This window comes from Mesorhizobium sp. M0139 (genome assembly GCF_040322455.1).
Classification (GTDB): Bacteria; Pseudomonadota; Alphaproteobacteria; order Rhizobiales; family Rhizobiaceae; genus Mesorhizobium.
Map to the genome: position 1 here is coordinate 1 of NZ_JAMYTN010000018.1, position 114,728 is coordinate 114,728.

101 protein-coding genes, 1 tRNA gene and 1 pseudogene (1 of these 103 running past the window's edge) are annotated in these 114,728 nt (G+C 63.7%); 45 read left to right on the top strand and 58 right to left on the bottom strand.

Features of this window, described 5'->3' with window-relative positions:
- Positions 1–266: 266 nt before the first annotated feature.
- The 6 genes from NKJ58_RS26000 to NKJ58_RS26025 all read right to left on the bottom strand — a co-directional run bounded on the left by NKJ58_RS26000 (position 267) and on the right by NKJ58_RS26025 (position 8,365).
- On the bottom strand, positions 267–1,106 hold the full coding sequence (locus tag NKJ58_RS26000) for an alkaline phosphatase family protein (RefSeq protein ID WP_023822089.1): 840 nt from the start codon (positions 1,104–1,106) through the stop codon (positions 267–269).
- Between the two features lie 64 nt (positions 1,107–1,170).
- The gene (locus tag NKJ58_RS26005; protein ID WP_023695964.1) at positions 1,171–2,826 is read right to left on the bottom strand and encodes an ABC transporter ATP-binding protein; all 1,656 of its coding nucleotides are present in this window, start codon (positions 2,824–2,826) and stop codon (positions 1,171–1,173) included.
- Complete coding sequence (locus NKJ58_RS26010; RefSeq protein WP_023703637.1) at positions 2,826–3,653, bottom strand: ABC transporter permease; 828 nt, start codon at positions 3,651–3,653, stop codon at positions 2,826–2,828. The genes NKJ58_RS26005 and NKJ58_RS26010 overlap by 1 nt, the downstream gene beginning before the upstream one ends.
- Positions 3,654–3,662: 9 nt before the next feature.
- Entirely contained in the window at positions 3,663–4,622 is a 960-nt protein-coding gene (locus tag NKJ58_RS26015) for an ABC transporter permease (protein ID WP_023823868.1), read from the bottom strand.
- 16 nt (positions 4,623–4,638) lie between these two features.
- Positions 4,639–6,225 carry an ABC transporter substrate-binding protein gene (locus NKJ58_RS26020; protein WP_023671387.1) on the bottom strand — a complete coding sequence of 529 codons (1,587 nt, stop codon included), beginning with the start codon at positions 6,223–6,225 and terminating at the stop codon, positions 4,639–4,641.
- Positions 6,226–6,379: 154 nt separating this feature from the next.
- Positions 6,380–8,365 carry a CocE/NonD family hydrolase gene (locus NKJ58_RS26025; protein WP_352854113.1) on the bottom strand — a complete coding sequence of 662 codons (1,986 nt, stop codon included), beginning with the start codon at positions 8,363–8,365 and terminating at the stop codon, positions 6,380–6,382.
- A 172-nt stretch (positions 8,366–8,537) separates the two neighbouring features.
- Between NKJ58_RS26025 and NKJ58_RS26030 the strand changes: the two genes are divergently transcribed.
- Positions 8,538–8,801 carry a BrnT family toxin gene (locus NKJ58_RS26030; RefSeq protein WP_502902337.1) on the top strand — a complete coding sequence of 88 codons (264 nt, stop codon included), beginning with the start codon at positions 8,538–8,540 and terminating at the stop codon, positions 8,799–8,801.
- Positions 8,788–9,099 carry a BrnA antitoxin family protein gene (locus tag NKJ58_RS26035; protein WP_023671384.1) on the top strand — a complete coding sequence of 104 codons (312 nt, stop codon included), beginning with the start codon at positions 8,788–8,790 and terminating at the stop codon, positions 9,097–9,099. Before NKJ58_RS26030 ends, NKJ58_RS26035 begins: the two co-directional genes overlap by 14 nt.
- 10 nt (positions 9,100–9,109) lie before the next feature.
- Here the strand turns inward: NKJ58_RS26035 and NKJ58_RS26040 are convergent, their stop codons facing one another.
- From NKJ58_RS26040 to puuE, 4 genes are read right to left on the bottom strand one after another with little or no spacing between them, the layout of a single operon-like run.
- The gene (locus NKJ58_RS26040) at positions 9,110–9,703 is read right to left on the bottom strand and encodes a nucleoside deaminase (protein ID WP_023671383.1); all 594 of its coding nucleotides are present in this window, start codon (positions 9,701–9,703) and stop codon (positions 9,110–9,112) included.
- Between the two features lie 3 nt (positions 9,704–9,706).
- Positions 9,707–10,207, bottom strand: coding sequence for an ureidoglycolate lyase (locus NKJ58_RS26045; protein ID WP_352854117.1), 501 nt, complete (start codon positions 10,205–10,207; stop codon positions 9,707–9,709).
- On the bottom strand, positions 10,204–11,061 hold the full coding sequence (locus NKJ58_RS26050; RefSeq protein ID WP_502896410.1) for a bifunctional allantoicase/(S)-ureidoglycine aminohydrolase: 858 nt from the start codon (positions 11,059–11,061) through the stop codon (positions 10,204–10,206). The genes NKJ58_RS26045 and NKJ58_RS26050 overlap by 4 nt, the downstream gene beginning before the upstream one ends.
- Before the next feature lie 32 nt (positions 11,062–11,093).
- Positions 11,094–12,512 (bottom strand): allantoinase PuuE, encoded by a 1,419-nt coding sequence (gene puuE / locus NKJ58_RS26055; RefSeq protein ID WP_352854119.1) that lies wholly within the window; start codon positions 12,510–12,512, stop codon positions 11,094–11,096.
- 184 nt (positions 12,513–12,696) lie between these two features.
- Between puuE and uraH the strand changes: the two genes are divergently transcribed.
- From uraH to xdhC, 4 genes and pseudogenes are all read left to right on the top strand, one after another.
- Positions 12,697–13,071 carry a hydroxyisourate hydrolase gene (uraH, locus tag NKJ58_RS26060; protein ID WP_023694734.1) on the top strand — a complete coding sequence of 125 codons (375 nt, stop codon included), beginning with the start codon at positions 12,697–12,699 and terminating at the stop codon, positions 13,069–13,071.
- A 3-nt stretch (positions 13,072–13,074) separates the two neighbouring features.
- Entirely contained in the window at positions 13,075–14,556 is a 1,482-nt protein-coding gene (gene xdhA, locus NKJ58_RS26065) for a xanthine dehydrogenase small subunit (protein WP_023823872.1), read from the top strand.
- Positions 14,556–16,922 carry a xanthine dehydrogenase molybdopterin binding subunit gene (gene xdhB, locus NKJ58_RS26070; RefSeq protein WP_023671377.1) on the top strand — a complete coding sequence of 789 codons (2,367 nt, stop codon included), beginning with the start codon at positions 14,556–14,558 and terminating at the stop codon, positions 16,920–16,922. Before xdhA ends, xdhB begins: the two co-directional genes overlap by 1 nt.
- A 74-nt stretch (positions 16,923–16,996) precedes the next feature.
- Positions 16,997–18,099: pseudogene (gene xdhC / locus NKJ58_RS26075) on the top strand (xanthine dehydrogenase accessory protein XdhC).
- A gap of 12 nt (positions 18,100–18,111) precedes the next feature.
- Here the strand turns inward: xdhC and NKJ58_RS26080 are convergent.
- The 3 genes from NKJ58_RS26080 to NKJ58_RS26090 form a co-directional block, all read right to left on the bottom strand.
- Positions 18,112–19,362, bottom strand: a complete 1,251-nt coding sequence (locus NKJ58_RS26080; RefSeq protein WP_352854121.1) for an LLM class flavin-dependent oxidoreductase — start codon at positions 19,360–19,362, stop codon at positions 18,112–18,114.
- Positions 19,359–20,300, bottom strand: a complete 942-nt coding sequence (locus tag NKJ58_RS26085) for an LLM class flavin-dependent oxidoreductase (RefSeq protein WP_023671374.1) — start codon at positions 20,298–20,300, stop codon at positions 19,359–19,361. Before NKJ58_RS26085 ends, NKJ58_RS26080 begins: the two co-directional genes overlap by 4 nt.
- Positions 20,301–20,407: 107 nt before the next feature.
- Complete coding sequence (locus NKJ58_RS26090; protein ID WP_023671373.1) at positions 20,408–21,328, bottom strand: LysR family transcriptional regulator; 921 nt, start codon at positions 21,326–21,328, stop codon at positions 20,408–20,410.
- Between the two features lie 135 nt (positions 21,329–21,463).
- Here NKJ58_RS26090 and NKJ58_RS26095 point away from each other — a divergent pair, with 135 nt between their 5' ends.
- The 4 genes from NKJ58_RS26095 to NKJ58_RS26110 all read left to right on the top strand — a co-directional run bounded on the left by NKJ58_RS26095 (position 21,464) and on the right by NKJ58_RS26110 (position 26,266).
- On the top strand, positions 21,464–22,681 hold the full coding sequence (locus tag NKJ58_RS26095) for a urate hydroxylase PuuD (RefSeq protein WP_352854123.1): 1,218 nt from the start codon (positions 21,464–21,466) through the stop codon (positions 22,679–22,681).
- A 2-nt stretch (positions 22,682–22,683) separates the two neighbouring features.
- Complete coding sequence (guaD, locus tag NKJ58_RS26100) at positions 22,684–24,000, top strand: guanine deaminase (RefSeq protein WP_352854126.1); 1,317 nt, start codon at positions 22,684–22,686, stop codon at positions 23,998–24,000.
- Positions 24,001–24,311: 311 nt separating this feature from the next.
- Positions 24,312–24,818: a heme-degrading domain-containing protein gene (locus tag NKJ58_RS26105; RefSeq protein WP_023689252.1), complete on the top strand. Its 507-nt coding sequence runs from the start codon at positions 24,312–24,314 to the stop codon at positions 24,816–24,818.
- Between the two features lie 167 nt (positions 24,819–24,985).
- On the top strand, positions 24,986–26,266 hold the full coding sequence (locus tag NKJ58_RS26110; RefSeq protein WP_023689251.1) for a glycerate kinase type-2 family protein: 1,281 nt from the start codon (positions 24,986–24,988) through the stop codon (positions 26,264–26,266).
- A gap of 276 nt (positions 26,267–26,542) precedes the next feature.
- On the opposite strand, the gene NKJ58_RS26115 is transcribed toward NKJ58_RS26110, so the two are convergent.
- The 4 genes from NKJ58_RS26115 to NKJ58_RS26130 all read right to left on the bottom strand — a co-directional run bounded on the left by NKJ58_RS26115 (position 26,543) and on the right by NKJ58_RS26130 (position 32,173).
- Positions 26,543–28,012 carry a UdgX family uracil-DNA binding protein gene (locus NKJ58_RS26115; RefSeq protein ID WP_023689250.1) on the bottom strand — a complete coding sequence of 490 codons (1,470 nt, stop codon included), beginning with the start codon at positions 28,010–28,012 and terminating at the stop codon, positions 26,543–26,545.
- A 2-nt stretch (positions 28,013–28,014) separates the two neighbouring features.
- Positions 28,015–29,250 (bottom strand): putative DNA modification/repair radical SAM protein, encoded by a 1,236-nt coding sequence (locus tag NKJ58_RS26120; protein WP_023689249.1) that lies wholly within the window; start codon positions 29,248–29,250, stop codon positions 28,015–28,017.
- 119 nt (positions 29,251–29,369) lie between these two features.
- Positions 29,370–30,755 carry a glutamine synthetase family protein gene (locus NKJ58_RS26125; protein ID WP_023822078.1) on the bottom strand — a complete coding sequence of 462 codons (1,386 nt, stop codon included), beginning with the start codon at positions 30,753–30,755 and terminating at the stop codon, positions 29,370–29,372.
- Positions 30,756–30,790: 35 nt separating this feature from the next.
- The gene (locus NKJ58_RS26130; RefSeq protein WP_352519690.1) at positions 30,791–32,173 is read right to left on the bottom strand and encodes an aspartate aminotransferase family protein; all 1,383 of its coding nucleotides are present in this window, start codon (positions 32,171–32,173) and stop codon (positions 30,791–30,793) included.
- A gap of 155 nt (positions 32,174–32,328) precedes the next feature.
- On the opposite strand from NKJ58_RS26130, the gene NKJ58_RS26135 reads away from it, so the two are divergent.
- Entirely contained in the window at positions 32,329–32,781 is a 453-nt protein-coding gene (locus tag NKJ58_RS26135; protein ID WP_352854132.1) for a hypothetical protein, read from the top strand.
- 1 nt (position 32,782) lies between these two features.
- Here the strand turns inward: NKJ58_RS26135 and NKJ58_RS26140 are convergent, their stop codons facing one another.
- Positions 32,783–33,757 carry a WD40 repeat domain-containing protein gene (locus NKJ58_RS26140; RefSeq protein ID WP_352519691.1) on the bottom strand — a complete coding sequence of 325 codons (975 nt, stop codon included), beginning with the start codon at positions 33,755–33,757 and terminating at the stop codon, positions 32,783–32,785.
- A 248-nt stretch (positions 33,758–34,005) separates the two neighbouring features.
- Positions 34,006–35,061, bottom strand: a complete 1,056-nt coding sequence (locus NKJ58_RS26145) for a CobW family GTP-binding protein (RefSeq protein WP_023739647.1) — start codon at positions 35,059–35,061, stop codon at positions 34,006–34,008.
- A gap of 421 nt (positions 35,062–35,482) precedes the next feature.
- Here NKJ58_RS26145 and NKJ58_RS26150 point away from each other — a divergent pair, with 421 nt between their 5' ends.
- Positions 35,483–35,953 (top strand): MarR family winged helix-turn-helix transcriptional regulator, encoded by a 471-nt coding sequence (locus NKJ58_RS26150; protein WP_023671361.1) that lies wholly within the window; start codon positions 35,483–35,485, stop codon positions 35,951–35,953.
- A gap of 10 nt (positions 35,954–35,963) precedes the next feature.
- On the opposite strand, the gene NKJ58_RS26155 is transcribed toward NKJ58_RS26150, so the two are convergent.
- Positions 35,964–36,827 carry an AraC family transcriptional regulator gene (locus tag NKJ58_RS26155; RefSeq protein WP_023711333.1) on the bottom strand — a complete coding sequence of 288 codons (864 nt, stop codon included), beginning with the start codon at positions 36,825–36,827 and terminating at the stop codon, positions 35,964–35,966.
- A gap of 46 nt (positions 36,828–36,873) precedes the next feature.
- Between NKJ58_RS26155 and NKJ58_RS26160 the strand changes: the two genes are divergently transcribed.
- Positions 36,874–37,281 carry a DUF2000 family protein gene (locus NKJ58_RS26160; protein ID WP_023739648.1) on the top strand — a complete coding sequence of 136 codons (408 nt, stop codon included), beginning with the start codon at positions 36,874–36,876 and terminating at the stop codon, positions 37,279–37,281.
- Here the strand turns inward: NKJ58_RS26160 and NKJ58_RS26165 are convergent.
- Positions 37,278–38,066 carry an alpha/beta fold hydrolase gene (locus NKJ58_RS26165; protein WP_352519692.1) on the bottom strand — a complete coding sequence of 263 codons (789 nt, stop codon included), beginning with the start codon at positions 38,064–38,066 and terminating at the stop codon, positions 37,278–37,280. The genes NKJ58_RS26160 and NKJ58_RS26165 overlap by 4 nt on opposite strands.
- Before the next feature lie 128 nt (positions 38,067–38,194).
- On the opposite strand from NKJ58_RS26165, the gene NKJ58_RS26170 reads away from it, so the two are divergent.
- The 5 genes from NKJ58_RS26170 to NKJ58_RS26190 all read left to right on the top strand — a co-directional run bounded on the left by NKJ58_RS26170 (position 38,195) and on the right by NKJ58_RS26190 (position 42,718).
- Positions 38,195–39,088 (top strand): LysR family transcriptional regulator, encoded by an 894-nt coding sequence (locus NKJ58_RS26170; protein ID WP_352560063.1) that lies wholly within the window; start codon positions 38,195–38,197, stop codon positions 39,086–39,088.
- A gap of 182 nt (positions 39,089–39,270) precedes the next feature.
- Complete coding sequence (locus NKJ58_RS26175; protein WP_352519693.1) at positions 39,271–40,155, top strand: DMT family transporter; 885 nt, start codon at positions 39,271–39,273, stop codon at positions 40,153–40,155.
- Positions 40,156–40,222: 67 nt separating this feature from the next.
- Positions 40,223–41,245, top strand: coding sequence for a LacI family DNA-binding transcriptional regulator (locus NKJ58_RS26180; protein ID WP_023671355.1), 1,023 nt, complete (start codon positions 40,223–40,225; stop codon positions 41,243–41,245).
- Positions 41,242–42,225 (top strand): 2-hydroxyacid dehydrogenase, encoded by a 984-nt coding sequence (locus NKJ58_RS26185; protein WP_023746556.1) that lies wholly within the window; start codon positions 41,242–41,244, stop codon positions 42,223–42,225. Before NKJ58_RS26180 ends, NKJ58_RS26185 begins: the two co-directional genes overlap by 4 nt.
- Positions 42,226–42,307: 82 nt before the next feature.
- Complete coding sequence (locus NKJ58_RS26190) at positions 42,308–42,718, top strand: hypothetical protein (protein WP_023683514.1); 411 nt, start codon at positions 42,308–42,310, stop codon at positions 42,716–42,718.
- A 10-nt stretch (positions 42,719–42,728) separates the two neighbouring features.
- Here the strand turns inward: NKJ58_RS26190 and NKJ58_RS26195 are convergent, their stop codons facing one another.
- The gene (locus NKJ58_RS26195) at positions 42,729–43,502 is read right to left on the bottom strand and encodes a gamma-glutamyl-gamma-aminobutyrate hydrolase family protein (protein WP_023703661.1); all 774 of its coding nucleotides are present in this window, start codon (positions 43,500–43,502) and stop codon (positions 42,729–42,731) included.
- Positions 43,503–43,796: 294 nt separating this feature from the next.
- Between NKJ58_RS26195 and NKJ58_RS26200 the strand changes: the two genes are divergently transcribed.
- Complete coding sequence (locus NKJ58_RS26200) at positions 43,797–44,906, top strand: TRAP transporter substrate-binding protein (protein WP_023671351.1); 1,110 nt, start codon at positions 43,797–43,799, stop codon at positions 44,904–44,906.
- Between the two features lie 251 nt (positions 44,907–45,157).
- On the opposite strand, the gene NKJ58_RS26205 is transcribed toward NKJ58_RS26200, so the two are convergent.
- The 4 genes from NKJ58_RS26205 to NKJ58_RS26220 form a co-directional block, all read right to left on the bottom strand.
- Positions 45,158–46,186: a zinc-dependent alcohol dehydrogenase family protein gene (locus NKJ58_RS26205; protein WP_023683515.1), complete on the bottom strand. Its 1,029-nt coding sequence runs from the start codon at positions 46,184–46,186 to the stop codon at positions 45,158–45,160.
- Between the two features lie 33 nt (positions 46,187–46,219).
- The gene (locus NKJ58_RS26210; protein WP_352560059.1) at positions 46,220–47,998 is read right to left on the bottom strand and encodes a TRAP transporter large permease; all 1,779 of its coding nucleotides are present in this window, start codon (positions 47,996–47,998) and stop codon (positions 46,220–46,222) included.
- Positions 47,995–48,600, bottom strand: coding sequence for a TRAP transporter small permease subunit (locus NKJ58_RS26215; RefSeq protein WP_023815967.1), 606 nt, complete (start codon positions 48,598–48,600; stop codon positions 47,995–47,997). Before NKJ58_RS26215 ends, NKJ58_RS26210 begins: the two co-directional genes overlap by 4 nt.
- Before the next feature lie 197 nt (positions 48,601–48,797).
- On the bottom strand, positions 48,798–49,703 hold the full coding sequence (locus NKJ58_RS26220) for a branched-chain amino acid ABC transporter permease (protein ID WP_023683518.1): 906 nt from the start codon (positions 49,701–49,703) through the stop codon (positions 48,798–48,800).
- An 89-nt stretch (positions 49,704–49,792) separates the two neighbouring features.
- Between NKJ58_RS26220 and NKJ58_RS26225 the strand changes: the two genes are divergently transcribed.
- The 10 genes from NKJ58_RS26225 (at position 49,793) to NKJ58_RS26270 (ending at position 61,807) form a co-directional block, all read left to right on the top strand.
- Complete coding sequence (locus NKJ58_RS26225) at positions 49,793–50,401, top strand: CGNR zinc finger domain-containing protein (RefSeq protein WP_023815968.1); 609 nt, start codon at positions 49,793–49,795, stop codon at positions 50,399–50,401.
- On the top strand, positions 50,394–50,924 hold the full coding sequence (locus NKJ58_RS26230; RefSeq protein WP_023729725.1) for a hypothetical protein: 531 nt from the start codon (positions 50,394–50,396) through the stop codon (positions 50,922–50,924). The genes NKJ58_RS26225 and NKJ58_RS26230 overlap by 8 nt, the downstream gene beginning before the upstream one ends.
- Before the next feature lie 221 nt (positions 50,925–51,145).
- Positions 51,146–54,616, top strand: a complete 3,471-nt coding sequence (locus NKJ58_RS26235; protein WP_352854138.1) for an indolepyruvate ferredoxin oxidoreductase family protein — start codon at positions 51,146–51,148, stop codon at positions 54,614–54,616.
- A gap of 91 nt (positions 54,617–54,707) precedes the next feature.
- The gene (locus NKJ58_RS26240) at positions 54,708–57,023 is read left to right on the top strand and encodes a putative bifunctional diguanylate cyclase/phosphodiesterase (protein ID WP_023714564.1); all 2,316 of its coding nucleotides are present in this window, start codon (positions 54,708–54,710) and stop codon (positions 57,021–57,023) included.
- A 167-nt stretch (positions 57,024–57,190) separates the two neighbouring features.
- The gene (locus NKJ58_RS26245; RefSeq protein ID WP_023683521.1) at positions 57,191–57,961 is read left to right on the top strand and encodes an N-acyl amino acid synthase FeeM domain-containing protein; all 771 of its coding nucleotides are present in this window, start codon (positions 57,191–57,193) and stop codon (positions 57,959–57,961) included.
- Positions 57,962–58,060: 99 nt separating this feature from the next.
- Positions 58,061–58,210: a DUF3096 domain-containing protein gene (locus tag NKJ58_RS26250; protein ID WP_023671341.1), complete on the top strand. Its 150-nt coding sequence runs from the start codon at positions 58,061–58,063 to the stop codon at positions 58,208–58,210.
- A 164-nt stretch (positions 58,211–58,374) separates the two neighbouring features.
- Positions 58,375–58,599, top strand: a complete 225-nt coding sequence (locus NKJ58_RS26255) for an aa3-type cytochrome c oxidase subunit IV (RefSeq protein ID WP_023671340.1) — start codon at positions 58,375–58,377, stop codon at positions 58,597–58,599.
- 101 nt (positions 58,600–58,700) lie between these two features.
- Positions 58,701–59,978, top strand: a complete 1,278-nt coding sequence (locus NKJ58_RS26260; RefSeq protein ID WP_352854141.1) for a Re/Si-specific NAD(P)(+) transhydrogenase subunit alpha — start codon at positions 58,701–58,703, stop codon at positions 59,976–59,978.
- Positions 59,978–60,403 (top strand): proton-translocating transhydrogenase family protein, encoded by a 426-nt coding sequence (locus NKJ58_RS26265; protein ID WP_032885960.1) that lies wholly within the window; start codon positions 59,978–59,980, stop codon positions 60,401–60,403. Before NKJ58_RS26260 ends, NKJ58_RS26265 begins: the two co-directional genes overlap by 1 nt.
- A gap of 6 nt (positions 60,404–60,409) precedes the next feature.
- The gene (locus NKJ58_RS26270; protein WP_023671337.1) at positions 60,410–61,807 is read left to right on the top strand and encodes an NAD(P)(+) transhydrogenase (Re/Si-specific) subunit beta; all 1,398 of its coding nucleotides are present in this window, start codon (positions 60,410–60,412) and stop codon (positions 61,805–61,807) included.
- Between the two features lie 91 nt (positions 61,808–61,898).
- Here the strand turns inward: NKJ58_RS26270 and NKJ58_RS26275 are convergent, their stop codons facing one another.
- Entirely contained in the window at positions 61,899–62,816 is a 918-nt protein-coding gene (locus NKJ58_RS26275) for a hypothetical protein (protein ID WP_352854143.1), read from the bottom strand.
- Between the two features lie 331 nt (positions 62,817–63,147).
- Between NKJ58_RS26275 and NKJ58_RS26280 the strand changes: the two genes are divergently transcribed.
- Complete coding sequence (locus NKJ58_RS26280; protein ID WP_352854145.1) at positions 63,148–64,593, top strand: hypothetical protein; 1,446 nt, start codon at positions 63,148–63,150, stop codon at positions 64,591–64,593.
- Positions 64,594–64,629: 36 nt separating this feature from the next.
- Here NKJ58_RS26280 and gyrB read toward each other — a convergent pair whose 3' ends face one another.
- From gyrB to NKJ58_RS26295, 3 genes are all read right to left on the bottom strand, one after another.
- A complete protein-coding gene (gene gyrB, locus NKJ58_RS26285; RefSeq protein WP_023671333.1) occupies positions 64,630–67,101 on the bottom strand; it encodes a DNA topoisomerase (ATP-hydrolyzing) subunit B in 2,472 nt (823 codons plus the stop codon).
- Between the two features lie 145 nt (positions 67,102–67,246).
- Complete coding sequence (locus NKJ58_RS26290; RefSeq protein ID WP_352854147.1) at positions 67,247–69,877, bottom strand: caspase family protein; 2,631 nt, start codon at positions 69,875–69,877, stop codon at positions 67,247–67,249.
- Between the two features lie 76 nt (positions 69,878–69,953).
- A complete protein-coding gene (locus NKJ58_RS26295) occupies positions 69,954–70,523 on the bottom strand; it encodes an NADPH-dependent FMN reductase (RefSeq protein WP_023683526.1) in 570 nt (189 codons plus the stop codon).
- Positions 70,524–70,740: 217 nt separating this feature from the next.
- Between NKJ58_RS26295 and NKJ58_RS26300 the strand changes: the two genes are divergently transcribed.
- Positions 70,741–72,111, top strand: a complete 1,371-nt coding sequence (locus NKJ58_RS26300) for a cytochrome P450 (RefSeq protein ID WP_023671330.1) — start codon at positions 70,741–70,743, stop codon at positions 72,109–72,111.
- 15 nt (positions 72,112–72,126) lie between these two features.
- On the opposite strand, the gene NKJ58_RS26305 is transcribed toward NKJ58_RS26300, so the two are convergent.
- The 9 genes from NKJ58_RS26305 to NKJ58_RS26345 all read right to left on the bottom strand — a co-directional run bounded on the left by NKJ58_RS26305 (position 72,127) and on the right by NKJ58_RS26345 (position 79,148).
- Positions 72,127–73,107 (bottom strand): complex I NDUFA9 subunit family protein, encoded by a 981-nt coding sequence (locus NKJ58_RS26305; protein ID WP_023671329.1) that lies wholly within the window; start codon positions 73,105–73,107, stop codon positions 72,127–72,129.
- 104 nt (positions 73,108–73,211) lie between these two features.
- Entirely contained in the window at positions 73,212–73,667 is a 456-nt protein-coding gene (locus NKJ58_RS26310) for a DoxX family protein (RefSeq protein ID WP_352854150.1), read from the bottom strand.
- Between the two features lie 196 nt (positions 73,668–73,863).
- Entirely contained in the window at positions 73,864–74,145 is a 282-nt protein-coding gene (locus NKJ58_RS26315) for a hypothetical protein (protein ID WP_023671327.1), read from the bottom strand.
- A 237-nt stretch (positions 74,146–74,382) separates the two neighbouring features.
- Positions 74,383–75,384, bottom strand: coding sequence for an Ldh family oxidoreductase (locus NKJ58_RS26320; RefSeq protein WP_023714560.1), 1,002 nt, complete (start codon positions 75,382–75,384; stop codon positions 74,383–74,385).
- A 114-nt stretch (positions 75,385–75,498) separates the two neighbouring features.
- Entirely contained in the window at positions 75,499–76,308 is an 810-nt protein-coding gene (locus NKJ58_RS26325) for an ABC transporter permease (RefSeq protein ID WP_023815970.1), read from the bottom strand.
- Positions 76,308–77,021 carry an ABC transporter permease gene (locus NKJ58_RS26330; protein WP_196814080.1) on the bottom strand — a complete coding sequence of 238 codons (714 nt, stop codon included), beginning with the start codon at positions 77,019–77,021 and terminating at the stop codon, positions 76,308–76,310. The genes NKJ58_RS26325 and NKJ58_RS26330 overlap by 1 nt, the downstream gene beginning before the upstream one ends.
- 156 nt (positions 77,022–77,177) lie before the next feature.
- Positions 77,178–77,978: a transporter substrate-binding domain-containing protein gene (locus tag NKJ58_RS26335; RefSeq protein WP_023671323.1), complete on the bottom strand. Its 801-nt coding sequence runs from the start codon at positions 77,976–77,978 to the stop codon at positions 77,178–77,180.
- Between the two features lie 54 nt (positions 77,979–78,032).
- The gene (locus NKJ58_RS26340; RefSeq protein WP_023671322.1) at positions 78,033–78,848 is read right to left on the bottom strand and encodes an ABC transporter ATP-binding protein; all 816 of its coding nucleotides are present in this window, start codon (positions 78,846–78,848) and stop codon (positions 78,033–78,035) included.
- Between the two features lie 144 nt (positions 78,849–78,992).
- Positions 78,993–79,148: a hypothetical protein gene (locus tag NKJ58_RS26345; RefSeq protein ID WP_196813600.1), complete on the bottom strand. Its 156-nt coding sequence runs from the start codon at positions 79,146–79,148 to the stop codon at positions 78,993–78,995.
- Between NKJ58_RS26345 and NKJ58_RS26350 the strand changes: the two genes are divergently transcribed.
- The 4 genes from NKJ58_RS26350 to NKJ58_RS26365 all read left to right on the top strand — a co-directional run bounded on the left by NKJ58_RS26350 (position 79,075) and on the right by NKJ58_RS26365 (position 83,059).
- Positions 79,075–79,947, top strand: a complete 873-nt coding sequence (locus NKJ58_RS26350) for a dimethylarginine dimethylaminohydrolase family protein (protein ID WP_023725952.1) — start codon at positions 79,075–79,077, stop codon at positions 79,945–79,947. The genes NKJ58_RS26345 and NKJ58_RS26350 overlap by 74 nt on opposite strands.
- Complete coding sequence (locus NKJ58_RS26355) at positions 79,917–80,585, top strand: TetR family transcriptional regulator C-terminal domain-containing protein (protein ID WP_352519704.1); 669 nt, start codon at positions 79,917–79,919, stop codon at positions 80,583–80,585. Before NKJ58_RS26350 ends, NKJ58_RS26355 begins: the two co-directional genes overlap by 31 nt.
- The gene (locus NKJ58_RS26360; RefSeq protein ID WP_352854151.1) at positions 80,582–82,162 is read left to right on the top strand and encodes a 5-guanidino-2-oxopentanoate decarboxylase; all 1,581 of its coding nucleotides are present in this window, start codon (positions 80,582–80,584) and stop codon (positions 82,160–82,162) included. The genes NKJ58_RS26355 and NKJ58_RS26360 overlap by 4 nt, the downstream gene beginning before the upstream one ends.
- 189 nt (positions 82,163–82,351) lie before the next feature.
- Positions 82,352–83,059 (top strand): SDR family NAD(P)-dependent oxidoreductase, encoded by a 708-nt coding sequence (locus NKJ58_RS26365; protein WP_352519706.1) that lies wholly within the window; start codon positions 82,352–82,354, stop codon positions 83,057–83,059.
- 141 nt (positions 83,060–83,200) lie between these two features.
- Here NKJ58_RS26365 and NKJ58_RS26370 read toward each other — a convergent pair whose 3' ends face one another.
- The 4 genes from NKJ58_RS26370 to aroA all read right to left on the bottom strand — a co-directional run bounded on the left by NKJ58_RS26370 (position 83,201) and on the right by aroA (position 88,422).
- The gene (locus NKJ58_RS26370) at positions 83,201–84,022 is read right to left on the bottom strand and encodes an MOSC domain-containing protein (RefSeq protein WP_352519707.1); all 822 of its coding nucleotides are present in this window, start codon (positions 84,020–84,022) and stop codon (positions 83,201–83,203) included.
- 248 nt (positions 84,023–84,270) lie between these two features.
- Positions 84,271–85,968 carry a 30S ribosomal protein S1 gene (gene rpsA, locus NKJ58_RS26375; RefSeq protein WP_023671316.1) on the bottom strand — a complete coding sequence of 566 codons (1,698 nt, stop codon included), beginning with the start codon at positions 85,966–85,968 and terminating at the stop codon, positions 84,271–84,273.
- Positions 85,969–86,172: 204 nt separating this feature from the next.
- Positions 86,173–86,823, bottom strand: a complete 651-nt coding sequence (cmk, locus tag NKJ58_RS26380) for a (d)CMP kinase (protein WP_352519708.1) — start codon at positions 86,821–86,823, stop codon at positions 86,173–86,175.
- Between the two features lie 240 nt (positions 86,824–87,063).
- Positions 87,064–88,422, bottom strand: a complete 1,359-nt coding sequence (gene aroA, locus NKJ58_RS26385; protein WP_023683537.1) for a 3-phosphoshikimate 1-carboxyvinyltransferase — start codon at positions 88,420–88,422, stop codon at positions 87,064–87,066.
- A 206-nt stretch (positions 88,423–88,628) separates the two neighbouring features.
- Here aroA and NKJ58_RS26390 point away from each other — a divergent pair, with 206 nt between their 5' ends.
- The 4 genes from NKJ58_RS26390 (at position 88,629) to NKJ58_RS26405 (ending at position 91,549) form a co-directional block, all read left to right on the top strand.
- Entirely contained in the window at positions 88,629–89,021 is a 393-nt protein-coding gene (locus NKJ58_RS26390; protein ID WP_023683538.1) for a TIGR02300 family protein, read from the top strand.
- 173 nt (positions 89,022–89,194) lie between these two features.
- Positions 89,195–89,270: transfer RNA gene (locus NKJ58_RS26395), tRNA-Ala, on the top strand.
- A 198-nt stretch (positions 89,271–89,468) separates the two neighbouring features.
- On the top strand, positions 89,469–90,125 hold the full coding sequence (locus tag NKJ58_RS26400; protein WP_023683539.1) for an outer membrane protein: 657 nt from the start codon (positions 89,469–89,471) through the stop codon (positions 90,123–90,125).
- A gap of 1,034 nt (positions 90,126–91,159) precedes the next feature.
- Positions 91,160–91,549 (top strand): hypothetical protein, encoded by a 390-nt coding sequence (locus NKJ58_RS26405; protein WP_023683541.1) that lies wholly within the window; start codon positions 91,160–91,162, stop codon positions 91,547–91,549.
- 42 nt (positions 91,550–91,591) lie between these two features.
- On the opposite strand, the gene NKJ58_RS26410 is transcribed toward NKJ58_RS26405, so the two are convergent.
- The 5 genes from NKJ58_RS26410 to msuE are packed head-to-tail and all read right to left on the bottom strand — an operon-like array spanning position 91,592 to position 96,283.
- The gene (locus NKJ58_RS26410) at positions 91,592–92,356 is read right to left on the bottom strand and encodes an ABC transporter ATP-binding protein (protein WP_023683542.1); all 765 of its coding nucleotides are present in this window, start codon (positions 92,354–92,356) and stop codon (positions 91,592–91,594) included.
- Between the two features lie 24 nt (positions 92,357–92,380).
- The gene (locus NKJ58_RS26415) at positions 92,381–93,379 is read right to left on the bottom strand and encodes an ABC transporter substrate-binding protein (protein WP_352519709.1); all 999 of its coding nucleotides are present in this window, start codon (positions 93,377–93,379) and stop codon (positions 92,381–92,383) included.
- 40 nt (positions 93,380–93,419) lie between these two features.
- Positions 93,420–94,268: an ABC transporter permease gene (locus NKJ58_RS26420; protein WP_023683543.1), complete on the bottom strand. Its 849-nt coding sequence runs from the start codon at positions 94,266–94,268 to the stop codon at positions 93,420–93,422.
- Between the two features lie 25 nt (positions 94,269–94,293).
- Positions 94,294–95,670, bottom strand: a complete 1,377-nt coding sequence (locus NKJ58_RS26425; RefSeq protein ID WP_023703676.1) for an LLM class flavin-dependent oxidoreductase — start codon at positions 95,668–95,670, stop codon at positions 94,294–94,296.
- A gap of 55 nt (positions 95,671–95,725) precedes the next feature.
- Positions 95,726–96,283 carry an FMN reductase gene (gene msuE / locus NKJ58_RS26430; RefSeq protein WP_023683545.1) on the bottom strand — a complete coding sequence of 186 codons (558 nt, stop codon included), beginning with the start codon at positions 96,281–96,283 and terminating at the stop codon, positions 95,726–95,728.
- Positions 96,284–96,343: 60 nt separating this feature from the next.
- Here msuE and NKJ58_RS26435 point away from each other — a divergent pair, with 60 nt between their 5' ends.
- A complete protein-coding gene (locus tag NKJ58_RS26435; protein ID WP_155923605.1) occupies positions 96,344–96,541 on the top strand; it encodes a hypothetical protein in 198 nt (65 codons plus the stop codon).
- An 82-nt stretch (positions 96,542–96,623) separates the two neighbouring features.
- Positions 96,624–97,643 (top strand): LLM class flavin-dependent oxidoreductase, encoded by a 1,020-nt coding sequence (locus NKJ58_RS26440; RefSeq protein WP_023711345.1) that lies wholly within the window; start codon positions 96,624–96,626, stop codon positions 97,641–97,643.
- An 81-nt stretch (positions 97,644–97,724) separates the two neighbouring features.
- On the opposite strand, the gene NKJ58_RS26445 is transcribed toward NKJ58_RS26440, so the two are convergent.
- The 5 genes from NKJ58_RS26445 to NKJ58_RS26465 all read right to left on the bottom strand — a co-directional run bounded on the left by NKJ58_RS26445 (position 97,725) and on the right by NKJ58_RS26465 (position 104,434).
- Positions 97,725–98,570 (bottom strand): fumarylacetoacetate hydrolase family protein, encoded by an 846-nt coding sequence (locus NKJ58_RS26445; protein ID WP_352519710.1) that lies wholly within the window; start codon positions 98,568–98,570, stop codon positions 97,725–97,727.
- A 146-nt stretch (positions 98,571–98,716) separates the two neighbouring features.
- A complete protein-coding gene (locus tag NKJ58_RS26450; RefSeq protein ID WP_027049181.1) occupies positions 98,717–99,448 on the bottom strand; it encodes an SDR family oxidoreductase in 732 nt (243 codons plus the stop codon).
- Between the two features lie 291 nt (positions 99,449–99,739).
- The gene (locus NKJ58_RS26455) at positions 99,740–102,112 is read right to left on the bottom strand and encodes an aldehyde dehydrogenase family protein (protein WP_352854157.1); all 2,373 of its coding nucleotides are present in this window, start codon (positions 102,110–102,112) and stop codon (positions 99,740–99,742) included.
- Between the two features lie 226 nt (positions 102,113–102,338).
- A complete protein-coding gene (gene deoC, locus NKJ58_RS26460; protein WP_023703681.1) occupies positions 102,339–103,388 on the bottom strand; it encodes a deoxyribose-phosphate aldolase in 1,050 nt (349 codons plus the stop codon).
- Positions 103,389–103,606: 218 nt separating this feature from the next.
- Complete coding sequence (locus NKJ58_RS26465) at positions 103,607–104,434, bottom strand: ferredoxin--NADP reductase (protein ID WP_352519712.1); 828 nt, start codon at positions 104,432–104,434, stop codon at positions 103,607–103,609.
- 220 nt (positions 104,435–104,654) lie between these two features.
- Between NKJ58_RS26465 and NKJ58_RS26470 the strand changes: the two genes are divergently transcribed.
- Entirely contained in the window at positions 104,655–106,739 is a 2,085-nt protein-coding gene (locus NKJ58_RS26470) for a hydantoinase/oxoprolinase family protein (protein ID WP_352519713.1), read from the top strand.
- A 1-nt stretch (position 106,740) separates the two neighbouring features.
- Entirely contained in the window at positions 106,741–108,423 is a 1,683-nt protein-coding gene (locus tag NKJ58_RS26475; RefSeq protein WP_352519714.1) for a hydantoinase B/oxoprolinase family protein, read from the top strand.
- A 22-nt stretch (positions 108,424–108,445) separates the two neighbouring features.
- Here NKJ58_RS26475 and NKJ58_RS26480 read toward each other — a convergent pair whose 3' ends face one another.
- A complete protein-coding gene (locus NKJ58_RS26480; RefSeq protein WP_352519715.1) occupies positions 108,446–109,336 on the bottom strand; it encodes an SGNH/GDSL hydrolase family protein in 891 nt (296 codons plus the stop codon).
- A gap of 253 nt (positions 109,337–109,589) precedes the next feature.
- Here NKJ58_RS26480 and NKJ58_RS26485 point away from each other — a divergent pair, with 253 nt between their 5' ends.
- Positions 109,590–110,360, top strand: coding sequence for an ABC transporter substrate-binding protein (locus NKJ58_RS26485; protein ID WP_023755444.1), 771 nt, complete (start codon positions 109,590–109,592; stop codon positions 110,358–110,360).
- 70 nt (positions 110,361–110,430) lie between these two features.
- Positions 110,431–111,546 carry an aminomethyl transferase family protein gene (locus NKJ58_RS26490; protein ID WP_352519716.1) on the top strand — a complete coding sequence of 372 codons (1,116 nt, stop codon included), beginning with the start codon at positions 110,431–110,433 and terminating at the stop codon, positions 111,544–111,546.
- 1 nt (position 111,547) lies between these two features.
- Here NKJ58_RS26490 and NKJ58_RS26495 read toward each other — a convergent pair whose 3' ends face one another.
- The 4 genes in view from NKJ58_RS26495 to NKJ58_RS26510 are tightly spaced (each overlapping or abutting the next) and all read right to left on the bottom strand, a layout consistent with a single transcriptional unit that may run on beyond the window.
- Positions 111,548–112,009, bottom strand: a complete 462-nt coding sequence (locus NKJ58_RS26495; protein ID WP_023671294.1) for a MarR family winged helix-turn-helix transcriptional regulator — start codon at positions 112,007–112,009, stop codon at positions 111,548–111,550.
- Complete coding sequence (locus NKJ58_RS26500; protein ID WP_352519717.1) at positions 112,006–112,590, bottom strand: amino acid synthesis family protein; 585 nt, start codon at positions 112,588–112,590, stop codon at positions 112,006–112,008. The genes NKJ58_RS26495 and NKJ58_RS26500 overlap by 4 nt, the downstream gene beginning before the upstream one ends.
- Complete coding sequence (locus NKJ58_RS26505) at positions 112,583–113,467, bottom strand: UPF0280 family protein (protein WP_352519725.1); 885 nt, start codon at positions 113,465–113,467, stop codon at positions 112,583–112,585. The genes NKJ58_RS26500 and NKJ58_RS26505 overlap by 8 nt, the downstream gene beginning before the upstream one ends.
- Positions 113,467–114,728: the 3' portion of a 6-hydroxynicotinate reductase gene (locus NKJ58_RS26510; RefSeq protein ID WP_352854161.1), read on the bottom strand. The gene runs 280 nt beyond the window's last position; the window shows 1,262 of its 1,542 coding nt (coding positions 281–1,542); its start codon lies off the right edge, out of view — the gene reads right to left on this strand; the stop codon is at positions 113,467–113,469. The genes NKJ58_RS26505 and NKJ58_RS26510 overlap by 1 nt, the downstream gene beginning before the upstream one ends.

Sequence of the window (114,728 nt, forward strand, 5' to 3'; positions counted from 1 at the left end):
TCTCTCGCCAAACCATCGCCGGTCCTCCGGCGGACAAGAAAACTGTCACCCATGCTATCGGTCCATTCTGTTACCTATCTATCCGGTTCGGACACGTCTCCCTTCTCCCCGTCACTTATACGGGAGAAGGTGCCGGCAGGCGGATGAGGGGCGGCGCCGGCGTTGGGGTATTTATTTTGATGTTAGCGCTGCCCCTCACCCTTACCCTCTCCCCGTATAGTGACGGGGAGAGGGGGTAGCGAACGGCGGCTCAGCGACGACCTCCGTCACCCCAAAAACGGCTTAGCCTTCATGGTCTCCGGCACCGGCACACCCAGCCGCTTCAGCACCGTCGGCGCCAGCTGCAGCTGATCGAGCAGCGTGTCCGGATCCGGCCCATTGCCTTCCCCAAAATAATACAGCGCGAAATCCTGCATTTCGTCGTCATGGCCGCCATGATGGCCGCGGTCTGTCTGGCCGTGGTCGGCGGTGACGATCACCTCGTAACCGGCCTGCCGCCATCCCGGCAGAAAGGCTGCCAGCATGCCGTCCATCGCATAGCAGGCATGGTCCATTTCGTGGCAGTCATGGCCGAAGCGATGGCCCATCGAATCCAGCGTGCAGGTGTGCAGGATCCCGTAGTCGATGGCGTGGCGCCGGGTCAGCTGGGTCAGTGTGGCAAACAAATCGACATCGCTCGGCGTCATCTGGTTGCGCAAATTGTAGCCGGTCATGGTGTGGAAGCGGCCATGCGCGATCGGTCCGCTGGGCTCGTCATACTCCATGTCCTCGACCAGATCGAACGGATAGGAACGAAAGAATTCCGACCAGTAGGAATGCGTCACTGCGCCGGTCTTGCCGCCGGCCTTGCTGACCTCGGAGAAAATATCCGGCTTGTTGACGAGAAAACGGTTCTCGTTGGATAGGATGCCGTGCTCCTGCGGCGAAACCCCGGTGTGGATCGAGGCATAGCAGCAGGCCGAGGTCGACGGCAGCACCGAGCGCATCTTCCACACCTGCGCCTCGCCCGACTGCACCCAGCCCTCGAGATTGCCCATCAGCCGGCGCCAGTTCCGGTAGGGCACGCCGTCGAGAATGATGAGCAGCAGTTTGGTCTTGAGCGCCATGGGCGGCTCCGGAAAGCTTTTGCCGTTGAAGGAAGTTTTCGCGACAAAGGCCGCGAATTCCCTACTAGTTCCCCGCGCTCGCCATGCGCCGTCCCTTGATCGCCTTTTCCAGCCAGCCGATCTCCATCTCGGGAACGGACGACAGCAGCAGGTCGGTATAGGCGTCGAAGGGCGGCGTCAGCACCTTGCTCTTGGCGCCGTAGCGCACCACCTCGCCGCGATACATCACCGCGATCGAATCGGCGATCGACTTCACCGTCGCCAGATCGTGGGTGATGAAGAGGTAGGCGACCTTCTCGTGCTGCTGCAGGTTGAGCAGCAGCTTGAGAATGCCGTTGGCCACCAGCGGGTCGAGCGCCGATGTCACCTCGTCGCAGATGATCAGCTTGGGCTTGGCGGCGAGCGAGCGGGCGATACAGACGCGCTGTTTCTGGCCGCCGGAGAGTTCGGCCGGATAGCGGTCGAGAAAGCCCTTGCCCATCTCTATCTCATCGAGCAGTTCGGCGACACGTTTGTCGCGCTCGCGGCCGCGAATGCCGAAATAGAACTCCAGCGGCCGGCCGATAATGGTGCCGACGGTCTGGCGCGGGTTCATCGCCACGTCGGCCATCTGGTAGATCATCTGCAATTGCCGCAGATCCTCCTTCGGCCGGTCGGCAAGCCTGTTGGCGAGCGGCCTGCCGTCGAAGGTGACGGTGCCTTCTTCCGGCGGCAACAGCCCGGTGATGGCGCGCGCCAGCGTCGACTTGCCGGAGCCGGATTCACCGACGACGGCCAGCGTCTGTCCCGGATAGATGTCGACCGAGACGTTCTTCAGCACCTTGACGTGGCTGCCGCCGTAAGCGGCGGTGACGTTCTTGACCGACAGGAACGGCGCGGCGCCGGGCTTCTGCTCGGCATGCTCGATCTCATGCACCGAGACCAGCGCATTGGTGTATTCCTGGCGCGGCTCCTTGATGATCTGGCGGGTGCCGCCCCATTCGACCAACCTGCCATGGCGCAGCACCATGATCTCGTCCGAGACCTGGGCGACGACGGCAAGATCGTGGGTGATGTAGAGCGCCGCGACATGGGTGTCGCGGATGGCGTCCTTGATCGCCGCCAGCACGTCGATCTGCGTCGTCACGTCGAGCGCCGTGGTCGGCTCGTCGAAGACGATCAGGTCGGGTTCCGAACACAGCGCCATCGCCGTCATCACGCGCTGCAACTGGCCGCCGGAGACCTGGTGCGGGAAGCGTTCGCCGATGGTTTCGGGGTTCGGCAGGCTGAGCTTCTTGAACAACGCCACGGCACGTTTCTCTGCCTCGGCGCGTGTCGCCGTGCCGTGCAGCAGCGTTGCTTCCACCACCTGGTCCATCAGCTTGTGCGCCGGATTGAAGGCCGCGGCCGCCGACTGCGCGACATAGCAGACCTCGCGGCCGCGCAATTTGCGGAAACCTTCCTTGCCGCCCTTGAGAATATCGCGGCCGTTGAGCAGCACCTCTCCGCCGGTGATGCGCACGCCGCCACGGCCATAGCCCATCGACGACAGGCCGATGGTCGACTTGCCGGCGCCGGACTCGCCGATCAGGCCGAGCACCTTGCCCTTTTCCAGCGTCAGCGAGACATCGTGGACCAAAACGATGTTCTTCGGCGCCTCGCCGGGCGGAAACACTGTCGCTTCGATGCGCAGATTGCGGATATCGAGCAGCAGGCCGGGCTTTGCTTTTGTGTCAGCCATCACCCGCGTCCTCCCTTCAGGCTTGTCGTGCGGTTGAGCACCCAGTCGGCGACCAGATTGACCGAAATCGCCAGTGCTGCGATCGCCGCGGCGGGAATGAGTGCCGCCCCGATACCGAAGACGATGCCGTCCTTGTTCTCCTTGACCATGCCGCCCCAGTCGGCATCCGGCGGTTGCACGCCAAGCCCGAGAAAGGAGAGCGTCGACAAGAACAGCACCGCGTAGATGAAGCGCAGACCAAGTTCCGAGACCAGCGGCGAAAGCGCGTTGGGCAGGATCTCGCGGAAGATGATCCAGCCGCTGCCTTCGCCCCGCAGCTTGGCGGCCTCGACATAATCCATGACGTTGATGTCGACGGCCACCGCGCGCGACAGCCGGTAGACGCGGGTCGAGTCGAGGACGCCCATCACCAGGATCAGCGTCACCAGGTTGGTCGGCAGCACCGAAAGCACGACGAGCGCCATGATCAAGGTCGGGATCGACATCAGCAGATCGACAAGGCGCGACAGCAGCGTGTCGAACCAGCCGCCGAACACCGCCGCCGAAAAGCCGAGGATGGCGCCGAGCGAGAATGACAGCGCGGTGGCCAGCACCGCAATGAACAGCGTGATGCGAGCGCCGTAGATCATGCGCGACAGAAGATCACGGCCGAGATTGTCGGTGCCCAGCCAATGCGCTGCGGACATCGGTTCCCAAGGAACGTCGCTGACAATCTCGGCATTGCCGTGTGGTGCGATCCATGGCGCGAAGACAGCCGCCACGACGAACATCGTCGTCAGTACGATGCCAATCAGCGCGGGAATGGGGATGCGTTTGATATCGAGCATGCCCGCCGCCTATTTCGGATGTCTGAGGCGCGGATTGGCGACAATCGCCCCGATGTCCGCGATGATGTTGAGAGTGATGTAGACAGCGGCAAAGATCAGGCCGACGGCCTGCACCACCGGCACGTCGCGCTTGGTGACGTGGTCGACCAGATATTGCCCCATGCCGGGATAGACGAAGATCACCTCGACCACGACGACGCCGACGATGAGGTAGGCGAGGTTGAGCATGACGACATTGATGATCGGCGCGATGGCGTTGGGGAAAGCATGCTTGCGGATGACGTTGAAGGCCGACAGGCCTTTCAGTTCAGCCGTCTCGACATAGGCCGACTGCATGACGTTGAGGATGGCCGCGCGGGTCATGCGCATCATATGCGCCAGCACAACCAGCGTCAGCGCGGCGGCCGGCAACGCGATCGCCTGCATACGCTCGCCGAACGGCATGCCGTCATAGACCGTGGAAATGGCCGGGAACCATTGATACTTCACGGCAAAGAAGTAGACGAGCACATAGCCGATGAAGAATTCCGGGAAGGAGGTCGAGGCGAGCGCCAGGCCGGAGATCAGCTTGTCGACCCAACCGTTGCGGTAACGCACGGCGATCAGGCCGAGGATGATCGCCAGCGGCACGGCCACGACCGCCGCCCAGAAGGCGAGAAACAGCGTGTTCCACAGCCGCCCCTTGATCGAGGTCGCGATATCCTGGCCGCTCGACATCGCCGTGCCGAGGTCGCCGGTGAGTGCACCGCCGAGCCAATGGAAATACCTGATGTAAGCCGGCTGATTGAGGCCGAGCTGCTCGCGCAAATTGGCGAGCGATTCCGGCGTCGCCGACTGTCCGAGAATGGCTTGCGCGACGTCGCCGGGCAGGATCTGGGTGCCGGCGAAGATCAGGACCGAAACGGCCAGCAAGAGGACGATGCCCAGCGCAACGCGCTGGGCTACAAGTTTCACGACGGGTGAGGACATATCCGCAAAGCCGGGCTCAGGCTTCGAGCCAGCACTTCGCCAGCGCGTAGCCGTTCATCAGCTCCTGATGCGGATCGTCGACCCAGCCGCCGACCTTGGCGCCTGTCGCATCGATGAACTGATTGAACATCGGCAGGATCAGGCCGCCCTCGTCGCGCACCAGCACGGCCATGTCGTGGTACATCTGCTTGCGCTTGGTCTCGTCGAGTTCGGCGCGTGCGGCCAGCACCAGCTTGTCGAAGTCCGGACGCTTGAAACGGGTGTCGTTCCAGTCGGCGGTCGACAGATAGGCGGTCGAGTACATCTGGTCCTGGGTCGATCGGCCGCCCCAATAGGAGGCGCAGAAGGGCTGCTTGTTCCAGACCTCGTTCCAGTACCCGTCGCCGGGCTCGCGCTTGAGCTCGATCTTGATGCCGGCCTTGGCCGCGCTCTGCTGGAAGAGCTGCGAGGCGTCGACCGCGCCCGGGAAGGCGACGTCGGAGGTGCGCAGCAGCACGGTGCCGTCATGGCCCGACTTCTTGTAGTGGAACTTGGCCTTGTCGGGATCATATTTGCGCTGCTCGATCTCGGAAAACAGCGGATAGGACGAATTGATCGGGAAGTCGTTGCCGAGCGAGCCGTAGCCGCGCAGCACCTTGTTCAGCATCTCCTCACGGTCGATCGCGAGCTTCAGCGCCATGCGCAGGTCGCTGTTGTCGAAGGGCGCGGTGTTGCAATGCATGATGAAGACATAGTGGCCGGGGCCGGCATGGTTGCGGATGGTGACGCCCGGTACACGCTTGATCAGGTCGACGATCTTCGGCTCGACGCGGTTGATCATGTTGACCTGGCCGCCCTGCAGGGCCGCTGTGCGCGCGGTCGCGTCGTTGATAACGATGATCTCGATCTGGTCGGCATGGCCCATCTTGTCGGCCTGCCAGTAATTGGCGAAGCGCTCGCCGCCATGGCGCACGCCGGGCTCGTTGGTGGTGACCTTGTAGGGTCCTGCCGAGATGCCGGCATCCGCCTTGTCCTTGCCGCCGTTGGGCTGGACGATGAGGTGGTAGTCGCTGAGGAGATAGGGGAGGTCGGCGTTGGCCTCCTTCAACGTCAGGACGACTTCCTTCCCACTGGCTTTGATGCTGTCGATGCCCTTCATGTAGCCCAGCGCGCCGGACTTCGACTTTTCATCGGAATGGCGCTCGAGCGTTGCCGCCACATCCTCAGCGGTCACCGTCTTGCCGTTGTGGAATTCGACGCCGTCGCGGATTTTCAGCGTCCACACCTTGGCGTCGTCCGACGAGCCGATTTCTTCGGCGATGCGGTTCTCGAGCTTGCCTTCCGGAGACAGCTCGACGATCAGTTCGCCCCACATCTTGCCAAAGGCGAACGGCACTTGCGTCATGAACAAAGCCGGGTCCAGGCTGTTCGTGGATTCGCCGCCGACGAGGCCGGCCTTCAGCGTGCCGCCCTTGACCGGGCCTTCCGCGCGAGCCGCACTGGAAAGCAGCATATTGGCGAAGGGCGCTGTGACGCCGAGTGCTGCGGCGCGGCCGAGGAAATCACGACGGCTCAGCTTGCCGGACGCAACGCGCCGGCTCAGATATTCGAGTTCGTTGGACATTTGAGTTCCTCACTCTGTTGGTTCGACCTTATGGTCGTTTTTTGCTTGTTTTTACCAAAGGGATATTGACCGGAAGGCAGAGCGGTAAGCAAGACGGAATGCGACATGCCGTGGCGTAAATCGTGCGTCGCAACTGGACCATTCGGGTGGACGCTCAGAGCAGGTCGCGCGGGATCGTCTCTTCGAAATCGCGTTCGAAAATCAGCGTTTCGCCCTCATAGGCTTCGATTCTGGCGCTGACGATGAAGTTTTGCGCATCGCAGCGCATTTCAGCCGACGTCTCGGTGCGCACCGACCATCCGTTTCGCGACAAGGTCTGCGTCCAGTGCGTGCGGCCCGAGGCAGACAGCGGGTCGTCGGGGTGGATCGTCCAGCTCTCGCGGGCAATGCTGCCATTGGCCAGTCCATGCGCGAGATCGCGCACTTCTCCGAAATCATCCGTGATCGACAGCGTGACGATGCCGGTCTTCTCATCGCGATCGACGTGACGCTCGGAATTCGCTGCACGGACTGTCGCGGTTGCCCAGGGTGTTGCGCCTTCGGGAGACTGGAATGAGGTCTCGTCGCTTTTTGCGAGCGGGCGCAGCGGCAGCCTCAGCGTCGCCGCTGAAAGGTCGAGCCGCACCGGCTCCGGCGACGGCCAGATCATCGGCCAGTAAGCGTTGGAAACAGCGATGCGCAGGCGGTGTCCGGCCGGCACGCGGTAGGCGCACTGGTCGAGAATAACGCGCGCCGAAACCGTTTCGCCCGGCACCAGCGCTTGCGGCTGTTCGTGCGAAGCACGATGCGTCAGGTTGAGCACGCCGTAGGAGATCAGTTCCGAGGCGCCGTCGGGGTGCACGTCGCACAGTCGAACCGCGATGTTCGCCTGCGGGCGATCGGACGATATCCGGACCAGAAGCTCCGGCGCGCCGACGATGTCGAGTGCCTCGGCAAGCACAGGCTGATCGAAGCAGACGGACAGCGCATCGTCCGGGCGCTGGTCGCCCGGCAGTTCCGGGCCAAAGGTGAAGGGAAAATATTCGCCGCCGGCGAGCCCGCAGCTTTGCGGGGTCGCCACGATCGCCGGCCTGACGCCGTCAGCAATGAGTTCGATCGCCCCGACCTTGATGTTGGGAGACGGCCATTCCTGCTCGGCCACCCAACGGCCCGGCCGCTCCGGGTGCCAGCGCGCCGGCCGCACACTGTCCATGACATAGGCGCGGTAGTCCGGGTCGGCCTCGACGCCGGTGTCGACGCCCTTCAACCAGCTGTCCCACCAGCGCAACGCCTCCTGCAGGAAGCCGATGGCGGGTTTGGGTTCGGCATAATGCGGGTATTTGTGGATCCAGGGCCCGACAATGCCCTTCACCGGCGCCTGGATGTTGGTGACCAGATGCGAAATCGTGTTGCGGTAGCCGTCATGCCAGCCGCCGATCGACAGTACGGCGGCTTTGACCGCGGAGAAATCCTCGCAGATCGAACCGCGTTTCCAATAGGCGTCGCGATGCTGATGGCTGAGCCAGAGCGGCAGAAGGAAAGACTGGTTCTCCAGCCGCGTCAGCCAGAGGTCGCGCCAGCGATTGTCGCCAGCAATCAGCGGATCCGGCGGTCGCGACGAATAGGACAACATGGTCGAGGCCCAGCCGAAATTTTCCGTCAAAAGGCAGCCGCCCTTGTAGTGGATGTCGTCGGCGTAGCGGTCGACGGTCGAGCACAGGCTGATCACCGCCTTCAGCGCCGTCGGCTGCTTGGCCGCCACCTGCAGGCAGTTGAAGCCACCCCAGGAAATGCCCATCATGCCGACACTGCCGTTGCACCAGGGCTGTGCTGCCGCCCAGGCAATCACATCGCAGGCGTCCTGCAATTCCTGCTCGGAATATTCGTCGTCCATCAGACCTTCGGAATCGCCATTGCCGCGCATGTCGACGCGGATCGAGGCGTAGCCGTGGCCGGCAAAATAGGGATGCGTCAGCTGATCGCGAAAGATGGTGCCGTCGCGCTTGCGGTAGGGCAGGTGCTCGAGGATCGCCGGCACCGGATCGCTGCTGGCGTCCTCCGGCATCCAAACCCGCGCCGACAGCCGGCAACCATCCGGCATGACGATGCCCATATCGGGGAATTCGACGACCTTGCGGGGAAATTCGGTGATGGTTTTCATGCGATGCTCCAGGATGTCAGTGACGCATGGAGCGGGCATGTCATGAAGTCAAACGGGCGACGGCCGGTGTCGCCGCGACGACGCCACGATATGTAGCCCGATTGTTTTGCCCTGATGTTGCAGGATTATAATTATTGTATTACATTTATTAACTGAACCCAACGTGATGAGGATGGTTTCGCCTGAAAATCGTTTGGATGAGCCAAAGCGCGTGACGAACCTGGACAGCCGGGGCCTCGATTTTGCCGAACTCGATATTGAGTTTTTTGCGACTTCAACCGTCCTTCCAGCCAAGGCCGACCGGTTCAAGGCGATTGGCGAATTCGGAGAGATCATCCTGGCCGTGATTTTCAAGCCGCTTGGTTCGGAGGCGATTTCGGTGATCTCGATGCGCCGTGCCAGCCGAAAGGAAAGGTCAGTATATGAACAATCCTAAATCGCGTGTTCGACCGCTTACCGATGCGGAGGAAGTGGAAATTCAAAGACAAATTGTTGATGATCCCGACGATGCGGAGACGACAGACGAACAGTTGGCGCAAGCCAGGCCTTTCGCGGAAGTGTTTCCAGAACTTTTCGAGAGCATAAGGCGTGCTCGTGGCCGGCCAGCCGTGGAGAAGCCTAAGCAAGTCGTGTCCATCCGTCTGGATCAGGATGTCATCAGTAAATTCAAGGCGACCGGCAAGGGCTGGCAGGCCAGGATCAACGAGGTGCTGAAAAACGCGAAGGTAGGCTAGGCAATCCGCGTCAGTTCAGCGGAATGTCGTTTTCGGACTTGCGCGCCTGATAAGCGCCGGACAGTTCGTCGTAGCGGGTGGAAATATTGCCGATCCTTGCCTCAAGCCGGCCGCGCTCGGCCTCGGGCAGCGCCCGCACCAGCCTGCGAATGGAAAAACTCTTCCAATAAGCGTTCTCGGCATTGTAGCCGCCGGGATCAAGAGTGAAGACCTCTTTCAGGATTTTCAGATCGTGCGGGATCGCAAAGCTGTCGCGTGAATCCTCGTGGCTGAAGAGGTAGTAGAAATTGTCGAAGCCGGTCCAGGTGATCGCCGACAGGCAGAGCGAGCAGGGCTCATGCGTGGCGATGAAGATGGCGTCCTTGGTGTCGACGCGCTCGGCTTTCGGCATTTCATAGAAACGCTTCAGGCAGTGCACCTCGCCATGCCAGAGCGGATTTTCCATCTCGTTGTTGGTTTCGGCCAGCACCAGCGAGCGGTCGCCCTTCCGCAGGATGGCGGCGCCGAACAGCTTGTTCCCATGGGCCACGCCCTCTGCCGTTTTCGGCACGATGTCGTGCTCGATGACATCGAGCAGGCGGTCGATCAGCGATATGTCGGTCATTGCTCAGGTCTCGTTGGGGAGATGGATTTCGTAGGGGTGCGAGAAATGGAACTCTTCGAGGTTGGAGCCGTCACCGCCGCGGTCGACGATGACGAAATCCTGCGCTTCGCCGAGCGGCGTCAGCACGCCGTGCCAGAGATTGCGCGGATAGTTGACGCCTTGCCCGGGTGCGGTGATGAAGGCGTGCGGCTCGCCCGGACCGTCCTTGCCGTCATGGCAGACGACGACCAGGAAAGACCGCGGTGACAGCGGGATGAACGCCTGGCTGCCTAAGGGATGGCGCTCGACCATGGTCAGCTTCAGCGGCAGGTCGTAAGGCGTGCCGCGCGCCATCGAGATCAGCACGCGGGCATTCGGTCCCGCGGCTTCAGCGGTGGCGAGATTGTGGTAGCGCTCGGTCTTGCCGCCATTGATCGGGTAGTGATTGCCGCCGCCCATGTCGATGACATCGCCGAAGCCGGCAAAGCTTTCGCGGGTCAGCGGCCGCGCTGTGATGCGGGTCACCGCGCGCGACCGCCAATGCCCGCCCCGCCGAGCTTGGCGTGCCGGTTGACGTCCTTGTAAAGGAGATAGCGGAATTTGCCTGGGCCGCCCGCGTAGCAGGCCTGCGGGCAGAAGGCGCGCAGCCACATGAAGTCGCCGGCCTCGACCTCGACCCAGTCCTGGTTGAGGCGGTAGACCGCCTTGCCTTCCAAGACATAGAGCCCGTGCTCCATGACATGCGTCTCGGCAAACGGGATGACGGCGCCGGGCTCGAGCGTGACGATGGTGACATGCATGTCGTGGCGCATGTCGGCCGGATCGACGAAACGGGTCGTCGCCCAGCGGCCCTCGGTGCCGGGCATCGGCGTCGGCGCCACTTGCTGGTCACTGCTGAACAGGGCTTCCGGCGCGTCGATGCCGTCGACGGCCTCATAGGCCTTCCTGATCCAGTGGAAGCGTACGGCGTCGCGACCTTCGTTGCGCACCGTCCAGCCGCTGGCCGGCGGCAGGAAGGCAAAACCGCCGGCTTGCAGCACGTGCTTCTTGCCGGCCAGCGAAACGGTCAACTCGCCCTCGACCACGAACAGCACGCCCTCGGCGCCGGCGTCCGGCTCGGGCCGGTCGCTGCCGCCGCCGGGCAGGACCTCGACGATGTACTGCGAAAATGTCTCGGCGAAACCCGAAAGCGGCCTGGCGATGATCCAGGCCCTGGTCTCGTCCCAGAACGGCAGTGGGCTGGTGACGATGTCCTGCATCACTCCCTTCGGTATGACGGCATAGGCCTCGGTGAAGACGGCGCGGCCGGTCAAAAGCTCATTTTGGCCGGGATGGCCGCCATGCGGTGCATAATAGGTTTTCTGGTCAGTCTTGATCATATCCATTGGGTCCTGACCCCTCAGTCATTTCATTAGAGCGGGAGCATGTCTTTCAGGCGGAGCAGCGCGATGCGCTCGACCTGTTTGCAGGCGGTATCGAGTTCTACGCCGCGGCTGTTGCCGATGCGCGCCTCGAACTCGGCGAGGATCTCCTCCTTGGTCTTGCCCCGCACCGCGATGATGAAGGGGAAGCCGAAGGTGGTGACGTAAGCGGCGTTGAGCTTGGAAAACAGCTCGCGCTCCTTGTCGGTCAGCGCGTCGAGTCCGGCGGAGGCCTGCTCGCGGGTCGATTCCGCCGTCAGCCGCCGCGCCTTGGCCAGTTTTCCGGCGAGATCGGGATGCGCGTTGAGCACACCTAGCCGCTCGGTTTCGCTGGCGGCGCGGAAGACGCGGCAGAGCGCATTATGCAGGCCGCCGGCGCTGTCATGCGCCGGCCCAAGCTCCAGTTCATAGGCACGTTCGGCGATCCAGGGCGAATGTTCGAACACGCCGCCGAAAGTGTCGACGAAGGTTTCGAACTCCATCTTCGACGGGTTGAGCGCCGCCGGCTGGTAGGGGTGGTTCTCCTGCCAGTGCCTGGCGATATCGATGCGCCGCGCCAGCCAGACCTTGTCGTGCGATTTCACATAGTCGACGAAGCGCTTCAGCGCCGCCACCCGACCAGGACGTCCGACGAGGCGGCAATGCAGGCCGATATTCATCATCCGCGGCCGGCCCGCTTTGCCCTCGGCATAGAGAGTGTCGAAACTGTCCTTCAAATAGGAGAAGAACTGGTCGCCGGAATTGAATCCCTGCGGCGTGGCGAAACGCATGTCGTTGGCATCGAGCGTGTAGGGGATGACGAGTTGCGCGCCGCCGCTGTGCTCGAACCAGTAGGGCAGTTCGTCGTCATAAGTGTCCGACACATAGTCGAAGCCGCCCTCTTCGGCCACCAACCGCACCGTATTGACCGAGGTGCGGCCGGTGTACCAGCCGGTCGGCCGTTGGCCTGTCACCTCGTAGTGCAGCTTGATCGCCGCTTCGAGATCGCGACGCTCGTCTTCCGGTGCATGATCGCGGTAGTCGATCCATTTCAGCCCGTGCGAGGCCATTTCCCAGCCGGCCTCCTGCATCGCCGCCACCTGGTCGGGCGACCGGGCCAGTGCTGAGGCGACCCCGTAGCAGGTCACCGGCACTTGCGCCTCGCTGAACAGGCGCAGCAGCCGCCAGAAGCCTGCCCGCGCGCCATATTCGTAGATCGATTCCATGTTCCAGTGGCGCTGGCCGACCCAGGGCGCGGCGCCGACGATTTCCGACAGAAAGGCTTCCGAGGCCTTGTCGCCGTGCAGCACGCAGTTCTCGCCGCCTTCCTCGTAGTTGACGACGAATTGGACGGCCACATGCGCACCGCCCGGCCATTTCGGATCCGGCGGATTGGCTCCGTAGCCGCGCATGTCTCTAGAGTAACGCATTGCCCCTCCCCGCCGGACGCTGCCGGAAGTTGTGATCAGGATAGTCGAAAGGGTTGCTCGCGCATTCCCCCGAAATTTTTGAAAGTGTTTTTGTGCCACTCCGCTCGACCGGGACTTATGCATCGCCTTTAATTGGAGCACAATTCACTGCTTTGTTCGGCTGTATCGGAAATGGGAGGCGCCAGTGGCAGAAACGTCGAAAGCCGATGGCGGACGTCTGACGACGCATGTGCTCGACACCGCGACCGGCAAGCCGGCGGCGGGCCTGTCGATCGCGCTTTATCATCTTGAGAGCGACGCGCGGATACATTTGAAGACCGTCGTCACAAATGCCGACGGCCGCTGCGATGCGCCGCTGCTGGCAGGAGCGGAATTCCGCCTTGGAGAATACGAACTGGTGTTCGCCGCCGGTGACTATCTACGCGGCCAGGGCACCAAACTGCCGGAACCGGCCTTCCTCGACAGTGTGCCGATCCGCTTCGGCATGGCGGAATCCGTGCATTATCACGTGCCGTTGCTTATCTCTCCTTATGGCTACTCGACCTACAGGGGGAGCTGACGCATGGCCAAGATCACCATACGCAACGAGATCCGCTTCATCCTCAATGGCAGGGATGTAGCGCTGTCGTCGGTGGCGCCCGACGCGACCTTGCTCGACTGGCTGCGGCTCGACCGCTCGCTGCGCGGCACCAAGGAAGGCTGCGCCGAGGGCGATTGCGGCGCCTGCACGGTCCTGGTCGGAAAATTGTCCGCCGGCAAGCTGGTTTATGAAAGCGTCAACGCCTGCATCCGTTTCCTCGGTTCGCTCGACGGCACCCATGTCGTCACCGTCGAGCATCTGCGCGGCGCGCCTGGCCAATTGCATCCGGTGCAGCAGGCGATGGTCGATTTCCACGCTTCGCAATGCGGCTTCTGCACGCCGGGCTTCGTTATGTCGCTCTACGGCTTGTGGATGAAGTCGCCGGACCCGTCGAATGCGGCGATCGAGAAGGCCTTACAAGGCAATCTTTGCCGCTGCACCGGCTATGAGGCAATCATGCGCGCCGCGCGTGCCATCTCCAGCTACGGCAAGGCGGCGAAGGATCCGCTGGCTGCCGAGCGCAAGGCGATCACCGCCAGGCTCGAGGCTATGCATGACGGTGCCCGCGTCGAAATCGGCGCCGGCAAGCTGAGGTTGGTCGTCCCGGCCAACGCCGATGATTTCGCCGCTGTACTGGATAAGGAACCCGACGCCACTGTTGTCGCCGGCTCGACCGACGTCGGCCTGTGGGTCACCAAGCACATGCGCGACATCTCACCGGTAGTCTTCATCGGCAATCTCGAGGGGCTGTGCGCGATCTCCGAAGACAATGACGTCATCACCATCGGCGCCGGCGTTACCTACACCGACGCCTTCGCGACACTGGCCAAGCGCATCCCCGCGCTCGGGCCATTGTTCGACCGCATCGGCGGCGAACAGGTACGAAACATGGGCACCATCGGCGGCAACATCGCCAATGGCTCGCCGATCGGCGACACGCCGCCGCCCCTGATCGCGCTTGGTGCGCAACTGACGCTGCGCCGCGGCAAGAAGCGGCGCACCATCGCGCTCGAGGATTTCTTCATCGCCTATGGCAAGCAGGACCGGCAGCCAGGCGAATTCGTCGAGGCCGTGCACGTTCCCGTGCCGGCCAAGGGCACGAAGTTTGCCGTCTACAAGATCACCAAGCGCCGCGACGAGGACATCACCGCAGCCCTTGGCGCCTTTTTCCTCGACCTGGCCAAGGACGGAACCGTGGCCGATATATGCATCGCCTATGGCGGCATGGCGGCCACCCCGAAGCGGGCTTTCGGTGTCGAAAAAGCGCTGCTCGGCAAGCCGTGGACGGAGACAACGGTGGAAGCGGCCATGGCTGAATATGCCGGCGATTTCACCCCGCTGACCGATATGCGGGCATCGGCCGAGTACCGGGCGCTGGCGGCCAGGAACCTGCTGCTGCGCTTTTTTGCCGAAACCAGCGGCAGCAAGGCGCCGTTCCAGGTGTCACGCAACGAGGCGGCCTGATGAACAAGCACGCCTCTCCAGATCTCAAGGCGCAGAAGATTTCCGGTGGCGTCGCCGCCGACCAGCGCCACGATTCCGCGCACAAGCATGTCAGCGGCAGCGCGGTCTATATCGACGATATGCCGGAACCGGCGGGCATGCTGCATGGCTGCCTCGGCCTGTCCACGGCGACGCATGCGACGATCAGCAAAATGGATCTGTCGGCGGTGCGCGCGGCGCCGGGCGTCGTCGATGTGCTGACGGCCAAGGACGTTCCGGGCGAAAATGACATTTCGCCGACCGGTCGACACGACGAGCCGGTGCTGGCCGACGACAAGGTGCAGTTTTATGGTCAGCCGATCTTCTGCGTTATTGCCAAGACGCGCGAACAGGCGCGCCGCGCCACCCGGCTGGCCAAGGTCGAATACAGTCCATTGCCTTTCGTCACCGACATTGGCGATCTCGACCCCCGCAAGGACAAGCTGGTCACGCCGCCGCTCACGCTGAAGCGTGGCGATGCCGCTGCCGCGATCAAGGCGGCGCCCCGCCGGCTGAAGGGCAAGATGCGCATCGGCGGCCAAGAGCATTTCTATCTCGAAGGCCATATCGCAGTGGCCATTCCTGGCGAGGACCAGGACGTCACCATCTATTCCTCGACCCAGCATCCGAGCGAAGTCCAGCATATGGTCAGCCATGCGCTGGGCGTGCCGAGCAACGCCATCACAGTGGAAATCCGCCGCATGGGTGGCGGCTTCGGCGGGAAGGAGACGCAAGGCAACCAGTTTGCGGCATTGGCTGCGATCGCCGCCAAGAAACACCATCGCGCGGTCAAGATCCGGCCCGACCGTGACGACGACATGATTGCCACCGGCAAGCGCCATGACTTCCTCGTCGACTACGAAGTAGGTTTCGACGACGCCGGCAACATTCTTGGCGTCGACTTCATGTTCGCGGCGCGTTGCGGCTTTTCATCGGACCTGTCCGGCCCGGTCACCGACCGCGCGCTGTTCCATTGCGACAACACCTATTTCTGGCCGGCGGTGCATGCGCAATCGGCGCCGCTTTACACCAACACCGTGTCGAACACGGCGTTTCGCGGCTTCGGCGGCCCGCAAGGCATGGTCGGCGCCGAACGCGTCATCGACGAGGTTGCCTTTGCCGTCGGCAAGGACCCGCTCGAAATCCGCAAGCAGAATTTTTATGGCACCAGTGGTGATAAAGACGGGGGCCGCAACGTCACCCCGTATCACCAGACGGTCGAGGACAACATCATCCACCGCATCGTCGCCGAGCTGGAGGCGAGCGCCGACTATGCGGGGCGCCGCCGCATCATCCAGGCCTTCAACGCCAACAGCCGCTTCATCAAGCGCGGCCTGGCGCTGACGCCGGTCAAATTCGGCATCTCTTTCACGGCCACCCACTACAACCAGGCCGGCGCGCTGGTGCATGTCTACACCGACGGTTCGGTGCATCTGAATCACGGCGGCACCGAGATGGGGCAAGGCCTCTACGTCAAGGTGGCGCAGGTGGTGGCGGAAGAGTTCCAGATCGACCTCGACCAGGTCAAGATCACCGCGACGACCACTGGCAAGGTGCCCAACACTTCGGCCACCGCGGCGTCGTCCGGCACCGACCTCAACGGCATGGCGGCGCAGAACGGCGCCCGCCAGATCAAGGAACGGCTGACCGACTTCGCCGCCGAAAAATACCAGGTGCCGCGCGAGCAGGTGCTTTTCCTGCCCAACCGGGTGCGCATCGGCAACCAGGAGATCGCCTTCACCGACCTTGTCAAGCAGGCCTATATGGCCCGCATCCAACTGTCGGCGGCGGGTTTTTACAAGACGCCGAAAATCCACTGGAACCGTGACAAGGGCGAGGGCCGTCCGTTCTATTATTTCGCCTATGGCGCCTCGTGCTCGGAAGTCTCGGTCGACACGCTGACCGGCGAATATGTCGTCGAGCGCACCGACATATTGCATGAAACCGGCCGCTCGCTGAACCGCGCCATCGATCTCGGCCAGATCGAGGGCGGCTTCATCCAGGGCATGGGCTGGCTGACGACGGAGGAGCTGTGGTGGGACGACAAGGGCCGGCTGCGCACGCATGCGCCGTCGACCTACAAGATCCCGCTCGCGTCCGACCGGCCGAAGATATTCAACGTCACGCTGGCCGACTGGCCGGAGGCCAACGAGCCGACGGTGCACCGTTCCAAGGCGGTCGGCGAACCGCCCTTCCCGCTCGGCATGTCTGTGCTGCATGCGCTGTCGGACGCGGTGGCAAGTGTGGCCGATCATAAGGTCTGTCCGCGTCTCGACGCTCCTGCAACACCAGAACGGGTGCTGATGGCGATCGAACGGCTGAAGGGTGAAGCCAAGAATAGCGCCTGACTCTGACCTGGATTCTGGCAAAACGTGCAATTCAGACTGAAAAACCCTATACTTCCCGTACGGGAATGCGAAATATGAAGTCGAAAGTGCAAAGCCTCAGAGCTTTTCTCGCCAGCGCCGGCCGGCTTGCTCTGGTCGAAGTGGCCGGCACCAAAGGCTCGACTCCGCGCGAGAAGGGCGCCTTCATGCTCGTATCGCAGGCGGCGATTTTTGGCACGATCGGCGGCGGTCAGCTCGAGTACATGGCGATCGACAAGGCGAGGCAGATGGTGGGGTCTTCACCCTCCCCCTTGTGGGGAGGGTCGGGGGGGGGGGGGCGGCGGGGGGGGGGGGGGGGGGGGGGGGGGGGCCCCCCCCCCCGGGGCGGGGGGGCGCGCCCCCCCGGCCGCCCCCCCCCCCGCGGGGGGGGGGGCCGCCGCCCCACCGCCCCACCCCCCCCGGTTGCGCGCCCCCCCCCCCGCGGCGTCCGCTCACCGACCCTCCCCACAAGGGGGAGGGTAAAGAAGCCCGCATCGCGGTCGATGAAGTCCGCGCCACGCTTGACGTGCCGCTAGGTCCCGAGATCGGCCAGTGCTGCGGCGGGCGCGTCGAAGTCTTGATCCGTATCGTCGATGCCGCGCTTGCTGCCGAGCTGATCGCGGCCGCAGAAGCCGAGGAAGCCCACCTGCCGCATGTCTATATTTTCGGCGGCGGCCATGTCGGCCAGGCGCTGGCCTCGACCGTTGCACTTCTTCCCGTGCGTGGTGTCGTCATCGAGACGCGGGCCGAAGCGCTGGAAGGCATGCCGGAAACCGTCGAGACGCTGCTGACGCCGATGCCCGAGGCCGAGGTGCGAAACGCCCCCGCCGGCACCGCCTTCGCCATCCTCACCCACGACCATGCGCTGGATTTCCTCATCGTCGCCGAGGCGCTGAAGCGCGACGACGCGGCCTATGTCGGCATGATCGGCTCGAAAACCAAGAGAGCGACGTTCAGGAACTGGTTCCTGAAATCGGCGGATGGCACGGAGGCTGAGTTGGCCCGCCTCGTCTCCCCGATCGGCGGCGACGCCGTCAGGGACAAGCGCCCGCCGGTGATCGCGGCGCTCGCGGCAGCCGAGATCATGACGGCACTGGTCGTTCACAACACCGCGCCGAATGCCGACCATCAAGTCCAGCATAAGATGATGGCCGGCTAAGCTTCGGCGCGGCTAAGCAGGCCGCTTCAGGCCGAGATGATCTCGCAAGGTGCTGCCTTCGTATTCCCGACGGAACAGTCCGCGCCGCTGCAGTTCCGGCACCACCAGCGTGGCAAAGGCATCGAGCTCGCCGGGGAAGTATGACGGCATGACGTTGAAGCCGTCCGCGCCGCCGCCCTCGAACCGCGCCTGCAATTCGTCAGCGATCTGCGCCGGCGTGCCGACGATACGCCAATGGCCACGTGCGCCGGCGAAATGGCGCGCAAGCTGGCGGATCGACAGGCCGTCGCGGCGCGATTGTTCGATGACCAGCGCCTGGCGGCTTTTCATTCCCTCGGTCTCCGGCAGCTCGGGCATCGGTCCGTCGATCGGATAGCTCCCGAGATCGGAGATGCTGAGATAGCTGGACAGCAGCGCCACGCCGACATCGTCGGGGATCAGCGCCTGCAATTCCTCCTGTTTCTCCCGCGCTTCGGCCTCGGTGTCTGCCACCACCGGGGAGACGCCGGGCATGATCTTGATGTCGTCGGGTTCCCGCCCATAGGCAGCCATACGGCCCTTGAGGTTGTCGTAAAAGCCCTTGGCTTCCTCGAGGGTCTGCGCCGCCGTGAACACGACGTCGGCGGTGCGGGCGGCAAGGTCGCGGCCGACATCCGAGGCGCCGGCCTGCACCATCACCGGCGCGCCCTGCGGCGAGCGCGGCAGGTCGAGCGGGTCGCGCACCGAAAAGCTCTGGCCGTTGTGACCGTGAAAGCCACTGCCTTGCCAAAGTCCTGATACCACCTCGGCGAATTCGCGCGCCCGCTCGTAGCGGTCGGCATGCGGTTTCAGGCCCGTCGCGCCGAAATTGGCGGCTTCGATGGGGCTGGCCGACGTCACCAGGTTCCAGCCAGCCCGGCCACCACTCAGATGATCGAGCGACAGAAAGGTGCGCGCCAGGCCGTAGGGCTCGTTGTAGCTGGTCGACGCCGTCGAAACGAGGCCGATGCGGCTGGTCTGCACGGCGAGCGCGGACAGCAGGCTGATCGGCTCGAAGCCGATCGAGCGTGAGGTCTGGCTGGCGATGCCGACATTGGCTTCGCGCAGACCGGCGGCGTCCTCGCAGAACACCATGTCGAACTTCGCCGCTTCCGCCGTGCGCGCCAGCTGGATGTAATGATCGATGTCGATGCCTGCAGTAACATGCGCCTTGGGGTGACGCCAGGCGGCGATGTGGTGGCCCGTCGCCCACAGGAAGGCGCCAAGCTTCATCTGGCGGGTCATTGCGCTCCTCCGGCAAGTCTGAGATGAGAGCGCAAGGTGGTGCCGGGATAATCCGGGCGGACGAGGCCGCGGCGCTGCAATTCCGGCAGCACGCGGCCGATGAAACCGTCAATCGCCGCAGGCGGTATTGCGATGTTGAACCCGTCGCAGCTTTGCGAGCTGAACCATGTTTCGAGCGCGTTGGCAGCGACATCTGCGCCAACGTTCAGCAGCAGCTTGACCGCACCCGGATCGCGTCCGCAGGCCACAACGCGGCGCTTGAGATCGTCATGGCGCGCCTTGGGGTCCTTTGTGGGTCTGTCCAGCAGGACGACATCGGCAGTGCGGGCGGCCATATCCAGGTCGGCCTCGGACAGGCCGGACAGCACCAGCACCGGCGTATCCTGCGGCGAGCGCGCGACGTTCAGCGGCCCGCGCACGGAGAAAAATTCGCCCTTGTGGTCGAGCAGGTGCATTTTTTCGGGATCGTGGAAGCGGCCGCCGATCTTGTCGAACAGCAGCGCGTCGGCATCCCAGCCCTGCCACAGGCGCTGAACGATGCCGATGTATTCCTGCGTGCGGCGGCGGAACACATCGTCGGAAAATCCATCCGGCCGGCTGAAATTGGCGGCTTCCCGTGGCGCCTGCGCCATGGTCGCGTGCCAGCCGGCGCGGCCATGGCTGATGATGTCGAGCGAAGCAAAACGGCGCGCCAGATTGTACGGCTGGTGAGCCACCGTCGAGGCTGCAGCGACAAGGCCGATCCGACTTGTCACCGTCGCCAGCGCCGCCAGCAAGGTCGTCGCTTCGAAAGAACTCGACCCGGCGCTGTTCGGCGCGGAATCATCGAGGACAATCATGTCCAGCCCCGCCGCTTCCGCTTGCTTGGCAAAGCCGGCCAGGTCGCTAAACCCGAGCGGCTGCCCGGAAGTAATGTTGAGCGAAACGGCAAGATGCATTGTGGCTTGCTGGTCAGTCGGCATGGGACCATCGATCATAGGGCGGCGTATGCGAACCTAAGGTCACCTGCTTGTAAGACAACCCTGGCGACTGGGCCAACAGCCCCTCACTTGCCGGCCAGCAAATCCTTGATCAGCCGCTGGCAACGCTCGGCCATGAAGTCGAGCAACAGCCGCACCTTTGGATCCTGCAGCTTCTTGTGCGGATAGACGGCGGCGAACTGCACCGGCGTTGGCGGCGTGCTGGCCAGGATGACCTGCAGCCGCCGGTCGCGGATGAAGGGTTCGACCTCGAAGCGCGGCTTGTTGATGATGCCGCGGCCCGACAGCGCCCAGCCGGTCAGCACATCGCCATCGTCGGTGTCGTAGGGGCCGTGCACCTCGAATTTCTGCGGGCCGGACGGCGTCTGCAGCGTCCAGACATATTCGCGCGCCCCGGAATAGCGCAGCATCAGGCAGTCGTGCTTCTTGCCGATCAGCTCCTGTGGCTCCACCGGCTCGCCGCGCGCTTCGAGATATTTCGGTGCCGCCACCAGCACGCGTTCACATTCCATGATGCCGCGCATCCGCAGGCTGGAATCCTCGATGATGCCGAGCTTGAAGGCGACGTCGATGCCTTCCTTCATGATGTCGATATTGTGGTCGGAGAGCCTCAGCCGCACCTCGATATCGGGGTATTTGTCGTGGAAATCCGGAATGCCCGACGCCACCAGCCGCCGTCCGAGGCCGAGCGGTGCGGTCACCTTGATGGTGCCGCGCGGTTGGCCGGAAAGCGCCGAAACCGCGGCTTCCGCCTCGGTGATAGCCTCCAGCACCTGCTTGGCGCCGGAGTAGAACACCGTGCCATGCTCCGTCGGCATCAATTGCCGTGTCGTGCGGTTGAACAGCCGCACGCCGAGGTGTTTTTCCAGCTCCTTGATGCGGTTGGAGGCGACCGCCGGCGAAATGCGCATGTCGCGGCCTGCCGCCGAGAGATTACCAAGCTCGACGACGCGGACGAAGACGGCGATGTTGTCGAGATAGGCCATTCGTGGCTCTTTATGTGGCGGCGTACGTGGTCAGCCTAGTATTTTCCATTTTTTTTTGAAAGTCATCGTACACCTCGCCTCTTTTCGTTTGCGCCCCACACCGTAAAGTCAGCCGATCGGCAGGGACGATTTCACATGATGGATTTCGCGATTTTCTGGGACTGGCTGAGTTTCGCCGTGCGCTGGCTGCACGTCGTCACCGGCATCGCCTGGATCGGCTCGTCCTTCTATTTCGTCGCGCTCGACCTTGGCCTGCGCCAGCGCCCCGGCATGCCGGTCGGCGCATTCGGCGAGGAATGGCAGGTGCATGGCGGCGGCTTCTACCACGTCCAGAAATATCTGGTGGCGCCGGCCGAAATGCCGGAACACCTGACCTGGTTCAAGTGGGAATCCTACGCCACCTGGCTGTCCGGCTTCGCCATGCTGTGCGTGGTCTACTATGCCGGCGCCGACCTGTTCCTGATCGACCCCAATGTTCTGTCCATGTCGGTTCCCGTGGGCATCCTGCTGTCGATGGCGACGATCGGCGTCGGCTGGGTTGTCTACGATCTGCTCTGCCGGTCGCCGCTCGGCAAAAGTGACACCGGACTGATGCTGGTGCTCTATGGCGTTCTGGTGTTCATCGCCTGGGGTCTGACGCATCTGTTCACCGGCCGCGCCGCTTTCCTGCATCTCGGCGCCATCACCGCCACTATCATGTCGGCCAATGTCTTCATGGTGATTATTCCAAACCAGAAGATCGTCGTCGCCGACCTGATTGCCGGCCGAAAGCCCGACCCGAAATACGGCAAGATCGCCAAGCAGCGCTCGCTGCACAACAACTACCTGACGCTGCCCGTGCTGTTCCTGATGCTGTCGAACCACTATCCGCTGGCGTTTGCGACGGAGTTCAACTGGGTCATCGCCTCGCTGGTGTTCATCATCGGCGTCTTGATCCGGCACTATTTCAACACCGTACATAAGCGTGCCGGCAACCCCCACTGGACCTGGATGGCGGCTGCGGTGCTATTCGTCATCATCATGTGGCTGTCGACAGCGCCGAAAATACTGACCGGCGAGCCCAAGGCATCCGCCGCGGCCGAAGTCTATATCGCCTCGTCGCATTTCCCGGCGGTGCGCGACACCGTGCTTGGCCGCTGCTCGATGTGCCATACGGCCGAGCCGGTCTATGAAGGCATCTACCATGCGCCGAAGGGCGTGATGCTCGACACCGACGCCGGCATTGCCGAGCATGCGCGTGAAATCTATTTGCAGGCCGGGCGCAGCCACGCCATGCCGCCCGCCAACCTCACCCAGATCAGCGACAAGGAACGGGCGCTGCTGGTCGCCTGGTTCGAAGGCGCAGGGAAATAGGGATGACCTCCACACTTCTGCGCGGCCGCACCCTAAGTTTTTTGCGCTGGCCCGAAGCCATCGACGACCATGCCGCCTGGCGCTATGAGGAGGATGGCGGCCTGCTGATCCGCGACGGCCGGATCGTTGCCGCAGGCAGCTACACGGAAGTCGAAAAGCAAGCGGGCGACGGTGCGAAAAAGATCGATCATCGGCCGCATCTGCTGCTGCCCGGCTTCATCGATGCGCATGCGCATTTTCCGCAGATGCAGGTCATTGCCTCCTACGGCGCCGAACTGCTCGACTGGCTGAACACCTACACCTTTCCCGAAGAGACCAAATTCGCCAACGCTCAGCATGGCCGCCGCATCGCCCGGCTGTTCCTGGACGAGATGGTGCGCCACGGCACGACGACGGTCGCCGCCTACTGCTCGGTGCACAAGGCGTCTGCCGAAGCGTTCTTTGCCGAATCGCATGCGCGCGGCATGCTCAACATTGCCGGCAAGGTGATGATGGATCGAAACGCGCCGGCAGGCGTGCTCGACACGCCGCAATCCGGCTATGACGATACGAAGGCACTGATTGCGGAATGGCACGGCAGGGGCCGCCAGCTTTATGCGATCACGCCGCGCTTCGCCATCACCTCTTCGCCCGAACAGTTGGAGATGTCGGGCGCGCTCTGCCGCGAGCATCCCGATCTGCATATGCAGACGCATCTGTCGGAAAACCACGCCGAAATCGCCTTCACGCAAAAACTCTATCCGCAGGCGCGCGACTACACCGATGTCTACGAGCAGTATGGCCTGCTGGGGCCAAAGAGCCTGTTCGGCCACTGCATCCATCTCTCGGAACGAGAGGCCGATGCGCTGTCAGACTCAGGCTCGGTGGCGGTGTTCTGCCCGACCTCGAACCTGTTCCTCGGCTCCGGCCTGTTCGACTACCAGCGCTTTCGTCGCCGCGACAAGCCGCTCAGGATCGCTGCCGCCACCGATGTCGGCGGCGGCACCAACTATTCGATGCTGCGCACCATGGACGAGGGCTACAAGGTGATTGCGCTGAATGGCGAAAAGCTGAACCCGTTCCAGTCCTTCTGGCAGATAACGCGTGGCAATGCCGAGGCGCTGTCTGTGGCGGACAAGGTCGGCACGCTGGATGAAGGCACCGACGCGGACATCACCGTGCTCGACGCCCGCGCCACGCCGGCGATGCGGCTGAGGATGGAGACTGTGGAGACGCTGGCGGAGGAGCTGTTCCTGCTGCAGACATTGGGCGACGACCGCGCGGTGCGCGAGGTCTATGTTGCGGGGCGGCCGGCCAAGATCGATATGATCGTGGGGTAGGACCCATCATCCGCGCGGGACAAGATGATGATTCCGCCTGGTTGCCAAGTGGTTCCCCCACTCCGTCGCCGCTGCGCGGCGCCAACTCTCCCCCTCCGGAGGGAGAGGAAGGGAGCCTTTGCTTCGGAGGACGGGCGCCGGTTCGGACAGCTTGGCGCCCTTCCTCTACCCTGTCGATCGGGGGAGAGGTGTCGAGAGAAGCTCGACGGAGTGGGGGTCGACCCTGGCGGGGCAAGACCACCACCGCGACGAGACCTTGACCGGGCGGAGCTTGTCGTACACACGATTTGTGACGATTTCGGAGAACAAAAATGGCCGCCGCGGACGACATCGCTCTGATCCAGAAACAGGAAGAGACGCTGGTCTTCCCGGCCTTCGACGAGGCCGTCGCCTTCAAGGTCGGCGCGGCGATCCGCGAGCGGGCGCTGGCCGAAAAGCTGCCCATCATTGTTGATATCAGGCTGTGGGATCGGCCGCTGTTTTATGCCGCGATGCCCGGTTCAAACGCCTCCAACCCCGACTGGGCACGACGCAAGATCAATGTGGTCAAGCGCTACCTCAGGAGCACCTATCGTCTGGTGCTGGAACAGCAGCGACCGGACCGCACCTTCAAGGTCGGCGAGGGGCTGGATATTGCTGATTACGTACTGGCCGGCGGCGGGTTTCCGGTGACTGTAAAGGGTGCCGGCGTCATTGGCGTCATCGCCGTCTCCGGCCTGCCGGAACGCCAGGATCATGGCGTCGTCGTCGATGCACTGTGCGATCATCTCGGCCTCGATCGGACACAATTGGCGCTGCCGCCGGAAGGTAAATCGTGACGTTGGCGCTGCCCCTCATCCGCCTGCCGGCACCTTCTCCCCGTATAGTGACGGGAGAAAGGACAAGCTCGAGCGCTGGCGATCCCCTCTCCCCGTCTTTCACGGGGTGAGGGTGAGGGGCAGCGCCAACGTTTGCTCATTTTGAAAACCGCCAGTTACGGCCAAGGATAACCGTGCTCGATCCCAAATCCTTTCTCATCTCGATCTTCAATGCCGCTGTTGCCGCTGCCGATCCTGAACGGACCATCAGGGATCATCTGCCGGCCAGGCCCAAGGGCCGTACCATTGTCATTGGCGCCGGCAAGGGCTCGGCGCAGATGGCGGCCGCGTTCGAGAAGGTGTGGGATGGCCCAATCGAAGGGCTGGTCGTCACCCGCTACGGCTATGGCGCCAGATGCGAGCGCATCGAAATCATCGAGGCGGCACATCCGGTACCGGACGCTGCCGGTCTTGAGGCGTCGCGGCGCCTGCTCGAAAAGGTGCAAGGGCTGACTGCGGACGACCTGGTAGTGGCGCTGATATCGGGCGGAGGATCGGCGCTGCTGCCGTCGCCTGCCGCCGGCCTGACGCTCGCCGACGAAATCGCCGTCAACGAGGCGCTGCTTGCCTCCGGCGCGCCGATCGCGGCGATGAACACAATCCGCAAGCATCTCTCGACCATCAAGGGCGGCCGGCTGGCAGCTGCCGCCTGGCCGGCCAAACTGGTATCACTGGTTGTCTCTGACATTCCCGGCGACAACCCGGCGCTGGTGGCCTCCGGCCCGACCGTGCCCGACTCCGGCAACCGCGCCGATGCGCTGGCCTCGATAGCGGCCTACGGCATGAAACTGCCCGACGCCGTCATGGCGCACATCAACTCGCCAGAGGCCGATGCGCCAGATCTGGATGACCAGCGCTTTTCACGCAATGAAGTGCACCTGATCGCCTCGGCTGGCGTGTCGCTGGAAGCGGCAGCCGCTGAGGCAAAACGGCAGGGCATCGAAGCCGTCATCCTCTCCGATTCCATCGAGGGCGAGGCGCGCGAGGTCGGTGGCGTGCATGCAGCCATTGCGCGCGAAGTGGCGACGCGCAACCGGCCGTTCAAAAAGCCGGTGCTGATCCTGTCCGGCGGCGAGACGACCGTGACCTTGCGGGCCCCTGTTGACGGAAAAAGGGGCAAGGGCGGCCGCAACTCCGAATTCCTGCTCGCCTTTGCCATCGGCATCAGCGGCGCGGAAGGTATTCATGCACTGGCCGCCGATACCGACGGCATCGATGGCTCGGAAGACAATGCCGGCGCCTTTGCCGATGGCTCGACCGTCTCGCGCATGCGTGCCGCCGGCGTCGACGCCAAGGCGATGCTGGCCGGCAACAATGCCTGGACGGCGTTCAACGCGATCGGCGATCTGTTCGTGCCGGGGCCGACGGGTACGAATGTGAATGATCTGAGGGCAATCCTGATCAGTTAATTCGGCCGTGGCGGCCGAAGTTTCCAACGTTGGATTCACGACCGTAGGTGATTGGCTGAAGCCACTCAGCTTCGTCATCCCTGGGCGAAGCAGGAGCGAAGCTCCGTCGCAAAGCCCCGTGTCCATTCCGTGATGTTAGCCGTCGAGCGCAGCGGAGCAGAATTCTGCACCGTAGCAGCGTGCAAACGTCGCGGCATGCATCCTCGGGTCTGCGCTGCGTCGCTTCCCTCCTTGCTCCGCCCGCGGATGGCGATGTCGCTGAGGCTTTCGCTCATCTCACGACCCCATAAGCCGCTTCACCTCTCTCATATCCCTGAGAAACCGCTCGCGCTCTGCCTCCTTGTCCGCCGGCTCATGAATACGCAGGATGAAGGAAGGATGGATGGTGATGAACACGCGCAAACCGTCCTCGCGCTCGATCACCTGGCCGCGCATTTTCGTCACGGCAATGGCCTTGCCCAGCAGCGACAACGCCGCCGTTGCCCCAAGCGCCACGGCGAGGTCCGGCTTGATCAGCTCAAGCTCCCGGCCGATCCACCAGCGGCAGGCCTGGACTTCGCCGGTATTTGGCTTCGAGTGGATGCGGCGCTTGCCGCGCGGCTCGAACTTGAAGTGCTTGACGGCGTTGGTGACGTAGACTTTTTGCCGGTCGACGCCTGCGTCATCGAGAATTGCATCGAACACTTTGCCCGCTGGCCCGACAAAAGGTTTGCCGGCGAGATCTTCCTGATCGCCAGGTTGTTCGCCGACGAAGACCACTTTGGCGTCATCCGGCCCCTCGCCGAACACGGTCTGTGTCGCGTCGCGCCAGAGCGGGCAGCGACGACAACCCTTTGCAGCCTCGCGCAAATCGGAAATCGTCTTGGCATCGTCTTCATCCGGCGCCTCGGCCGGCTCGGGCTTCGGCCAATGTCTTGCCTGCAGCTTGGCGTGGTGCGGCGCCGGCGTCGTCGGTTGTCTGGCAATCATGGCTATAGCGGCCTCGTCCGCTCCTGCGATCAGATCTGGAATGAGCGAGGCCTCGGGAAGGTTCCGCCAATATTTCTTCGGCATCTCCTTCTGCATCGCCTTCACCTTGAGCCGCGCCGGGTTGAAGATGTTTTCGAAATAGGTCAGCCACAACGCCTCGGTGTCGTCCTGATCGGGTGCATCGCCCTTGGCCGCACCCGGCCCGATGGCCAGCCTTTCGCCGTTCCAGTCGGCGGAGGCATAGGGCGTCAGGATGGTCCAGCGCATGCCGGTGAACCGCCGAACGAAGAAATCCGCGTTGCGCTCGACAATGAAATGCTCCGGCTCGAACCAGGCGACGTAGCGCTCGTTCTCGCCGTCGCCGATCTTCCGGAAGCGTACGAAGGCATGCATCTTATGGCTGTCGCGCCGCACCGCCTTTTCCATGGCTTCGAGCCGCCTGGTGTCGGGATCGGATGCGATCGCCAGCAGTTTCGGCTCGGTGCGCAGGCGCCAAAGCATCCAGTAGAGAAAGGCAAACCGGCCGGGGTCGGAGTGGCAGAAGGCGGTTTCGGCATGGGCGATGAACTCGCGCGGGACGGTAAGCTGCGCGCCCTCTGGCACCGCCGGCAAGGCATCTCGAGGATCATTGGCGTCGGACCCGACACCCCAACTAATATCCTCAGGCCGGACCTCATTCAGCGTCAGACGCCGTGCCGCATCGCGCCAACCGGCGAAATCGGTCTGGCTCGCTAGCCGGACAGTGTATCGGGCAAGGTCGAGCTGGGCCGGCTGCATGGTCAAAACAGAGACAGTTGTTCGCAGGACTTTACGATCGTGTCGCGCAAGCCGGTCTTGTCCGTCAGTCTACCCGGCGACCAGCCTTCGGCGATGATGAAGGGCCTCAGCTTGGCGATCGAATGGCAGATCCGTCCGACATCTTCCAGCCGCATGTGTCGGTGGCGGCGGGTTTCAAGGATCTTCGCCACCACCTTGGTGCCCAGACCCGGAACCCGCAGCAGCGCTTCCCGATCGGCGCGGTTGATGTCGACGGGAAACCTCGCCCGATTGCGCAAAGCCCAGGCGAGCTTGGGGTCAATGGCGAGATCGAGCATGCCGTCGCTGCTGCCGGCGAGGATTTCCGGCTGCGAAAAGCCGTAGAAGCGCATCAGCCAGTCGGCCTGATAGAGCCGGTGCTCGCGCATCAGCGGCGGTTTCTGCAGCGGCAGCGACGATGACGAATCCGGGATCGGGCTGAAGGCGGAGTAATAGACGCGCCGCAGATGGTAGCTGCCATAGAGCCGCGCACTGGAGTGTAAGATACCGTCGTCGGATGTCTTGTCGGCGCCGACGATCATCTGCGTCGACTGACCTCCGGGCGCAAAGCGTTCGCGCTTCTTGGTCCTCAGCGTCGGCTCGGCTTTTTCCTCCATCTTCCGGCGCAGGTTCGCCATGGAAAGGCGGATCGTTTCCGGCTTCTTCTCCGGCGCCAGTTTCTTGACGCCCTCATCGGTCGGCAGTTCGACGTTGATAGACAGCCGGTCGGCGTAGAGCCCGGCCTGCTCGACCAGTTCGGCCGAGCTTTCCGGAATGGTCTTCAGATGAATATAGCCGGAGAATTTTTCGTCCAGCCGCAGCCGCCGCGCCACCTCCACCATCTCGGCCATGGTCTCGTCCGGGGAGCGGATGACTCCTGAGGACAGGAAGAGGCCCTCGATGTAGTTGCGCCGGTAGAAATCCATGGTCAGCTTCACCACCTCCTCGATGCTGAAGCGGGCGCGGCGCACATTCGATGACGAGCGGTTGATGCAGTAGCTGCAATCGTAAATGCAGAAATTGGTCAGCAGGATTTTCAGGAGCGAAATGCAGCGGCCATCCGGCGCGTAGGAATGGCAGATGCCCATGCCTTCTGTGGAGCCGATACCGCCGGATTGGAGCGAATCCTTCTTCGCCGAGCCCGACGAGGCGCAAGAAGCATCGTATTTGGCGGCGTCAGACAGGATTGCCAGCTTTTCACGGACGGTAGGTGCGCTCATCCGTTCATGATATGTTCTTGAAGGCTGCAGCGCCACCTCATTTGATGCAGGCGGCGAAAAAGTAATCGCCGCCTGATCGTCGGGCTAGCAGGACGACTGCCCGAGTTCCAGGCGGTCTCTCAGACCTCATGGAGGTAGAGGTGGTAATCCAGCTCGCTGACGGTGCGGGCGACGCGCAGATACTCCGACTGCTTGATCGCCACGAAGGTGCGATGCAGATCCTCGCCAAGCGCCTCTTTCAGGAAGCTCGAGGCCCGCGCCGCCTCGATCGCGGCGCGCCAGTCGACCGGCATGGTCGTGCGCGTGACGGCGGCTTCATAGCCATTCCCAGTGGTTTCGGGGCCGGGGTCGAGGCCTTCGTCCAGACCCTTGATGATGCCGGCCAGCACCGTTGCCGCGATCAGGTAGGGATTGGCGTCGACACCCGACGGCCGGTGCTCGATGCGCCGGTTTTTGGCGTCGCCCGCCGGGATGCGCAGCGCCACCGAACGGTTGTTGACGCCCCAGGTCGGCGCCACCGGCGCATAGGACTGCGAGACGAAGCGCCGCCAGGAATTGGCGTGCGGCGCAAACACCAGCATCGATTCGGCCATGGTCTGGATCAGCCCGCCGAGCCCCTGCAGCAGCGGCAGCGACCAGCTTTCGCCGCCAGCCTCGGCAAAAACGTTGCGGCCGTTCTTGTCCTGCAACGAAACATGGAAATGCATGCCGGAGCCGGCGTATTTTTCGATCGGCTTGGCCATGAAGCAGGCGGTGACACCATGGCGGCGCGCCTGCGCCCGCACCAGCCGCTTCAACATGACGAGGTCGTCGGCCGCCCGCATGACATCCTTGCGATAGTTCAGCGTCAGCTCGTACTGGCCGGGCGCGTATTCGGAAATCACCGTTTCGGCCGGAATGCCTTGCGCCTTGGCCGCGGCATAGATGTCGGAAAACAACGGCTCCATGCCGTGCAGATGGTCGACGGAATAGACTTCCGTCTTGGCCGAGCGGCGGCCGTCGAGCACGGCGTCCGCCGGTTTCACCTTGCCATCGGCATCGCGCTCATTGGCCAGCAGGAAAAATTCGAGTTCGAAGGCGCCGGCGGGATAGAGGCCCTTGGCCGCCAAGATGTCGACCTGCCTGGCCAGCGCCAAGCGCGGGTCCGACGACATTGGCTGTCCCTCGAGATGGTACATCGCCATCAGCAGCTGGCCGCGCGGCGGGTTGGTGCCGTAAAGCGGCACCAGGGTGCCGGGGATGGGCCAGGCCCTGAGGTCGCCGTCTCCAGTCGTCCAGATCAGCCCGGTTTCGTGCACATCCTCGCCGGTGATGTCGAGGCCGAGGATCGAGATCGGCATGTGGCGGCCGCCCTCGAAGATGCTTTTCAGCTCATGCCGGCGCACGATCTTGCCGCGGCCGACCCCGTTGGCGTCGGTCAAGACGATATCGAAGGCTTCGATTTCGGGATGGGCGTCGAGAAAGGCTTGCGCCTCGGCGGGCGTCGAGCCCGAAGGTGAAGTCATGATTAGTGTACTCGAGTTTGGCTTGGCAGCTTGTCTCATGCCGTCAGCCTTGCCGCAACCGTGGCGAAGGCGGTGATCAGCCGGTTGACCTGGGCGCCGGTGGTGGCCGGTGAGATCAGCATCATGTTGTGAAAGGGCGCGATCAGCACGCCCTGGTTGACCAGCGCGACATGGATAGCCGCCTCAAGCTCCGGCGCATGGGCAGTCTCGGCTTCGGCGCCGTTCCTGAGCGGGCCAGGGGCGCAGATGAACTCGACGCGGGCGCCGACGCGGGCGACATGCCAGGGCAGATTGTAGCGATCGATGACGCCGGTCAGCCCGGCATCGAGCCGCAGGGCGAGGCGATCCATCCGGGCATAATTCTCCTGCGTCATCACCTCTTCGAGCGTTGCGCGCATGGCTGCGAACTGCAGCGGGTTCGCCGACAGCGTCGTGCCCATGCCGGAATAGCCCGGCTCCTTGGTTCGATTGTAGTCGGCATAGCGCGAGGCGACCTCGTCGCTCATGCCCCACACGCTTGCCGGCACGCCGCCGGCGATCGGCTTGCCCAGCACGAACAGGTCGGGCTGCAGCCCGAATTTCCTGGTGTAGCCGCCGGGTCCAGTCGAAATCGTGTGCGTCTCGTCTATCAGCAGCAGCGTTCCGGCCGCGCGCGTCAGTTTGCGCAAGGCGTCGTGAAAACCCGGATCGGGCAGCACCATGCAGGAATTTGTCAGCACCGGCTCGGCGATGACGCAGGCGACATCGTGGTCGGCGAGCGCCGCTTCCAGTGCAGCAACATCGTTGAATTCAATGACCTTCGCCGTCCTGGTCAGGTCGCGAAACTCACCCGCCAGCCCCGGCCGATTCACGGGCTTGCCGTCGACCATCCGGACCATCGTCTCGTCGACCGAGCCGTGATAGCAGCCGTTGAAGACCAGTATCTTTTCGCGGCCGGTGACGGCGCGGGCGACGCGCAGCGCGAAGCGGTTGGCGTCGGTGGCGGTGGTGGCGATCTGCCAGAACGGCAGACCGAAACGCTGTGTGAGCAGCGGCCCGATGGCCAGCGCATCTTCCGAAGGCAGCATATAGGTCAGGCCGCGCCCGGCTTGGCGGCGGATGGCGCGCGCCACCGGCGGCGGCGAATGGCCGAACATCGAGCCGGTGTCACCGAGGCAGAAATCGTCCAGCCTGTTGCCGTCGATATCCGTGATGGCGACGCCCTTGGCGCTTTCGACCAGGATCGGGAATGGCGTCGGCCAGTCGTTCATCCAGTGCATCGGCACACCGCCGAAGAAGCCTGGCAGGCCGTTACCGACCTTGGCCTGCGATTTCGGCCGCGCCTTCCGGAAGGTGTTCGCCTCGCTTGTCCGCAATGCAGCGATGCGGTCGCGGCTGATACCGCCAATGGACGCCTTTGAACTGTTCGTGCTGTGCATGAAATCCCTCTCGGCCGGCACACTACCCAATTGGCGACGGCAACCGCAATTGGCCGTGTTGGTGCGCTGCATTGGGTCAGCAGCAAGTTCGGCAGACTTGACCTTCCGGCGCAGTCGGGCGCCAATGCGATCGGGTCTGTGGTTTGGGGAGAAAAATGCGGACGATCATCTGCGCTATTGCGCTACTCTTGTCGGCCGCTGCGGCTTCCGCATCGGGCGGCGTCTGGTGTTCCGTCGATGACAAAGCGGTGCAATTCGAGGTCGGCGCCGGGGTCACCAGAGGTATGGGCGGCCCGACCTTCAATTTTCGCGGCGATCTCGAGATACTTGGCCGGCCGGAAGGCGACAGTCTGCGCAAGACCGTCTTCGAGGATTCCGACCTCACCCAGTACTGGCTGGACGACAAGGAGTTGCGGCTGAACATCTACCACGAGCATCAGCTCGGAGATAAATTCAACTCTGTCGAACTGACGATCCTGACCAAGACCAGTGACGAGGGCGTCTATGACGGCCGGTACACGCTTGCCGTCTACGACAACGCCGCCGACACGGAACAGGACGGCAAGCCGAAAGAATTGACCGGCAAGGTGTCGTGCGGAGCCGAATAGGTCACGCCGAGATATCGATGACGCCGCAGTCGCCGGCGGCACTGCCGAAGGCGACCCGGCGCTCTTCCTTATCCCACATCATCGCGGTGATGGCGCCCTTGCCCGGGCGGCGCAACAGCACCTCTTTGGCATCGGTAAAGCGCACCGCCATGACCATGCCGTCATCATAGCCGACGGCGACGACATCCTGGCTCGGATGGCAGGCAACCGATGTCACCATGGCGTTGCCGCGCGTGCCGAGCTCCAGCGGCGCCTTTCCCATCGGGCCGTCCTTGCCCGAAAACGGCCAGACGATCGCCGCCGGCGCGCCGGAACTCGCCAGCCATTTGCCCTTCACGCTCCACGACAGGCTTTTGACCTTGCCGGGATAGCCGGTCATGCGCATGTGCTTGCCGTCGGCGAGCTTCCAGCCATGCAGCGCGTTTTCCTGCATGGTGGTGACGAGGAAGGCGCCATCCGGCGAGAAGGTGACGCCGGTATGGGCGCCGGCCCATTCCAGCTCCACCGGTCTGCCCTCGGCGGCCGGGAAATGCAGCGTCGCGCCATTGTAGCGGGCGACGCCGAAGCGCATGCCCTTGGGGGAGAAGGCCAGCGCCTCGACCGAACGTGGATGGGCAAACTCTTTGGTCTTGCCGTCGGCAAAGCGCACGAAGGCAGTCTTGCCTGTGGCATAGGCGATAGCGCCTTGCGGCCCGGCGGCAACGCTGGTGATCCACTTCTTGCCGGCGCTGGCGAGTTCGCTGACATTGCCGCCGGCGGCAACGGCAAAAATCTTGCCGTCCTCGCCGCCGGTGATCAGGCGGTCGTTGGCGGCGTCATGGAACGTGGAGAGCAGGCCGTCATTGGCCTGAATTGTCTTGTGGCCGTTGTCGAGCCTATGAACTGTCCCATCGGCCAGCGCAAAATGCGGCACGTTGTCGAGGAAGACGGCGGCAAGGCAGTGACCTTCCAGGTCGAGGGGAGCAACTGTGGGCATCAGGACCATTCCAATGAAGCTGTCACCACTCCCGGGAAGCCATTGAGGCGGCCAGGCCTGGCGTCAACCTTCCCCTTTGTGGGAGAAGGTGGATCGGCGCGCAGCGCCGAGACGGATGAGGGGTGTTGGACGGATCGCCGTCGGTGCCGAGCTGGAGCACCCCTCATCCGACCTCGCTTCGCGAGGCCACCTACTCCCACAAGGGGAGAAGGAAGAGCAGGCAGCGCTAGCGCCATAGAGTCCGGAAATCAAGCCGCCTGGCAGGCGTCAAAGCTCTTCTTCAGCCGCTCGGCGTCAAGCTCGCGGCCGATGAACACCAGCCGGCTCTCATGCTTTTCGCCGTCTTTCCAGGCGCGCTGGTGGTCGCCTTCGATGATCATGTGCACGCCTTGGATGACATAGCGCTCGTCGTCGCCCTTGAGCGCGATGATGCCTTTCAGCCGCAGGATGTTGGGACCTTCCATCTGGGTGATCTTCTCGATCCACGGGAAGAATTTCTTCGGGTCCATCTCGCCGCCGCGCAGCGACACCGACTGCACGGTCACGTCATGGATGTCGGAGGGATGCGCGTGATCGTGATGATGATGGTCGTGATCATGGTCGTGGTGATCGTGCCCGTCATGGTCATGATGGTCGTGATCATGATCGTGCGCCTCGAGGAAATGCGGGTCGTTTTCCAATGCGCGCGACAGGTCGAAGGCGCCGCGGTCGAGCACTTCGGACAGCGCCACGCCGGCGCGCGTGGTGCGGTGGATCCTGGCCGCCGGGTTGATGGCGCGGATGGTCGCTTCGACCTTGGCCAGCTCTTCGGGCGTCACCAGGTCGGTCTTGTTGAGCACGACGACATCGGCGAAGGCGATCTGGTCCTCGGCTTCCTTGGAATCCTTCAACCTGAGCGGCAGGTGCTTGGCGTCGACCAGGGCCACGACAGCGTCGAGCTTGGTCTTGGAGCGCACGTCGTCATCCATGAAGAAGGTCTGCGCCACCGGCACCGGATCGGCGAGGCCGGTGGTCTCGACGACGATGGCGTCGAAGCGGCCGGGACGGCGCATCAGGCCTTCGACGACGCGGATCAGGTCGCCGCGCACCGTGCAGCAGACGCAGCCATTGTTCATTTCGTAGATTTCCTCGTCGGATTCCACGATCAAATCATTGTCGATGCCGATCTCGCCGAATTCATTGACGATGACGGCATAACGCTTGCCATGGTTTTCCGACAGGATGCGGTTGAGCAGCGTCGTCTTGCCGGCGCCGAGATAGCCGGTGAGAACGGTCACGGGGATTTGCGTCTGTGCTTCGCTCATATCTTGCCTCGAAATGGCTGGGCCACGGAATTGCGGGCCGCAAGAAGGGATTGTTGGCCTGATATAGGATGTGTGCCGGCCTTTTGCACGAGGCAAACCGCCTGGGTGTTTGACCCAGGATTGACGAAGCGGATGGGTAGACCCGAGAGGCCGAGTGCGAGGGATGCCGACCATCAACGTGTCGCTGGAAACGCCTCTTCGTTGATCTGTGCTAAGCCGCGCCGCGTCAAACCGTTGCAATCGCCTTGGCGGAAACTCGTTTGTCATCTAACTGAAATAAACATCTGGCATCACCATTTCGAGCACCACAAATGCTTGCCGGCAAAGCTGTTTCGAAAGCCGGAATCTTTTTGATCGTCGATTGCCAACCGGCCGGCTGCGTCTATGCTGCACGCACCGGTACGGCCGAAGAGGGATCACCATGGCCAAGGCGGACAAGACTGCAACGATGAGCCGGCTGCATTCGGCGGCAAGGCTGGCAAGGACCGCGCTGGCGGCGCGGCTTCTGGCGCACGGCTTCTATGCCGGCCAGGACCAGATCATGCTGACGCTCGACCGCGAGGACGGCCAGACGCCCGGCAATCTCGCCGGCCGCCTCGGCGTTCGCCCGCCGACCATCACCAAGACCATCAACCGGCTGCAGGCCCAGGGCTTTTTGGAAAAGCGCGCCTCTTCCGCGGATGCACGCCAGGCGCATATCTTTCTCACCGACACCGGCCGCGAGATCATCCACGCCATCGAGAAGTCGGTGAAGAAGACCGAGAAGCAGGCGTTGAAGGGCCTCGACAAGAAAGAACAGAAGACGCTGTTCAAGCTGCTCGCCCGCATCGAGGCCAATTTGTCGAACGAGGAGCTGGTGCTTGTCGACGACGATGGCGACATCGACGATTGATCTTCCTGGCCTAGGCGGCTACCGAAGGCCCGCGCACCAGGGTCGACCAGCGGCCGGGCGTCAAGCCGAATGCTTTCTTGAAATGCCTGTTGAAATGGCTCTGGTCGCTGAAGCCGGCGCCAACGGCAATCTCGGCCAGCGGCTCGCCCACCTCGATCATCCGTCTTGCCTTTTGCAGCCGGCGCATCAGCAGGAACCGATGCGGGCTGGTGGAATAGGTCGCGCGAAAATGGCGTGACAGCGCATAGCGGTCGAGCCCGGTGACGGCTTCCAGCTCATCGGAACGAACGGACCGCTCGGCATTCTCCTCGAGATAGCCGCGCGCCAGCGCTGCCGCACGCGAGGCCGACTTCCCCATCGGCTTTGCTTTCTGTCCCGCATGACGCCCCAGATGCTGCGCCAGCTCCGCAACGAAATCGGCGACGAACAGCTCGTCCAGTTCCTCATCGAGCGGCGCCAGAGCCGAAAGCAGCGTGCCACGCAAGGCAGGATCGCTGACCACAGCATCCCTGACGAAAGGCAGCGGCGCGCCGTCGAGGCAGTCGAGCAGCAGTGACGGTTCCAGATAGAGGATCCGGTAGCGCAGACCATCCTCGGTCCCGGCGCCGCCATCGTGCACTTCGTCGGGATGCAGCACGATAACCTGGCCGGGCAGGCTGTGGTTGACAGTCCCCCTGTAGTGGAAGCGCTGCACACCGGAAAGCGTCACGCCGACGGCAAGCGTATCATGACGGTGCAGGTCGAAGGCGTTGCCATGGAAATGCGCCTCGATGCGCTCGATGCCAGCGGTAACAGGCGCCGACACGATCCGGTCTTCATCCGCGCACGAACGTTCAAGACCCTGCGTCGCCTCACCTTCTAGATCGTGCGTCATCACCTATCCCTGCCCTTCATCGGCGTGCTCCGGAGTCCTCATCTTGGTGTTCGATACGAAATTTGCAATCGTGCTGCGGGACGATCTCGCCGTCTGGCAAAAGCTCAACGTCGCCGCCTTCCTGACCAGCGGCATCGTCGCGCAATTCCCCGCCATTATAGGCGAACCCTACCGCGACCGCGCCGGCAACCTTTACAATCCTCTGTCGATCCAGCCGGTCATCGTACTTTCGGCCGATGGGCCGACGCTCAACTCCATCCACCGGAAGGCGCTGGAGCGGGGCGTGACGGGGTCAGCCTATGTCGAGGAGATGTTTGCCACCGGCTTCGATGCGGCCAACCGCGCGGTCTTCGCCGAGTTCGGGCCTGAGGACGCCAAGATCGTCGGCATCGCGCTGCATGCCGACAAGAAACTCGTCGACAAGATCACCAAGGGCGCCCGCATGCACGCCTAATTCAGCAGGAAGCGTGTGACGGCGCTCATGAATTCAGTCGGCCGCTCGACGTTCAGCATATGGACGCCCGGAAGCAGTGTAAGCGTGGCGCCGGGGATGCTGGCTGCGATCGCCTCGCGGTGGCTTGCCAGCGTAACCTTGTCGTCTTCTCCACCGATCACAAGGGTGGGGGCGGTAATGAGGGAGACAGTCCGGCGCAGATCGCAATCGCGTACGGCGGCGAAGCATCCCGCGAGACCTTGGGGCGGCGTCGCCAGGACCATCGCGCGGAACGCGTCGACGGTTTCGTTTGGGCTGGCAAGCATCGAGGCGGGAAACCAGTTGTGCATGAACATGTCCGCGGCGGCCGACATGTTGCTCGCAGCAAGGACAGTACGGATCTGCTCGTCAAAGTAAGACGCCGGCCCGAGATGTGGCGAGGTGTTGGAAAGGATGAGACGCTCGATGCGGTCCGGGGCATGGATACCCAGCCACTGCCCTACGAAGCCGCCCAGCGACAGCCCGCAGAAATGCACGCGGGCGATCTGAAGCGCATCCAGCAGCTCAAGGACGTCGCGGCCCAGCCGATCGAGCGAATAGGCTCCGGCCGGAGCCTCGGAACTGCCATGGCCGCGCAGATCATAGCGCAGCACCCGAAAAGATCCGGCAAATTCCGCAAGCTGCCGGTCCCACATATGCAGGTTCGTCGCAATGGAATTCGAGAGCACAAGCACAGGGCCGGCCCCCGCCAGCTGATAGGCGATCCGGCAGCCGTCGCCCGTCGTAAAATAAAGCGTGTCAGTCATCTGGTCCTCATCTCACCCTGGCGAAAGGAGTTCGATGCTCCCGCCGCCCTTTGAATGAGCCACCCTAGGCCTCGTAACTATCCAGGAAAATTACTATGATTGGACAATCTCAGTAGGTTTTTACGATAATGAATGGTCTGAAACTCCACGACCTACGGTGCTTTGACGCCGTGGCAAGCGAGGGCAGCTTCCAGGCGGCCGCGCTTGCCTTGAACCGATCGCATCCATCCGTCTTCGCCGCCGTCGCACGCCTCGAGCAGTTGCTCGGGCTCACACTTCTCGACCGCAGCGGATATCGGGTGGGGCTGACGGAGGCGGGCCGCGAGTTTCACGCGCGAGCGCAGCTGACATTGCGCGAGATCGACCAGCTGCGAACCTATGCGGGCCAATTGGCGAGCGGCGAGGAGACGGTCCTGCGTGTCGTCATGGGTGATCTGTGCCCGCGACCGCAAATCCTGCGTATGCTCAGCGGCTTCTTTGCCGAACGCACCGGGACACGCCTGCACCTGGAGTACGAGGCGGTGGGCGGTCCGCTCGAACGGTTGATGGAAGGCGAAGCTGACCTCGTCTTCCATCGCGCGGACCCTTCCGATCCGCATCTCGAGCGGATCGATCTCTGCGCGGTGACCCTCGTGCCGGTGGTGGCGCCTGGGTTCCTGCCGTTCGCGCCTGGCCGCGAGATTGCGCCGGAGCAGATGCGGCCCTTCACCCAGTGCGACACGGCGCGACGGCCGTCGCCGGAGAGCTATTTCCTCGTCGACGGTGCGCATCAGTGCTCGGCGCCGGATCATCTGATGAAGAAGGAGCTGATCCTTCACGGACTGGCCTGGGGCCATCTGCCGGCATGGCTGATCGAGGACGAACTGCGGGATAGGAGGCTGATCTCGATCGCTGGTGCACATCTGCCCGGCCGGACGGAGACCCTGGCGGCGGTGCGCCGGCGCGACCGACCGCATGGACCCGTCGCCCAGGCGTTGTGGCTTCATCTCCAGGCGCAAGTGGCATCCGGCGAGGCGCTTTAGCCGGCATAGGATCGGCCCGCGCTGAGCCTGCGCGCGGCTCCTGTTGTGCCAGTCGCTTTTGGCTTGCCGGGCGCAGGCGATTGCCGCAAAGGTTAAGCGTTGATCCTCCCTGCCCGGCCTGACATTTGAACGTTCCCGCAAGATCAGACGAAAGCGCAACGCCGCCCGCGGCGATGCTGTTCATGCTGTCCACCTATGTCTTTTTCACCTTTCTCGACACATCGAGCAAATATCTGGTGCTGGCCGGCGTCTCGGCGCTGATCGTCGCCTGGGCCCGCTTCACCGTCCATGTCCTGCTTGTCGGCGTCTTCCTGCGCGGCTGGCGCGAGCCGTCGCGCTTCCGCGCCAACAATTTGCCGGCCCACATCCTGCGCGGCGGTCTGCTGTTCGGCTCGACGATGTGCAACGTCATGGCGCTCAAAACGCTTCAACTGGCCGAGACCACCTCGATCTACTTCTTCGGGCCGATGGTGATCACCGCCCTTGCCGGACCGCTGCTTGGTGAATGGGCCGGCTGGCGGCGCTGGCTGGCAATCCTGTCGGGCTTTGTCGGCGTGCTGGTGATCACAAGGCCTGGCGTCGGCGTGTTCGGCGTCGGCCACCTCTTTGCGCTCGGCTCGATGCTGTCGAACAGTTTTTACGTCATCATGACGCGGCGCATGTCGGCCAGCGAAAGCTCGGAGAGCCTGATCCTGTTTTCAGCGCTGGCGCCGGCCGTGCTGCTTCTGCCGATGCTGCCGTTCTCGCATGGGCTGCCGCAGGATGGCTGGCACTGGTTCATACTGGTGATGCTGGGCGTGTTCGGCGCCGGCGGCCACTGGCTGCTGGTGCAGGCCTACCGCCTGGCGACCACCACGGCGCTGGCGCCGTACCCCTATTCGCAGATGGTCTGGATGATCCTGTCCGGCTGGATCATCTTCCACCAGTTCCCCGACCGCTGGACGCTGGTGGGTGCAGCCATCATCGTCGCCAGCGGCCTTTACATCATCCATCGCGAGCACCGTTTGCGGCTGCGCAATCGCACGACCGTCGATGCCGAGGCGGAGGCGCTGGCGAAAAAACTTTGATTTGCTCCGAATCCGATGGCATAACGCCGCATTTAAAAAATTTTAAAAAAACTCGGGGAGCGAAGGGCTGGCACAAAAGATCAAGCTTTCGACGATCGCGGATGCGCTTGGCGTCTCAACGGCCACGGTATCCCTCGCCTTGCGCGACAGTCCACTGGTCGCAGGCGCCACGCGTGACCGCATCAAGGAGCATGCGCGGGCCATCGGGTATATCTACAACCGCCGCGCCGCCTCACTGCGCACCTCGCGCTCGGGGATTGTCGGCGTCGTCGTGCACGACATCATGAACCCGTTCTTCGCCGAGATCCTGCGCTCCATCGAAAGCGAACTCGATCGCAGCCGGCAGACCTTTATCCTGTCCAACCACTACGACCAGCTGGAAAAGCAGCGCACCTTCATCGACACGCTGCTGCAGCTCGGCGCCGATGGCGTCATCATGTCGCCGGCCATCGGCACGCCGGCTTCCGACATCGTCATGGCCGAAGAAAACGGCCTGCCGGCGGTGCTGATCGCACGCAGCGTGGAAGGCGCCGACGTGCCGGTGTTTCGCGGCGACGATGCCTATGGCACAGCACTTGCCACCAATCACCTGATCTCGCTCGGCCACAAGCGCATCGCCATGATCGGCGGCACCGACCAGACCTCGACCGGGCGCGACCGCTACCAGGGCTATCTCAACGCCATGGAAGCCGCCGGGCTGGAAGTCAGGCCGTCCTGGCGCATTGCCGGGCCGCGCACCAAGCAGGGCGGATTCGAGGCGGCTGGACAGTTTTTGGCGCTTAAAGACAAGCCAACCGCCGCCTGCTGCTGGAATGATCTCGTCGCCATAGGGCTGATGAACGGCATTGCCCGCGCCGGCCTGGTGCCGGGCGCCGACATATCGGTCACCGGCTATGACGATCTCGAGGAGGCGGCAATCGCGACACCGGCGCTCACCACGGTCTGGAATGGCCAGCGAGAGGTTGGCCGCCGTGCCGCCAGCGCGCTGCTCGACAAATTGAACGGACAGGCGGTACGGCCGTCACAGGAACTGATCAAGCCGGAACTGCATGTGCGCCAGTCGACCGGCAAGCCGGTGGAGCGTGCATGACCAAGACGGATGCGTTGCAGACCGTCGCCGTTCTGGTGCCGGGACATTTCAACGACCATGCGGTCGAGCGCATCGACCGCACCTTCAAGCGGGTCAAGATAGAGCGCGCCGATCCCGCCCTGGTCACCGACGAGATGCGCCATGACGTGCGCGCCATTGCGTCCTTCGCCGGCGTCAATGCGGCATTGATGGATGCATTGCCCAACCTCGAACTCATCGCCTCCTTCGGCGTCGGCTATGATTCGGTCGATGCCGGCCATGCGGCCAAGAAAAACATCATGGTCACCAACACCCCCGATGTTTTGACCGAGGAGGTCGCCGACACCACGATCGGCCTTTTGCTCAACACCGTGCGTGAACTTTACAACGCCGAGAAATGGCTGCGCGACGGCAGTTGGGTGAAGAAGGGCAACTATCCGCTGAGCCGGCTGACCTTGCGCGGTCGGCATGTCGGCATTTTCGGCATGGGCCGCATCGGCCTTGCCATTGCGCGCCGGCTGGAAGCGTTCGGGCTGCCGGTGGCCTACCACAACAGGCGCAAGGTCGAAGGTCTGGCTTATGAATACCACCCGACGCTGAAGGGCCTTGCCGAAGCGGTCGATACGCTGATTTCCGTAGTGCCGGGCGGCGCTTCCACGGAGAAGGCGGTCAATGCCGAAATCCTGGCGGCGCTTGGCGCCAACGGCGTTTTCGTCAACATCGGCCGTGGCAGCACGGTCGACGAGGCAGACCTCGCCGCAGCGCTTGCCAACGGCACCATCGCCGCCGCCGGGCTCGATGTTTTCGCCGATGAACCGAATGTGCCTAAGGCTTTGCTGGAGGCGCCCAACACCTCGCTTTTGCCCCATGTCGGCTCGGCCTCGCACCACACGCGCCGCGCCATGGCGGATCTGTGCGTCGACAATCTCGTATCCTGGTTCAGCGAGCGCCGGCCACTGACCCCGGTGCCGGAGACGGCGCAAGTCAAGCCACGAAGCTGAGCGGCTGTCTGCCACACTCGTTAACGTCGGCTTAACGCTTTGGAATCATTCTGCATCTGCGCCGGGGGGCGCGGAGTGCAAGATGACGAAACTTCCGGCATTGATTGCGGCAGCGGCACTTTTCGCCGGCTTTCAGCTGTTTCACGGCGGCAGCAGTGAAAGTTCGGCCAATGAAGCAAGGCCGGCAACCACCTTCAGGCTGGTCGCCAATGGCGACGAAGGCGACTGCGCGGTTAGCCGCGGCGCCGCGATTGACGATGGCCTGTCGCTGTTGACCGTGGCGCCGAACTGCCGCGGGCTGCTGCCGGGGATCGAGCGGGCAAAATTCTGGCGAGAGGGCGAGGACGGCACGATCGCGTTCAGCGCCGACGGCACCGACCCGATCGTCACCTTCTCGGTTGCGGATGGCGACGGCTACGAATCCTACGCTCCGGCCACGCCGCTGCTTTCGCTGGCGACAACCGGCGAACGGGATCAATCCGCCGGCAATTGATCGTCGGGATTTATTCCGCCGCCGCCCGCGCGCCGGCCTTCGCCGCCGCATGCAGGCGCACCGCATCGCCGAAGGCGCGGAAGATCTTGGCCGAGTTGCCGTCCGACTTGACCCAGTATTCGGGGTGCCATTGCACGCCGACGGCGAAGGCGCGGGCGTCCTTCACCGAAACTGCCTCCACCGTGCCGTCGCCGGCAACCGCCTCGACCTGCAGCTTCGAGCCGAGCCGGTCGATGCCTTGGCGGTGCAGCGAGTTGACCTTGATGTCGCCGGCGCCAAACACGCCGGCCAGGCAGCTGCCCGGCTTGATCGAAATGGTCTGGTGAATGGCGAAGCGTTCGTCCTGGTTGTCGCTCACCGGCGCGCGATGGTCGAGCGAGCCTTCGCGCTCCTGGATCTCGGTGCCAAGCGTGCCGCCCAGCGCAACGTTCAACTCCTGGATGCCGCGGCAGATGGCAAGCAGCGGCACGCCGCGCTCGATCGCCTTGCGGATTAGCGGCAGCGTGGTGGAATCGCGCGCCGGGTCGTAGGGGCCGTTGGCTTCGCTGGCGTCGCCGCCATAGAGCGATGGATGCACGTTGGACTTCGAGCCAGTGACCATGACACCGTCGACCGAAGACAACAGCTCGTCGAAGTCGAGCCGGTCACCGAATGACGGCACCAAAAGCGGGAACACGCCGGCGCCGGAAAGTGCTGCCTCGATATATTGCTGCGGGACGGCATGCCAGGTGTAGTTGTCGAACTGACGGACGTCGGTTGATATGGCGACGAGCGGCTGGTGCATTTTGGGTCCGGATTCCATTTGGCGCGAAGCGAATAGCTATTGTGCCTGCAAAATAGGCGATCCGAAGGCGCTTTTCCATGGCAAGTTTCGCCATCTCGCATGGGCCACGCGGCGAACGTTAGACTATAGTTGCGGGCTGGCCGGCCGGCCCGCGGATTTGTCGCCAGCGCCGCCGTCAAATCCCGCCACCATGCTGGACTCGACCTTTTGCCCGTGTATTGTTTCGGGCAAATCGATACCGGACGTGAGGAGATGTCCCTGATATCGGTTGTTGGTCCAATAGGGAGGAACTGCATGGATCGTCGTTCATTCATCCGCAAGGCCGGGGTCACCGGCGTGGGCGCAGCGGCGGCTGCCGCTACGCTAGCCGCACCGGCAATCGCCCAGTCCAATCCGAAAGTGACGTGGCGGTTGGCGTCATCCTTTCCCAAGTCACTCGATACGATCTATGGCGGCGCCGAAGTCTTCTCCAAGATGCTGTCTGAGGCGACGGACGGCAATTTCCAGGTCCAGGTCTTCGCCTCCGGCGAACTCGTGCCCGGCCTGCAGGCCGCCGACGCCACCACTGCCGGCACCGTCGAGGCCTGCCACACGGTGTCATACTATTATTGGGGCAAGGACCCGACATGGGCGCTCGGTGCGGCGGTGCCGTTCTCGCTCAACGCGCGCGGCATGAACGCCTGGCACTATCATGGCGGCGGCATCGACCTGTTCAACGAGTTTCTTGCCACGCAGGGTCTTTTCGGCCTGCCCGGCGGCAACACCGGCGTGCAGATGGGCGGCTGGTTCCGCAAGGAGATCAACACCGTCGCCGACCTGTCCGGCCTCAAGATGCGCATCGGCGGCTTTGCCGGCAAAGTGGTGCAGAAGCTCGGCGTCGTGCCGCAGCAGATCGCCGGTGGCGACATCTATCCGGCGCTGGAAAAAGGCACGATCGACGCCGCCGAATGGGTCGGCCCCTATGACGACGAGAAGCTCGGCTTCTACAAGGTCGCGCCCTACTACTATTATCCCGGCTGGTGGGAAGGCGGCCCGACCGTCCATCTATTGTTCAACAAGGCCAAGTACGAGGAGCTGTCGCCCGCCTACAAGTCGCTTGTGCACACCGCCGCGCAGGCGGCGGACGCCAACATGCTGCAGAAATACGATTTTCTCAATCCTGCGGCGGTGAAGCGGCTGGTGGCCGGCGGCGCGAAATTGCGCCCGTTCAGCCAGGACATCATGGCCGCCTGTTTCGAGAAGGCCAATGAGGTCTACACCGAAATGGAAGCCACCAACGCACCGTTCAAGAAGATCTGGGACTCGATCAAGGGCTTCCGCAAGGAGCACTATCTGTGGGCGCAGGTGGCCGAGTACAATTACGACACCTTCATGATGGTCCAGCAGCGCAACGGCAAACTGTAGGCTGGGATCTGTCCCTTCTCCCCGTCACTATACGGGGAGAAGGTCCCGGCAGGTGGATGAGGGGCGGCGCAAACTTCGGCGATCGATCGCCTTGGGCTTGGTAGCCGCCCCGAAATTATAGCTTATTTTTCCGAGCGTTGACGCTACCCCTCACCTGCCTGCCGGCATCCTGTCCCCGTATAGTGACGGGGAGAGGGGCGCGGTCATCGCCGTTTCGCCAATCGCCAACGCCGCAGGATTGAGGCTGCCCTTCATTCCATGCCCGGCACCACCAACACCTTGACCTCGCCGGGCGCTGCCGGATTGGCGATCACCGAGGCGGCTTCCTCCAGGCCGACCTGCCTTGAGATGAGCTTGTCGATCTCGATTGCGCCGGACGCGACAAGGTCCGCCGCCCGCCTGTGGGTGAAGGGGTTGATGAACGAGCCGAGAACCTTCAGTTCGCGAAACAGGATGTCGAACGGTTCGAAGGGCACTTTCACGCCTTGCGGCATCACGCCGACGATCACCACCGAGCCGCCGGACTTCGCCAGCCGCATCGATTGTTCGACGGTATCGGGGACACCGGCGCATTCGAGCACCACGTCGGCCCCGCCGGGCACAAGGCCGGTTGGGCCGGCGATCGCCTCGATCGGGTCGACCGCGTTTGGGTCGACCGTCGCCGTTGCACCGAGCTCTTCGGCGAGCGCACGGCGGGAGGCCTGCCGCGTCGACAGGATGATGGTCGCCGCTCCTGCGAGCCTCGCCAATTGCACGGTAAGCAGGCCGATGACGCCGCCACCAAGCACCACCACGGCAGCGCCGGGTCTGATTCCGGCGAGGTCGACAGCGTGCAGGCAGCAGGCCAGCGGCTCGCAGAAGGCGCCATGCGTTGGCTTGAGGTTCGCAGGCAGAAGAAAGGCCTGGCTCTGCGGCATCACGACGTAGTCGGCGAAGCCGCCGTCGCGATGGATGCCGATGGCCCTGAGATTGCTGCACAGATTGACGCGGCCGGCTCGGCAATGACTGCAGCGTCCGCAGAAGATGTTGGGATCGCCGGTAACACGGTCACCGATGGCGATGCCGGAAACCGCATCGCCGACAGCCTCCACGATGCCGCAGAATTCGTGACCAAGCGTCACCGGCGGGCTCGAAGGGAATTCGCCGTGGAGGAGGTGACGGTCGGTGCCGCAAACGCCGCAGGCTTCGACGCGCACCAGAACGTCCTGCGGTCCCGCAACAGGCTTGTCGACCTCCCGTAGCGCAATGCTGCCCACGGCTTCCAGGCGCACGGCTCTCATGACATCCTCACTCAGGTTCTCAGTGTTCACACATCAGTTGAAGTTCGGCGGCTGCGACAGGTCGGTCGCCGGCGCCGCCGGCTTGGCGGGCGGCGTCTCGCCGAAATTCGGCGGCTGCGAGAGATCGTTCGACGGTGGCGCCGCGGGTGATGGGCTACCGTTGGCTGGTGGTGGTGTGCCGAGAGGCGCAAGGCCTGGCATATCAGGCAAGTTGATCTCGATCGTTCCCGGATCGACGGCCGCACCCTTGTAGCGCATGACCATTTGCGGGAAGGCGATGGTCAGCCCGATCATGATCACCTGGATGCAGACGAAGGGCACGGCGCCCCAATAGATCTGGCCGGTGGTCACCGGCGCGATCTGCTTGCCGGTGAGGCGATCGAGATAGGGCACGCGCGCGGCGACCGAGCGCAGGTAGAACAGCGCAAAGCCGAAAGGCGGGTGCATGAAGGAGGTCTGCATGTTGACGCCGAGCAGCACGCCGAACCAGATCAGGTCGATGCCGAGCTTATCGGCTGCCGGCGCCAAAAGCGGTACGATGATGAAGGCGAGCTCGAAGAAATCGAGGAAGAAGGCGAGCACGAAGACCAGGATGTTGACGCCGATCAGGAAGCCGACTTCGCCGCCCGGCAGCGACGTCAACAAATGCTCGACCCAGACGTGGCCGTTGACGCCGTAGAAGGTCAGCGAGAACACCCGCGCGCCGATCAGGATGAACAGCACGAAGGAGGAAAGCCTGGTCGTCGAAGCCAGCGCCTGCTTGATGACCTCCAGCGACAACCGCCCCTTCATTGCCGCCATCGCCAGGGCGCCAACCGCGCCCATGGCGCCGCCCTCCGTCGGGGTTGCGATGCCGAGGAAGATGGTGCCCAGCACCAGGAAGATCAGTGCCAGAGGCGGGATCAAAACGATGATCACCTGCTGCGCCAGCCTGGACATCATGTTGATGTTCAGGCCCTTGTCGGCGATCGCCACGATATAGATCAGGATCACGCCGATGCTGGCGCCAAGGATATCGGCATTGTCGCCATGCGCCGGCGCAAGGTAGCGATAGGCCGCATAGGAAGCCGCGACTGCCACCAGCAGTGCCGCGAGCAGCGACAGCACGCCGTGGCCAAGCGTGCGGGCCGCCAGCGGCAACGCCGGCATCGAGTTCGGCCGGACGACCGACATGATCAGGATGTAGAGCGTGTAAAGGCCGGTCAGCACCAGGCCGGGGATCAGCGCGCCGGCATACATGTCGCCGACCGAACGGCCGAGCTGGTCGGCCAGAACGATCAGCACCAGCGACGGCGGGATGATCTGGGCGAGTGTGCCGGATGCCGCGATGACGCCCGACGCCAGTCGTCGGTCATAGCCGTAGCGCAGCATGATCGGCAGCGAGATCAGGCCCATGGCGATGACCGAAGCCGCGACCACGCCCGTGGTAGCGGCAAGCAGCGCGCCGACGAAAATCACAGCATAGGCAAGGCCGCCGCGAACCGGGCCGAACAGCTGGCCGATCGTGTCGAGCAGGTCCTCGGCCATGCCCGATCGTTCCAGCACGATGCCCATGAAGGTGAAGAACGGGATTGCCAAGAGCGTGTCGTTCGACATCACCCGGCTGCCGTAGAAATTGTCGGGCAGCGCATGCAGCAGCGGCCACGCCAGGTTGATCGAGCCGCCCGAATAGGGCGACAGCACGACGCCGATGAAGAAGAACATCAGGCCGTTTGCGGCGAGTGAAAAAGCGACGGGATAGCCGATCAGCAGGAAGATGATCAGCGAAGCGAACATGATCGGCGCCATGTTCTGGGCGATGAACTCGATCATGGGCGCGCCTCCTGGGCGAGCGCCTTGGCCTCTTCAGCAAGGGCTTTAGCCTCGAGCTCGGCCTGTTCGTGCACCGAGATGAACGGATTGGGATCGTCCATGTCGCCGCGCATGATGGCGATCTTCTTGATGATCTCGGAGATGCCTTGCAGCGCCAGCAGGAAGAAGCCGACGAGCAGGATTGCCTTGGCCGGCCAGATGATCAGGCCGCCGGAATTGTTCGACATTTCGCCGCTGCGGAACGACAGCGACACGTAGGGGACAAAATAGATCACCATCAGCGTCACGAACGGCATCAGGAAGAAGACATGACCGAGCAGGTCGATCCAGTGCTGCACGCGGCGCGACCACATGCCGTAGACGATGTCGATGCGGATATGGTCGTTCTGTTTCAGCGTGTAGGCGGCGGCCAGCATGAAGGCGGCGCCGAACAGGTACCACTGCAGTTCCAGCCAGGCATTCGACGAGACGTCGAAGACCTTGCGGATGGTGGCATTGGCGGCGCTGACCAGGATTGCCAGCAGGATCAGCCACGATATCCACCGGCCGATGAACTCGTTCATACGGTCGATCGTTCTGGATAGAGCGAGCAGCCCTGCCATGCATTTCCTCCCTGAGGTCGAAGGCGCGCCGGCTCCCCTATTTTCCGTCGCGCCGCTGTGGCCCAACGGTATGCCGTGCGTGGTTCGGCGGGTCAACATGGCATGGGCGCGATCAACGCCGTCGTGACGGGAGGCAGGGGATAAGTGCCGACCGGCTGCTGCGTCATGCAACCAAAGTCTGACAGCGGATGCGGCGATCAGGCGATCTTCTGCTGGTCGCGGCCGGGACCGATCAGCACAAGTGCCGCGACCAGGAACAGATACATCCAGCCATCGCGCCATTCGATCGGGAAATAGCCGGCCCATAGCGACTCCGTCATGCCGAAGGCGGCCGCACCGAGCGCGGCCCGAGGCGGAGAGAGATAGCCGCCCACCGCCGTCACGAACAGGATTTTCAGCCCGTAGACGAGGCCGGAGCCGAAGCTGACATTGCCGTAGTAAAGGGCGGCCATGATTCCGGCCAGCGCGGCGCAGAAACCGCCGAACAGCACCGCATGCCGGAACACTGCGCGCACGTCCACGCCGCACATGGCAGCCGCTTTGGGATCGTCGGAGACGGCGCGCCAACGGCGACCGAAGCCCGAGCGGGCAAACGCCCATGCAGCGAGCATGATGGCCGCCAGAACCACCGCGCAATCGATGAGCTGGATCAGCGTCAGCGTCGCCTGGAAGCCGGCATCCTGAGCGAAGACAATGGGTTGCGCCAGCATCGGCGGCAGCCACCAATCATGCGTGTCGGCGGCGATACGGCTTGCTTCCGACAGCACCAGCAGGATGCCGAGCGTCGTCACCACAATGGCATTGGGCGTGCGGTCGGCCAGCGGTTCGAAGACGCTGCGCGACAGCACGTGGCCGATCAGCGCGGCATAAAGGAAAGCCGTGACGACGCCGAGCACCACTGCCGCCAGCAAGGTCAGCCACAATACCTGATAGCCGAAGGCCACGGTCAGGATCATCGTCTGGCCGCAAAAGGCGAACAGCGCGCCATAGGCGAGATTGGTCCGGTGCAGGATGCCGTTGGTCAGCACGTAGCCGAAGGCAAGCAGCGCATAGAGCGCGCCGGAATGCAGCCCGTTCAGCACCTGCTGGAAGAAATAGAGCATAGACAGCTTTCCGGGCGCCGGAGCCCGCGCCAAGGTTTGCATCGTAGAATCTAACTTGTCAAATGCGTTTTATGGGTTAGATTTCTGATATGACAGTATCTTGGACCCCACATCGCTTCACCGGCGGCATTCTTGCGCTCGATACGGCCAACACCGTGGTGTTGCGCAACGATCCGGAAAAGACCTTCGACCGTTTTGACGATCCGGCCGAGATCGCGCACTTCGCCGATGCCGCAAGCGGCTTTCGCGGTGCCGAGCTTGGCGGCAGACCGCTGGAGGCGACCTCGCCGGACAGCATCGCCCCGGTGGTGCTGGCGATCCGCGAGACGACCGACCGCCTGTTTCGCGGCGCGGTGTCGAAAGGTGCGCTTGCCGCCGGCGATCTCGCCGCTTTTCTCAAGGCCTGCGCCAACGGCCTAGATCGGAGCCTGGCCGAAATCGGCGCACCGGGTAGACCGTTCGGCGACCCATCGACGCCGATCGCGTTCGAGGCGGCGCTGGCGGTTTCGGCCTTGTCGCTGCTGCGCGACGACACGGTCGCCAGGCTCAGGATCTGTCCCAATTGCAGCTGGCTGTTCGTCGACAGGAGCCGCAATTCCAGCCGCCTTTGGTGCGATATGGCTGTGTGCGGCAACCGCCAGAAAGCAAGCCGTCACTATCGCCGCCGCACGGCGGCACATGAGGTCAACAATGCCTAGGGTTGTTTTTCGTTCGATCCTTGTCGGTGCAGCGCTCATTGCAGCCGTTGCGCTTGGCGCCTGCCGCGACACCGGCGGCGACGGCAAGCTGTTCGAGGTTTCCGGCAAGGTCGTCGTCTTCAATTACCGTCTCGCCCGGGCGACCTATGTCGTGACGCTGCGGCCCCTGCAGCCGATGGGCGAAGGCCAGGTTGCGGTCGCCAGTTTCCAGAATCCGGCCGGCGGCCCTCCCCTGGTAGTCGAGCAGAAGGTCTGGCCGAAGCTCGACAAGGTCAGCCTGGAGAGCCCGGCGCTGACCTGTATCGTCAAGGACAAGCCCTATGCGATTTCGATCAGCATCAGGGGTCCTGACGGCACGTTCCTGCAGAAGATCGACACGACGCTGATGTCGAGCGAGGACCAGTCGATCCTTCCCGACCGGCCGCTGGTGGTCGACCAGCTCTATACGGCCAATCCCGATCTTGCCGGCCATCCCGACGGCAAGCTGCCGGGTGAGCCGAAGCCGGATTGCTCGAAAGGCTGACGCGTCTTAGCCCGGCGCGACTGCGTGGAAATTTCTGGTCGCCGGACAACCGCCGCGGACCGATTTCGTGCCGGATACGCGACGGCAGCGGATCGTTCGTTGCGCTTTGCCTGGCACTTTCGATTTCGTTTGACCTGCCTTGCAAGCGGAGAAAGACTGCGCCATCTCACTCCTACGTTGGCTGCGCGCCCCCGGTGCTGCCTCCGCAGAGGAAATGCCTGATGACGCTGCACGACGTCGCGCTCGACGACAAGTTCGATCTTGGTAAGGAGCGCATCTTCCTGTCCGGCGCACAGGCGGTCATCCGCATGCTTTTGATGCAGCGCGAGCGCGACCGCCGGGCCGGCCTCAACACGGCCGGCTTCGTGTCCGGTTATCGCGGCTCGCCGCTCGGCGGCCTCGATATGCAGCTGTGGCGGGCGAAAAAGCAGCTGGCGCAGGCCGACATCGTTTTCCAGCCCGGCCTCAACGAGGAGCTTGCCGCCACCGCCTGCTGGGGCTCTCAGCAGACGGAATTGCTGGGCGAAGGCAAGCATGACGGGGTGTTTTCGGTCTGGTACGGCAAGGGACCGGGCGTCGACCGCTCCGGCGACGTTTTCCGCCACGCCAACCTCGCGGGATCGTCGAAGTATGGCGGCGTGCTTGCGCTGATGGGCGACGACCATATGGCCGAATCATCGACCAATGCGCACGCCACCGAATTCCTGTTCGTCGACACCATGGTGCCGATCCTCAACCCGGCCGGCGTTCAGGAGATCATCGACTACGGCCTCTACGGCTTTGCCATGTCGCGCTTCGCCGGCACCTGGGCGGCTATCAAATGCGTCAAGGACAACATCGAATCCACGGCCTCCGTCGATGCCGCGCTCGAGCGCCTGAACATCGTCGTGCCGGAGTTCGATATGCCGCCCGGCGGCCTCAACATCCGCAACGAGATCGACATGCTCGGCCAGGAGGAGCGGCTGCATGAATACAAGCGCGCCGCTGCGTCCGCCTTCATCCATGCCAACCGCCTGAACCGCATCGTCTATTCGGGCGGCCGGGCGCCGAAGCTCGGTATCATCACGCTCGGCAAGAGCTATCTCGATGTCCGCCAGGCGCTGGAAGACATCGGCATCGACGAGGCCGCCGCCGGCCGCATCGGCATCCGCCTGTTCAAGGTCGGCTGCCCATGGCCGCTCGACCTGCAGCATATCGCCGAATTCGCCCGCGGCCTCGACACCATCGTCGTCGTCGAGGAGAAGCGCTCGCTGATCGAGGTGCAGCTGCGCGAAAACCTCTACGGCACCGCCACCCAGCCGGCGATCGTCGGCAAGAAGGACGAGCGCGGCGACTGGCTGTTCCCGGCCAAGGGCGCGCTCGACCCCAACGAGATCGCCATTGCGCTGGGCGAGCGCATCCTGCGCACAATCGGCCCTTCGGAAGAGATCACTGCCAAGGTGGCGAAGCTGCGCCAGTTCCAGGCGATGCTTGCCGACACCAGCGATATCGGTTCGCGCACGCCGTTCTTCTGCTCCGGCTGCCCGCACAATTCCTCGACCAAGGTGCCCGACGGCTCGATCGCCGCCGCCGGTATCGGCTGCCATTTCATGGCGCTGTGGATGGACCGCAACACGGTCGGCTTCACCGCCATGGGGGGCGAGGGCGCACAATGGGTCGGCCAGGCGCCATTCTCCAAGCGCGGCCACATTTTCCAGAATCTCGGCGACGGGACCTACAATCACTCCGGCACGCTGGCGATCCGCTTCGCGCTGTCGACCGATGCCAACATCACCTACAAGATCCTCTACAACGACGCCGTCGCCATGACCGGCGGCCAGCCGCATGAAGGCGGCCTGACTGTCGACATGATCGCCAGGCAGGTGCGCGCCGAAGGCGTCGAGCGCATCGCCATCGTCACCGACGAGCCGGACAAATATGCAGGAAAGGCCGAATTCCCCTCCGGCGCCACCATCCACCACCGCGACGACCTCGACCTCGTCCAGCGCGAGTTGCGCGACGTCAAGGGCGTCTCGGTGCTGCTCTATGACCAGACCTGCGCCGCCGAAAAGCGCCGCCGCCGCAAGCGCGGCACCTTCCCGGATCCCGACAAGCGGGTCTTCATCAACGAACTGGTCTGCGAGGGCTGCGGCGATTGCGGGGTGCAATCGAACTGCGTCTCGATCCAGCCGGTCGAAACCGAGTTCGGCCGCAAGCGCAGAATAGACCAGTCGAGCTGCAACAAGGACTTCTCCTGCGTCAACGGCTTCTGCCCGTCCTTCGTCACCGTGCACGGCGCCAAGATCAGGAAGGCCGAAGGCATTGCCGGGCGCTCCGACCCGCTTGACGGCGTGCCGGTGCCAGCCGAATTCCCGCTCGGTAGCGAGGGTTGGGCGGCGATCATCGACGGCGTCGGCGGCACCGGCGTCGTCACCATAGGTGCTGTGCTCGGTATGGCCGCCCATCTCGAGGACAAGGGCTGCGGCATGATTGACATGGCCGGCCTCGCCCAGAAGGGCGGTTCGGTGTTCACCCATGTCCGCATCGCCCGCACGCCGGACGACATCCACGCGATCCGCGTTTCGGCCGGCAAGGCCGACCTGGTACTCGGCTGCGACCTTGTCGTGTCCGGCGCCAAGAAGGTGCTTGGCGCGGTGCGCGAAGGCCATACCATCTTCCTCGCCAACACCGCCGAGATCATGCCCGGCGAATTCGCCCGTTCGGCCGATTTCTCGCTGCCGATCGAGCGCCTGAAGAAGGCGATCCGTGCTGCTGCAGGCGAAGACAAGACGCATTTCTTCGACGCCACGCGCACCGCCACCCAATTGTTCGGCAATTCGCTCGGCGCCAACATGTTCATGCTCGGCTTCGCTTTCCAGCATGGCGGGCTGCCGCTGTCGGCGCAAGCCGTTGAAACAGCAATCGAATTGAACGGCGAGGCGGTGGCGATGAACATCGCCGCGTTCCGCTGGGGCCGGCGCGCCGCGCATCAGCCGGACTTTGTGCGCGGCCTCATCGCGCAGCCGGGCAAGGCCACTGAGATCGCCGAGACGCTGGACGATATCATCGCCCGCCGCGTCGCTTTCCTCTCTGCCTATCAGAATGCCGCCTATGGCAGGCGCTATGCCGAGAAGCTGGCGGTTTTGCGTGCTGCCGAGGCCAAGGCCGTGCCTGGCTCGACCGCGGTGACCGAGGCCGCCGCCAGAAACCTGTTCAAGCTGATGGCGATCAAGGACGAATATGAGGTGGCGCGGCTCTACACCGACGGCTCCTTCGCTATGGAGCTCTCAAAACAGTTCCAGAGCTACGACAAACTCGAATTTCATCTGGCGCCACCGATCATGGGCAGGCGCGGCAATGACGGCAAGCCGAGGAAATCGAGCTTCGGCCCGTGGATGATGAAGGGATTTCGCCTGCTGGCGGCGCTGAAAGGCCTGCGCGGCACGGCCTTCGACGTGTTCGGCTACAGCACTGAGCGGCGCATCGAGCGGCAGCTTCTGGCCCGCTATGAGGCCGATCTGGAGCTTGTCGCCAAGGCCCTTGCGCCAGGCAGGATCGAGGCCGCCATCGCCCTTGCCTCGGTGCCGGCGCTCATTCGCGGCTACGGCCATGTGAGGCAGGCCAGCGCCGAAAAGGCGGCGGATGAACGAAATCGCCTTCTTGAACGATTCAAGTTGCCGGTGCAGCCAAGCGCATTACAAGCCGCTGAGTAGCCAAAAGGGCCGGAAAAACAGGCCCTTCAGCGCGAGCTAAAGGTTTTTTAATGGGACTATGCCAAGGCTGTGGTTCAGTTGGGCGCCAGTAATGGGCAGAACAAAGACCGATAACATCCCTGTGGATGTTTATATCCAGTTTGTGCGCTCGTTGTTCGACAACGCGCATATGCTGGTCATTGGCGCGCTTTGCCACGCAACCGCCAGTCTTATGGTCTATTGGCGCAACGGCCAGCCTGTCTTCCTGGTTCTTGCCGGAGCACTGCTTGGCATCGGCGTTTGGCGGTATTTCAGCTTGCGGCGGTTCCATCGCCTGGGTGGTTCCATCCACGATGCCTTGGATGCGACACGATGGGAGCGCGAATATATCCTGAACGGCAGCATCCAGGGGCTGATGCTGGGCCTGTTCTGCTTCATTTCGATCTATGTCTACTCGGATGCGTATGCCGAGATCGCAGCGCTCGCCATAACGCTTGGCTCTCTGGTCACGGTCGTAGGCCGAAACTACGGCTCGCCCCGCATGGTCACGATCTTCGCGGTAACCTTCGTCGGGCCGATCGCAGCAGCCCTTATCCTCAGGTTTGACATCCCCAGTGTCGTGCTTGGGCTGCTCATCATCCCGTTCATGTTCATCATCAAGGGCAGTGCCGACCATGTGCGCAACGTGCTGTTCTCGGCCGTGGTCGGGCATAAGCAGGCGAGGCAAATCGCGCAGCGCTTCAACCGCGCACTCAACACCATGTCGCATGGCCTGGTCATGCTCGGACCCGACGGCAAGGTCGTGGTCGGCAATGCCGAAGCAGCGCATCTGATGTCGCTGCGCTCGCCCGACCAGCTGCTCGGGCGGTCGATCCATTCGCTGCTCCTGCGCGGCGTTGCGGGCGGCATGCTGGCGCCGAAAGACTGCCGCTATGTCGAAGCGCAGCTGACGCGCGCCTTGCGCGAAGGCCGTGACCGCAAGGTGCTGGTCTCCTTCTCCAATGGCCAGCACTACGAGTTCTCGGCCCGCGAGGGCAATCAGGACCTCGGCGTCATCACGTTCGAGGACGTCACCGCCCGCGTCGAGTCCGAAGAAAAGATCCGCTTCATGGCGCGCTATGACAGCCTCACCGGCCTGCCGAACCGCGCCTATTTCCATGAGCTCGTCGGCGAGGCCATGGCGTCGGGCAGCCGCGACCGGCTGTGCGCCCTGGCGGTGCTCGATCTCGACGATTTCAAGAGCGTCAACGACACACTTGGCCATCCGGTCGGCGATGGGCTGATCTATGCCGTTGCCGAGCGACTGGCGGCCGTCGCCGGGCAAGGCGTCAATGTCAGCCGTTTCGGCGGCGACGAGTTCATGATCTTCTTCGACCGCGTCGAGGATGAAAGCCATCTGACCGGCCTGCTCGACCAGATCTTTGCCGATCTGCAGGGCGAAGTCGATGTCGCTGGTCACAGCCTGCGCATCCAGGCAAGCGCGGGCGCCGTGCTGTCCAGGGTCGAGGACACCGATGTCGACGCCATGATCGTCAAGGCGGATCTGGCGCTCTACAAGGCCAAGGAACTCGGCAAGAACAACTGGCGACTGTTCGAGGCGGCGATGGATGCGGCGTTCCGCAACCGCCAGATGATGAAGGCCGACCTGCGCACGGCGGTCGAAGGCAAGGCCTTGCGGGTGGTCTATCAGCCCATCGTGGCGATGAACACCATGCGCATCGCCAGCTGCGAGGCGCTGTGCCGCTGGGATCATCCCGACCTTGGGCCGGTTTCGCCCAGCGTCTTCATTCCGCTGGCCGAAGAAATGGGCATCATTTCCGAGATCAGCACCTTCGTGCTCGCGGCGGCCTGCGCCGAATGCGCCAAATGGCCCGCACAGACCAGCGTCTCGGTCAACCTTTCGGCCAAGGATTTCCGCAGCCGCGACGTCGTCCAGAAGGTTCGCGACGCGCTTGCCACTTCGGGGCTCGCCGCCGGCCGCCTCGAGATCGAAGTCACCGAAACCGCGCTGCTCGACGACAAATCGCTGACGCGCCAGTATATCGAGGAACTGAAGCAGCTTGGCGTGCGCATCGCGCTCGACGATTTCGGCACCGGCTATTCAAGCCTGAGCTACCTCCACAAGCTGCCGCTCGACAAGATCAAGATCGACCGTTCGTTCCTGATGGACGTGACCCAGAACAAGCGTTCGCTCGACTTGTTGAAGGGCATCGTCGACCTGACCCGCGTGCTCGGGCTGACCGTCACCATCGAAGGTGTGGAAACGTTCGAACAGCTGAAGATCCTGGTGCATTCGGTGAAACCCGATCTCGTCCAGGGCTTCCTCTTCGGCGCAGCTCTCAGCGCGTCCGGCATCGAAACGATGTCCAATGTGACCTGGCCCTTCGCCGCGGAATTGCGGCCCGTCGCCAAACTCGCGACCACATGAAGCCCAACCTTTAAATCGCGCTTGAAAGCCGTCAAAAAAGCTGTGAATTGCCAAAACGTTAACCTATTGTTAACGTTAATATTCGGTAAACACAGACGATTAGAGTTTCATCTTCTTGTTCATTCGGTCGTCCGGTATGGTTTAGTTGCGACGGCACGAGGGTAACAATGGAAACTCAGCTAGCAGGTATGCCTCTGGTGGCTTCTAGGGCCACCGCTCAGTCTCCTTCGGTGTTTTCTCGTCATATCATGGACGTCCTGGAGCACGTCGAGTATCGCCTTTGCGACGGTGCCGAGGATTTGGAAGCCATCTATCGACTTCGCTACAAATCCTACCTTCATGCTGGCATGGTGAAGCCCGATGCCTCGCGTATGGTAAAGGACGACTTCGACGATCTGCGCAATTCCTACCGATTTGGCGTGTTCTTCGATGGTGTTCTGGTCAGCACCATCAGAATCCACTACGCCTGCGCGAAATACCCTGTTTCCCCCAGCACCGCCGTGTTCGGCGACACGCTGGCGCGGCGGCTGGCAGTTGGCGAGACGTTCGTCGATCCAAGCCGTTTCGCTGCCGATATCGAGTGGTCGACCAGCCTGCGCGTGCTGCCCTACGTGACGCTCAGGCTTGCGGTCGTAGCTTGCAGCCACTTCAAACCGACATATTGCCTGACGGCGGTCAAGGAAGAGCATGCCGGCTTCTATCATCGCATCTTCCGTTCCGAGCAGGCGGTGCCCCCGCGCATCTATCCCGGTCTCACCGTTCCCGTGCATCTGTTCCAGTCGAAGTGCTCCGAAAACATGCAGGCGACGCTGGATCGCTTCCCGTTCTTCAACTCCACGGCGTTCGAGCAGCGCATGCTCTTCCAACGCCCCAAGAGCGGCGAACTCGCACCGCTAACCATCCTGCCCACCGCCAAGTTTTTCCGCGAAGCCGCCTGACACCACTGAAGCCTGCGTAATTCGGCACGCGAACTCTGGAGCTTTCCCGCCGCTTCCGCGTTCTGGATGACGCCGACGCGGCCATAGAAAGGAACCGACATGCATATTCCCGAGCTAGCACTGACCCCGCTGATCTCGCTGATTGCCGGCGTGCTGATCCTGGTGATGCCGCGGCTGCTCAACTACATCGTCGCGCTCTATCTGATCGTCATTGGGCTGCTCGGGCTGTTTCCGCATCTGGCCGGTTGAAACGCAAAACCCTCAACGTTCGACGTTAGGCCGGCGACAAGCCCTACCGCCGGCTTTCAACATTCCTTTGAGGCTGTTGTCACTGGTCGTGCGGCAATAGCGCCATTGCTCTTGGCCCGGCTTTTCGCTATGTGCCTCAAAGATGTCTTCGAAGGGGTATTCCTATGGCTGATCACACGCCGACCGGTCCTGTCGAACTGGGCGCGAAGATGGACTATGCCGAACATGACCGCACCTATCATGGCTTTCTGGCGCTGGCCAAATACGGCTCGCTGTTCTGCGGCGCCCTGCTCCTGGCCATGGCTTTCGGCTTCTTCGCAGGCGGCTTCTTCTCCGCGACCATCCTGTTCGTGCTGATCCTCGCCCTCGGCGCCTTCATTCTCCGATAGTCTCTTCAGACCCTTGCCAAGGGCGTAGCCGGACATCCGGCCGCACTCTTTCGCAAAGCCGCACTCTTGCGCAAACAGGTTCCAGCCGAAAGGATCATGCGGTGGGACAGACGGTTTTCATCCCTCGCGAGCTCGATGCCAGGGAGCCTCGTGTCGCGGCCTCGCCCGATACCGTGAAGCGGCTGGCGGCGCTGGGCTTCGACGTCACCGTCGAGACGGGCGCCGGCACCAGGTCGCGCATCCCCGATGAGGAGTTCGCCAAGGCGGGTGCCGCGATCGGCAAGGCTTCGGATGCGAGCCGGGCGGATGTGGTGCTGAAGGTGCGCCGGCCGACCGACGCCGAGCTGAAGGGCTACAAATCGGGTGCGGCGGTCATCGCCATCATGGATCCCTACGGCAATGATGCCGCGGTCGCGGCGCTTGCCGAGGCTGGGGTCACCGCCTTCTCGATGGAATTCATGCCGCGCATCACCCGCGCCCAGTCGATGGATGTGCTGTCGTCGCAGGCCAATCTCGCCGGCTACCAGGCCGTGATTGACGGCGCATCGGAGTATGACCGCGCGCTGCCGATGATGATGACTGCGGCCGGCACCGTGCCGGCGGCGAAGATCTTCATCATGGGCGTCGGCGTTGCCGGCCTGCAGGCGATCGCCACGGCGCGCCGTCTCGGCGCTGTCGTCACCGCCACCGACGTTCGTCCCGCCGCCAAGGAACAGGTGGCGTCGCTTGGGGCAAAGTTCCTCGCCGTCGAGGACGAGGAGTTCAAGGCGGCCGAGACCGCCGGCGGCTACGCCAAGGAAATGTCGAAGGAGTACCAGGCCAAGCAGGCAGCGCTCACCGCTGAGCACATCGCCAAGCAGGACATCGTCATCACCACGGCGCTGATCCCCGGCCGTCCGGCGCCGAAGCTGGTGTCGGCGGCGATGGTCGCCTCGATGAAGCCGGGCTCGGTGATCGTCGACCTCGCCGTCGAGCGCGGCGGCAATGTCGAAGGCGCGGTTGCAGGCCAGGTGGTGACCACGGCCAATGGCGTGAAAATCGTCGGCCACCTCAACGTGCCCGGCCGCGTCGCCGCATCGGCCTCGCTGCTCTACGCCAGGAACCTGTTCGCCTTCCTCGAGACGCTGGTCGACAAGACCAGCAAGACGCTCGCCATCAACCGCGGAGACGATCTGGTCAAGGCGACGATGCTGACCGACGCTGGCCGCGTGGTGCATACAGCCTTCGCCAAGGCGGCGGAACAGCCCCATGTCGAACCGGCGGCCATTCCGGCCGAGACCATGGTGGCTGATGCCACGCCGAAGAAGGCTGCACCGAAAAAGGCGTCCGACAAAGCCACCGCCGGCAAGTCCGCCGCCAAGCCGAAGGGGATCGCGTGATGGATCAGACCTTGCAGAAAGCCCTCGATCAGCTCGACCAGGCAAGTGCCGCCGTCCGGCTGGCTGTGCAGAACCTGGCCAACGCGCCCGGTGGCGCCGATGCGGCGGGCGATGCCGCGCACGCACTGTCCGGCGGCGCCATCGATCCCTTCGTCTTCCGCTTCGCCATCTTCGTACTTGCGATATTCGTCGGATACTACGTCGTCTGGTCGGTGACGCCGGCGCTGCACACGCCGCTGATGGCGGTCACCAACGCCATCTCCTCGGTCATCGTCGTCGGCGCGCTGCTGGCCGTCGGCATCTCGGCCTCCGGCATTGCCACCGGCTTCGGCTTCGTCGCGCTGATGCTGGTCTCGGTCAACATCTTTGGCGGCTTCCTGGTCACCCAGCGCATGCTGGCCATGTACAAGAAGAAGGACCGGTAGAGAGCCATGAACGCCAACTTCGCGTCCTTCCTCTACCTGGTCTCCGGCGTCCTGTTCATCATGGCGCTGCGCGGCCTGTCGCATCCGACCACCAGCCGCCAAGGCAATCTCTACGGCATGATCGGCATGGGCATTGCCATTGCCACCACGCTGGCGCTGGCGACTCCGTCCGCCGGGCGCTTCGGCCTGATCGTGCTTGGTCTGGCCATCGGCGGCGGCGTCGGCGCCGTTACAGCGCGCCGCATCGCCATGACTTCGATGCCGCAGCTGGTCGCCGCCTTCCACTCGCTGGTCGGCCTTGCCGCCGTCATGGTAGCGGCAGCCGCCATCTACGCGCCGGAAAGTTTCGGCATCGGCACCAATGGCGACATCCACGCCCAGGCGCTGATCGAGATGAGCCTTGGCGTTGCCATCGGCGCCATCACTTTCACCGGCTCCGTCATCGCCTTCCTCAAGCTCGATGGCCGCATGTCGGGCAAGCCGATCATGATCGGCGGCCGTCACATCATCAACGCGGTCCTCGGCATCGCGCTGATCGTGCTGATCGTGCTTCTGGTCACCACCGAGGCCAAGCTGGTGTTCTGGCTGATCGTCGCGGCGTCACTGGCGCTCGGCGTCCTCTTGATCATCCCGATCGGCGGCGCCGACATGCCGGTCGTCGTCTCGATGCTGAATTCCTATTCCGGCTGGGCCGCCGCGGCACTCGGCTTCACGCTTGGCAATCTGGCGCTGATCATCACCGGCGCGCTGGTCGGCTCGTCCGGCGCCATCCTGTCCTACATCATGTGCAAGGGCATGAACCGGTCGTTCATCTCGGTCATCCTCGGCGGCTTCGGCGGCGAGACCGCGGCGGTTGCCGATGACGGCATCGAACGCACGGTCAAGCAGGGCTCGGCCGACGACGCCGCCTATCTGATGATGAACGCACAGAAGGTCATCATCGTGCCGGGCTACGGCATGGCGGTCGCCCAGGCCCAGCACGCGCTGCGCGAAATGGCCGATAAGCTCAAGGCCAATGGCGTCGACGTCAAATACGCCATCCACCCAGTGGCCGGCCGCATGCCCGGCCACATGAACGTGCTGCTCGCCGAAGCCAATGTTCCCTATGACGAAGTGTTCGAGCTGGAAGACATCAACTCCGAGTTCGCGCAGGCCGATGTTGCCTATGTCATCGGCGCCAACGATGTCACCAATCCGTCCGCCCGCGACGACAAGTCGTCGCCGATCTACGGTATGCCGATCCTCGACGTCGACAAGGCCCGCACCTGTCTCTTCGTCAAGCGCTCGCTCGGCTCGGGCTACGCCGGCATCGACAACACGCTGTTCTACAAGGACGGCACCATGATGCTGCTCGGCGACGCCAAGAAGATGACCGAGGAAATCGTCAAGGCCATGGATCACTGATCCCGCCGCAACCTTCCAGTGGAAGGTTGTCGGTCCATCATCGGAAACAAAAAAGCCCGGTTCGACCGGGCTTTTCGATGTTGAAGACCGGTTAGCGGCTGGTCAGGAAAACCGCTTCCTCGTCGTCGCGCTGCCTGCCGCCCAGTGCTGCCGCAGCGCTGGCGATGAAGGCGCCGATAACCAGCGACAGGGCGCCAAGCAGTGCGAAGGTGGCGCTGCCTTTCCGGGCGGCGTCGGCGGCCTGCTTGGCCTTGACCTTGGCGTCCTCGACCCTGGCCACCAGGGCGTCGACACGCGCCTTGGCGTCAGCCTCGGAAAGCCCGGTGCGGGCGGCGACCAGCTGCGACAAATAGGTCTTGTCGTCAGCCGAAATTTCGCCTGCCGCCGCACTGGCGATGAGGATGCGCGAAGCCTGCCCGGCCGCAGCCGCATCGCTGTCCGGATTGGCCGCCGCGAGCCTGGCGGCATCAGCCGGACGGAACAGCGTATCCACGAGATAGGATGTCGCATTGTCGGTCGGTGCGCTGCCAGCATTGGCGGACGCGCCGGCCGAAGCACCCATGGCGGCGCCCGAGGCAACAGTAGAAGCCGCCTGCACGCCTGAACCAAGCACTGCCGACAGCGCCGACCCGAGAATGCCGACGACCAGCAATGTCGCCAGCGCCCAGGCGAGGAGGCCGTGCGCGGTGTCACGGAAATAGACCTCGTCGGTGTGGATGCCGACCCATTTGGTGCGCAGGCGTCCGGCAAGATAGCCACCGACCCCGGAGGACAGCCATTGCACGATGATGAGCCAGATGGCGCCGGACACCGCGAAGGTGGTCAGCGAGGCACTGGCGCCGGACCATGGCGAGACCATGGTCAGCCCCAGTCCTGAGCCGAGCAGCATGAGGATGAAGGTCAGCGTCGAGGCCGCGAAGGCGCCGGCGATGATCGGCCCCCAGCTGACGGCCGTGGCGGAGGATTCTGTTGAAGCAGATACGTCGACAGCCGATACGGTGGACTGCATCGACGCCTCCTACCGTACGAACAGCATGATGAGAATGATGATCGGGATCGGAATACCGAGCAACCAGAGCAAAATACCGCGTCCCATAAAGAGCCTCCCTGCGAGAAATTGATCGATGTCGTCACAATGTTCCTGAGCGATTTCCGTTCCGAGGAGCAATGAAATGATTTGCTTACCGGGAACGGAACTATTTTCCGCGCGGCCCGAGGCACGACTGCGAAACTGTGGATTGGTTCACGGAGTTCCACATGGGCTGCCGTGTATTGTTGGCTCGGTGAGCCGGGGGTAGCATGAGCGATCCCGCCGTCGGATGTCGTCAACGGAGACGCTGATGCCCAAGACTGTCGCATCGCTGGCTTACAAAAAGGCGCAGCCCAGCCAGGCGGTGGTGATCGTGCATGGCATGGGCGAGCAGCGGCCGATGGGTACGCTGCGCGGCTTCGTCCAGGCGGTCTGGAGCAGCGACCCCACCCGTGCTCCGCCTTACGCCCGCATCCCTGATCCGGCCGTTTCAGGCGCCACGATCAACCAGAGCTGGATAACGCCAGACAGCCGGACCAAATCACACGAGCTGCGCCGCATCACCACGCCCTACGACGTCGATAGCCGCCGCACCGATTTCTACGAGCTTTATTGGGCCGACATCACGCAAGGCACGACGCGCGGCCGGCTGGCCGCCTGGGTGACGAACCTGTTGTGGCGCAAGCCCGCCGACATTCCGCTTGACGCCCGCAAGCTTTACGTCGCCACACTTCTGATCGTTATCGTCATTCTGGGCGCAGCACTCGTGCTGGCAACATCGGTCTGGCAACAGGCCGTTACCTTGACGACCGGCCTGATGATCACCGCCCTCGCTTCTTTTGTCATCTGGGCGGTGGATCAGTTCGCCCTGCCCTATTTCGGCGACGTCGCCGCTTATGTGCGCGCCGAGGCCGGAACGATCGAGAAGCGTGCGCTGATCCGCGACCGCGGCCTGACGTTGCTCAAGACGCTGATGAAGGACGATGCTTACGACCGCATCGTGCTAGTCTCGCACAGCCTGGGGTCGATCATCGCCTATGATTTGCTGCAGATCCTGTGGGCCGAGTTCCGGCCGCGAAGGCTGGAAGCGGTCCGCGACAAGGCCAAACTGGCGGCGGTCGAGGCCATCGACAAGGCAACGCTCGGCTCTGATGGGTCAGCGTGGCCAAAGAACCTTGAAGACCTCGCCGGGTTCCGGCGCGGCCAATGGGCGCTCTACCAGCAGCTTCGGGCCAAGGACGCCGACCACCCGCTGCCCTGGAAGATCAGCGATTTCGTCACGCTTGGCAGTCCGCTCTCCCACAGCGAATTCCTGGTGACCTACAATCTCGCGGAATTCAGGCGTGGCCTTGCCGAGCGCCTGTTCTCGGCCTGCCCGCCGATTGCCGATGACGGGCGCCCCGGCGGCACCGTGCTTTACCGGGAAGGACACAGCCAAGGCAAGGCGCAGCGCGCAGTGCATCATGGCGCGGTGTTTGCGGCAACGCGCTGGACCAACGTCTACGACCGCGGCAATGGCTGGGCGACAGGCGATCCGATTTCCGGTCCGATGACGGAAAACTTCGGCCCCGGTGTGGAGAACATCCAGATCGAGCTTCGCAGCTCACTTGGCCGTATCTTCACGCACACGCTTTATTGGTCATCGACGGCAAACGGCGTTGAAATCGCCCCGCCGGCGGGCACCGCGCCGCGCTCGCATCTGCAAGTGCTGCGCGACGTGGTGGACCTCGGGCGAAAGCTGGAACCAAAGGCCTGACCCCGGAGTGGAGCTTCGGCGGCAAGGCCCCCGCCATCAAATGTCCAGATTGGCCACCGACAGCGCATTGTCCTGGATGAATTCGCGCCGCGGCTCGACCTCGTCGCCCATCAGCCGCGAGAACAAGCTGTCAGCATCGGTTGCGTCATTCACCTTGACCTGCAGCAGCGAGCGCACATTCGGGTCGAGCGTGGTTTCCCAGAGCTGCTCGGCGTTCATCTCGCCGAGGCCCTTGTAGCGCTGCATAGTCAGGCCCTTGCGGCCGGTCGCAAACACCGCGTTGAGCAGCGCCAGCGGCCCCGAAATGGTTTCGGAGACATCCTTGCGGCGCAGCACCGGCGGCTCGCCATAAACCTCCATGAGGCGCGGAGCATAGCGGTCGAGCTGGCGTGCGTCGGCTGAATTTATCAGCCCGGCATCGAGCTGCGCGAATTCCTTGACGCTGCGCACCGTGCGTTCGAACACGTAGCCGCCGACGCCTTCATTGGAGGTCGACAGCCGGCCGGTCCAGCCGCGCTCGGTGTCCTCGGCGATGATGTCGAGGCGCTGGGCGACGCGTTCGGCCATGGCGTTGGCGCGGCCGAGATCGTTCAGCACATCGGCATTGAGCGCACCGGCGATCGCCGCCTGTTCGACCACACCCCTGTTGTAGCGCGTATGCAGCCCGTTGATGAGCTGGCGTACTGCCAGTGCATCGTCGATCGAGCCGCGCAGATCCTGTCCGGCCCGCGCCTCGCCGGAGGCAAGCGTCAGCGACGCCTCTTCCAGCCCGGAGCCGATCAGGAATTCCTCGAAGGCGCTCTCGTCCTTGATGTATTGCGAGCTTTTTCCGCGCGTCACTTTGTAGAGCGGCGGCTGGGCGATGTAGAGATGGCCGCGCTCGATCAGCTCCGGCATCTGGCGGAAGAAGAAGGTGAGCAGCAAGGTCCTGATATGGGCGCCGTCGACGTCGGCGTCGGTCATCAGGATGATCTTGTGGTAGCGCAATTTGTCGGCGTTGAACTCGTCCTTGCCGATCGAGGTGCCGAGCGCGGTGATCAGCGTGCCGATCATCTCGGAGCCTAGCATGCGGTCGAAGCGGGCGCGCTCGACATTGAGGATCTTGCCGCGCAGCGGCAGGATCGCCTGGTTCTGGCGCGAACGGCCGCCCTTGGCGGAGCCGCCGGCCGAGTCACCCTCGACGATGAAGATTTCGGATTTCGCCGGGTCGCGTTCCTGGCAGTCGGCAAGCTTGCCGGGCAGAGAGGTGACGCCGAGCGAGCTTTTGCGGGTGATGTCGCGGGCCTTGCGCGCGGCTTCACGCGCCGCGGCCGCCTGGATCACCTTGTCGATGACCACCTTGCCCTCGGTCGGGTGTTCTTCCAGCCATGTGCCAAGCGCCTCGTTGACCAGGCCTTCGACCACGGGCCGCACCTCTGACGAGACCAGCTTGTCCTTGGTCTGCGAGGAGAATTTCGGGTCGGGCACCTTGACCGACAGCACCGCCGTCAGGCCTTCGCGGCAGTCGTCGCCGATCAGCGCCACCTTTTCCTTCTTGGTCAGGCCCGACGATTCGCCATAGCCGGTGATCTGGCGCGTCAGCGCGCCACGGAAGCCGGCCAGATGGGTGCCGCCATCGCGCTGCGGGATGTTGTTGGTGAAGGCCAGCACGTTCTCGTGGTAGCTGTCGTTCCACCACATCGCCACTTCGACGGTGATGCCGTCGCGCTCGGCCTTGATGGCGATCGGCTTGTCGATCAGCGGTTTCTTGACCCGGTCGAGATATTTGACGAACTCTTCCAGGCCGCCATCATAGTGCAGTTCGTGGCGCACGAGATCGGCATGGCGGGCATCGGTCAAAATGATGCGCACCCCGGAATTCAGGAAGGCGAGCTCGCGCAGCCGGTGCTCCAGCGTGCCGAAGTCGAATTCGACCATGGTGAAGGTTTCGGACGACGGAAAGAAGGTGATCTCGGAACCGCTGCGGCCCTCATAGGTGCCGGGCTGCTTGTTCTGCTCATAGCTGCCGGTGGCCTTGAGCGGCGCATCGGCATTGCCATGCGTGAAGCTCATCTCGAAAATCTGGCCGTTGCGGCGGATTTTCAGCTTCAGCCAGGCCGACAGCGCATTGACGACCGAGACGCCGACGCCGTGCAGGCCGCCAGACACCTTGTAGGAATTCTGGTCGAATTTGCCGCCGGCATGCAGCTGCGTCATGATCACTTCGGCCGCCGAAATGCCTTCGCCAGTGTGAATATCGGTCGGAATCCCGCGGCCATTGTCGATAACGGTGACCGAACCGTCGGGATTAAGCGTCACCGTGACCAGGTCGGCATGGCCGGCCAGCGCCTCGTCGATGGCGTTGTCGACCACCTCATAGACCATGTGATGCAGGCCCGAGCCGTCGTCGGTGTCGCCGATATACATGCCCGGCCGCTTGCGGACAGCGTCCAACCCCTTCAAAACCTTGATGGAATCGGCGCCGTATTCGGCCTCAGCGCCGTTGGCGTTGTCGCTTTGATCGCTCATGAAAACCTGTCTGATTGATGCCGCATGCTCAGCGCGAAAAAATGGCTTCGAATCACGCCGCTTTGATGTCCTAGATATAGGCGCAAAAGGCGGTTTTTCCAAGGTTTGCGGGCATTTCAGGGCTGAATCCCGAGCTGGCAGCCGGCTATTTTTTCGCGGCTTTCAATTTGGCCAGAAGACGGCGCAGATATTTGATCGTGGGTTTGTCCCTCGGCGCCAGTTTGCCTGTGCGGTCAAGCTCCAGCGTCAGGTCTAGCGCCTGCGACAACACAGCCTTCGGATTCTTCGCCATATAGGCATAGTTGATGTAGGCCTGTACCAGATCGAATTGCCAGATCGCATTGTCCGGATCGGACAGGGCCAACCGCTGGCGGATGGCCAGGCTGGCTTCGAAGGCCTTCTTCGAGCCCTCATAGTGGCGCTGCTTGGTCTCCAGCAGGCCTATTTCCTCGAACGTGATCGACAGGTCGCGCTGCCAGTCGGAATTGCCCGGGTCGAGATTTGCCAACCGGTCGGCAATGACGAGACTGTCCTGGTAGTTCTGCAAAGCACCGGCGATATCGCCCTGGGCATCAAACACGCCGGCAATTTTTTCCAGACAGACCGACAGGTCGCGCTGCCAATCGGTGTTGCCTGGGTCGCTGGCGGCAAGGTCTCGCGCCGTGGCCAGCGCCTGCTGGTAGGCCTCCAACGCGAATGGCCAGTCCTTCTGGTCGCCGTAAGCATTGCCGATCTTGGCGTAACCGACCGACAGGTCGCGCTTCAAATCGGTGTCGTTTGAGTCGCGGCGCACCAGCGCTTCGGCGATTATTTGGCTCTTGTTGTAGGCGTCGAGCGCGCCCGCAGCGTCGCCACGCTCGCGCAGGACGTCGCCGATCCTGGTGTAGCTGACGGAGACGGCGCGCTGATGCCTGGGGTCGTCGGGGTTGTTCTGCGCCAGCGCCAGCCGAATTCTCAGGCTCTCTTCGAATGCAGTCTGGGCGCCATCCAGCTGGCCGGCGGTACGGGCAAGACCGCCGATTTCGTCGTAGGTAATGGTCAGGTCGCGCAGCAGATAGACGCTGTTCGGCTCGGCATCGGCCAATTGCTGCTTGATGGACAGGCTTTGCTGGTAGGCCTGGGCTGCCGCACCCAGGTCGCCTTGCGTGGCCAGCACATTGCCGATCTTGTCATTGGCCATGGCGAGATCGCCGAGCCAGTCCTTCTTGTCCGGCACGTCTGTGGTCAGGCCCTGCAACATGTCCCTGGCCGCCTCATAGTTTTGCAGGGAGGCCGGCAGATCGCCTTGCGCCATCTTGATGTTGGCGAACTTGATATGGCCGATGGCGAGGTCGCGCTTGACGCTCGGATCGGTTTCCTGGCGCGCTCGCTGCTCAAGATTGGCGACCAGCGCCGCAAAGGCGCGGCCGGCGGCGTCGGTGTTGCCGACCGTTGTGTAGAGGATGCCGAGCTCTTCCAGCGTGCGGCTTTGGCGGTCGGCCTGTTCCAGGCTGAGCGAGGTCTGCCCGGCTTCGCCATAGAGCGCCAGCACCGTTTCATAGTCCTTGATGGCGGTTGCATAGTCCAGGGTGGCACGCGCCGCGCCGCCCGAGAGAAATCGCGTCGCGGCTTCGGACAGGGTGCGGCTGACGAAATTGGCCTTCAACGCCTGGCGCGAGACATTGTCGACGTCGGCGGCCTTGGCGAGGATCACGCGTGCACCATCGAAAGCGCCGAGCGCCAACTGTTCCTCGGCCTGGCGGCGCAGTTCGGTCACCTGCGGGTCGTCGGCGGCCAGCGTCTTCATCTCGCCGCGCACCTTGACGAAGGCGTCGGCCGCCTCGCGCAGCTTGGCGTCCAGGCTTTCGCCGGAGAGATGGCTGGTGTCGGAACTGATCAGCGCGCCATAGAGCGGCGCCAGCGGCATGTCGGCATCGCTGGCGACCCGTTCGACCGCGCCGCGCATTTCCGGCGTCACATCGGCCATGGCAAGCAACAGCCGCTCGCGCTCCGGCAGTTGTTCCTTGGCCGCCGAGGCGAAGAACAGCTTCGGCAGCCCGCTCTCGACGTAGGGCAGCTGTTTTCCGCGCGAAAGGTCGTAGACCTCCTGCTGCACCAGCGTCAGCACCGAGCGGATTTCGAGCCCGTCGGTGCCGAGGTATTTGATCAGCGCCGCTGTAAAGGGCGAATTCGCACCGGTACCGTCGGCAGCCGTCTCGCCGGGCGCCGCCGAAAAGGCGAACAGGATGTTTTCCGCCTTGCCGACGCGTCCGAGGCCCGGCTTGATCTTGTCCACCAGGTCCTTGATCAGCGATGTGGCGCCACGCCCGTCGCCGTTGCCGCCTGTGAACGGATCGCTGCGGCAGGCGTCGAGCACGATCAGCCCGACCTTCGCCGTGGCGGCAACCGCATCGCGCACTTCCTCCAACGGCAGGCTGGTCTTCTCCAGCTGGTCGAGCGAGGAGGCATCGGCATCGACCGGCAGAAGACGGTTGTCGCCGGAGATTTCGACGCCATGGCCGGAGAAATACACCAGCGCCACGTCGGCGCCCATGGCGTCCTCGCGAAAATCGTCGAGAGCCCGGCGCATGCGCCTGAGATCACGATTGGTCTCGACCACGACCTCGAAGCCGAGCTTCTTCAGCGCCACTTCCATCACCTCGCCGTCATTGACAGGATTGGCCAGCGGCCGCACCAGCCGGTAGTCGTCCTCGGCAATGACCAACGCCACGCGCCGCTCCGCCACCGCTGTGGCGGTGGTCGCAAGCATCAACAGCAAGGCAAACAACAGGCGCAAATCGAACCGCCCCCGGCTCAGTCACCTGCCGACCATTCCACCTCTTTATGGCATGAGCAAGCCGGGGCCGGCTGCGTTACGTAGCCCGCATCGGCTTCAGCGCCCCGCTCCAGCGCGAGAGCTCGTCCAGCATGGTCTTGGTCCCACCCTCTACCTGCTCACTAGCCTGGAAGGAGCCGTCGCTCTCCAGCAGTTTCTGATACATCGGCAGCGCGACGCCTTCCGAGATGGGCATGACGCCCACCGCGGTCAGCAGCGGCTTCAGCGCCTGCGCGGCGCGCAGGCCTCCGGAAATGCCGCCATAGCTGAAGATGGCGGCTGGCTTGTATTTCCATTCGCGCGCAAGGTAGTCGATGGCGTTGACGATCGCAGGCGCCACGAAATAATTGTACTCCGGCGCCACGAACACGAAGGCGTCGGCGGCATCAATGACCTTCGACCAGGCTTTGGTGTGGTCGTTCTGGTAATTGCCGAGCCTGGGGTGATGCGGCTCGTCCAGAACCGGCAGATGGAACGTGGCAATGTCGGTCAGCACCGGTTCGAATTTGCCGTGCTCGCGGGCAAAATCCTCCAGCCAGTGGGCGAAGACCGGCCCGGCGCGGCCCGGCCGCGTGCTGCCGATTATGATGTTCAGCTTGTGCTTCAAGCGGACTCTCCTGGGCGATTGGCAGTAGCTGTTGGTAACTGTCACCTATGGCAGAGTGTCCAACCGGACAAGCCGCAACCGTTTCACCGGCGGTCACGATCCGATGAACACACCGTCTGTCGGGCACACCGGGCGCTGCAGCGTTTCAGTTTGCCGTTCGGTCACATGGACGCCCGGATTGCCAGCCACTACATCTGAGCTATCAGCGGAGCACCTCATGGACACGCAGCCCGTCCCCTTCGTGCCGCCGGCGCCCAGGCCGCGCACGACGCCGCCTTCGACGCTGGAGATGATGCGGATCGTCTACCGCAATCCGCTCGAACTGTGGGGCGAGCACACCTACAACGAGCCCTGGATTTCGGCGAATGGCGTCGGCGGGCATCTGATCGTCGCCAACGATCCCGGCCTTATCCGCCACGTGCTGATCGACAACGCCAAGAACTACAAGATGGCGACGGTGCGCCAGATGATCCTGCGACCGATCTTGCGCGACGGGCTGTTGACCGCCGAAGGCGAGGTGTGGAAGCGCTCGCGCAAGGCGATGGCGCCGGTGTTCACGCCGCGGCATATCTTCGGCTTCGCCGAGCCGATGCTGCGCCGCACGATGCAGTTCGTCGCCCGCTATGACGAAGGCGGCATGACCGATGTCGCCCATGACATGACGCTGCTCACCTACGATATCCTGGCCGAGACGCTGTTTTCGGGCGAGATTGCGGGCGAGCCCGGCAGTTTCGCGCAGGAGATCGACCGCCTGTTCGAGACCATGGGCCGCGTCGATCCGCTCGACCTGTTGCGCGCGCCCGAATGGCTGCCGCGGCTGACCCGCATCCGCGGCCGCAAGACCATGGCCTATTTCCGCAAGATCGTCACCGATACGGTCAAGATGCGCGAGGAGCGGCTGAAGCGCGACCCCGACACCGCGCCGCAGGATTTCCTGACGCTTCTGCTGCGCGCCGAAGGCCCCGACGGGCTGACGCGGGCGGAAGTCGAGGACAACATCATCACCTTCATCGGCGCCGGCCACGAGACCACCGCGCGGGCACTGGGCTGGACGATCTACTGCCTCGCCGAAGCGCCGTGGGAGCGCGAAAAGGTCGAGCGCGAGATCGAGGCCGTGCTGGCGCGCGAACCCGACCCAACGAAATGGCTCGAGGCAATGCCGTTCACCCGCGCCGCCTTCGAGGAGGCGCTGCGGCTTTATCCGCCGGCGCCGTCGATCAACCGCGAGCCGATCGAGACGGAGACCTGGAACGATCTGGTGCTCCCCAAGCGCGCGGCCGTACTGGTGATGCCTTGGGTCGTCCACCGCCACAGAAAACTGTGGGACATGCCCGACGCCTTCATGCCCGAACGCTTCCATCCGGGAAACCGCGAGAAGATCGACCGCTTCCAGTATCTGCCGTTCGGCGCCGGTCCGCGCATCTGCATCGGCGCCAGCTTCGCCATGCAGGAGGCGATCATTGCGCTGGCCATCATGCTGTCGCGCTTCCGCTTCGATGTGACCGCCGAGACCAAGCCGTGGCCGGTGCAGAAACTGACGACACAGCCGCAGGGCGGCCTGCCGATGCAGGTCACGCGGCGCGTTTAACGGCGCAACGCCTTGTTACGCGATACCGGCGGGCTTGCGCTGGAACTGGCCTGCGGCGCGGAAGCGCCAGAGATAGCTGGGCAGGATGGTGCCGATAGACTGCGGCTGGATGTCGAGGCCGGCAAGGTTCCGGTTGGCCTTGTTGGCCTCCTCCGACACGATGTTGGGCTGGCGCAGCAGCAGCACCTGGTCCTTGGTCAGCAACGGGTTGGGCAGCAGGCCGAGGATCGAGGCCTGCAGATTGGCCATCCACCACGGCACCGGTACCAGGAGCCGCTTGCGCTCGATGACGGTCAGCAGCTCTTCCATGCACTGCTTGAAGGTGAGCACTTGCGGCCCGCCGAGTTCATAGATCTGGCCACCCTTGACCTTGCCCTCGACCGAACGCGCCACGGCTTCGGCGACATCGCCGACATAGACCGGCTGGAACTTGGTCTGGCCGCCGCCGATCAGCGGCAGCACCGGCGAATAGCGCGCCATGTCGGCGAAGCGATTGAAGAAACTGTCCTCCGGTCCGAAATTGATCGACGGACGGAAGATGACGGCGTCCGGGATCGTCTCCAGGACGGCCTTTTCGCCGAGCGCCTTGGTGCGGGCATAGTCGGATTCGGCGTTGAGGTCGGCGCCCAGCGCCGAGATGTGGGTGAGCCCTGCGCCGACCGAGCGTGCGGCTTCGGCGACGGCGCGGGCGCCGAATTCGTGCACGGTGTTGAATTTCTGCCGGCCGCTTTCATGCGGGATGGCGACCAGATTGATGACATGGTCGGCGCCCTGCACGGCGCGGTCGACCGACCAGCGCACGCGCACATTGGCCTGCACCGGCTGGATCTGGCCGACATTGCCGAGCGGCTGCAGATGTCCCGCCAGATCGGGCCGGCGCACCGCCACCCTGATGCGGTAGCCGCGCTTGGCCAGCGCCCGCACGATGTGGCGGCCGACGAAGCCGGAGCCGCCGAAGACGACCACGAGCTTGGGGATCTGCAGGATTTCGGTCATGGCTGGCTCCGGCGCTCGAAAGCTTGGCTGAAGCCGTTTCATAGTCCGTTTTGGGCCAAAGGCAAAGGGTGACGCGTCGTCGCTGCCACCCTCTTATAGACCCTTCAGAACGCCTTGCCGAGGCGCGCGTCGACCGACTGGCGGTTGCCGCCGCGGATAACGAAGAACAGCAGGATCGCCGCCTCCCATAGAAGCGACTTTTCAGCGCCGGAAAAGCCCTGGCCGACAGTGATCCAGTGGAACCAGACGGTGACCAGCAGCACGATCATGCCGGCAAAGGCGGCGGGCCGAGTCAACAGGCCGATGGCGATCAGAATGCCGCCGAAGAATTCGGTGCAGGACAAAAGCAACGACCAGAACGCGCCGGGATAGAAGCCGAGGCCTTCGACCATCTCGGCGGCGCCGAAAGGGTTGGTGATCTTCTGCGAGCCGTGAATGGTGAGAAACCCGCCGGCGACGACGCGCAGAAGGGTTTCGGCGCCGTCATGCAGCGACGAGTACAGGCGGCCAAACACCGGAATGATCAGTCTGCCGCGGGAGGCGTCGGTGGTTGCGGACATCGTAGCTCTGTTGTTGTGATGACCTCTCGCAAACGCCCGATGGTCCCATCAAGTCAAGTTAACAAAAGTTAACTTTCACCGTCATGTTTATTGCTCACGGAGGGATGAAACGCAGAAAACCCCGCCGAAGCGGGGTTTTCCGGGCAGCATCAGGACGAAGCCAGGGGCCGACGGAGCGGCCTGACCTGAGACGGTATCAGGAGGGCGTGAAGCAAGTACGCCCACCCCAGCCCTGGACATCCGACATGGTGCCGCCGACCTGCTTGCAGGCCGCGATGAAGTCGGCGCTGCAATTGGCAAATTTGGCGTGGCCGTTCTTGCAGTAATGGTCCTCGGTTGCACCGCCGCTCGGAGCCGTGATGACGCCGGCCGAAGATGGCTTGACCGGCGCGGCCTTCAGGGAGGCCGCCTGGGTGGCGCCCATGAAAGAACCGAGCAGAAGGACTGCTATCAGCAGGGTGGTCTTGGTGTTGGTCATGATGATTTCCTTTGATTGCGGTTGATGTTTCCGGAGCGCAAAGGGCACACCCTTCGCGTGAAGCAGGCTTTCGATTTGGTTGGGTGTTTCCTCCGGTCTGGTTCGGGCAAGCTCACCTTGCCCTGGACAAGGATGGGTCGCCGCAAGACGCAAGAAGGTTCAGCAGGCGGCGCAAATGCGCGCCTGCCCGTCGCCAACCGGAAGGTCAGTTTAAATTGTTTGATAAAGAAGGATTCTTCAGCCCGAATAGCGCTCGGCGAATTCGGAAATGCGCTGCACCACGGCTTTGGGGGCGTTGATGCCGCGCGCCTGCGCCTTCTCCGCCGCTTCGGCCCGCGCCCGGCCCGGCACGTGCACGCCAAAGCGCCGGCGCAGCCGGTCGAGCTGGTCCTTCATGCGCTGCTCAAAATCCGGGTCGAGCAGCTTGGGCTCGACGGCGAGCACGAACAGGCCGGTTCCCGGGCTGTCCGGTCCGCCGGAGAACCAGGGCGCGTCGAGCGACCAGTTGGCGCCCGACAGGCCAGCCGCCAGCACTTCGACCATCAGCGCGATGTTGGCGCCGCGCTGGCCGCCGAAGGCCAGCATGGCGCCCTTCATGGCCGCGGCCGGATCGGTGGTCGGGTTGCCGCTGGCGTCCAGCGCCCAGCCTTCGGGGATCTTCTTGCCGTCCTCGGCCGCCTTGCGGATGTTGACGAACGCCGTGGCGCTCGACGACTGGTCGATGACCAGCGGCGCGCCATCGGCGGCGGGTGCCGCAAACGACATCGGGTTGGTGCAATAGACCGGCTTGACCGAGCCCGAGCCTGCCAGCACCGCCGGCCCGTTGGTGGCGGCGAAGGAGACCAATCCCAGCTGCGCCAGACGCCCGGTGAAATAGCCGAGCGCGCCGCAGGTATAAGCGTTCTTCTGCGAGAAGATGGCGACGCCGAACAGCTTTGCCGCCTTGGCAAGGTCATCGATGGTGCGGTCGAACCCGGTATGGGCGAGGCCGCCACGCGCATCGGAGAGATAGACGGCGAGCGCCGGCCTGGTGATCACCGGATCGGCATTGCCGTCGATGCGGCCGGCTTCCAGCGCTTCGAGGTAATCGATGAAATGGGTCAGCCCGACGGTCGAAAGCCCTTCCGCCTCGGCGGCAATGATCGAGGCGGTGAGCGACCGCGCCGCCTCCTCATTGGCGCCGGCGCCGAGCGCCGCCATCCGGCACAGCCCTGTTGCCTGGTCGAGAGAGAGTTGCATGGTGCGGACCCGATTGGTGGTGAGAGTGAGTAGGGAGTAGTCAGTAGGGAGTAGCGAAAGCAAGCGGTTTCCCGGTCATATGCTGACTACTCACTACTGCCTGCTCACTATTCCCTAGCCCACCTTGTTCGGTATGCGCGCTTCGATCTTGCTGAATGCAAACACCAGTATGCCGGTGATGATCATGTAGATCAGCGCCAAAAGCAGCAAGGGTTCGTAGGTGAGGTAGGTGTCCTGCCGGACCTTGGACGAGACTGCGAAGATGTCGATGACGCTGATCGTCGCCACCAGCGGCGTCGACTTCAGCTGCAGCACGGTTTCGCCGGTCAGCGTCGGCAGCGCCCGGTAGATGGCCTGCGGCAGCCAGATGCGGCGGAAAATCTTCCAGCGGCTCATGCCGAAAGCGCGGGCCGCCTCTAACTGCCCCTTCGGCACGCCGGCAAAGGCGCCGCGCATTACTTCGCCCTCATAGCCGGCGAAGGACAAGGTCAGTGCCAGCACGCCATAAGGCCAGGCTTGCCTCAGATACGGCCACATCCAGGATTCGCGGATCCAGGGAAATTGCGGAAACAGCGAGCCCAGCCCGTAATAGAGCAGCCATAGCTGGATCAGCAGCGGCGTGCCCCTGATGACGGTGCAGAATGTCCTGGCGGGCGCGGAAAACCAGAACGGGCCGGCGGCCTGCGCGAGCCCGAGCGGCACGGCGAGCAGGAAGCCGAGAAAGCAGGTGACGGCCAGGATCCACAGCGACCGCCAGATGCCGAGAAGCCCCATTTCATAATATTGCGGCAGCCAATCCCAGCGCATGAAGAAGGCTGCGCCGAAAACCAGCGCGATCGCGACCAGGATCAGCACGATGCGATGCGGCTGCAGCCACAGCGACGTGCGCGCGGCAGCGTTGATGATGGTCGCTTCTCCGGCCATCAGCGCGCATCCTTGAGCGACGGCATACCGCGCCGCGACCAGGCCTCGACGCGGCCGATGAGCAGGTTGGAGACCAGCGACAAGATGAGATAGAGCACGCCCGCGGCGAAAAAGAAGGTGAAATAGGCTTTGGTGACCCCCGCAGCCTGCCGCGTCGCCAGCGCCAGCTCGTAAAAGCCGACGACCGCCAGAAGGGCCGTATCCTTGGTGGCGATCAGCCACAGATTGGCGAGCCCGGGTATGGCGAAGGGCAGCATCGCCGGCAAGGTGATGCGCCGCAGCATGAGCCCGGGTGACATGCCATAGGCGCGGGCGGCTTCGATCTGGCCCTGCGGTATGGCTAGGATGGCGCCGCGGATCACTTCGGTCGAATAGGCACCCTGGACAAAGCCGAGCACGGCGATGCCCGCGGCAAGGCCGCTGATGTCGACGCGCTGGTAGCCCATTGCCGTCAGCGCCTGGTTGATCAGGTCCGTCCCGGCATAATAGAGCAGCAGGATCAGCACCAGTTCGGGCACGGCGCGCACGATGGTGGTGTAAACCGCCAGCAGGTCGCGCACGACCGGACCGCCGTAAAGCTTGCCAAAGGCGCCACCGGTGCCGATCAGGAGACCGAGGACCGTGGCGCCGAGCGCGATCTCGATCGAATGGAGCAGTCCAAGCAAGAGCGTGCCGCCCCAGCCCGGCGGATTGGGCGAAAGGAGCTCTATGATGCCGGCCGCCGAGGCCGAAAGAAGTGCGTCGATCAGCGTCGCCCCCGGATGCTGGCTCTAACCGCCGACGGCAGCGCCGGCGGCAAGCATGTCTGGGAAAGATCGGGCAGGGAGGCATGGCGCTAACGCCATGCCCCCTAGCTCATGCGAGGATCGTCAGTTCGACTGCGCGCCGCCACCACCGTAAATGTCGAAATCGAAGTATTTCTTCGATATCTCGTCATATTTGCCGTTCGAGCGGATCGCCTTGATGCCGGCGTTGATCTTGGCCTTAAGGTCGGTGTCTTCCTTGCGCACGCCGGCGCCCACGCCCGGTCCGAGCACTTCATCGTCCGGAGCCACCATGCCCTTCAGATCGCAGCAGGCCTTGCCCTGGTCCGACTTCAGGAATGCGTCGAGCGCGATCGAATCCGCCTGGACGGCGTCGAGGCGGCCTGCGGCCAGATCGTTGTTGGCTTCGTCCTGCGTCTGGTATTCCTTGATCTCGGCGGCCGTGGGCCCGAAATGCTTCTTGGCATAGGCCGAATGGGTGGTCGACACCTGCACGCCGAGCACTTTGCCCTTGAGATCGTCGGGCGTGGCGCCGAATTTCTGGTCCTTCGGCCCGATGATGGCGGTCGGCGTGTTGTAGTACTTATCCGAGAAGTCGATGGTCTTCTCGCGTTCGGCAGTGATCGACATCGAACTGGCGATGACGTCGATCTTCTTGGTCGTCAGCGCCGGGATGATGCCGTCCCAGGCGACAGGCGTGATGACGCAGTCGAGCTTCTCCTCGGCGCAGACGGCGTCGATGAACTCGATTTCCCAGCCAACCCATTTGCCGGAAGCGTCCGGCGAGGTGAAGGGCGGATAGGGCTCGGCGGCGACGCCGATCTTGACCGGATCGGCCTTGGCCACGCCCATGGCGGCGACGCCGAGCAGCAGCGCTGCGGCGAATGTTTTCAGAACAGTCTTCATGTCACGACTCCCAGTTTGTTGTTGGTTCCCGGTTTTCTTCCGTCCCGGCTTGTCCTAGCCGATGTTGCGGATGAACTGCTTCAGCCTTTCGGATTTCGGTGCGCCGAATATCTGCTCCGGCGGCCCCTCTTCCTCGACCAGCCCGTTGCAGAGGTAGACGACATGGGTCGCGACCTCGCGGGCGAATTTCATTTCATGCGTGACCAGCACCATGGTGCGGCCCTCGCGCGCCAGGTCGCCGATCACCTTCAGCACCTCGCCAACCAGCTCCGGGTCGAGCGCCGAGGTCGGCTCGTCGAACAGCATGACGCGCGGGTTGATGGCCAGGGCGCGGGCGATCGCCGCGCGCTGCTGCTGACCGCCGGAGAGATAGGCCGGATAGACGTCGCGCTTTTCGGCGAGGCCGACCCGCGCCAAAAGCTTTTCGGCTTCCCTGATCGCCACGTCGCGCCTGACGCCCAGAACATGCACCGGAACTTCGATGACGTTCTCGATCAGCGTCATGTGGCTCCACAGGTTGAAGTTCTGGAACACCATGCCGAGCTTGGCGCGGATGCGTTCGATCTGCCGGCGGTCGGCAGGCACGGTGTGGCCGTGGCTGTCGGCCTTGAGTTTGATCTCCTCGCCATTGACGCGGATGATGCCGCTGGTCGGATTTTCCAGGCAGTTGATGCAGCGCAGCAGCGTCGACTTGCCGGAACCCGAGCCGCCGATAATGGCGATCACCTCGCCGTCGCGCGCCGACAGCGAAACGCCTTTCAGCACATGCAGATGGCCGAATTTCTTGTGCAGGTTCTCGACATGGATGGCTTCGGCGGCGCCGTCCTGCGCCTTGCCGGATTGGACTGCGGCGGTTCCCGCCGCGCTCACCGGGGAACCTCTGCCACAGGGTCCACGGCAGATCGTCGAACGTCTATCCGGCTAATCAACATACGCTGTAATGCCCACTCCAGACTTCAGCATGGACCCAACAGCGCGAGCCCGTCAATCCCGCTCATTACGGCACTTGCGGCCTTATTGTGCAAGTGTATAAATAGCCTCCGATGAAATTTTTTCCATTTTTTTCACCTTGAACACGGCATTGAAAAGGGCACTGATGAGCGCTTTCGGATCACAATCCATGGCGGCGCCGTTGCGGCGCGTGCTGATGCGGTCGGCGGCCAATGCCATGCGCGGTGCCGACCGGGCTACCTGGCACTATGGCCCGGGTTTCGATCCGGCGAAAGCGGCGGCGCAGCACGCGGCTCTCGCTGAGCTGGTGACGGCGTCCGGCGCCGAAATCGAATGGATCGATGACAAGGCCGACGGGCTGTCGGATTCCGTATTCACCCACGACCCGTCGCTGATGACCGACCGCGGCGCGCTGATCCTGTCCATGGGCAAGCCATTGCGCGCCCGGGAGCCATCGCTGCATGAGGAAACCTACACACGCCTGGGTATTCCCATCCTCGGCCGCGTCCAGGCTCCCGGCCAGGTCGAAGGCGGCGATTGCGTATGGCTGGATGCCAGCACGCTGGTGATCGGGCGCGGGGTGCGCTCCAACCAGGAAGGCATACAGCAGGTTTCCAATCTGCTGACGCCGCTCGGCATTTCCGTCTACGGCTTCGATCTGCCGCTGTGGCAGGGCGAGGAGGCGTGCCTGCATCTGATGTCGGTGATCAGCCCGCTGGCCGACGACCTGGCCCTGGTCTATTCACCGCTTTTGCCGGCGCCGTTCTATCAGTTGCTGAAGGCGCGCGGCATCCGGCTGGTGGAAGGCGACGCCGAAGAGTTTGCCGCGTCCAACGGCCTCAGCCTGAACGTGCTGCCGACCAGCCCGCACAAGGTCATTGCCGTCGCCGGCTTTCCCAAGACCAAGGCCGCGATGGAAGCCGCCGGCTGCACGGTTCAAATCTTCGAGGCGGATGCCCTCTGCATCGCCTGCGAAGGTGGGCCGACATGCCTGACGCGGCCCATCCTGCGGCAATGAATGAGCGCCGCAAGTTCCGCCGCGAGGGCGAGGAGCGGCGGCGGCAGGATTTGATCGACGCGACCCTGGACAGCGTGGCCGAACATGGGCTGGAGGGCGCCAGCCTGCGCACCATCGCACTGCGCGCCGGCGTCACCGCGGGGCTGATCCGGCACTATTTCCCCGGCAAGGAAGACTTGCTGCAGGAAGCGTACGCGGCGCTGATGGGCCGTATGACCGAGCAGGCGAAGGCGGCATTGCTCATGGAAGACGCCTCGCCGCGCCGGCGCCTTGCGGCCTTCGTTGCCGCCAACCTCAACGTGCCGATCATCGATGCACGCGTGTTTTCGCTGTGGGCAACCTTCATCGGCCGCGCCGGCGCGGATCCGAGCCTGGCTCGCGCCCACCGCGAAGGCTATCTCGGCTTTCGCAACGAGGTGGAAGCGGTCGTCGCCGAAGTGCTCGGCGCCGAACGACGCAGGCCGGACGCGAATGAGCTGCGCCGCCATGCCATTGCGATCAACGCGATCATCGACGGGCTCTGGATCGAAGGCTGTCTGGCCGCAGAGATGTTCTCGCCTGGAGAATTGGCGGCGATCGGCGTCAAAGCCATAGAGGCCGAGCTCGGCCTCGCGCCGCAAAAGGGAGAGAAGCCATGACCACCATCGGCGAAGCGCTGATCACGCTGCTCGAAGCGCATGGCGTCGACACCGTTTTCGGCATTCCTGGCGTCCACACTGTCGAGCTTTACCGCGGGCTGGCGCGTTCAAAGATACGCCATGTCACGCCGCGTCACGAACAGGGCGCCGGCTTCATGGCCGACGGCTATGCCCGCGCCAGCGGCCGGGCGGGCGTTGCCTTTGTCATCACCGGACCGGGGCTGACCAACACCATCACCGCAATGGGCCAGGCGCGCGCCGATTCGGTGCCGATGCTGGTGATTTCGGGCGTCAACGCGATGCCGACGCTGGGCAAGGGGCTGGGCTTCCTGCACGAACTGCCGGACCAGCGCGGCATGATGGAGAAGGTGGCGCTGTTTTCGCAGCGTGTCACCGAGGCCAGCGAATTGCCGGGCGCTCTGGCGCGGGCCTTTGCGCTGTTTTCGTCGTCGCGGCCAGGCCCCGTCCATATCGAGATCCCGACCGACGTCATGGTCAAACCGGCCGACGGCATCGCTGCTTCGCTCACCAATGCGGCGGCGCCGGCGCCGGATGGCTCGGCCATTGCCGAGGCCGCCAGACTGATCGCAGCCGCGCGCCGGCCGCTGATCCTTGCCGGTGGCGGCGCCAAGCGCGCCGAACAGCCACTGCAGCGCCTGGCCGAGCGGCTCGGCGCACCTGTCGTCCAGACCGCCAATGCGCGCGGTCTGCTGCACGCGCATCCGCTTTGCGTGCCGGCCAGCCCCAGCCTGAAGGCGGTGCGTGCGCTGATGGCAGACGCCGATCTGGTCATCGCCGCCGGCACCGAATTCGGCCCGACCGACTATGACGGTTACAGCGACGGCGGCTTCGTGCTGCCCGCCAATCTGATCCGCATCGATATCGGCGCCGACCAGCTCGCCCGCCGCCCGGTGAGCGTCGGCATCCAGGCCGATTGCGCGGAGGCGCTTGGTGCACTGCTAGGCGCGCTCCACCCTGATCATGCCGCGGCGAAGGACGGCGAGAGCCGCGCAGCCGCGTCGAGGAAGGCGGCCTTTGCCGAGCTCAGCCCGGCCTATGCCGCGCAGGTGCGTGCGGTGGAAACCATCCGCGACGCACTGCCGGGCGCCATCATCGTCGGCGATTCCACCCAGCCGATCTACGCCGCCAATCTCTATTACGACCATGACCGGCCAGGCGGCTGGTTCAACGCCGCCACCGGTTTCGGCGCGCTCGGCTACGGGCCGCCGGCGGCGATCGGCGCAGCGCTCGCCACGCCCGGCGTGCCGGTGGTTTGCCTCACCGGCGACGGCGGCTTTCAGTTCACCTTGCCGGAGCTGGGCGCGGCGCTCGATGCACCCGCACCGGTCATCTTCGTCGTCTGGAACAACAGAGGCTATCGCGAGATCGAAACGTCGATGCTCGATGTCGGCGTCGAGCCGGTCGGCGTGTCCCCGGCGCCGCCGGATTTCTGCAAGCTGGCCGATGCCTACGGCATATCAGCCGAACGGCTTGCCGGTACTGCCGGTCTCGCCGATGCGCTCAAACGCGCACGCGCAACGGGCATGCCTCACGTCATCGAAATCACCATCTACTGACGCCTGGCCGCGCGCCCGGATGTCCATGCGCGGGGGTCGGAAGGGGCGGTCGGCGGCTTCGAGCGATGCAAAGACGCAACAACTGCCATGTCAAGATGTCGGTTGAGTGATCGTGCAAAAGGCGCGACGCTTTGCGTCGGCGCGGCACGACAAGCGGCATAATCATAAGAAACGACAGGAGCGTCCAGGATGACGGAAACAGTTCAGGGCAAGCATATCGTGGTGACCGGTGGCACCGGGGCGCTGGGTGCCGCGGTCGTCGGCAAATTGCTGGCGGACGGCGCGATCTGCCATGTGCCCAATGCCCACGCGTCGGCCCCCACGCATTTCCCCTTCGCGGCCCATGATCGCGTCCGGCTGGCGCATAATGTCGATCTCGCCGATCCTGCCAAGGTCGATGCCTTCTATGACAGCGTTCCCGAATTGTGGGCCTCCATCCATCTGGCCGGCGGCTTTGCCGCAGCCCCGGTCGAGAAGATCGAATCCGCATCCTTTGCCGAAATGATGGACACCAACGCCCGCACCGCCTTTCTGTGCTGCCGCGCTGCGGTGCGCTCCATGCTGGGCTCGAACACAGCGGGCCGCATCGTCAATGTCACGGCACGCGCCGGGCTCGACCCGCGCCGGGGTGCCGGCATGGTCGCCTATAGCGCCAGCAAAGCGGCGGTGGCGGCGATGACCGTGGCGATGGCGGAAGAGCTGAAGCACAAAGGCATACTGGTCAATGCGGTTGCGCCTTCGACGCTCGATACGCCGGCCAACCGCGCCGATATGCCGGACGCCGATTTCGGCAAATGGGTCAGCCTCGAAGCCGCCGCCGAGGCAATCGCCTATCTGGCATCACCCGCCAATCTGGCAATGAGCGGCACGCTGGTGCCGCTCTACGGCCGCGCCTGAAGTTCCGCCGCGCAGAGCGGCTCATTTGGTTTGGCTTCCGATGGCGGCCTTTGCCGACCTCGCCTGATCTACAGCGGAGGTTGGCCATTCAATCATGGCGACCGCCGACGCCTCCACGGCATTAGACTAGAAGGCCTGCGACTACGTCAGGTTCGAGACCCCCACTTCCACGACCTCGACTGCGTCGCCGATGGCGATCGTGCCGGCGTTGTTGGGAATGGCATTCTGGCCGAAAATGATGCCGCCCTTGGCGGAGCGGTGGAGTTTGCCAAGCGTCTGCAACGGCTCGCGCGGGTCCGGCTGCTCGCCGCTCAACGGATCTCGGGTCGTGATGACGCACCGCGAGCAAGGCTTTGCGATGCGCAACTCGACAGCGCCGATGCGGATCGTCTTCCAGCTGTCTTCGAGCCATGCGCCGTCTGCGTCGACGACGATGTTTGGCCGGAACCGCGCCATCTCGATGGGCCTGGCAAGATGGCTGTTCAGATGGTTCAGCGAGCCTGTCGTGGCGATCAGCAGCGGAAAACCGTCGGCAAAGCCGACGAAATCGCCGGGCTGGCCGAATTCCGCATCGACCGGCCGGTTTTGCGGATCGTCGAAATAGACGAGATCGACGGGCCGGCCAAGAATAGCCGAGAGATAGGCGCCGGCGGCCGGATCGCCCGGCCGCGCGGCAGCCATATCCTTCCAGATCTTGACTTGCCGGAGCGCGGTGCCGGGAGCCGGAGCCTCGACGAAGTGCGAGCCATGCCTGTCATGTTTCAACAGGATGCCCGTTCCGCGATGCTCGACGTCGATCGTCGTCATATCAGGTATCTGGCGAATGGTGAGGAATTGCCCATCCTTGTCGACGACCATCCAACGGCGGTCGCCTTCCATGCCCATTGTCTCGATGTCGGCGCTCGGCACGGCATGGCCGCGCAGGCTCTTGACCGGATAGCGATAGAGTTCGACGACCTTCATCGCGCATGCTTCTCCGTTGCCCGAAGGGCCGGACTTCCGTGTTTACGTCTGCAACGACAGCCGAGCCTACAGCCGCGCATGCGGAATTGAAGGGGTTCCGCCGTCTTTGTCTTGTGCCAACCGCGTCGCCGAGCATGAAAAAACCCGCGAGCCTTGCGGCCCGCGGGTCTTCTTGTTCAAGCCGCGCGTGAGGCGCAGCCGAGGTTTACGCTTGCGCGAAGCGACTTACGCGCTGCGCGCGAAGCGGCTTAGCTGCCCTGCTTCTTCAGCGCGGCGCCAAGGATGTCGCCCAGCGAAGCGCCGGAGTCGGTAGAGCCGTACTGTGCGACGGCTTCCTTCTCTTCGGCGATTTCCAGCGCCTTGATCGAGACCTGCAGCTTGCGGGTCTTCTTGTCGAAGGCGATGACGCGGGCGTCGAGCTTCTGGCCGACCGAGAAGCGCTCGGGGCGCTGCTCGTCGCGGTCACGGCTGAGGTCGTTGCGCTTGATGAAGGTCTCGATGCCGCTGTCGACCAGCCGCACTTCCAGACCGCCATCCTTGATGCCCGTGACTTCGCAGGTGACCACCGCGTTCTTGCGCAGTTCGCCTGAAGTCGCGGCTTCGCCGACCGTATCCTTGGCCAGTTGCTTGATGCCGAGCGAGATGCGCTCCTTGTCGATGTCGACGTCGAGCACCTGCGCCTTGACCATGTCGCCGCGATTGTACTCTTCGATGACCTGCTCGCCCGGACGGGTCCAGTCGAGGTCGGAGAGGTGCACCATGCCGTCCACGTCGCCTTCGAGGCCGATGAACAGGCCGAACTCGGTCTTGTTCTTGACCTCGCCCTCGACCTGGCTGCCGACCGGATGGCTCGCGGCAAAAGCCTGCCACGGGTTTTCCAGCGTCTGCTTGAGGCCGAGCGAGATGCGGCGCTTGGCCGGATCGACCTCGAGCACGACAACATCGACTTCCTGCGTCGTCGACAGGATCTTGCCGGGGTGCACGTTCTTCTTGGTCCACGACATTTCCGAAACGTGGATGAGGCCTTCGATGCCCGGCTCCAGCTCGACGAAGGCGCCGTAGTCAGTGATGTTGGTGACGGTACCCTTGATCTTCTTGCCGATCGGGAACTTGGTGCCGATCTCGGACCACGGATCGCTCTCGAGCTGCTTCATGCCGAGCGAGATGCGGTGGGTTTCCTGGTTGATGCGGATGATCTGCACCTTGACCGTCTGACCGATGTTGAGGATTTCGGTCGGATGGTTGACGCGGCGCCACGCCATGTCGGTAACATGCAGCAGGCCATCGATGCCGCCGAGGTCGACGAACGCACCGTAATCGGTGATGTTCTTGACGACGCCTTCGACAACCTGGCCTTCTTCGAGGTTCTGCACGATTTCCGAACGCTGTTCGGCGCGGCTTTCCTCGAGCACGGTGCGGCGCGACACCACGATGTTGCCGCGGCGGCGATCCATCTTGAGGATCTCGAAGGGCTGCGGGTTGTGCATCAGCGGGGAGACGTCGCGGATCGGGCGGATATCGACCTGGCTGCGCGGCAGGAAGGCCACGGCGCCGTCGAGGTCGACGGTGAAGCCGCCCTTGACCTGGTTGAAGATAACGCCTTCGACGCGCTCACCCTTGGTGAACTTCTCTTCGAGTTTGACCCAGCTCTCTTCGCGGCGGGCTTTGTCGCGCGACAGGACGGCTTCGCCCAGTGCGTTCTCGATGCGCTCGACCATGACCTCGACGGTGTCGCCGACCTTGAGCGTCGAGTCCTTGCCCTTGACGCCGAATTCCTTCAGCGGCACGCGGCCTTCGACCTTGAGGCCGACATCGATGATGGCCATGTCTTTTTCGATCGCCAGGATCGTGCCCTTGACGACCTGACCTTCGCCGGAATGACCGGTGGTAAATGATTCTTCGAGCAGGCTCGCGAAATCGTCGCGAGTGGGATTTGCAGCTGACATATTTTCTCCTGGAGTGCCCCGCATCTCTTGCGGGACGGGCGCCGTGGGTTAGCGTTGCGTTGGCCTGCCGGCGTTCCGGGCTACAAAAGCCCTGGGCCGCCTAAGCGGCAATTCCGGCGCATGAAGAATGCTGGCAGGCTGGTTCGTGCCCGATATGGGTATTTTCTTCGCCTCCGGCAACGGAAACGCGGGGAAAACCTCAGATCAGGCTTTGTCTCTCTTGGCCAGGGCGTCGTCGATGATCGCTTTGGCCGCTAGAAACGCGGCCTCTATAGCCATTTCGGAGGTATCAAGCAAGTGCGCGTCCGCCGCCGGCTTCAGCGGCGAGTCGGCGCGGCCCACGTCGCGCTCGTCGCGGCGCACGATATCGGCAAGGATTTCGGCGTAATTGGCAGTGCCGCCGATGCTCTCGATCTCCGCCAGCCGGCGCTGCGCGCGCACCTGCGCGCTCGCCGTCACATAGAGCTTTATGTTGGCGTCAGGGCACACGACCGTGCCGATGTCGCGCCCGTCGAGCACCGCGCCCGGCGGCGTTTTGGCGAAATCGCGCTGCTTTTCGACCAGGATGCGCCGAACGGTAGGGTAAACCGCTACCTTCGAAGCCGCTTCGCCGACAGCATGCGCCGACAAGACCGCCCGGTCGAGCTTGGCTAGATTGACCTGGCGGGCAGCGGTTTCGGCGGCCGAGACATTGTCGAGCGGCAGCGCGTGCCGGATCAACGCATGGGCGACCGCGCGATAAGTGAGGCCGGTGTCGAGCAGGTTGAGACGGTAGTGGTCGGCCAGCCGGCGGGCCAGCGTGCCCTTGCCGGCGCCGGCCGGGCCGTCGATGGCTATGGTGAAGGTGTGGGTCATGGTCGGGCCAAAGAAAGGTACAGGCGCCGCGATCCTTCACACCCCCCTCTGTCCTGCCGGACATCTCCCCCGCAAGGGGGGAGATTGGCGGCTTTGGCGCCCTGCTCAATTCTGTAGCGTTGAAGACTAGCGAAGGCTGCGGTGACGGCTGATCTCCCCCCTTGCGGGGGAGATGTCCGGCAGGACAGAGGGGGGCGCTGTCCCGCCGACATCTCTGCTAGCTTTGCGCTTGGCATCAACCTACCCGATCTCCGCACCGAGCCCCGTCATCAGCCCCATGAACTCCGGGAAACTCGTCGCGATCATGGCGGCGTCGTCGATGGTCACCGGCTTTTCCGTTGCCAGCCCCATTACCAGGAAGCTCATGGCGATACGATGGTCGAGATGCGTCTGCACCGTCGTGTCCTGGCCATTGGGATGGCCGCCCAGCCCCTTGCCGCCGGGCTTTCCGCGCACCGCGAGCGAAGCTTCGCCTTCGGTGCAGTCGACGCCGTTGAGCTTCAGCCCATTGGCAACCGCTGCCAGTCGGTCGGATTCCTTCACCCGCAACTCTTCCAGCCCCTGCATAAGCGTCTCGCCCTCGGCGAAGCTCGCGGCAACAGCCAGCACCGGGTATTCGTCGATCATAGACGGCGCCCGCTCGGGCGGCACGGTGACGCCCTTGAGCTCGGAGTAGCGCACGCGCAGATCGGCGACATCCTCGCCGCCGGAATTGCGCGGGTTCAAGATGCCGATCTGGCCGCCCATTTCCTGCAGCGTTAAAAGCAGCCCGGTGCGGGTCGGGTTCATCAGCACGTTCTCGATGACGATGTCCGAACCCGGCACGATCAGGGCCGCGACCAGCGGGAAGCCGGCCGAGGAGGGGTCGCCGGGCACGGCGATGGTCTGCCCCGTCAATTTGCCCTGGCCCTCGATGAAGATGTGGCGCACGCCGCGCTCGTCGGTCTCGACCGAGAGATTGGCGCCAAATCCCCTAAGCATCTTTTCGGTATGATCGCGCGTCATCACCGGCTCGATCACGGTGGTGATGCCGGGCGTGTTTAGGCCTGCCAGCAGCACGGCCGACTTCACCTGCGCCGAGGCCATCGGCACGCGGTAGGTAATGGGTGCGGCGTGTTTCGGCCCATGCAGCGTGATCGGCATGCGGTCGCCCGGCGTCGCCTTCAGCACCTGCACGCCCATCTGGCGCAAGGGTTCGAGCACGCGGCCCATCGGCCGTCCCGACAGCGATGCGTCGCCGATGAAGGTGGTTTCCATGTCGTAAGTGCCGACAAGGCCCATTGTGAGGCGGGAGCCGGTGCCGGCATTGCCGAAATCGAGCGGGCCTTCCGGCTGCAGCAGCGCGCCATTGCCGGTGCCGCGGATCACCCACTCGGCGCCGCGCTTCTCGATATGCGCGCCCATCGCCTTCATGGCGGCAGCCGTGCGCATCACATCCTCGCCTTCGAGCAGGCCGGTGACGCGGGTTTCGCCGGACGCGAGCCCGCCGAACATCATGGAACGGTGCGAAATCGACTTGTCGCCCGGCACGCGAGCGGTGCCGGAAAGGGCAGATGATTTGCGGGCGGTGGCCGGCTTGGCAGCGGCGGCGTGAGACATGGAATTTCCCTGGACGGAATGCCGGCGCACCGGCGCTTTTCATTTGTTGCGGCGGTCTCGTATCACGGCGGGGGGAAATGGTCATCCCCATGGTCGCCGCTTGGCGCGAGGCCTTTCAGTGCTTGGTTTTGTGACGCCGGCTTTTCGCTTTGACAGCGCGGTAAACTGTGGTTAAGGGGACCACTCTTTTACTGACGAGGCTTGACGTGGCAAAAAACGAACTTGGCACAAAGCGTGTCGACCCTGAAACGGGCCGAAAATTCTACGACCTGAACAAGGACCCTATCGTCTCGCCCTATACGGGCAAGACGTATCCGCGTTCCTATTTCGAGGACGGCAAGATCGCCGCCCTCGAAGAGGAAGAGGAAGTGGCCGAGAAGGAAGTGGACGCCGAGGAAGAAGAAGGCGTTGAAGTCGTCTCGCTTGAAGAGGCCGACGAAGACGTCAAGGCCGGCGACGAGCTTCCCGACCTGGGCGACGACGAGGACGATGTCGATCTAGGCGACGATGAGGACGATACTTTCCTTGCGGACGAAGAGGAAGAAGACGACGATGTCGCCGACATGATCGGCGTCGGCGACGACGACGACGAAGTCTAAGAACGCTTCGAACGCATGCATTTAGCGGCGTTCACGGGCTATGACGAAAAAGCGGCCCTCGAAGGCTTGATCTTCAGGGAAGGCGGGGTTAGAAGCCGCCTGCACTAAACGGCGCGGTCCTGAAACCCGCGCCGGACCTCTCGCCGGCAACGGCGACGGCTGACTGCCGGAGTGGGGCCATAGCTCAGTTGGGAGAGCGCTTGAATGGCATTCAAGAGGTCGTCGGTTCGATCCCGATTGGCTCCACCAAACAGTCTGCAATGTTTCCATGCATTTAGCATCGCGGCTTGCTTAACGCTGTTACTGTGATTAGTTCCGGGGCACCGCAGTGTTTCACGTCGACGGATTCCACTGCGGGCACACTTTGCCGACAGGTGTGGCTTCCTAGCTACATACAAAGTTGCAGGCATATTCTACTAGTTGCCTGACATTCTGCTGGGGATTCCGATGAAAGCCTTTCTTTTCGCTTCACTTATCGCGCTTTCGGTGACCGCGCCGGCAATCGCCGCCGACACCATTACTGCTCCTGTGGACACCCCTGAATGGACCTGGCAAGGACCTTACGCTGGTATCTTCGGCGCGGGAACGCTGGAGCACTACAAGATCGATGAGCCGAACATTGGCGCCGGAGCTACCCACAGCCCCGGCTCGGCAACAATCGGCGGCTTTGCGGGCTATAACTTCCAGTCGGGCAAGATTGTCTACGGCGTCGAAGGCGAGCTTGGGTATCGCTTCAAGAAGAACACCTTCAACGACATTCCTGGCCCAGGCGTCCTCGACGCTTCCACCGGGTTGTTTGGCTCTGTAAAGGGTCGAGTCGGAATGGACATGGGAGCGTACATGCCGTTCGTCACGGCGGGGGTAACCGCCGCAAAGTTGAAGACGTTCTATCCAGGTGGTGACGCGGAGCGCGATGCCACCTTGGTAGGCGGCATCGTTGGAGCAGGTTTAGACGTCGCACTCACCCACAACGTGTTTTTGCGCGGAGAGTATGATTTCTCCTTCTTTGGCAAGAAATCGCTAGAATATTGCGGTGGCGGGTGCACACTCGAACACACGGTTCAGACGCACGACTTCCGCGTCGGCGTCGCGATGAAATTCTAGCTGTTAGCAGCACGAGCCTTGCTGAACTGGTCGCGTGTGCGACTTGCCGCAAAGGTCGACCTTAGCGGAATGGCGATCAGCGGTCTCGAGAACGGATTCAGGAAATCGCGTCCTCACGATATCGCGGCAGTCCGCAAAGCGTTTGAAGAGGCCGGAATCGTCTTCACCGTCGAAGGCACTCCCTCGCTAGCCCGCTCAGAAGGTGATAGCGGCCTCGCCACCGACAACAGACAGTGGCGCCGGCGGCAGAGCAAATAATAAGGGCGAAAAGCACGGGCGACCGATGAAGAACGTCCGGGTGCGACTGAACATCCTCGCTCCAAGGATGTTCTTGGGCCGCACGAAAAAGCCCGCCAGCTTGAGCTGGGGGCAATCGGTCTGGAGTAGCTGGAATGAGCCAGCATAGACGAACGAGCGGCGGGTTGGATGGTCCCTTTACCTGCCTGGCTTACCAGCCACCGCTCTCCAAGGCTCCCATAGACCTACGCCTGCTAAGTCGTCACGTCGAGCGCGTGAGTGGCCGTCACCTTGCCAACCTTGGCAATTGTCACGCAGATCGCCCGGACCAGGCTCGGTAGCGCAAGATAACACGAAATGCCGCCGGTGGCGCGAACGCGAAGGCCAAACCCGATCCGCTCGCTGTCGAATACAGAAGTCCGTGCCGTTCGGCTTCGTAGCGCCCACCACGCGCTTTGTGATTTTGACTGATTTGGCGCCTTCGGACATACTGTGGCACCGCTTGGAGGGTCGGGGCACCGCCAGGGCACCATAAAATAGACAACCCGGCGACACTCACGGAAGCACCGTAGCTGATTTGCGTTGAAACTAATAACTTCCCGGACACTGGCTGCAACGCACGGAAACAGAACGAAAGAAAGGCCCTATGAATGGCATTCAAGAGGTCGTCGGTTCGATCCCGATTGGCTCCACCAAACAGTCTCTTTCCGACGCTCGGTTTCGCGGCATTCATGCTTGTCGCCTGCCAGTCGGCGCCTGAACCATCATCGCCGCCGCCAGCGCCCGCACCTCAGCCCATGGCGCCTGCCGCGATCTCTGCTCCGGATGGTGCGGCGGTCCTCGATCCATCCGTGCGGGTTATGCCGCCCGGCGAAGGCGTCCCGGCCAAATATGTCGCGTTTTCCGGCATATGGGGCGGACAGCTGGACGGGATGTATGACGGCAAGCTCGCCGTGCTGACGATTACGCGCGGCGGCAATGTCACCGCCACCTATGCCTGGGGCGATGTCGCCGACAACAAACCGGGCGTGGCCGATGGCGAAGGCAAGATTTTCGGCAACACGTTGAAACTGCGGCGCCTTCCCAATGGCGCGGACGTCAGCGCGGTCATTCAGGCGGACGGAACGCTGGCCGTCACCTATGGGCTTGCCGACCGAACCTATACGGGCACGTTCACCAAGCAGTAATCGCGAGAGCGAGTGTCAGCCTACGGTTCGCGCCTGCCCCGATCAGTGCAGGCCGAATTCGCGCAGCAGTTCTTCGCGATAGCGCACGAAGCGGCTCTCGCTGCGCTCGCGCGGGCGTGGCAGGTCGATGTCGATCAACCGCGCCGCGCCGCCTTTCTCCTTGGGCAGGATCAGCACGCGGTCAGCCAGATAGATCGCCTCCTCCAGATCGTGGGTGACCATCACCATGGTGACGTTCTCTTCGCTCCAGATGCGCGCCAGTTCCTCCTGCATGCCGATCTTGGTCATGGCATCCAGCGCCCCGAGCGGCTCGTCGAGCAGAAGGATTTCGGGCTGCACGGTGAGCGCCCGGGCGATGCCGACGCGCTGCGCCATGCCGCCGGAAAGCTGGCTCGGAAAAGCATCCGCGAATTCGGCAAGGCCGACCAGGGCGACGTAGAAGCGGGCGCGTTCCTCGGCTTGTCTCTTGGGAACACCGCGCACTTCGAGGCCGAACGCGACATTGCCGAGCACGCTCAGCCACGGCAGCAGCCGCGGCTCCTGGAAGATCACGGCACGCTCGGCGCCGACGCCATGCACCGGCTGGCCGTCGATCGCGACACCGCCGCTGTCGGCCGCCTCCAGCCCGGCCAGAATACGCAGCAGCGTGGTCTTGCCGGAGCCGCTGGCGCCGACAATGACCAGGCATTCCCCCGAACGAATGTCGAGGTTGAGCGTCCGCAGCACGGCAAGCTGGCGCCCGCCGAGGCTGAAGGATTTGGACAGGTCGCGGATCGAGACCTCCCCGCCGCGGTTGGAACCGGTCATCTCATCTCTCAGCTATTTCAGAGCTCAGTTGATCTTGGTTTCGCCGGGCCGGTACAGAATGTCGGCGGCTTTCAGCTTGCCCGTGGCCAGACGGCCGTCGCGCTCCAGCACGGCGACCCAGAAGTCGATGTCGCGGTCGGTCGCCTGCGCACCTTCGCGCAGACCAAAGCCGGTCCAGTAGCGGGCGAGATCGCCGTTTTCACCGCGCTTGTCGAGGATAGTGGCCAGCACCTTGCGGGCTTCGTCCGGGTTCTGGCGCGACCAGTCCGAGGCGCGCGCCGACTGTTCGACGAAGTTGCGCGCCGCATCCGGGTTGGCGGCAATGAAGTCGCGCCTGAGTACGACGAAGCCGCCGGCGAGTTCGCCGAGCACCTGCGTGTCGTCGAACACGCCGCGCACGCCGCCATTGGCGACCAGCGCGCCGGCAAAGGTCGCCTGCCAGTAGCCGAGGCCGGCAATGTCGACCTGGCGCGAGCGCAGCGTCTGCTCAAGCTGCGGGCCGGGCACGACAATGAGGTTGGCGGCGGTCGGCGGCAGGCCGACGCTGTGCAGGGCCTCACGCACCGTATAGTCGAGATGAGCGCCGAGCGTGTTGACCGAGATGGTCTTGCCGGCAATGTCGGCGATCGATTTGATCGGGCTGTCTTCCAGCACGTAGAAGACGCTCTTCACATCCTTGTTGATGCCGTTGCTCGGATACGCCGCGACGAAGTCGTTGCCGCCCGAGATCGAGTTGATCACCGCCGCGGTGGCGGCCGAGCCGATGTCGACGCTGCCGGAAGACAGCGCAAACAGCGATTCCGGTCCACCCGAGGAATAGCCGACATTCTCCAGCTCGACGCCGAGCCCTTTGAAGTAGCCGAGCTCGTCGGCCAGCTCATGCGGGGAGATGCTGCCACGGCTGGCGAGGTAGCGGAACTTGACGGCTGCGGCTTGCGCAAAGGCCAGGCGCGGCAGGCCGGCGGCGATGAGGCCGGCGGCAAGCGGCGCGCCGGCAAGCAGCGAACGGCGGGTGATTTTCATGATCGGGTCCTTGTGAGGTAAACGGTGAGGGGCGGACTGCTCAGTTGACAGGATTGCTCCAGCGACAGAGCCGCCGCTGCAGGGTGACCAATGCCTGGTTGGCGATCAGGCCAAGCCCGGCGAGGATGACGATTGCCGCAAACATCAGCGGGATCTGGAAATTGTACTGCGCGTTCATCACCTGGAAGCCGATGCCCTTGTTGGCACCGATCATCTCGGACGCGATCAGCAGCAGCAGCGCCGTGGTGGCGCTCAGCCGCAAGCCGACGAAGATCGACGGCACGGCGCCCGGCAGTACGACGCGGCGAAACACGGTGAGCCGGCTTGCACCATAGACGCGCGCCATTTCAAGCAGCTTGGGATCGACTTCCTTGACGCCGCTGGTGGTGTTGAGCAGCAGCGGAAACAGCGTCGCCCAGAAGATGACGAAGATCTTCGAGGTCTCGCCAAGTCCCAAGAGCAGGATGAACACCGGGTAGAGCGCCAGTGCAGAGGTCTGCCGGAACACCTGCAGGATCGGATCGAGCGCGGTTTCGACCGGGCGCACCTGGCCCATGAACAGGCCGAGCGGAATGGCGACGGCGACGGCTGCGGCAAAGGCGATGCCGGCGCGCTGCAGGCTGATGGCGATGTCGCCGAGCAGGCTGCCGCCGGCAAGCCCCTTCCAGAGCGCTTCGACGATCATGTCGATCGGCGGCAGCACCGCCGCGTTGACCCATCCGACGCTGCTCGCCACCTGCCAGAGCGCCAGGAAGCCGGCAAGCACGCCGTAGCGCTTCAGGAAGCGAACAGCAGCCCGGCCGCCGAGGCGCAGGAAGTCGGTGCCGAGCCCGGTTTCGCCACCACTGCGGCGAACCGTGATTTGCCGATCGATGTGCTGCAATGTCATTGTTTCACCCGTTCGGCTACGCGGATCATTCGGCGGCAAGGACGGTCGAGCGAGCGACGGTCCATGGATTTTCCGGCCGCCTGAGGCCGAGGTTCTCGCGCAACGTGCGGCCTTCGTAAGCCGTGCGGAACAGGCCGCGCCGCTGCAGTTCGGGAATGACCAGATCGACGAAATCGTCGAGCGCGCCGGGCAGCCAGGGCGGCAGGATGTTGAAGCCGTCGGCCGCCTCGCTGGTAAACCATTCTTCCAGTTGGTCGGCGACCTGCGTGACGCTGCCGACGATGGTGTAGTGGCCGCGCGCCGTCGCTACCCATTGGTAAAGCTGGCGTATGGTGAAGTTGTGCTCGTCGGCAATCTGCCGGATCAGCGCCTGGCGGCTTTTCATGCCTTCGGTTTCCTTGCTCGGCGGCAACGGGCCGTCGAGCGGATAGCCCCTGATGTCGAGCGTCTGGCCGGCCAGCCCGTTGAGCAGGGCGACACCGTCCTCGGGCAGGATAAGGTCGTTAAGCTGTTGGTATTTGGCACGGGCCTCGTCCTCGGTGCGGCCGACGAAGGGCGCGACGCCCGGCATGATCAGCACCTGGTCGGGATCGCGGCCGACTTCAGCCACGCGCGCCTTGATGTCGCGGTAGAATTCCTGCGCCGTCTCGAGCTTCTGATGGGCGGTGAAGATGACCTCGGCCGAGTGCGCGGCAAGCCCGCGGCCGTCTTCCGACTGCCCCGCTTGTACGACAACCGGATGTCCCTGCACCGGGCGCGGCACGTTGAGCGGACCCTTGACGCTGAAATGCTCGCCCTTGTGGTCGATGTCGTGCAATCTGTCCTTGTCGTAGAAGCGGCCCGACTGCTTGTCGCGAATGAAGGCGTCATCCTCCCAGCTGTCCCACAGCGCCTTGACCGTCTCGACATGCTCATGCGCCCTGGCATAGCGCTCGGCATGGCTGGGCTGGACGTCGCGGTTGAAATTGCGTGCCGTTTCGTCGCCGGCCGAGGTCACCACGTTCCAGCCGGCGCGGCCGTTCGACAACAGGTCGAGCGAAGCGAATTTGCGCGCCAGCGTGTAAGGCTCCTCATAAGTGGTGGACGCCGTTGCGATGAAGCCGAGATGCGTCGTCAGCGGCGCCAGCGCCGCAAACAGCGTCACCGGCTCGAAGCCGGCGATCTTGGCGTTGCCGCCCTCGCGGGCGCCGAGGCCGACGGTCAGGTTGTCGGCCAGGAAATAGGCGTCGAACAGGCCGCGCTCGGCGGTCAGCGCCAGCTGCTTGTGGAACTCGAAATTGGTGGCGCCGTCGGCCGGCGCATCGGGATGACGCCAGGCGGCGATATGCTGCCCGCCGCCGGGCAGGAAAGCGCCTAGCTTGATCTGCCGCGGCCTGCTATCGGACTTGCTGGCTCGAGTCATTGCAGGCGTCCTTCTGGTCTATGCGGGATGGAATATTGCGTCGCGGATCGTGGTTTCAGGCGGCAAGGACGACGCTGTAGGGCACGCCGGCCACCCGGCATGCCTCGGCGACCGCCTGCCGGGCTCGCGCCTTGACTGCCTCTGACACCAGCACGCCATCTGCAAAGTCCTTGTCCGAGGCGTAGATCGCGGTCGGCAGGGTCTGCGCCTCGAAGAAGCCGAACAACGGCCGCAACTGGTGTTCGACGACAAGCGAATGACGCTCGCCGCCGCCTGTTGCCGCCAGGATGATCGGCTTGCCGCGCAGTGACGACGGGTCGAGCAGGTCGAAGAAGTGCTTGAACAGCCCGGTGTAGCTGCCCTTGAAGGTCGGGGAGCCGACCACCAGCACGTCGGCGCCGAGCAGCTGCTCGATAATACCGCGCGCCGCCGGATCGAGATCGCCAAGCTGTCTTGCAGGCGCAAAGGACGGGCCGAGATCCTCGATGTCGAAAACGCTCAAAGCCGAGCCGGCCCGGCTCGCCACCTCACCGGCGATGTGGCTGACGAATGCCTTCGTCTTGGACGGACGGGTCAGGTTGCCGGACAACCCCACCACCAGCTTTTTTGACATCCGAGGCTCCTTCTCGCAAACGCACTATCCGCATTAAGCCTACCGATTTTGTAGAATTAAATGAGCGAGAAGATTTCAAAACCGGGCTCTGAAGCGAATGGAGTTTGCGGTACATCGCCTTTGGTTGGTTCATTTGGCCCCAAAAGCGCCGCGGCAGATGCTGACGCGGTCGCGCAGGGCATCGCCGGGGACCATGGCCTTGGTCCTTTGCGCACCGATGGGTATCGTCGCGAAACCGTCAAGGGCCGGCGGCATTGACACTGCGTTGTGTCAGTGTCGATTGAACCCAATCGCGTGGGCGACGAAGTAGGCAACTGCAATCAAAGAACAGGATACGCGCATGAAGAAGATCGGCTTTCTTTCCTTCGGCCATTGGTCGCCCTCGTTGCAATCGCAGACGCGCTCGGCGTCCGACGCGCTGCTGCAGTCGATCGACCTGGCCGTCGCCGCCGAGGAGCTGGGCGCGGACGGCGCCTATTTCCGCGTCCATCATTTTGCCCGCCAGCTCGCTTCGCCGTTTCCGCTTCTGGCCGCGGTCGGCGCCCGCACCAGCCGCATCGAGATCGGCACCGCCGTCATCGACATGCGCTATGAGAATCCGCTGTATATGGCCGAGGATGCGGGTGCTGCCGACCTGATCGCCGGTGGCCGGCTGCAGCTTGGCATCAGCCGCGGTTCGCCGGAGCAGGTGATCGACGGCTGGCGCTACTTCGGCTACGTGCCGCAGGACGGCAAAAGCGATGCCGACATGGCGCGCAATCATGCCGAGGTTTTCCTGAATGTGCTGCACGGCGAAGGTTTCGCGCAACCCAATCCGCGGCCGATGTTCCCCAATCCTCCGGGAATGCTGCGGCTCGAGCCATTCTCGGCCGGCCTGCGCGACCGGATCTGGTGGGGCGCCGCTACCAACGCGACCGCCGAATGGGCGGGCAAGCTCGGCATGAACCTGCAAAGTTCGACGCTGAAGTTCGATGAGGGCGGCCAGCCGCTCCACATCCAGCAGGCCGAACAGATCCGCGCCTATCGCGCGGCGTGGAAGGCGGCCGACCACACACGCGAGCCGCGCGTGTCGGTCAGCCGCAGCATCTTTGCGCTGGTGAACGACCGCGACCGCGCCTATTTCGGCGGCGGCAGCAGCGAAGATCATTTCGGCTATATCGAGCCTGAGAAGCTTGCCGTCTTCGGCCGCTCCTATGCCGCGGAGCCCGATGTGCTGATCGATCAGCTGAAAGAGGACGAAGCGATCGCCGAGGCCGACACGCTGCTTCTGACCGTCCCCAACCAGCTTGGCGTCGAGTACAACGCCCACGTCATCGAGGCGATCCTGAAGCACGTCGCGCCGGCTCTGGGCTGGCGCTGACAAGAGGCGCCAGCCGCCCGGCAAACAAAGAGATAGACCGTTTCGCCGGCAAACGGTGAAACGCTCTAAGGGAAGAGGCGGCTAGGCATCCGCCTTGAAGGTCTGCTTCTGCTGGCCGAGCCCCTCGATGCCCAGTTCCACCACATCGCCGGGCTTCAGGAACACCGGCGGCTTCATGCCGAGACCGACGCCGGGCGGGGTGCCGGTGGAGATGATGTCGCCAGGATGCAGCGACATGAACTGGCTGAGATAGGAAACGAGATAGGCGACGCCGTAGACCATGGTCCTGGTCGAGCCGTTCTGCATCGTCTTGCCGTTGACCGTCAGCCACATTTTGAGGTTCTGCGGATCGGCAACCTCGTCCTTGGTGACAAGCCACGGCCCGGTCGGACCGAACGTGTCGCAGCTCTTGCCCTTGGTCCACTGGCCCTGGCGCTCGGCCTGGAAGGCTCGCTCGGACACGTCATGGGCAACGGCATAGCCGGCGACATAATCCAGCGCATCGGCCTCGCTGACATATTTGGCTTTTCTGCCGATGACCACGGCGAGTTCAACCTCCCAGTCGGTCTTTTCCGAGCCGCGCGGGATCAGCACATCATCGTCGGGGCCGACAATGGCCGAACTCGCCTTCATGAAGATGATCGGCTCCGGCGGCACGGTGGCGCCGGTTTCGGCGGCATGATCGGAATAATTCAGGCCGATGCAGATGAACTTGCCCGTGCCGGCGACGCAGGCGCCGAGGCGCGGCTTGCCGGAAACCACCGGCAGCGACTTCGGATCGAGCTTCGACAATGTCTCGAGCGACGCCGGATCGAGCGCCTTGCCGGCAATGTCGGTGACATGACCCGAAAGATCGCGGATCGTTCCATCCGCATCGAGCAGGCCGGGGCGTTCGCTCCCTATCTCGCCATAGCGCAGCAGTTTCATCTTGCTCTCCAAATTGCGGCCCAAGGCCGTTTTCAACTCACTCTGCCAAAGCGACGAGGACTGGCCGACTCTGGCTAACGGATCCGACCTGGGGCAAGCCGGACTTTAGGACTGGTCGACCCGGAACCTGCGTATCGAGACTATGCTCAGATCGACCAGCCGCCGTCGATATTATAGGCCTGCCCCGAGGTGTAAGTGGCGCCGGCGAGGTAGACGGCAAGGTCGGCGATTTCCTCGGGCGTGCCGAGACGGCCCATCGGCTGGCGGGCAATGAAGGCTGCGCGGGCCGCCTCGTAATCGCCCTGCGCATGCATGCGGTCCTGCAGCGACGGGCTCTCGACGGTGCCGGGGCAGATGGCGTTGCAGCGAATGCCCTTGGCGACATAGTCCGCGGCAACCGCCTTGGTGAGACCGATCACGGCCGCCTTGGAGACGCCATAGGCGAAGCGGTTGGGCACGCCCTTGCCGGCGCCGGCGACGGACGACATGTTGATGATCGAGCCATCGCCGCGCTCCAGCATGCCGGGCAGTACGGCCCGAATGGTGCGGATCATGGCGCGGACATTGAGATTGAAGGCGAAATCGAGATCGGCATCCTTCATCTCGAGAATCGAGCCGGAATGAACGAAGCCGGCGCAGTTGAACAGCACGTCGACGCGGCCGATTTCGGCGAAGCCCGATATCACGGCATCATCGTTGAGGACGTCGAGCTTGCGGGTCTTGATGCCGGAGGTCTTGGCGAGTTCGGCCAGCAGCGCCTCGTTGATGTCGGTGGCGTGCACGACGGCACCTGCCTTGGCGAAGGCCAGAGCGCTCGCTCTGCCGATGCCTTGCGCCGCCGCCGTGACGACAACGACCTTGCCTGCCAGATCCGCCATGCGTTTCTCCTCGCCCTCTTTGGCCACTTCTCGGCCCGATTTACTGCCGGCTAACCGGGGCGTCCTGTGCCAGGCAGGCGCGACTATGCGGCCTGCACAATCCATCAGTCAAAATAACAAATGTTTTTTCTGGTTAAAGAACACACGTCCGGGCGTCAAGCCCGAACGCGATCACCTTCGTGACGGCCGATGTAATGCACATCGCTTGCTCTGATGCAACAACATGTATGACAACCGGGCAACGAGTGACGCTGCCATGGTTCGCTCAAGCACAGCGCGCTTCAGGCGGCATTAGTCGCCGTATGGCACCCAGACGTTCTTCACTTCGACGGCGCGGCGCAGCAGGGCATCGCCGGCGGCCTCGTCGGACGCCCAGTCGAGGCTGCGGCCGTTGCCGGTCCAGACGCGCTTGAGATTGCCGACGGAATCGGCCTCCGCCTTGGCGCAAGTGTCGGCATCGGCAAACAGCCAGAGCCCGTCGACATCGTCATGCTTGGCCAGCACGCCGGAAAGTTCGGCGCTGCGGCCGGTGACGATGTTGATGGCGCCTGCCGGAACGTCGGAATATTCGATCACCTGGTAGAGATCGGTGGCGAGCAGCGGGTATTTTTCCGACGGCACGGCCACCACGGTGTTGCCCATGGCAAGCGCAGGTGCGATCAGGGAGATCAAGCCGAGCAGCGGCGCGCTGTCCTGGGCGACGATGCCGAGGACGCCGACCGGCTCGTGCAAAGCGAGCGTGACGGCGCGGGCCGGTGGCTGATGCACCCTGCCCTCGAACTTGTCGGCAAGGCCGGCATAGAGGAAGAGCCGCTCGATGGACTGTTCTACTTCCTCCCGCGCGGCCTTGGCGTTGGCGCCGGTCAGTTCGGTGAGGCGGGCGGCGAACTCGCCGGTGCGGCCGGACAGATTTTCGGCGAGGTAGTAGAGCACCTGGGAACGATTGTAGGCGGTCGCCTCCGGCCAGGCCTTGCAGGCGCGGGCGGCGGCAACGGCGTCGCGGATGTCCTTGCGGCTGCCGAGACCGACTTCGCCGGCGAGCTTGCCCTTGGCAGTGGCTATCGCCAGCGAATAATTGCCGTCGGGCCGCACCTGCTTGCCGCCGATGAACAGCTTTGCGGTACGATCGATGGCGCCGCCATCCGATTGCTCGACCGGCTGCGCCGAAGCCGCCGTCGGCTTGATCACCGGGCCGAGCGGCAGCTTTGCCGAGAGATACTCGAACATGCCCTCGCGCCCGCCCTCGCGGCCAAAGCCGCTTTCGCGATAGCCGCCGAAGCCGCAGGCGGCGTCGAACATGTTGGTGCCGTTGACCCAGACGACGCCGGCCTTCAGCTGCGGCGCGACATGCAGCGTGAGGTTGATGTTTTCGCTCCACGCCGAGGCGGCCAGCCCATAGCGCGTGTTGTTGGCGAGTTCGACCGCTTCCTCGGTGTTGCGGAAGGTCATGGTGGCCAGAACCGGGCCGAACACCTCTTCCTGCGCCAATATATTTGCCGGCGAAACACCGGTGGCGAGCGTCGGCAGGTGGTAGTAGCCGGAAGACGGCAGCACCGCGTCGGGCTGCCAGCAGACGGCGCCCTGTCTGGCGCCTTCTGCGACCAGGCCCTTGACGCGGTCGAGCTGTGTGGCGTCGACCAGCGGTCCGATATCGGTGTTCTTGTCGAGCGGGCTGCCGACGCGAAGCCGGCTCATCCTGACCTTGACCTTTGCGATCAACGCGTCGGCAATGCCTTCCTGCACCAGAAGCCGCGAGCCTGCGCAGCAGACCTGGCCCTGGTTGAACCAGATGCCGTCGACCAGTCCTTCGACGGCGCTGTCGAGATCGGCGTCCTCGAAGACGATGAAGGCCGATTTGCCGCCAAGCTCCAATGACAGCTTCTTGCCCGATCCAGCCGTGGCTTTCCTGATGATCTTGCCGACCTCCGAAGAGCCGGTGAAGGCGATCTTCTGGATGCCGGGATGGTTGACGATGGCGACGCCCGCTTCCGGCCCGCCCTGGACGATGTTGACGACGCCCTTGGGCACGCCGGCACGCTCGCAGATCTCGGCAAACAGGATGGCGGTGAGCGGCGTGAACTCGGCCGGCTTCAGCACCACCGTGCAGCCGGCGGCGAGCGCCGGCGCAATCTTCCAGGCCAGCATCAGCAGCGGGAAATTCCATGGGATGATCTGGCCGACGACGCCGACACCCTTGTGGCCTGGGAAATCCTTGTCCAGCGCCTGTGCCCAGCCGGCATGATGGATGAAATGGCGGATGGCCAGCGGCACGTCGATGTCGCGGCTTTCGCGGATCGGCTTGCCGTTGTCGATTGACTCAAGCACTGCGAACAGGCGCTGATGACGCTGCATCGCGCGGCCAATGGCGTAAAGCACTTTTGCGCGCTGGTAGCCCGAGGATGCCGACCATTTCGGTAAGGCCCTGGTGGCTGCGGCGACGGCTGCGTCGATATCGGCGGCGCCGGCATCGGAGATCTTTGCCAGCAGCTTGCCGGATGAGGGTTCGCTGGTCTCGAAGGTCTTGCCGCCGCCTGCTGCCTTCCAGCCGCCGTCGATGAACAGCGCCTTGCCGAAATCGCGTCCGGCAAGCCAGGCATCGGCCTCGGTGCGGGCTTCCGGCGCCGGGCCGTATTCCATGGCGTGATAGCGTTCGAGAATGTTCATGACGCGCTCCAGATAATCGTCTTGGCAGGCGCTCTGTGGCGCCCCCCTCTGTCCTGCCGGACATCTCCCCCACAAGGAGGGAGATTAGCCTTCGCGCCTGTCGGCTCTGAAACGTCGACAATTGGCGAAATCGCCGACGTTAGCCAATCTCCCCCCAAGTGGGGGAGATGTCCGGCAGGACAGAGGGAGGCGCGAAGGAACACGACGTTCAAGGCCTTCATCCGCCTCACGCCATTGCGTGGCGGTGATTGGCCGAATAATGCCCGGTCAGATGATGCTCGAGCTGGCGCTCGATATCGGTGAGGAGGCTCGAGGCGCCGAAGCGGAACAGGTCTGGCTCCAGCCAGGGCCGGCCGAGCTCCTCCTTCATCAGCACCAGCCAGTCGAGCGAGGCCTTGGCGGTAGAGATGCCGCCGGCCGGCTTGAAGCCGATGAGAAAGCCGGTCTCCTCGAAATAGGCTCGGATGGCGCGCACCATGGCAAGGCCGACGGGCAGCGTGGCGTTGACGCTTTCCTTGCCGGTCGAGGTCTTGATGAAATCGGCGCCGGCCATCATCGCCACCATCGAGGCCAGCATGACATTTCGCAGCGTGGCGAGGTCGCCGGTGCCGAGAATGACCTTGAGATGCGCATCGCCGCAGGCTTCGCGCATCGAGACGATCTCGTTGTAGAGCTCCTGCCACTTGGCGCCGAAGACCAGGCCGCGCGGGATGACGACGTCGATCTCGTCCGCGCCGTCGCGCACCGATGCCTCGATCTCCTGCAGGCGGGTCGACAGCGGCGCAAGGCCGTGCGGGAAAGCGGTGGAGACGGCGGCGACATGGATGCCGGTGCCGCGCACGGCATCAACAGCCGTCGCGACGAATGGATGATAGACGCAGACCGCCGCCGGGCGGATTTTTTCGCCCTCGATGCCAAGCCCCTCGACGATGTCGCGGCGGAACGGGTTGATCGCCTTGGCGCACAGGCGGCGCACGCGCTCTTCGGTGTCGTTGGAATTCAGCGTCGTCAAATCCATGCAGGAGACGGCGCGCAGCAGCCATGCCGCCTGGTTGTCGGCCTTGATCGAACGACGCTTGGTCAGGCTGGCGACGCGGCGCTCCAGCGCCGAGCGATTGACCGAGCGCACCGATTCCATGAAGCCGAGATCGAGCCGCATGCCGGTGTTGCGGGCGATGCCATGCGATTGCGGAACGGGCGTGTTGGCTGCGGCACGCGCCGGCAGCGGCGTGACCTTGGACGCGCCGAGATCGGCTTCGCGGATTGTGCTGCTCATCTCCTGCCCTTTCGCTCGACGATTTTACGTCGTGGTGCGTGTCGTTGCTCCCGGACCGCACGGCGGCTTTAGGCGACGCACACCGAAGATAGCCCGTGAAGCATCGCTTCACGAGTCCTTCAAGCGGTCATAGCGGAAAAAGGCGGCGAAAGCAGCTGAATTTTGACCGCATGGTCAAAATTCCAATCGAGAAGCAGGCGCCGAGGCGCCGGCTGATGTCAGCCGACGAAAGCGCGCTCGACGACGAAGGTCGAGGGATGGCTGAGCGAGCCCTCATGGAAGCCGAGGCTTTCGGCCATTTCCTTGACGTCCTTCAGCATATGCATCGAGCCGCAGATCATGATGCGATCCGTCTCCGGATTGAGCTTCTCGATGCCGAGGTCGTCGTAGAATTTGCCGGAGCCGATCAGCGCGGTGATGCGGCCCATGCGCGCCGACTCTTCGCGGGTCGTCGAATTGTAGAGGGTGACGCGGCCGCCGCTCAGTTCGCCGATCAGGGGATCGTTCTCGAGCGCGGCCACCAGTTCCTGGCCATAGGTCAGTTCGGCATTGTCGCGGCAGGTGTGGGTCAGGATGACCTGATCGAATTTTTCGTAGGTATCGGGGTCGCGCAGAAGGCTGGCGAAGGGCGCAATGCCGGTGCCGGTCGAGATCATGAACAGGCGCTTTGCCGGGGTCAGCGCGTCGACAACCAGCGTGCCGGTCGACTTCTGGCGCATGATGACGGTGTCGCCGACCTGGATCTTCTGCAGTTCGGAGGTCAGCGGACCATCCGGCACCTTGATCGAGAAGAATTCCAGCTCCTCGTCCCAGGCCGGGCTGGCGACCGAATAGGCGCGGTACACCGGCTTTTCGGCATTGGGCAGACCGATCATGACGAACTCGCCGGAGCGGAAGCGCAACGACTGCGGACGGGTGATGCGGAACGAGAACAGGCGGTCGGTGTAATGCTTCACCGAGACGACGGTTTCGGCATAGACATTGGCCGGAATCGGAAACTGCAGCGGACGGGCGCCGGCTGTGTTGAGTGCGGATGTGGTGTTCATCAAATCCAACTCTGTCTTGCCCACGCCTGTGCGGGCGCCAAACCGTTTCCTGCGCGCCCAGACCATTCAGGTCCCGGCGAGCCGTTCACACACTCCAAAGCAGTGAGCTCTTGTGTCCCAAATTTATTAGTATACAAACGATATTTGTGTCAAGATACCACGCTAAAACAGCTTTCCAAACTGCGGCATATTCGTAGTTCCGCCATTTCGGATTTCGACAATGAAAGAGAATTTTTCGGTGCAACAACCGGATTCCCTGGGTCACGTCGTTGCCGGCATCGATGTTGGCGGAACCTTCACCGACCTCATTTTGATCGACGGAAATGACGGCGGAAAGGTGCATATCGCCAAGACGCCGACGACGGTCGACAACCAGGCGTTCGGCGTGGTTTCAGCGCTGGGCGCCACAGGCTTTGCCATAGACGGCATCGACCTCATCGTGCATGGCACGACCACCACCACCAATGCGGTTCTGGAACGCCGGCTGGCGAAAACCGGCATGATCACCACGCGCGGTTTTCGCGACGTGATCGAGTTGGGACGGCGCACACGGCCGCAGCCCTATGGCATGACCGGCACCTTCGTTCCGATCATCCCGCGCGATCTCCGGCTCGAAGTCTCGGAGCGCGTCGAAGCATCCGGCGCGGTGCGCACCCCGCTCGATGAGACCGAGATGCGCGACGCCGTGAAGACGCTGATCGTGGCCGGCTGCGAGTCCCTCGTCATCCATTTCCTGCATTCCTACGCCAACCCTTCGCATGAGCGGCGCGCAGCCGAAATCGCCGCCGAGCTTTGGCCGAACGGCTACATCACGACTGGCCATGCGCTGCTGTCGGAAGCCCGCGAATTCGAGCGCGGCGTGACCGCCGCGGTCAACGCCTCGGTGCAGCCGATCCTCGAGCGCTATGTCGAGCGGCTGCGCAAGGAATTGGCCGCCAAAGGTTACGCCCGCGACTTCCTGATCATGAACGGCAATGGCGGCATGATCTCGGCCCGTTTCGTCACCAGGGAATCGGCCAAGACCGTGATGTCCGGCCCGGCTTCCGGCGTCATCGCCGCCGCCTATACGGGCAAGCGTGCCGGCTTTGAAAACCTCGTCACCTACGACATGGGCGGCACCTCGACCGATGTGGCGCTGATCCGCAATGCGGAGCCCGCCGTCTCGAACGAGATCGAGATCGAATATGCGATGCCGATCCACGTGCCGATGGTGGCGGTGCATACGGTCGGTGCCGGCGGCGGCTCCATCGCCCGGGTCGATGCGGCCGGGCTGATCCAGATCGGCCCGGAAAGTGCCGGCGCCAATCCCGGCCCGATCTGCTACGGTCGTGGTGGAGCCGAGCCGACCATCACCGACGCCAATCTGGTGCTGGGCCGGCTGGCGCCGAAGAAGCTGCTGGCGGTCGAAAATCCGGTCACCGTCGAGCGGGTCACCGGGATCTTCGAAGACAGAATAGGCAAGGCCGCCGGCCTCTCCGGCGTCGAAGCGGCGGGCGCGGTGCTGCGCCTCGGCAACATGAAGATGGCCGGCGCCATCCGCATGGTCTCGGTGTCGCGCGGCCATGATCCGCGCGATTTCGCGCTGTTCGCCTTCGGTGGCGCCGGGCCGCTGCATGCCTCCGCCCTGGCGCGCGAACTCGGCCTGCCCCGTGTGCTGGTGCCGGCGCGTCCGGGCATCACCAATGCGCTCGGCTGCGTCGTGGCCGATCTGCGTCACGACTTCGTCAACACGATCAACCAGCCGGTCGCCGTGCTCGATGAAGCCAAGCTTCGCGAGGTGCTGGAACGTCACCGCGGGGAAGGCGAGGAACTGATCGGCAAGGAAGCGGTGAAGCCGGAAACGATCCGCGTTACGCACTCTGCCGACATGCAGTTTGTCGGCCAGACCCACATCATCAACGTGCCGTTGCCGTCTTCATCGGTGACAAGGCAGGAGTTGCAGGCGCTGTTCGAAAAAGCCTATTTTGCCCGCTTCAAGGTCGAGTTGCCGGAGATCCGCGCCAATCTGGTCAACCTCAACACGTCGGTGACGGGCGTGCGGCCGGCAATCGACCTGTCACGGCTGATCGACCCGGCCGGACGTACAAAGACGCTAGACGAGGCGCTGCGCGAAACAAGGCCTGTCTGGTACGCAGGACGCTGGCACGATACGCCGATATACGCACGCGAAAAGCTGCCGCCCGATGCCGTCATCGAAGGGCCGGCGATCCTCGAACAGATGGATGCGACCACCGTGCTCGAACCCGGCGACCGCGCAAGATCGGACGCCGACGGCAACATCATCATCGATATCGGCGAGGCCTGAGATGCAAAAGCTCGACGCCATCACGCTTTCGGTCCTGCAGGCAGCCTTGCAGCAGGTCTGCGACGAGATGGATCTCACTTTCTCCCGCGCTGCCTTCTCGCCTGTCATCGCCGAGGCCAATGACCGCTCCGACGGCATCTACTCGGCCGTCGATGGTTCGTTGATCGCACAAGGCAGCCAGGGCCTGCCGGTGTTCGTCGGCGTCATGCAGTATTCGACCAAAACGGTGATCGAGATGATCGCCGACGGCCGCTGCCTGCCGCCGGAACCCGGCGACATCTACATCGTCAACGATCCCTATCTCGGCGGCACGCATCTGATGGACGTGCGCTTCGCCATGCCGGTCTACCGCGGCGGCAAGATATTTTGCTGGCTATCGAATACCGGCCACTGGCCCGATATCGGTGGCTCGGTGCCGGGCGGCTTCTCCGCCTCCGCCACAGCCGTCGAGCAGGAAGGCCTGCGGCTGCCGCCGGTCAAGCTGTTCAAGAAGGGCGTGCTCGACACCGAAATCTACGCCATCATCTGCTCCAACATCCGCGTCGCCGACCAGCGCATCGGCGATATAAGGGCGCAAGCCGCGGCACTGCTGATCGGCCAGGACAGGCTCAATGGAATCCTCGATCGTTACGGGGATGAAACCGTCGTCGGGGCGATCGCCGAACTGCGTCGCCGCGCCGCCGAGCAGATGCGCGCCAACATCTCCGCCATTCCCGACGGCACCTACAGCTCGAAGGCCTTTGTCGACTCGGACGGCGTGGTCAACGAGCCGCTGACCATCGCGCTCGCGGTGGAGAAGAAGGGCGATACGCTGACCTTCGATTTCACAGGTTCGTCAAAACCCTGTGCCGGGCCGATGAACAGCGTGCTGGCGACGACATTGTCGTCGGTCTATCTCGCCATGCGCCATATTTTCCCTGATGTGCCGATCAGCGCCGGCGCTTTCGAGCCGCTGATCGTCAAGCGGCCGGAAGGCACGTTCCTCGACGCCAAATACCCGCGCCCCGTCTCCGGCTGTGCGGCTGAAGTTTCGCAGCGCATCGCCGAGGCAGTGTTCGCCGCGATGGTGCAGGCGCTGCCGGAAAAGGTGACGGCGGCGCCCGCCGGCTCCAGCGGCAATTTCGCGCTGGGCGGCAACGATCCGGCGCGCGGCCGCGACTATGTGATGTACCAAATCTCCGGCGGCGGCTATGGCGGCAATTCAGGCCATGACGGCCTGACCAATGGCTGCTCGACCATCGGGATTTCGAAATCGCCGCCGGTCGAGATCATGGAGCAGGCATTTCCGGTTCTCTACCGCCACTATGCCTTGCGCGAAGGCTCGGGCGGCGCCGGCAAGCAGCGCGGCGGTTTTGGCCTCGCCTATGAGGTCGAGATATTGCGAGGCGAGGCGCGCGCGTCCTTCGTCATGGACCATGGCCGTTTCGGCCCGCAAGGCGCGCTCGGCGGCAAGGACGGCGCGGTGAACACGGTGACCGTGTTCCGCGGCGGCGAAGCCCACGTACCGCCGCATCTGTCCAAGGAACAGGACATCGCGCTCAAGGCCGGCGACCGCGTGCGCGTCGGCACGCCCGGGGGCGGCGGCTATGGCGATCCGCGTGAGCGCGACCCGAAACTGGTCGCCGAAGACATCAGGCTTGGTTACTACACCGATGAACAAGCCAAAGAGCTGTTCGGAACCTGACAGCCGACAGGCCCGAGCCGCGTCAGGTCTGCAGCTTGGCCTTCAGCGCATCGGCGAATTTTTGCGCGATCTTCTTGAAGCCGGCGGGATCGGGATGCAGTTCGTTGGCCCAGTCGGCCACCTTCAACGTTCCCTGCGTGTCGACCAGATGGAAATTGTTGTTGGGATCGTCGGCCAGGCGCTTCACCACATCGCGGAACGCCGCCAGCGCGTCGTGAACGATGACCGTGCCCTTGGCGACCGTCCAGTTGCAGAAATCGAGCGACGGTTTCAGCCACGGGCCGACACAGGACGGATGCGCTCCGTTCGGGATCGGAAAATCATAGCAATGGCCAAAGATCGGCACGCCTGGCGCGACGCGGTCGCGCAGCGCGAACAAATCGAGATAGCAGGCCTCGACCATGCCGAGCGCCTTGGTGAAGCGGTTCTTGTTCAGCCCGGGGGCGTGGCCGTCATTGAAGTCGAGGAAGATGCAGAACTGGTCGCCGGCAATGTCGTTGCCACCTGCCGAAAACAGGATGGCGTCTGGCTTGCCGTTCAGCCAGTTTGCCTTGTTGCGCAAGGCTGAAATCATCCGTTGCTGCTTGGGCAGCGACATCTCGTCGGTGGCCGCGTCGCCATGATGGGCAAGGTTGAGGATGGTCGGCGGCATCGAGCCGATGCGGCGCAGCTGCGCGATCACATCGGTGTCGACGAACGGAAATCCGTTCCCGGTCAGCGGATAGTCGAACCAGGAATCGCCCTGCGCCAGCATCACCAGCGGCCGGTTGGCGACGGCCGCCTCGAGATTGCCGGCGCTTTCCCTTGCGGTTTCGAGCCGCTCGATGTTGGCCTGGTGAACCTTGATGCGCTTGGCGATGTCGTCGTCTATGCGCCGCTGCGCGGCTTCCTGCACGAATTCCTGCTGGTCCATCCCCAGGTCCCTCCCACGACCGTCTACTTCCAGCTGAGCATGCGCCCATGTCCATGATCGGTCTGTAATTTAGATCACAGTAAGATTCCTGGGAAGGACGGCTTGCCGCGCCGTGATCGCCGCAGAGCATGTCGTTTCCGTCTCCGTGGGGCCTGCAAAACACCATAGACTTCTATCCTTGTTTTCGCGCAATTCCGGACGGGAAACCGCCAACACCTTCCCTGGAATTGCTTAGTCAACGGAGATCAGGAACATGCGTCTTTTCGGTCGTTTCGTGCTTGCCGCTTCCGCCGCCCTGCTGCTTGGGACCGGTGCTGCCTCTGCCGAGAAACTCAGGATCGGCACCGAGGGCGCCTATCCGCCCTTCAACTACGCCAATTCGGACGGCACGCTGGGCGGCTTCGACATCGACCTCGGCAAGGCACTGTGCGCCGAAATGAAGGCCGAGTGCGAATTCTCCGTGCAGGATTTCGATGGCTCGATCCCGGCGCTGCAGGCTGGCAAGTTCGACGCCATCATCAACATCACCATCACGCCGGAACGGGCCGAGAAGGTCGAGTTCACCCACAAATATTACCAGACGCCGCCGGCCATCGCCGTGCCGAAGGATTCGACCATCGCCGGCACATCGCCGGACGATCTGAAGGGCAAGGTGCTGGGCGTGCAGAGCGCAACCATCCACCAGAATTTCGCCGAGCAGAAATACTCCGGCTCGACCGTGAAAGCGTATCCGACCGGCGACGACGCCCGCACCGACATGGCCAATGGCCGGCTCGACGCGATGATGGACGGCTCGATCATCCTGACCGAATGGCTGAAGAAGCCCGATGGCGCCTGCTGCAAATTGCTCGGCACGCTGACCGCCGATCCGGCCATTCATGGACCCGGCGTCGGCATCGCCCTGCAAAAGGGCAACAAGGAACTGGCCGACAAGTTCAATGCCGCCATCGACGCCCTGCGTGCCAACGGCAAGTACAAGGAAATCAACGACAAATACTTCTCGTTCGACGTCTACGGAAGTTAACCCCTTCACCGCTCCTACCTCGGCAGCGCCATCAGGCGCTGCCGTTTTCATGAGATGACGGAGAAGTTTCTTGGTTGAGCGGCGCTCCCCTTTCTACACCAGCATCGTTGGCCTCGGCGCCACGATGGGCCGGGTCGGCGGCGACTTCGTCTCGGCCAAAACTTATTCCGGCATCGCCGACGAGCATCTGAACACGCGCAAGAATGTCGGCGTGCAGGATCTCAGCACCATGGGCAAGATGGACATCAAGGGGCCGGAAGCGGAGGCGCTGGTCAACCACGTTATCGTCAACGATGCGGCCGCGATGAGCCCCGGCCAGGTGCGCTATTCCACCGTCTGCCGCGACGATGGCGGCATCATGGACGACCTCACCGTGTTCCGGCTGGGATCGGAGCATTTCATGCTGGTGACCGGTTCGGTCAACCGGCTGAAGATGCTGCCCTGGCTGCAGCATCATGCTGAAGCGCGAAAGGCCTATGTCACCGACATCACGGCGGCCGTCGCCTTTCCGACGATACAGGGGCCGCGTTCACGCGAGCTGCTGAAAGCACTGGTTTCGGATGCCGATCTCGATGAGTTGAAACGCTGGGCGTTCACTTCAGGGCGCGTCGGCGAGACCAAAGTCCTGATCTCACGCACCGGGGTGACCGGCGAGCTCGGCTTCGAACTGTTCGTGCCGGCGGACGAGGCCACTTCCGTCTGGGACGCGCTGATGCGGACCGGTAGCGATTTCGGCCTGAAGCCATACGGCGTGCTGGCCATGTTCACGCTCGGGCTGGAAAAGGCCTATCCGGCGCATGGCATCGACATGGACGAGAGCCGTACGCCCTTCCATGTCGGGCTCGATCGCTGGATCAAGTTCGACAAGGGCGAGTTCATCGGCCGCGAGGCATTGCTCAAAATTCGCGACAAGGGGCTCGACGAACGCTGGACCGGGCTGATTCTCGACGGTGACAAGCCGGCCGCGACGGATGCCAGGGTTTTCGCCGACGGCGAGGATGCCGGCGTCGTCACCTACAGCGATCACGGCTATTCCTTAGGCAAAGTTCTGGCGACGGCGCATTTGCGGCTGCCGTTCACCGCCATCGGGACCGAACTCAGCATCGACATTGACGGCAAGCCGACCCGCGCGGTGGTGGCGCCGATGCCATTCTTCGATCCTGAAGGCGCTCGGCTGCGGGCCTAAATCAGGCTAACTTCGCTAGCAGCCGCATAAACGTGGCCGCTTCCTTGGCCGTCAGCGGCGCCAGTGTCTCCTGGGTGATGGCGCGGGCCAACGGGATCAGCCGTTCGATCGCCTCGCGTCCCTCTGGCGTGAGGTTGACCAGCAGCCGCCTCTTGTCGACCTCGTGCTTGGTCAGGTCTACCAGGCCTCGCGCCTTCAGCCGGTCGATGACGCCCTTGACCGTCGCCGCGTCCATGGCGATCAGCGTGCCCAACTGGTTCTGCGAGGTCTCGCCGACATCGTGCAGCTTGGCAAGTGCAGCAAATTGCGGCGGCGTCAGGTCGCTTATCTGGGCGGCAAAGATCGAGACATGGCGCTGATGCGCCTTCCGCAGGATGAAGCCGACCTGCTCCTGCAGGCGGTAATCATGTTCGTCGGGCTCTTCGGCCTCGACCAGTTTCAGAAGATTGTCACCGCCGCTCATCGCAGGCCATCCCAGGCCTTGATGTCGCCTGCAGCCAGGCCGCCCATGCGGTCGTGCACGCGCGGGCCGCAGCTCATGGCGAGGCAAAACAGGATTTCGTCGGCACGCGGCCCGTCGCTGAGGCCGACCTCCATGGCGTCGAAATGGCTGCGGACATAGGCAGCGTTGGTGTGGCCGAGCGGCACGTCGAGCCGCGAGCCGAACGCCCCGACCTTGGTTGCCGACGGCACGATCGCCTTGGCGTCGCCCAGCCGCTCGCGCATGGCATAACCGCCCGGCACATGCCAGAGCGCGCCGTGCTCCAGCTCCCCTGACGAACCGACGATGGTGCCCTTGCCGTAGGCGTCGATCTGCTTGATGTCGCCGCCCAATGCGGCAATGAGCTTGTCGGTGAGCAGCAGGCCAAGCGGCTTCAGATCGTCCATGGCGCTCTGCAGTTCTTCGACGTAGCGGCCGGCGAACGGGTTCTTCACCAGGGCCACGGCTGCAGCGCGGCGGCGCGGCGCAGCTGCGACCGGCCCGCCATCGTGAAAGATCTCTTCGGTAAGAACCGCGATCTTGCGGATCGGAAACTCAGGCATGGGCAACTTCCTTCCCTGGACTTTTGTTGGGCGCGGCAAGCGCCATGGAACCACTGATGCGGGCTTCCCCGCCTAGAAACAGCGCCGATGCGGCAATCAGGCCGCGCCGGCGAAAATCTTCGGCGACGGCAAGGCCATTGTCCAGCGCCCGCTCCACATCGCCACGCGCGAGCATGCCGACGGCTTGTGTCACCAGCCGTGCACCGAGATCGCTGTCGGGCACCAAGTCCTGCGCGGGAATGCGCTTGATGGCGGGATTGCCGGGCAGGTCGACGGCGTTGGCAATGAGTGTCGCGGCCGCATCGGCCTCGGCGCCGGTGCGCGCGAGCACGGTGACGGCGTCGGCAATGCCAAGCGAGAACGAACGGCCGCGCCAGCCGCTCGTGGCGACGCCGCGCACGCCGTCCGCCGAGCGAATGGTGAGACGGTCGGCCATGCCGTTGCCGGTGCCGGCGATCGCCAGGTTCATCGACTGGCCCTTGCCGATGTGGAGTGCGCTGTCGCCGCCATTGTTGACATAGGCGCGGTCGAGTCTGCGGCCTGCAAGCAATGCCGAGAGCATTTCGTCGGCTACCGATCCGGCGACGGCGGCCATCGGCGTGATGAAGCTTTCCGCCAAGGGCATGACGGCTGCTTCCATGCGGCGGGCCGTCGGACCGGCAAAGGTGCGTGGCGCCAGGAAAAATGCCGGGAGGCGCAGTTCCGGAAGCTCCTTGACCAACTCGACCAGGATCGTCTGGAAGCGCTCGATCGACTGGGCGTAGGCGGCACGACACTCATCCGCCTCGCCAAAGGCCTGGACGATCAGGTCGATCGGCCCGTGGTTGAGGTGCAGCCGCTTGCCGTCCTGCAGCCAGTGGACTTGCGGGCCTTGCATCACGCGGCCCCGTTCGAGCCGGCGCGGCGCAACTGCGCCAGCGGCGGCCATGGATTGTGGGCCTCGGCGCCTGAGCCGCGGCGCGGGTTGAGATATTCGCCGCCTTTGGCAACGATATCCTCGACGCTGCGTATCTCGGCCTCGTAGCCGCCCAGCCGGACATAGTCGTCGCGGCGTAGCGTGAATTCGATCGGCGCCACCAGCGCCGGCGTCGGCACATAGCCGAAGGCGCCTTCCGGCACGCGCATGACGTCGACCATCAGCGTGATGCCGCCGCCCGGCCAGACATAGACCGGCGCGCCGCCAACGGTAACATAGGTATTCAAGCCCTGCACCAAGCGGGTGAGATTGACCGGGTTTTCGGTGACGCCGGCGCGCAGCGAACCGCCGGCGCCGCCGATGAACAGCACGGTGCAGAGCGCCGGCTCGCAATTGTCCTCGATCAGGCCGACCGATTTCTGCAGCCGCTCGGGGAACGGTTTTTCCACCGGCTTCAACTCGTCGTCGAGCTCGTAATAGGCGAACTGCTCGCCGGTGGTCGACACCATCAGCAGCGACAGGCCGGGGCGGGCGCCCTTCTTGGCGTTCCATTCGCCGAGGATCGACAGCGGGTCGGAAATCGAGGTGCCGCCCCAGCCGAGGCCGGGCTCGGAAACCTTGAAATAGCGGCCCGGCGTCGAACGGCGGCCGATGATCTTGATGCCGGTATCCTGCCAGCCCAGCACCTTGCCGGCCTGATGCTCGGAGACGACGCCGGTGATATGGTCGTCGACCACCACCACCTCGTCGACTAGGCCGCGCCATTGCGTGGCGAACATGCCGATCGTGGCCGAGCCGCAGCCGACCCGCATACGGTGTTCCTGCTTGCCGTCGATGACAGGTGGTTTGCCGGCTTCGACGATGATGGTGGCGCCGCCATCGATGGTCAGTTCGACCGGCTTGCGATTGCACAGACTGAGCATCGCGTCACAGGTTGCCCGGCCTTCGGCCTTGGAGCCGCCGGTCAGATGATGCACGCCGCCCAGCGACAGCATCTGCGAGCCATACTCGCCTGTCGTGACGTGGCCGATCGGCTCGCCTTGCGCGCGCACGATTGCCGTTTCGGGACCGAGATGGCGGTCGGTGTCGATCTTCACCTTGACACCGCAGTACGAAAAAATGCCTTCGGTGACCACGGTCACCAGATCGACGCCCTCGACCTCCTGGCTGACGATGAAGGGGGCCGGCTTGTAGTCGGGATAGGTGGTGCCGGCGCCGATCG

Coding starts and splice junctions, on each gene's coding strand:
- NKJ58_RS26040 (WP_023671383.1), bottom strand. CDS start 9,703: ATGACCGACATATCGCTGATCGACCGCCTGCTCGATGTCATCGAGCAC.
- NKJ58_RS26135 (WP_352854132.1), top strand. CDS start 32,329: ATGCGGACGATCATCTGCGCTATTGCGCTACTCTTGTCGGCCGCTGCG.
- NKJ58_RS26140 (WP_352519691.1), bottom strand. CDS start 33,757: ATGCCCACAGTTGCTCCCCTCGACCTGGAAGGTCACTGCCTTGCCGCC.
- NKJ58_RS26305 (WP_023671329.1), bottom strand. CDS start 73,107: ATGACCGAAATCCTGCAGATCCCCAAGCTCGTGGTCGTCTTCGGCGGC.
- NKJ58_RS26320 (WP_023714560.1), bottom strand. CDS start 75,384: ATGCAACTCTCTCTCGACCAGGCAACAGGGCTGTGCCGGATGGCGGCG.
- NKJ58_RS26150 (WP_023671361.1), top strand. CDS start 35,483: ATGGCCAAGGCGGACAAGACTGCAACGATGAGCCGGCTGCATTCGGCG.
- NKJ58_RS26025 (WP_352854113.1), bottom strand. CDS start 8,365: ATGAAAACCATCACCGAATTTCCCCGCAAGGTCGTCGAATTCCCCGAT.
- NKJ58_RS26480 (WP_352519715.1), bottom strand. CDS start 109,336: ATGGACCAGCAGGAATTCGTGCAGGAAGCCGCGCAGCGGCGCATAGAC.
- NKJ58_RS26175 (WP_352519693.1), top strand. CDS start 39,271: ATGCTGTCCACCTATGTCTTTTTCACCTTTCTCGACACATCGAGCAAA.
- NKJ58_RS26465 (WP_352519712.1), bottom strand. CDS start 104,434: ATGAACACCACATCCGCACTCAACACAGCCGGCGCCCGTCCGCTGCAG.
- NKJ58_RS26245 (WP_023683521.1), top strand. CDS start 57,191: ATGGAAACTCAGCTAGCAGGTATGCCTCTGGTGGCTTCTAGGGCCACC.
- NKJ58_RS26400 (WP_023683539.1), top strand. CDS start 89,469: ATGAAAGCCTTTCTTTTCGCTTCACTTATCGCGCTTTCGGTGACCGCG.
- NKJ58_RS26425 (WP_023703676.1), bottom strand. CDS start 95,670: ATGACTCGAGCCAGCAAGTCCGATAGCAGGCCGCGGCAGATCAAGCTA.
- NKJ58_RS26000 (WP_023822089.1), bottom strand. CDS start 1,106: ATGGCGCTCAAGACCAAACTGCTGCTCATCATTCTCGACGGCGTGCCC.
- NKJ58_RS26020 (WP_023671387.1), bottom strand. CDS start 6,225: ATGTCCAACGAACTCGAATATCTGAGCCGGCGCGTTGCGTCCGGCAAG.
- NKJ58_RS26280 (WP_352854145.1), top strand. CDS start 63,148: ATGCCCAAGACTGTCGCATCGCTGGCTTACAAAAAGGCGCAGCCCAGC.
- xdhA (WP_023823872.1), top strand. CDS start 13,075: ATGGCCAAGATCACCATACGCAACGAGATCCGCTTCATCCTCAATGGC.
- NKJ58_RS26200 (WP_023671351.1), top strand. CDS start 43,797: ATGGATCGTCGTTCATTCATCCGCAAGGCCGGGGTCACCGGCGTGGGC.
- NKJ58_RS26085 (WP_023671374.1), bottom strand. CDS start 20,300: ATGCATCTTGCCGTTTCGCTCAACATTACTTCCGGGCAGCCGCTCGGG.
- NKJ58_RS26030 (WP_502902337.1), top strand. CDS start 8,538: ATGGTTTCGCCTGAAAATCGTTTGGATGAGCCAAAGCGCGTGACGAAC.
- NKJ58_RS26325 (WP_023815970.1), bottom strand. CDS start 76,308: ATGGCCGGAGAAGCGACCATCATCAACGCTGCCGCGCGCACGTCGCTG.
- NKJ58_RS26035 (WP_023671384.1), top strand. CDS start 8,788: ATGAACAATCCTAAATCGCGTGTTCGACCGCTTACCGATGCGGAGGAA.
- NKJ58_RS26445 (WP_352519710.1), bottom strand. CDS start 98,570: ATGAAACTGCTGCGCTATGGCGAGATAGGGAGCGAACGCCCCGGCCTG.
- NKJ58_RS26420 (WP_023683543.1), bottom strand. CDS start 94,268: ATGACATTGCAGCACATCGATCGGCAAATCACGGTTCGCCGCAGTGGT.
- guaD (WP_352854126.1), top strand. CDS start 22,684: ATGACCTCCACACTTCTGCGCGGCCGCACCCTAAGTTTTTTGCGCTGG.
- NKJ58_RS26405 (WP_023683541.1), top strand. CDS start 91,160: ATGGCGCCTGCCGCGATCTCTGCTCCGGATGGTGCGGCGGTCCTCGAT.
- NKJ58_RS26300 (WP_023671330.1), top strand. CDS start 70,741: ATGGACACGCAGCCCGTCCCCTTCGTGCCGCCGGCGCCCAGGCCGCGC.
- NKJ58_RS26165 (WP_352519692.1), bottom strand. CDS start 38,066: ATGACTGACACGCTTTATTTTACGACGGGCGACGGCTGCCGGATCGCC.
- NKJ58_RS26310 (WP_352854150.1), bottom strand. CDS start 73,667: ATGTCCGCAACCACCGACGCCTCCCGCGGCAGACTGATCATTCCGGTG.
- xdhB (WP_023671377.1), top strand. CDS start 14,556: ATGAACAAGCACGCCTCTCCAGATCTCAAGGCGCAGAAGATTTCCGGT.
- NKJ58_RS26050 (WP_502896410.1), bottom strand. CDS start 11,061: ATGATCAAGACTGACCAGAAAACCTATTATGCACCGCATGGCGGCCAT.
- NKJ58_RS26005 (WP_023695964.1), bottom strand. CDS start 2,826: ATGGCTGACACAAAAGCAAAGCCCGGCCTGCTGCTCGATATCCGCAAT.
- NKJ58_RS26185 (WP_023746556.1), top strand. CDS start 41,242: ATGACCAAGACGGATGCGTTGCAGACCGTCGCCGTTCTGGTGCCGGGA.
- NKJ58_RS26125 (WP_023822078.1), bottom strand. CDS start 30,755: ATGACTTCACCTTCGGGCTCGACGCCCGCCGAGGCGCAAGCCTTTCTC.
- NKJ58_RS26360 (WP_352854151.1), top strand. CDS start 80,582: ATGACCACCATCGGCGAAGCGCTGATCACGCTGCTCGAAGCGCATGGC.
- NKJ58_RS26195 (WP_023703661.1), bottom strand. CDS start 43,502: ATGCACCAGCCGCTCGTCGCCATATCAACCGACGTCCGTCAGTTCGAC.
- NKJ58_RS26505 (WP_352519725.1), bottom strand. CDS start 113,467: ATGCAAGGCCCGCAAGTCCACTGGCTGCAGGACGGCAAGCGGCTGCAC.
- NKJ58_RS26105 (WP_023689252.1), top strand. CDS start 24,312: ATGGCCGCCGCGGACGACATCGCTCTGATCCAGAAACAGGAAGAGACG.
- puuE (WP_352854119.1), bottom strand. CDS start 12,512: ATGCGTTACTCTAGAGACATGCGCGGCTACGGAGCCAATCCGCCGGAT.
- NKJ58_RS26015 (WP_023823868.1), bottom strand. CDS start 4,622: ATGTCCTCACCCGTCGTGAAACTTGTAGCCCAGCGCGTTGCGCTGGGC.
- NKJ58_RS26270 (WP_023671337.1), top strand. CDS start 60,410: ATGAACGCCAACTTCGCGTCCTTCCTCTACCTGGTCTCCGGCGTCCTG.
- NKJ58_RS26350 (WP_023725952.1), top strand. CDS start 79,075: ATGAGCGCTTTCGGATCACAATCCATGGCGGCGCCGTTGCGGCGCGTG.
- NKJ58_RS26345 (WP_196813600.1), bottom strand. CDS start 79,148: ATGGCATTGGCCGCCGACCGCATCAGCACGCGCCGCAACGGCGCCGCC.
- NKJ58_RS26275 (WP_352854143.1), bottom strand. CDS start 62,816: ATGCAGTCCACCGTATCGGCTGTCGACGTATCTGCTTCAACAGAATCC.
- NKJ58_RS26450 (WP_027049181.1), bottom strand. CDS start 99,448: ATGGCGGATCTGGCAGGCAAGGTCGTTGTCGTCACGGCGGCGGCGCAA.
- NKJ58_RS26485 (WP_023755444.1), top strand. CDS start 109,590: ATGCGTCTTTTCGGTCGTTTCGTGCTTGCCGCTTCCGCCGCCCTGCTG.
- gyrB (WP_023671333.1), bottom strand. CDS start 67,101: ATGAGCGATCAAAGCGACAACGCCAACGGCGCTGAGGCCGAATACGGC.
- NKJ58_RS26225 (WP_023815968.1), top strand. CDS start 49,793: ATGACAGTATCTTGGACCCCACATCGCTTCACCGGCGGCATTCTTGCG.
- NKJ58_RS26190 (WP_023683514.1), top strand. CDS start 42,308: ATGACGAAACTTCCGGCATTGATTGCGGCAGCGGCACTTTTCGCCGGC.
- NKJ58_RS26115 (WP_023689250.1), bottom strand. CDS start 28,012: ATGCAGCCGGCCCAGCTCGACCTTGCCCGATACACTGTCCGGCTAGCG.
- NKJ58_RS26355 (WP_352519704.1), top strand. CDS start 79,917: ATGCCTGACGCGGCCCATCCTGCGGCAATGAATGAGCGCCGCAAGTTC.
- NKJ58_RS26010 (WP_023703637.1), bottom strand. CDS start 3,653: ATGCTCGATATCAAACGCATCCCCATTCCCGCGCTGATTGGCATCGTA.
- NKJ58_RS26170 (WP_352560063.1), top strand. CDS start 38,195: ATGAATGGTCTGAAACTCCACGACCTACGGTGCTTTGACGCCGTGGCA.
- NKJ58_RS26210 (WP_352560059.1), bottom strand. CDS start 47,998: ATGATCGAGTTCATCGCCCAGAACATGGCGCCGATCATGTTCGCTTCG.
- NKJ58_RS26365 (WP_352519706.1), top strand. CDS start 82,352: ATGACGGAAACAGTTCAGGGCAAGCATATCGTGGTGACCGGTGGCACC.
- NKJ58_RS26455 (WP_352854157.1), bottom strand. CDS start 102,112: ATGAACATTCTCGAACGCTATCACGCCATGGAATACGGCCCGGCGCCG.
- NKJ58_RS26415 (WP_352519709.1), bottom strand. CDS start 93,379: ATGAAAATCACCCGCCGTTCGCTGCTTGCCGGCGCGCCGCTTGCCGCC.
- NKJ58_RS26335 (WP_023671323.1), bottom strand. CDS start 77,978: ATGAAGACTGTTCTGAAAACATTCGCCGCAGCGCTGCTGCTCGGCGTC.
- NKJ58_RS26130 (WP_352519690.1), bottom strand. CDS start 32,173: ATGCACAGCACGAACAGTTCAAAGGCGTCCATTGGCGGTATCAGCCGC.
- NKJ58_RS26120 (WP_023689249.1), bottom strand. CDS start 29,250: ATGAGCGCACCTACCGTCCGTGAAAAGCTGGCAATCCTGTCTGACGCC.
- cmk (WP_352519708.1), bottom strand. CDS start 86,823: ATGACCCACACCTTCACCATAGCCATCGACGGCCCGGCCGGCGCCGGC.
- NKJ58_RS26250 (WP_023671341.1), top strand. CDS start 58,061: ATGCATATTCCCGAGCTAGCACTGACCCCGCTGATCTCGCTGATTGCC.
- NKJ58_RS26495 (WP_023671294.1), bottom strand. CDS start 112,009: ATGAGCGGCGGTGACAATCTTCTGAAACTGGTCGAGGCCGAAGAGCCC.
- NKJ58_RS26080 (WP_352854121.1), bottom strand. CDS start 19,362: ATGACCCGCCAGATGAAGCTTGGCGCCTTCCTGTGGGCGACGGGCCAC.
- NKJ58_RS26265 (WP_032885960.1), top strand. CDS start 59,978: ATGGATCAGACCTTGCAGAAAGCCCTCGATCAGCTCGACCAGGCAAGT.
- NKJ58_RS26500 (WP_352519717.1), bottom strand. CDS start 112,590: ATGCCTGAGTTTCCGATCCGCAAGATCGCGGTTCTTACCGAAGAGATC.
- NKJ58_RS26145 (WP_023739647.1), bottom strand. CDS start 35,061: ATGAGCGAAGCACAGACGCAAATCCCCGTGACCGTTCTCACCGGCTAT.
- NKJ58_RS26155 (WP_023711333.1), bottom strand. CDS start 36,827: ATGACGCACGATCTAGAAGGTGAGGCGACGCAGGGTCTTGAACGTTCG.
- NKJ58_RS26235 (WP_352854138.1), top strand. CDS start 51,146: ATGACGCTGCACGACGTCGCGCTCGACGACAAGTTCGATCTTGGTAAG.
- NKJ58_RS26240 (WP_023714564.1), top strand. CDS start 54,708: ATGGGCAGAACAAAGACCGATAACATCCCTGTGGATGTTTATATCCAG.
- NKJ58_RS26090 (WP_023671373.1), bottom strand. CDS start 21,328: ATGGCCTATCTCGACAACATCGCCGTCTTCGTCCGCGTCGTCGAGCTT.
- NKJ58_RS26475 (WP_352519714.1), top strand. CDS start 106,741: ATGCAAAAGCTCGACGCCATCACGCTTTCGGTCCTGCAGGCAGCCTTG.
- NKJ58_RS26095 (WP_352854123.1), top strand. CDS start 21,464: ATGATGGATTTCGCGATTTTCTGGGACTGGCTGAGTTTCGCCGTGCGC.
- rpsA (WP_023671316.1), bottom strand. CDS start 85,968: ATGTCAGCTGCAAATCCCACTCGCGACGATTTCGCGAGCCTGCTCGAA.
- NKJ58_RS26435 (WP_155923605.1), top strand. CDS start 96,344: ATGAGCGAGAAGATTTCAAAACCGGGCTCTGAAGCGAATGGAGTTTGC.
- NKJ58_RS26205 (WP_023683515.1), bottom strand. CDS start 46,186: ATGAGAGCCGTGCGCCTGGAAGCCGTGGGCAGCATTGCGCTACGGGAG.
- NKJ58_RS26215 (WP_023815967.1), bottom strand. CDS start 48,600: ATGGCAGGGCTGCTCGCTCTATCCAGAACGATCGACCGTATGAACGAG.
- deoC (WP_023703681.1), bottom strand. CDS start 103,388: ATGAGCAGCACAATCCGCGAAGCCGATCTCGGCGCGTCCAAGGTCACG.
- NKJ58_RS26470 (WP_352519713.1), top strand. CDS start 104,655: ATGAAAGAGAATTTTTCGGTGCAACAACCGGATTCCCTGGGTCACGTC.
- NKJ58_RS26440 (WP_023711345.1), top strand. CDS start 96,624: ATGAAGAAGATCGGCTTTCTTTCCTTCGGCCATTGGTCGCCCTCGTTG.
- NKJ58_RS26410 (WP_023683542.1), bottom strand. CDS start 92,356: ATGACCGGTTCCAACCGCGGCGGGGAGGTCTCGATCCGCGACCTGTCC.
- NKJ58_RS26230 (WP_023729725.1), top strand. CDS start 50,394: ATGCCTAGGGTTGTTTTTCGTTCGATCCTTGTCGGTGCAGCGCTCATT.
- NKJ58_RS26255 (WP_023671340.1), top strand. CDS start 58,375: ATGGCTGATCACACGCCGACCGGTCCTGTCGAACTGGGCGCGAAGATG.
- aroA (WP_023683537.1), bottom strand. CDS start 88,422: ATGTCTCACGCCGCCGCTGCCAAGCCGGCCACCGCCCGCAAATCATCT.
- NKJ58_RS26370 (WP_352519707.1), bottom strand. CDS start 84,022: ATGAAGGTCGTCGAACTCTATCGCTATCCGGTCAAGAGCCTGCGCGGC.
- NKJ58_RS26315 (WP_023671327.1), bottom strand. CDS start 74,145: ATGACCAACACCAAGACCACCCTGCTGATAGCAGTCCTTCTGCTCGGT.
- NKJ58_RS26220 (WP_023683518.1), bottom strand. CDS start 49,703: ATGCTCTATTTCTTCCAGCAGGTGCTGAACGGGCTGCATTCCGGCGCG.
- msuE (WP_023683545.1), bottom strand. CDS start 96,283: ATGTCAAAAAAGCTGGTGGTGGGGTTGTCCGGCAACCTGACCCGTCCG.